Consider the following 115,343-nt stretch of genomic DNA (forward strand, 5'->3'; position numbering starts at 1 on the left):
CTGAGTAGAAGGCACCTTCAACTCGGCGATTTTATTCAAAATAAACGACTGGACCATCGTCCCCAGCTTGTCCTCATCCAGATAACCAATGAAGGCATTCACAGCAAACTGCATCAATCCGCCCAAATTCAAGCTCTTCACCAGCTGCATCGCGGATGCACCCAATTCGCGCCGCAGCGCTTCCGAGCTAGCCCAGGTCTCCGCACGTTCCAGCAGCAGATCAAAGACCCGCTCATCCGTCCCATCCTCAATCGCCTTATCTACCAAACGATGCAGAACAGCATGCAGGTCAATTCGCTCTATGGCACCGCGAATTTCACTAGAAACGAACGGCACCAGCTTATCCGTATCTACTCCGCGAATGGCCTGCTCCAGAAAATAAGGCAAACGATCACTATACACCGCTGACTTCAGCGCATTGCGAACAGCAGGCAGCAGCTGCGCTGCGAGCTGTACCTGTGCGAGCTTCTCTATCATGCTTTCTTTAGCGAGCAGCCGATCCTGAACGACACGAACAATTCCCTCCGACATTTTCTTACGATTCTTCGGGAGTAATGCCGTATGCGGAATTGGAATACCTAGCGGATGACGGAATAAGGCGGTTACTGCAAACCAGTCTGCCAGCCCACCGATTACCCCAGCTTCGAATCCGGCGTGAAGCAGCCCCGAAACCCCATTCGGGAAAGGCAGCGTAGCTGCGAATCCCGCTGCCATAACCGCTAGCGAACCGCTTGCTAAACGTCTATTTTTTTTTGCTGTAGTTGTATGTTCCATTTTTGGTATCCCTCCGTTATCACTCCTTACACAATAACACTTCATAGCAATCTTATGCAAAAATGAACACCCTAACATCAACCCAGTTTCTAAATCAATATTATGTAAGATTACCTGGCATATAGCGTTTTCATTTTTCAAAAATTTGCTTGCACATTTACAAATCTTGCTCTATGATAATGACAAAAGCTCCTCAAAAGTTAAAGCGTTTTAACTTTATGTGGTTAATCATTTTTCTTTCAGCATGGGATATTTGATATTCTAGCATTGAGCTAGTCCCTTTTTTTATCACTGAAAGTTTAAACGCTTTAACTTTCGCATCAGTCTAGAGAGGAAGTGATTGCTTGTTTCGTCGTGAGAACCGGAGACAAACGGTATTGATGTATCTGTTTTTATCCCCTTGGTTGATTGGCTTTCTTATATTCGCTCTTTACCCCATCTTAGCTTCCCTTTATTACAGCTTTACAGACTATGACATTATTCATACTCCCGAATTCGTAGGCCTAGCCAATTACAAAGAAATGTTCAGCAATGAGTTGTTCTGGAAATCCGTTACAGTGACGCTCAGATACACATTCATAAGCGTACCGCTGCAGCTGCTGCTCGCACTCGGATTCGCGATGCTCCTTCATCAGGCCATACCACTTCGCGGTTTCTTCCGCACAGCGATGTATTTTCCAAGCATGGTGTCAGGCGTGGCGATGTCCTTGCTCTGGTACTGGATCTTCAACCCGCAGATTGGATTATTCAATTACATGCTGTCCTGGTTCGGTATTCATGGACCCTCTTGGTTAATGAGTCCAGATTCTGCCTTGTATGCCCTTATGATTATGACTTTATGGACAGCTGGCTCCGGCATGATTCTCTTCCTGGCTGGACTACAAGGCGTCCCCGCTAGTCTAGTTGAAGCAGCCCGACTTGATGGCGCTGGGCGAAATCGTATTTTCTTTCATGTGACACTGCCTATGATCTCCCCCGTTCTGCTGTTCCAATTCATTATTGGCATCATCGACTCTTTCCAAGTATTCACGCAAGCGTTCGTCATGACGCAGGGCGGACCTAACTATTCCACCTGGTTCTACGTTTACAACCTATACACGAGTGCATTCAAAGAATATCGAGCCGGCTATTCCTCCGCTCTCGCTTGGGTACTGCTCATTGTTGTTATGCTCTTTACTGCTTTAGTTATGAAACTCTCCAATCGTTATGTGCATTACGAAGGAGGGCAGAATCGATGAACCGTACAACAAATGAAGCTAAGTACCAGCAGCCGCCTGCCCGAGATAGTCATGTTACTCGTCGTCATCTCAAGTTCGATCCGCTGCGCATCATTAGCTTCCTCATCCTGCTTGCAGCAACAACGCTCATGCTGCTGCCGCTGTTGTTCATGGTATCGACATCCCTCAAATCCAAGAGGGAATTGCTGAAATTCCCGCCGACCTTCCTTCCAGAAACGTGGCAGTGGAGTAACTACAAGGATATTTTTGATACGCTCGATTTTGGCACACTCTACGGCAATAGCTTATTTGTCGGCATTGTCACTGTTATCGGCACTGTCGCCTCATCCGCACTCGCCGCTTATGGCTTCGCACGGTTTAGAGGACGCGGTCGCAACATGTGGTTCCTGCTGCTGCTTAGTACGATGATGCTTCCATACCCAGCTATCATGATTCCACAGTTCGTGCTCTTCTCCAAGATGGGATGGATCGACACGTTTCTGCCGCTTATCGTGCCCGCGTTTCTTGGATCGGCGTACAATATCTTTTTGCTGCGCCAATTCTTCGCTACCCTGCCAGAGGAGCTGTTCGATGCTGGTCGGATTGACGGCTGCGGCGAGCTTCGGATGTGGAGCTCTATTGCACTTCCTCTGTCCGGACCAGCTCTTGCTACCGTTGCGATCTTCTCCTTTATCTACAGCTGGAATGATCTGCTCACACCTGTACTTTACTTGAGCTCATCGGACAAATTCACTTTGCCAATCGGGATGTCATCGCTTACCTCATCACGATTCCGAATTCCGCCGTGGCATCTGCTTATGGTCGCATCCGTTCTAGCCGTACTTCCTGTTGTTGCGCTATTTGCCATTGCTCAGCGGCGATTCGTTGAAGGTATCGTCTTGACGGGCATCAAATAATCGCTGCCTTACAGTGACAAAAATTCATGAAAATTTGGGGGATCAGCTCATGAAGAAGAGGATCACATGGAAAAAGGGAACGAATCTGCTGCTCACAGTCCTGCTCGTCGCACTTGTCATTTCTGGCTGCAGCAAATCGAATACGGACAAGAAAGATGGAGAATCCTCCAAGAAGCCAGTCACAATTACCTATTATACGATTGACTCTCCGGATCGTACATTTGTTGAGAAGCTCATCCCAGACTTCCAGAAGAGAAATCCAGGCATTAAAGTAAAGGTGGAAAAAGCACCTTATGAGCAGTTCGACAGCAAGCTGCAGACGCTCATTGCTGGTGGTAACGCACCCGATGTGACTAGTCACTACGGCTATGGCGGCTTCGCCGAATATTATAACAAAGGCATGCTGCTTGATATGACCGATCTTATTAAGGAAGACGGGTTTGATCCCTCCAGTTCCGATTACAACATTCCCGCTGATATTATGAAGATCTATACCATTAACAATCATACCTACGGCATACCCATTAACATGTACGTCACGCTCATGCTGTATAACAAAGATATGTTCGATGAGGCAAAGGTAGCTTACCCTCCTTCCGACTATGAGGATAAGAGCTGGACTTTTGACAAAATGGTCGAAGCGGCTAAGAAGATGACAGTTGTATCTGATGATATCTCCAAAACACATTACGGCGTCGACTTTACTTGGGCTGAGCGAGACAATCGCCCGCTCTACTTCGGGGCTGAGCCTTATTCCGCAGATACTTGGACCAATGGCGGTGTACCATCCTCCACTCATTTTGATTCGCCAGAGGTCATGGCCGCTTACAACAAGCTGTTCGGTCTTATTTTCAAAGACAAAGTATCCCCAAATACCGCTTGGAGCAAGAGCGTAGCCGGACAGAACGGCGATCCTTTCGTTTCTGGTAAAATCGCAATGTCCATTGGCGGCTCATGGAACCTTGCAGGCGCGAATGACTTCCCATTCAAGGTCGGTGTAGCAGCTGTACCTGTTGGCGGCAATGATAAAGTCCGCAGCACCCTGTATGTTGACCCGCTGTTCATTCTGAAGGATTCCAAACATCCGAAAGAAGCCCTTCAATGGATCAAATATTTGGTCACAACAGATATCCAGAAGCAGTCCATTGAGCTTAGCGGCGGCAACCCGCCGGTTAACTCCGAAGCGGCAGCAGACTACTACAGCCATTTTGACGGAATTGATTCTGCTGTTATCCAACAAGTCTATGAAGGTGCCATCAAGTATGGCTTCGAATCCTATAACCATCTAGTGGCGAATTACTCACAGATTAACGATATGTTCATTAATGAAATGCAGCCAATCGAGACCGGACATAAGACAGTTGAGGAAGTGATGCCTACGATTCAAAAGAAAATGACGGAACTGCTCGCACGAAATAAAAAGTAAGGCTTAGCGGCTTTGTTTCCGTCCATGTATACTACTATTAATGAGTTTCGTGTTCGGAATACTACGCCACTAGGGGAAATGACAATGAAAGTTAGTATATTCGATGTTGCAAAGAAAGCGGGACTGTCCGTTGTGACAGTCTCCCGCGTCTTAAACGGGGCGGAGTCGGTACGCGAGAAGAACCGACAAAAAGTACTTGATGTCATTAAAGAGCTTCATTATCGGCCTAATGCTGCAGCTCAAAGTCTCGCTAGCGGTAAGACCGGCATCATCGGATTAATTATGACGACACTGCAGGATTCGTTTTTTGATGCGGTTGTTAAGGAAGTTAATGATATTTTGGAGCAGCACGGTTATTTCCTCGCTGTCTCGGTGTCACAGGGCATTCAATCGGAAGAAAGTCATTATTTGATTCAAGAAGATCGTGTGGATGGGCTCATCCTGCTCTCCCCTATAGAAGAAGATAATTATATTGTTGAAATGAAGCGACGTAAAATCCCTTATGTTCTCATTGATAATCAGAAGTCTGACAATGACACCTACTCAATTACAATTGATAATTACCAAGGCGGTTATACGGCTGCTCGCCACCTCCTTGATCTGGGCCACACCTCGATTGCTCATTTAAGTGGAAATGAGATGTTCCGTGCAACGAGTGATCGAAGAAATGGTTTCCTGCAAGCATTACAAGAAGTGAAGCTTGAACCTTTCGAAATATTGCTCGGTGATTATGATATCGAGTTCGGTTACCAATCGGCCAAAAGATGGGTGAGTGAAGGCACCCTGCCTTCCGCTGTATTCGCTGGCGATGACTTTATCGCGATTGGCGTCATTAATGCCTTGATGGAGGCCGGCATCCGGGTTCCGGAGCAGGTATCGGTGATTGGCTACGATGATCAGGATATCGCTTCGAAGCTGCGTCCCTATTTGACAACCATTCGTCAGCCTGGGGATCGGATCGGAGTGGCCGCTACTGATATGCTGCTGAAGCGTATTGCCGGCACGATGAAGCGCAGCTCCAACCTCCAGCTAGCGCCTGAGCTTATTGTTCGAGATTCAACCGCTAGGAAGCTGTAAAAGGAATAGCAATCACAGAAAACTTAAGCTTATGCTTCCGATGCGAGTTTTCTGTTCGCAGGATGTCTTCGGGTATGTATCACAGAAAACTTAAGCTTATGCTTCCGATGCGAGTTTTCTGTTCGCAGGATGTCTTCGGGTAAGTATCACAGAAAACTTTTAGGAGTGACCAATTTGACCTACTACTTAGGGATTGACGGAGGCGGGAGTAAGACGCATGCGTTGGTGACAGATGAACACGGGAATGTGCTCGGCAAGGGAAAGAGCGGTAATGGGAACCACCAGATCGATGCTGCTCTGGCAGCAAGTAATCTGACAGCCGCCGCTTTGGAAGCACTGACTCAAGCAAATCTACACCAAGGAGATATCTCCCATGCCTACTTTGGCTTGGCTGGCGCGGATCGCGAGGTTGATTATCGCATCCTGCACCCCATCATCCAGGCGATGGGCTTCGAGCAATATACGATAAATTGCGATACCATGATTGGTCTTCGCGCAGGAACTACCCTCCCTTACGGCATTGCCGTTATATGCGGTACCGGTACGAACTGTACCGGCAGGAATCCGAGCGGTGAATACTATCAATGCGGCGGATTTAGCTATATGTACGGTGATTTCGGTGGCGGCGGCGCACTCAACATTGAAGTATTCCGCTCCGTTATTCGCGCTTGGGATGGGCGGGAGGAACCAACCCTCCTGACCCCATTGCTGCTTCGTCTACTCGGCTATTCGACTGTCGAGCTCATGTACAACGATTATCTCGACCATGAGCGACAGGTTCCACTCGAAGTGGTCAAGCTGCTCTTCGAAGCCGCAGAGGCAGGCGACCGCGTTGCACTGGATATTTTGCATAAGCAGGGCGTTGAACTTAGCAAGTCAGTTGTAGCAGTAACTCGCAAACTGGGGCTTGGGGACACCGAATTTGATGTCGTCCTTGCGGGCAGCTTGTTAACCAAAGGCGATAAAGGCTGGATTCGCAGTCCCATTGAAGAAGCTCTTCGCCAGGCTGCACCACTCGCTTCTCTAGTTACTTTAAAGAATGATCCCGTTATTGGTGCCGTCTGGTCCGCCATGGAGGCCGATGGCCTTACTGTATCCACAGCTGTCTCAGATAGGATGCAGGCTTTGGAAGCATTCGATCATATTCTCATTTAATCTATTGTCTAATCTAACGTTAGGAAGTGACAAATCGTGCCAAACAATAAAGGACTTAAAATTGTCGTTATCGGGGGCGGGTCTTCGTATACCCCAGAGCTAGTCGAAGGTTTCATTCGATTTCACGCGGAGCTGCCGATTCGGGAGCTGTGGTTAGTCGATATTGAAGCAGGTCTGCACAAATTGAATACGGTTGGTAATCTGGCAAAAAGAATGGTGGAGCGCTCCGGTCTTTCCATCGATGTATACCTCACGACTGATCGCCGAAAAGCAATCGAAGGTGCTGATTTCATCAGTACACAAATGCGTGTAGGCATGCTTGAAGCACGCGGCCGTGACGAAACCATCCCGCTCAAGTACGGCGTGATCGGCCAAGAAACAACAGGTCCTGGCGGCATGATGAAGGCCCTGCGGACAATTCCCGTTCTGCTCGACATCTGCCGTGATATTGAAGAGCTTGCTCCTGAGGCATGGCTGCTTAACTTCACCAACCCAGCTGGTATGGTGACGGAAGCTATTTTGAAATACACCAATGTCCGGAGTATTGGTCTTTGCAATGCTCCGATCGGATTTATCAAACAAATCAGCAAGCAATATGAGGTGGAGCCTGACCGTATTTATGCTGAATTCGTCGGACTTAATCATCTGCACTGGATTACGAGAGTCGATGTGAATGGTGAGGATAAACTACCCGAGCAGCTTAGCGATAAGGATGGCTTCACCGCATCCAACGTACCTCAGCAGGCATGGGACCCTCGCTTTCTCCGTTCGCTTGGCGGCGTACCTTCCTACTACCTGAAGTACTTCTACATGACCGATGCTATGCTCGCGGATCAGCAGCAATCCCTGCTTCGTGATGGCAATCGTGCCGTAGTCGTTAAGCAAGTCGAGGATGAGCTATTCAAGCTCTATGAAGATCCTGACCTTAACGAGAAGCCCAAGCAGCTGGAGAAACGCGGCGGCGCCTTCTACTCCGAGGCAGCGGTCAATCTCATGAAGTCGCTCTATAACGGAACGAATGACATTCAAACCCTTAATGTAGCTAATCGAGGTATTATCGATTTTCTGCCGGACAATGCCTGTATCGAAGTGAACTGCGTAGTCACTAAGAACGGCCCGCTCCCGCTCCCGTTAACTAAGGTCCCTACCCAAGTAAAGGGTCTCATTCATGCTGTTAAAACCTATGAACAATTAGCGATAGAAGCAGCAGTAACCGGTAATCGCGACCTTGCGCTCCAAGCCATGACACACCATCCACTAGTACCTTCGGTCCACGTAGCCTCACAGCTGCTCGACGAAATGCTTGAAGCCAACCGCGCTTATCTACCGCTTTTCTTTCAAGACTAAAGAAGAAACGGTTAACGCAGTAGCTAGCTGAAACAAGTTTCTTCCCTCTGAAATATAAGCAAAGGTTGGAGAAGATTTATACTTTCATAAATTAAATAAAAGCTTGGTTCCCGTTCAATGAACGTGGGAACCAAGCTTTTTTCTTTTATTCATAAGAAGATAGCTGACTCATGTTGATAGCCGTTACTTGATCATCTTTTATAACAAACTCAAGCACCCATTTATTCTTCTTATCGATATAGCCACGGAACGAGGAACGGTCTTGCTCTCGCGTATAATAGGCATCTCCATATTTAGTGGTGACATCCGCTAAGGAATCGCCAACCTTCACCTCTTTGGCCGTTCTAACTTTCGGGCTTAAGGAATAGCCAATGATCGTATTATCCCTTGATGTGTATTGATAATCATCATACATAATAAGAAAATCCATGTTGCCCTCATTCAGCGTTCGCTGAGGCTTCCCAAGCTGTTCTACCAGACTCTTCTCAGTAATGCCTAGAGAAACAGCCCCACCCTTTTCCTGACTCAAATCCGTACTAGCAACTGTATCCACGAACGAAAGCGGTGTCTGCGATTTGGAACCACATGCCACAAGCAATAGAAAAGTTAGCCCTATAAGTGCAATTGAACCTATTCTCACGCTGGTACTCCCTCTACTCTACATCATATTATCACTCTTCTAACAATAACATGACGTCACCTACCAGAACAAATCTTCCCGCATAAAAAAGCAGTATGACTAACCTACTGGTCAGCCATACTGCTTCCTAATTAAGCTGTTCACTTGTAATCGATCCATTAAAACGAAACATTGGTTTGTTGCTTTTGCGTCCCATCCGGTTCATATTCATAGGCAATAATGACGATTTTATCCGACGTTTGCTGCTGCAATTGATGCTCAAAGTGTTGTAATTGTGTTAATAATTCCCGGTCAAGCTCTGCTGGCTTATAATTCATGGGTGACACCGTCCTTTAGATCCATTACTCATAGTGTGTACACTTCGAGTATGATCTATACCATCCGACTGGTCCTATCTATCTACGATTCAAGGTGCTTCATACGGATTACCATCTCTTGCTGCTATCTGTATCACGTCGATCTGTTCCGCCGCTGAGTGCACGAATTCGTTCACAAGTTTCTTTATACGTACGGACCAGCTCCTGGACGTTCTTAAAATCGGTGTCCCCAGGACCGTATCCATCCATAAACATCCGATGAAGAATGTCTTGGAAGAAATCAATTCGCTGCTGTAACTGATCAATCTCCAAGTTCAAAATATCCTCGAAGCTATGGCTTTCAACGAAATCCGTGATTTCATCCGAAGGCTGATGATCGGAAACCTTTCTAGTCCCAATATCCTGTGCAGGCTGCAAATCAATGGAAGTCCGTAAGGAGGAAAAAAGAATATTTTCTCTGGCGAGCATAACCTGATAATCTTTATTCTTGAACAATTCTGCAACAACGAGACTGCACATCTCTTTATTTTGAAGGAGGATTCCATCGAAAGGATGAAGGGTCCAAACCCCTTGGCTTAAGAACAAATTGAATGCAAACATGGCACTTCCATACTTGTATTGAATATTAATTTTGGAATCATCCACGATTTCAAATGAAAACTCCAACATGCGTATTGGGCCCCTTTTCCATAATCTCCTTCTTATTCTACCAAATCGAGAATGACAAGAATAGATTTTTTTCAACAAAAAAACCCCGGAAATCGGGGTTTAGTGTTTGTACATCCAATCACCATCAATCATTTAGTTCTGCGATTGATTCCGCTCTTTCACTACTGGCTACCACCGTCAGCACAATAATAAGACATCCCATAATCACAGGAAGAATCATTGGCTACCCTCTCTTTGGTGATGAATACTTTACTACACTTTATGTGAGAGGGCGGGCAGATATGAGTAACTGAGCTGACTGATTATTTTAAAATATCGCTCATTTCGCTCGCTATCGACGCTTCTTTAATGGCCGGTGTCGCTTTAGCGCCTTCGTTCAGTCCAAGACGATTGCTCATTTGAGTATTAATTGCTGTCATTTTCGTCGTGTAATCCGAACAACTCTCAATGATTTTACGGTTCGATTGCTCAGAAGAATCAATCGCTGCCATCAAATCAGCAATCGCGGTGTTAACGGATTCCAGCGACATCGCAGGCTTGGACAGTAATTCATTCGTTTTCTCCGTTGTCGTCCGCAGCAAACGAGCATTTTCCTTGAATTGATTTTCAATCGTTTGGTTCGTTGCATCGACCGCAGAGATGACCTTTTCCTGATCATTCAATGCCAAGGCAATCATCGCAGAAACTGTAATAAGATTGGCAGTTTTGTCGACAGCATTGTTAACGGAGTCAATTAATTTATCATTATTGTCATTAATGATGTCTGTTGCAGCAATCGCTTGGTTATACAGCATGATCATTTCCGTCATCGATTGGATTCGGGTAACGACCTTTCTCAACCCACGCTCCAGATAAGCTTTGCGTGTTTCATTCTCAGGCTTGGCAATCTCCACCTCAAAGAGCTCCTTGAGCTTGTCACCCAGTGCGATCTTCGTTTGCAGCGTGTAGATTTCTTCCACTGAGGAGCGCTTCAGCTGCCTCATATTAACGATATTCTCTTCCAATGCATCTTTCCCGTCCCTTAAGCCAGTGATGATGGAATCAACGTTCGTACGGACGGATTGATACTTGTACACATAATTTTTGAGTGGACTTTTACGCAGCATCTTGCCCAAGAAACCGACGTTCTTGCTCTGCTGGAGACTCTCGCACTCATCTCGAAGCTTCAGAATCATGTTGGAGACCTCAGCGCGATTCCCTGTCATCAGATCATTGACGGGACGATCGAGCATCTTAAGCGTCTGCCCGGCTTTCTCCTGCGTCTTCATGCCAAGCTTGCCAATCTCATCCATCAGCGGATCCAGCGTCATTGTATCGGTTTGAGCTACCTTCTGAATGAGTTGAGAAGCTTCCTCGACGACCTTCTGTTCATCTTCTTTCTTCAATTGCACCAATTGAACCGCCATATCGATTCCTCCTAAAGTTTCTAATATTCGGAACTGCTATATCGCTGATGGATAAGTTCAGCCTTAGTTTGAAGCTCGAGCAAATCCTTATGTTCAATTGTGGATACTATATCTGAAATCTTACCGTCAACTTCCTTCAGACCGTTCAACAACGTTCTTCGGTTCTTGGTCTTCGCCTCACCACTTAGCCGCAGAAAGGGATTAATAAATCCATTCAAATCCTTCAAAATCAATCTTCGGACCGTATGGTTCACATCGCCATTATTTAGTTCCTGAAGCGGCGGGATTACACGCTGCAGACGAGAGAAAAGCGCTAAGGATTTCTCAACAATTTCATTATCTAACGTATTCTGCTGCCCTTCAGAAATCATCATATCCTCGAGGACATTCAAATACTCAACAACCGGCGCAAATTCTGCATTAATCACAGATGGACGGCTAGAAGCTTGACTAGCTGCACCTGCGTGCTCACCTTTCTCGGAAAGCGCAGATGCGCTAACAGAGTCTTGGTCAACAGGAGGTCGGAATTCCTTTGCTGGTATGGGAGTCGTGTCCATTGGAGGATTGGAGGTTGCTGAATGCTCGTCCAATTCGGCTTTCTTCTTCGCTGGAAGAAAGCTTCCAATGGCCGCACCAACGACAGGTATGACTAACGAGACAAGCTCAGGCACCAACGGACTGGTTATGACTGCAATTAAGTAACCGATAGAAGCAGCTACAATCATCTTCGTTCGAAAAATCACTATTGCACCTCCTACAAGTTTTTGCGCGGTTCTACCCGAAGGTAACGGAATTCGTTACCTTCAAGCAAAAACTACTTCGAAAGCATATGCTAAGTTTTTGCGCGGTTCTACCCGAAGGTAACGGAATTCGTTACCGTGACAAATCCCTTATGCTTCAGCATTTTTATAAGGACTTACTAGTATTGTAGAAATTCAAACGCACCATGTCAAACCCCTACAGCTAGGAGAAAAAGAGGGTCACAATGAATGGAGCGATACATGTTTGGAGACATCGCATATTCAGGAATGTGGGATATGCCGCCCTGCCCTTCCCTTACAGTACATTAGACATTTCATTACCATCATACCATAAGCCGCAATAACAAATTCAAAGCCAGATAGAGGCTCAACACCAAAACTAGTGGCTGACGACGAAGGTAATCAGATGCTGAGCGGACAGGAGAGCTCTTATTTCAGTCCAATCGCTGCATGTAGGGGGATTAAAGGACAGAGAAGACGCTATTCTCCAGCAAATCATCTGAAATCAACTGCATTTTAGTTGATAGCGGATCCTGTGTCCGCTGAACTTGTTTGGAGTCGTGTTCGATCTGAATAGCGGTTCTATAGTCCGCTCAGCCCAAAATCGAGAGAATGAAATGGAGGTCTTCCAGTTATTTCTTATTGAACGCCTGAATTGCTGTGTAGAATCACCTATCGGCGAATAAAGAGCGGCTTAGGCTCGAAACGGGTCCGTTACACAATAGTCAACCACCGATTATGAGATTGAGTCAGATAAGAACTGAAGAGTAATTATTAAAGTCATGACAAAAGCATTAGAATGATCTACCGTCCAAATGCGTATCGTCCAAATGCGCGCGGGGGCTTGTTACAACCATTTACATATAGAGGAAGTTAAATTAGTATTCCTTATATAGCTTGTTTTGTATGGCGAGGAGGTTACAAGGTGCATACCGAATTTCAAATTCGAAGCTTCATAGGAAGCTGGGATAGCGATTGGCAGGACCCTGGCTTCCATAGTCAACAAACGTTGGAGATCAGTATCTTATTGGAAGGTCGCGGCCTATTCGAATGGAACGATGGGAAACATATGTTGGAAGCTGGCCATATCGTGATCGTTCCTGATTCTATCTCACATCGATTCGAAGGATTTGGCAAAAGCAGGTATGCCCTCCTGCATCTTGCGGGAATTCCTCCTCGAATAGCAGAGCTGCTGCAAAAGCTTGTAAGCAAGGATAAACCCGTTGTTTTCTCGTTATCCCGTCTTGATAAAGATCGCTTTGAGCGACTATTCCGCGAGTGGCTAAGAATTCATTCCTCCCATTTAAAAGAGAAGCTGCTCAGTGATATCGCTTGGACAGAAGTGATCCTTCTGTTCCTTTTGGAACATTCACGGAAAGACCAACGAGCGCTTACCATAACGAACGCTGCGGATTATATTCGCGAGAATTTACAGCATGGCGTGCAAATTTCGGAGATGGCAGCATTAGCTGGCTTGTCGGAAGCTGGATTTCGCCGGTTGTTCGAACAAATCTATCATATGAGCCCCAAGCACTACCAACAGCAATGTCGCATGACCGAGGCCAAATGGTTGCTTAGCTCTGAAGACAAAGACATCAAAGAAATCGCCAGTCAAATCGGATTTATCAGGCTGCACTCTTTTTCCCAATGGTTTAAACAGATCGAAGGTATCTCACCCTCCGAGTGGCGAAAAAGGCAACAGCACGGTTGATTTCCCATTCCAATGGTTCTGTAGCGTTTCGCGTAAATTATGATCTGATTTCAATAACTACAATCTCTTCCGAATGTATTATTCTTCTATTGTAGTTGGAATGGATAATAATTTGTTTCGCAATTCGAGAGAGGAGTTTGACAATGGCAGTTAGAATTGGATTTATTGGCGTGGGTGGCATGGCAGAGCATCATATCCAAACGTTACAAAGAATAGAGCACGCTGAAATCACCGCAGTATTCGATCTTAATCAAACCAGATCCAAAGAAATCGCGGAGACCTATGGTGCCAAGTCCTATGAAAGCAGTGATCAACTGATCGCCTCTGGTGAGATAGATGCCTTGTTTATCTGTACACCCCCTTTTGCCCGATCGGGGATCGAAGAAGCTGCGGCGCATCACGGGATTCATCTATTGGCGGAGAAGCCGGTTGGTTTACATATCGACGAGGTTCGGCGTAAGGAGCGTATTATTCTCGAATCGGGCATTATTCACTCCTCTGGCTACTGTTTGCGTTACTTGGATATCGTTGCTAAGGCGAAAGCCTATCTGGCCGATAAACAAATAGATCTGGTCCTCGCTTATCGTTTAGGAGATATGCCTGGCATGAGATGGTGGACGATCATGGAACAATCAGGTGGTCAATTGGTTGAACAGTCTACACATCAGCTTGATTTGATCCGCTATATTGCAGGAGAATTCAAGGAAGTTAGCGCCATCCATGAACAAAGATATATCCATAACATCGATCCCAATGCGACAGCTTATGATGTTGGAACGGTTTCTTTCGTTCTGGAGTCGGGAGCTATCGGCAATATTACGAGCAGTTGTCTGGCGAAATATGTGGGTCGCAGCGGGGTCGAGTTTTATGGACATGACTTCTATCTCTCAATCGACGGCGCGGTACTACGCATCAAGGATGATCATCAAGATGTGACCGAAACCTCGGAAGTTGATTTTTATTATGAGCAAAATAAGGCGTTTGTCGAAGCTATCCGAACCAACCAACCTAACCTTGTTCTATGCGACTACTCCGATGCCGCTGACACCTTGGCTGTCACCTTGGCAGCTAACGATTCTGCTGCGTCTGGAAAGCCGATTGTACCAGGAAGGGGAATTCCGTTTGTTAAAAGCAATTAATCAGTGGTGTTTCACGGCGGATACACCGCTGGAGCAAGTAATGGCCATAAGCAGCGAAGCTGGTTATGATGCTGTAGAGCTTAATTTGTATGCATCCGGGGGCATTGGTCTAACGATGGATACAACAGCGGCTGAGGCTGAGAAAATTGGTAATCTTGCACGCAGCTGCGGACTTCAGCTGCGCAGTCTATCAACTGGCTTGCTCTGGCAGCATTCTCTGTCCTCAGCGGACGCCTCAGTCCGCGCAGAAGGCCGTCGCGTTGTTACCAAGCAGTTGGAGTTAGCCGAGCTTCTTGGCATTGATACCGTATTGGTCGTACCGGGGTCAGTGAATCCGGAAACTTCGTATGATCAGTGCTATGAGCGCAGTCAACAAGAACTGAAGCAGTTGTCGGCAGAAGCTGAGAAACGGCAAACGCGTATCGGTGTTGAGAACGTATGGAACAAGTTCCTTCTGTCCCCTTTGGAAATGGCTAGATATGTGGATGAAATCGACTCCCCTTTTGTTGGGGTCTACTTTGATGTGGGTAACATCTTGCTGTATGGATATCCCGAGCAATGGATTCGAATATTGGGTTCGCGAATTTTCAAAATCCATGTTAAAGACTTCCTAACCGGTGTCGGCAATGGCAATGGATTCGTCTCTTTGCTTGCCGGAGACGTCAACTGGAAAGCTGTCCGTCAGGCCTTACAGGATATTAACTATACGGATACACTTACCGCCGAGTTAGGCATTTATGCGACTGATCCACACCAATTGGTCTATGACACATCCCGCCATCTTGATATTATTCTAGGTGGCAAAGCACAATAGTTTCGACCTTACTTATAAAGCGCAAAGACCCTTATCCATAAGAGACCACTGAAAAACTTTCGTTCTTTCGTGGCCTAATTAGGATTAGGGTCTTTGTTTTCATTTCTCGTGCAATCTTACACCGGACTGACGGTTTCAGCTGTTTTCATTCGCATAGGCTGCTCGATGTGGCTTGCCAATATCCCATATTCGGGAGTCTGCGGATCCACCTTGCCACCCAGCGCGAGCTTAACGGCCAGATAAGGGAAGTTCACACCAGACAGACACGAGACATGCAGGCCTCCAGACATCCGCGGATTAATTTCGAGAAGCTTCGGTGTATCCCCGTTATACTTCACCTGAACATTGAAGTTATAAGGGATTTTGTAAGTCTGCGCGACTCGCTTAGCGATCTCCAGGAGCTCTGGCTTGTCATCGAGCAGACGAAGACGTCCCCCCGCTTTCCTCCTTGGTACCGCAGCGAGCAAATGACCCTCCGAGTCGGACAAACAGTCAATGCTGTACTCAAAGCCTTCAAGCAGCTCCATAACCATCAAATCCGGGAAACTCTCTTTACTAGAAAGCACCTGGTACGCTTCGTCAAAGGAAATCCATTTGGTTACATGACCAAATAGCTCTTCAAGCGGATCACGATCATTATCAATGATTCGGAAGCCAAGGCCCCCCTCCGAATTAGTCGGCTTGAAGCAGACGCGAAGTCCTTGAGCCGCCAAATCCTCATAAGCCTTCTTAAAGTCCACGGCATTGTTCACGACCTGATAGGCCGGTATCGTCATAATACCCGTCTCTGCAACCGACTCATAGAATTTATCTTTCTGCATCAGCTTCTCTAGCAGCTCGGTATCCCGGCAAACAATAACCTTCGTCCCGATTTCATCGAATAAATGAACATGCTTCGAGATATGAAGCATACGAAGGCGTGGAATAAAGACATCAATCTGATGACGACGGCAGAAATCCACGCAGAACTTCACGTACTCAAGTCCTTGAAGCGCCGGCTCAACTTCGGCATGGTCACAGCCTTGCAGAGACATATGACGTGGATCCGGATGTGTAGCATAAATCTCAAATTCGATCCCATCTTCATTATTACGGATCGCATTCATATAATGATAGGCAACTGAGAACCAGCGATTAAAGTAAATCTTCATCTTCTTCATGTGGATACTTCCTCCATCGCTCTATTCTCTCTATATACCGCATGCACATAATTCAAAATCTCATCTGCCGCAAACACACCGGAATGCTTCGTAAACCGGTAATTCATGCTCGCTGGATTACGCTGCTGCTCGTTATACAGCTCCCCGTGGCGAGGAGCTATCGCATAATCCGCACAGTCAAGCAGACATTTATCCAGAATTGAATCCCCGGAAGCAATCAACGGCTCCCCCACATGCATCTGACGAATATGCTGGATTGCATCCCTCTTATTTACAACAGACGGCACCAAGTATATTTTCCTGCCCTGTATGGATACTTCCCAGCCTAATGCTCTAACTTGCTCCGCCTTCTCCATAACCGCCTCAAGCGGCATCCGATCACGCTGAATGACAAAGGCGTAAAACAGCTCATCACAGAACCGCTCACCAACCACCCATTCCTCATTCATGATTGGCTCAAAATATTGTCTTGCTTCCTCCGCAGATACCGCGCTTTGCTGTACCTTCTTCCGGATACTTCGATTCCATACTTCATCGACATTCCCATGGACTAGAATGTTACCGCCATTGCTCGTTATCGCATAAGCGGGATGCAGCGCACCCTGGAATAAGTGAATTCGCATGTATTGCTTGATGGTTCTTGTCGTAACAGGTACGAATATCATATCATTTGAGAGCGTTCTAAGCAGCGTCAGGGCTTCATTAGAGATATAGGACAACACTTTACCCTCGGCCTGCTCAGCTATAACAAGACCTGTTGATTCTGCCGGAACGCCCATAGAGCGTATGGAGTAGATTAAGGTCTGGTCCAAATCACTAGCATAAATCATTCCGTTTCCCCCTTCAGCGGCTTAATGATCCCACAGCAGGAGTATGTCAGGCCTGGAAATACCTCAACAGGAACATCACGATCCTTGGCCAGCAGCAAAATATGCGTTAGATTCGGATTATCTAGACGATCAACGAGTATTTTCCAAGGCACTCTTCGCAGCAGCACCCTTGTAGTTTCACCTACACCCGGCTTCACCAAATTCACATCTGTGATACCAAAGAAGCTCTGGATGGCTTTAATATCCTGCATACCCTTCCAAGTTGCTGGCAGAGGCTGCTGCAGCATGTTATCCGCAATTTGACGCGCCTCTTCTGTAACTGCGAAGTAGCAGGAGGCAATCTGATTGACGAAGAGATTCGATACATCCAGCGGAAGCCATTCCCGGTAGAACTTAGCACCGTGAAAGTCACCCGGGCCAATCAAGTCGTCCCGCAGTACCGTTCTGCTCATCAGGCCCGATACGGTTGAGTTCAGACATGCGCTTGGAATTAAGAAATCCTCGCGGGTTCCATAGGTCTCGCAGCAATAGCCCGGATCAGCCAGTACAGCTAGATCATCATTCAGCCGAATGCCGTATTTAGCTTCAAATTCCTCACAGGCCTCATTAAGAACACCACGGATTGCACCTTTGCCGGTCCAACCGTCCACGAATTGCAGCGGTGCATCGGCTCCATGCTGCTGAAGCATATAGAGAATGGCATTCTCGTCAATGCCTTTCCCACGAATGATCGAGATGCTATAATGCGGCACAGACACCTTATAGGTCAGCTCAATATATCGTTTGATTAAGATTCCGATAGGTGTGCCTGCCCGGGCCAAGGAGACCAACACTACATTAAGGCCTCTTTTACGAACAATCAGCTCTGCTACTACTGCTGCCGCAAGAGCAACTTTACTAGCCGAATATACGAGTGTGTCATGAAATAAGCGAATATAATCGTCGGTCGGCTGATATTCTACGGGGAGCATCTCCGAGTAGTGTATGCCTGACTGAATGGCTTCTTCTCTGTCCTCCGTTGGTCTCTCTAGGGTCACCCCGCTCAGATCCTTCAGCAGGAATTTGACATCTGTCGGTGAATAGCTGCCCATAGGCTCAGGTGGTGCGATCACTTTTCTGCGGATCCGTTCCAGGACGGCATCATTCATACGTTCTGCACCTTCCAATCATGTAGCTTAGCGGTAAAAAAGATCAAATAAACTTGACGAGCGGCCAGCTTCTTGGCAATATGAATCATCGATTCTACACGGCCCGGCGGAACATCCCTCTCGAATAAAATAAAGATATCCTCATACTGATCAGGCTCGACATTATATATAAAATTCCGCGTTCCCGGATCATCGGGAGAGGGATAAGAATAACCCGAATTTATGCCATAATCAGGCTTTTGACTTGGATGGATCGGACTTCTTGTCGTCGATTGATAATAAACACCAACATCCATTTCCGCCGCTATCCGCATCGGAACATACATGAATTCTCCGGTCCCCATAACAAGGGATCTTGAGTTGCTGCTGGAGCGAAGAGATTGCAGCTTCTGCGCAGCCTTTGACACCCCAGCACCAATAGCCTCATTATCTTCTGAGACAATGCCGAACCTGGCCGTAGCCATTAGATACGGGGACGTATTGATTTGACCATTAGAATCTACGGAGCTTACCTTGATGGACGGGAATAGATCATCGTAATGCTGCACCTTCACGGCCGCATCCTCTCGTCCTTCTGGCAGGCTTGTATCTGCTGGTTCCAAATCAGCGGCCCCTTCCACCCTCATGCTGCCCTTTAGTAAACAGAGTGGTTTGATTGTTACACCAAGCTCCGCTTCTAATTCGGCATAGGCTTCCTCGTCCTGCTTCGTGCGCCAGTCTAGTAAAGAAGCCACAACATACAGCTTGCGCGGAAACTTAGCCTGCATATCGCGAATAATGTTAAGCGCGGTCTTGCCCGTCGTCATTTCATCATCGACCAGCACGACCGTCTCTGAGCCTGTGAGTACTTCTGGCTTAGAAGCGTAGCAGCGATGAGAGACTGCGTGGGAATGCTCCTCGTCGAAGTTTATCAACGATTGTAAGTCTGGAATATCTTCTCTTGTCGTATGAATGTAGGACGACTTATCGGCGAATAATTGATACATGCTATGTCCAAGTGCAGTAGCCGTCTCGGCAAAGCCGATAAATTGAAGTGAGTATGGCAGAGACAACTGAGCGTTCAAGATCTGCTTATACGCTTCCTCCGCTAGGTCAGGATTACGCAAGCCTTGAATCGTTTGCTGCAGAAGCTCTTCAATTCTTTCCTGCTCTTCATGTTCCACCATCTCGCGGTAAAGTAAAAGCGCCAGTGAGGCTCCACTTAGTAATGAGGTATACGGATGAACAGGAATATGCTTCCCGAGTACTTTACTTACGAAGAGAAACGATCGTTTCTTATTAATCCGCGCAGCCATTGAGAATAGCGTATCGAGGGGCAAATCAAAAGGATTGTAGGTTGTCGTAACCGTAACTTGAAGACTATCCAGAATAGGATACGTATGTGTGCGCGTGCTCGGGTAACAATCCGATAAAGTGCTGATGTTCATGTAACACCCCATAAATTTTCGATCTAAAAAGGATCCGATTGGCCCAATTCAAATGCGGTTTTATTTCATTCATTTTGTTTGCATACTCACTCTTCATCACACCACGAAAGCCGTCATTGTTGACGATAATGCTCATGGCATCGACATATTCCTCATGCGTTACGGCATATAAAGCCTGAACAGGCTTAATATGAGTTGGATGAATAATCGTTTTCCCAATAATTCCGTTCTCCTTATCTAGGATCACTTCTCTTATTAACCCATCCAACGTATTCGTTATATACTTCGTTCTTAGATCACGCCCAGTCTTCCCCAGCGCCTCCTCAAACGGTGTTAATCGTAGTTGTGGTTTAAGCACTCTCTCCCGGTTGGAGAAATATTCCCATACAGGTCCAGAAATCACATACCCGGAATCGAAGCGCCCAAATATATTAATGATATCTGCCAAACAGTCGCGGATCGGTGCAATATCATAGATCGTGCTGTCTGGGCTGCGGCGCAATCCAAACAAGCTGGAGAAATCTGTTGCCCCGATTCTAACATTCAAAACGTACTCGCGATACGTTTCTAATATTTTCTTAATACTCATGAGTGACTGTACACGGCTTTCTCGATAAATAACAGAAGCACTCTCTAGAATGGGAAGTCCGTACAAAACGGAAGCAGAAGCTGCTTTATGTTTGTTATACAAGGCTATTTCGTGAAAATAAGCCCAACCGTTCTCCTCTGTAAATTTGGGGAGCACGAATCCAGTAACGAAGGATCTTGTTTCTTCCATTTGCGAGATCATCCGCTTAAGCTGCTCCACGGAGCGCACACGAATAAAGAGCAGTGGGATATGATCAAGGGCAAGTTCCCCTGTATGGACAAAATATTCAATCCGATCCAGCTGCTGGATCAGCGTTTCTTCTGCCAGTTCGATCTGAAGATCGCCAACCGCGTCTTCCAAATCAATAACAATGGAGACTAAGCCTTCATGCTTGCGCGTTCGAATATCTTCAGCAATCGTCTCTCTGGTAGCAGGCATGTATAAAGCCGCTCCGATTGCATGTGCAAGCATATCTTTCTCAGTGTGGTTGTCAAAATCGATAGGAGGAGAAAAAAATAATTGTTCTTTTTCTTCATGGGTTAAATAATTAAATTGCTTCAAAACTTTCTCCTCCTTATTCCCCTATACATCTCTCTATTTCTATTTACATCTTATTAATAAACACTTTGAGAGAGAAGAAATCCCTCCTCGGCAAACTTTCGAAAAAAAGAACTTATTCGAAGGTTCTGCTCTAAAATGGAGGGATTTCTCTTTGTCTTACCCTGATAGTCTAAGCCTCTTTGTTCGCTCGGTTCTTCTTGCGAATGGAACTGAGTACAATCGTTCCGACAAAGACGACAATCAAGATGATGAAGAAAATAATATTCGATAAATGGTAGCCGAATGCTCCTGCGAGCATTTTTCCGGCGATAAGAGCAATGAGCAGGAAAGCTGTTTTTTCAAGCTCTGGTACCTTCTCAATCAGCTTGAGGAAGACCTGTGCCACACCACGCATCATTAGAACGCCGAGTATACCGCCTAAGAACAGTACCCATACTTCGTTGCTCAAACCAAAAGCAGCAACAACACTATCAATACTGAAGGCAATATCCATCAATTCCACCATAAGAACCGTTTTCCAGAAGGAAGCGCCCTTGTTCTTTACCTCATCCTCTTCGCCGCCCTTGAACAGCCCACCGTAAGCAATATAGAACAAGTAAAGGGCACCAAGAACCTTAACTAACGTAAACCCAACGAGGAAGGTTCCGAGGCCAATGGCGATGAAGCGGAAGACATACGCACCTAAGAGACCATAAAACAATGCTTTTTTCTGCTGTTCCTTCGGTAAATGTCTAACCATGACTGCAAGAACAAGTGCATTATCCGCGGATAAAAGACCTTCAAGTAGAACCAAGCTACCAATAATACCCCAGCTTACAGGGTCCTGCAGCGTGGCCACGATCTCACTCCATGAGAAGAAGTGACCGTAGTTCTCCACGATGCTTGAAAAAAAATCGCTAAACCAACCCATTGAACAATGCCTCCACGACTACGTCTATTTACTTCCAGCTACCCAGCGCATACCAAAACCGTAAGCTTGATCGATTTCTTTATGTCCGCTGTAGAACTGCACAAGTCTTTCTACACTGAACGTTTCATTGTTTACGTTACGAATCATCGCAATCGCACACATCCGTTTACGATTGTCATGTTCATTCATATCTACGACAATATCCGGTCCACCAGCTTGCTTGAGGGTAACAATACCATCTGCCTCTGCCCAGTTTGTAACCCCTTCATAGATAAACGTAAACACCAGAATACGTTCGATCTCCGCCACTTTACTGCCGTTAATGCGAAGATTCTCTCCACTCTTGACGGAACCCGTGCGATCATCGCCATCCAATGAAATGTAAGGAGCACGCGTCAATGAACCGAATGATTCACCAAGCGCTTGTATAACACCCTTTTGTCCATCCTTAAGCTCGTACAAACAGGCAAGATCTAAGTCAACTGTCTTCGAGCCACGACTAAAGAATCCGCCTGGCTTGGACTGCTTCTGATTCCAATTCAGGTTAATGAGAATCTCACCGAGCCCACCGGCTGATTTCTTCAGATTAATGCTGTCACCCTTTTTCTTAAGCTCAATCTTGGTTAGATTCAGATTAATCGGAGCAGCAGCAGGAGCTGGTGGAGGGGTAGGCGCAGGTATAGGAGTAGGCTGCGGCCTTGGTGGTGCTTCTGTCGTCGCCGCTACCTCGGATTGAACAGGCTCATTACTCACTTCTATGCCAAAATTACCGCACAGCGCTTGAAGACCGCCTGCAAACCCCGCTCCAACGGCGTTGAACTTCCATTCGCCATTGTATTTATATAACTCTCCTACAACGATTGCCGTTTCCACGGAGAAGCTGTTTCCAAGATCATACCGGAGTATTTCCTGGCCGGTCGCATCATTTATGAAGCGGATGAAAGCATTCTGGACTTGTCCAAAGCTTTGCTTGCGTGTCTCGCTGTCATAGATCGTTAACGAAAACGCGATTTTCTCGATATGATTAGGGATTCTCGGTAAGGATAGCTTAAATTGCTTCTTATCCGTTCCTGTTTCGATGCCTTTGTATTCGATAAAAGGGGTTAAGGGATTGTTATAAAAAATGAGGTCTTCGTCTTTTGCTACTTTTCCATTAGTACCCAAAAGAAAAGCGGATGTATCTACTTCAACAGCTGCAGGAGATTCCCAGCCGATTCCGACTGTGAGCCCCATGATTCCCGGATTAACTTTCGTCAAATCCGCCTTTTGTCCTTTAATAACCACATTGCCCATTATTATGTGTCACCCTTTACGCTCCATATTTTTGTAACGCACGTCTTGATTCAGCGCGCGCTACAAATGGGAAGAAGCATTATTGTGCATCAAGGCCATAGTTTTTGCAGAGTGCGCCAAGTCCGCCAGCGAAACCACTGCCGATCGCTTGGAACTTCCAATCTGCGCCATTACGGTAAAATTCACAGAAAACAACTGCTGTTTCAGTGGAGAATTCTTCACCTAGATCGAAGCGCAGTACTTCACGATCAGTCGCACTATCGACTACACGTACAAAAGCGTTGGATACTTGTCCAAAGTTCTGACCGCGAGCTTCGTAATCATAGATCGTAACTGTGATCCCAATACGGTGAATATTAGCAGGGATTTTGCTGAAATCTACGATGATTTGCTCATCATCGCCGTCGCCTTCGCCTGTACGATTATCTCCCGTATGAACGACAGAGCCAGCTCCACCATTTTGATTATTATAAAAAACAAAGTCGTCCGCACTTTTAGCTTTGCCGTCTTCACTAAGAAGAAATGCAGAAGCATCCAAGTCGAAATCACTGCCGCCATTATATTTATTCGTATCCCAGCCAAGACCGACTGTTACTTTTGTTAAACCTGGGTTTGTTTTCGTTAGATCGATCCGTTGTCCCTTAGACAAGCTAATAGTCATAAGAATACCTTCTCTCTAATGAATTTTATAGGAAGTATGGAGTAAGGATAAGGCCACCATGAATGGCGGCCTTATTCTATAATAATCGACTGTTAATTAACGCCGTAATCGCGGCACAATCCAGCAAGACCGTCTTTATAGCCGCTTCCGATGGCATTGAACTTCCATTCTCCGGCATTGCGATACAGTTCACCAACGACAACGCCTGTTTCTACGGAGAAATCTTCACCAAGATCGAAACGAATGATTTCTTCGTTGTTAACGTCGTTCACGATACGTGCATAAGCACGGGAAACTTGTCCGAAGTTTTGGCTGCGCTCTGTTGCTTCATAGATCGTAATCGTGAATGCGATTTTCTCAATGTTAGCAGGTACGGCAGACAGTTCGATTTTAACTTGCTCATCGTCTCCATCGCCTTCGCCTGTACGGTTATCGCCTGTATGAACAACGGAACCATTCTCGTTCTGAGGATTGTTGAAGAATACGAAGTTTTTCTCGCCTTCTACTTTACCTTCTGCATTGGTTAAGAACAGAGACACGTCAAGGTCAAAGTCTTTACCGCCATCGTATTTATTCGTATCCCAGCCCAAACCGACCGTGATTTTGGACAAGCCTGGATTTGTTTTTGTTAAGTCAACCTTTTGACCTTTAGATAAATTAATAGCCATTATAGAAATCCTCCGTTTCATAATTAAAAGTTGAAAAAGTTGACTTACTTATACTGTTCAGCTAATTGGTTAATATGCGCGGCTTGCGTACCCTCACCAATTGCAGCAAATTTCCATTCTCCGCCATGACGATATAGTTCACCGCAGATTAATGCTGTTTTGCCAGCATAATTATCTGACAAATTGAATTTAATCAATTCATTACTGTTCGATCCATTTAGAACGCGAATGTATGCAGATTGAATCATCCCAAAATCTTGCTTACGGTTGATACAGTCATAAATATTCACAACTACGAGGATTTTGCTGACATCCTGAGGAACTTTGACCAAATCGATCTCGATTTGCTCGTCGTCACCTTCGCCTTCACCCGTAACGTTATCTCCAGAATGAACGACCGCATTGTAAAGGCTTGTCTTATTGTGGAAGCAAACGAGATTCTTAACATCCGTCAATTTACCGTTCTCATTAAGTAAAAGCGCAGAAGCATCACAGTCGATATTCGCCTGTTTCTTGCCTCCGAAGAACCCGCGAGATTGCTTAACCGGATCCCATCCTAAACCTACAATAACTTTCGTAAGCCCTGCATTGCCTTTGGTTAAGTCGATTTTTTGACCCTTAACCAGATTTATTGTGGACATTGCTTCGTCACCTCCTCTCAAGCTACAAGCTTTTACAAAATATACGGGATGGGATTCAAAATGTTTCAAAATATTTTTTAAACGTTGTTAGCCCATTCTGTAGGGGGATTACAGACTGAATTCACTCGGATTCAGATTAAGCGCGCTGCAAATATTACGAACGACTGCTTTCTCTTGATCGTCGAAATCTCCGTCAGCTGCGCCGATTGCGCTGCACACGCCTACGATTAAACGGCCGACTTCCGGCTTTTTGCTGAATTTGGAGATGGATTTAAGCGCTTCTTGTTTACCGATTTCTGGAGAGAAGTCGAAATTTGCCACATAGTGGTTGAATTGGGAAATGACCTGAGTCATATCAAATACTTTAAGCTCTTCACTCAGGTTCATATAGCCAGCCATTTTATTCTTCTCGGTATCATCAACTTTACCGTCGGCATAAGCAACAAGCGCACAGCCTGCAACGATAGCATCCATGAAATCCTTGTTTTTGAATTTTTTCACTTGATCTGTAAGCCCTTTTTTCGTGTTGTTTAGCCAGTTCGTGAAGTTACTCATTGTTATTGCCTCCTGTGGGTTGGTTTCTTGCATGCTTGGATTACAATAATTTTACTATACTCCAATAAATATCAAGATTCTACAAATGACGCGAAAGTTTAAGATTATTTAAAATAAACGCGCTCTGTTACAATAGAATAAATGCTGGGAAAAGGAGAATCAAATTTATGGCACAGAACATCCGTCTTATCACTGATCAGGATTTTCACGATGCGTTAGAGCGCCAATCTATTCTGCGGGTGTTCAAGGACGACCATATTGTCGATTCAGGCGGCGTCCTTGTTCGATTCGACGATAATCTAGTCGTCACACAGACTAGTGTGAGCGAAGTTTCTTATCATTCACGAAACGAATGTGAATTTTTTGCAACTCGAAAAAGGTAGACTCTATATGTTTAACCACAAAAACGAAAAAAGACACCTATGCGGTGTCTTCATTTTATCCCACTAGGGCATCTATTTCACTTTTGAGCAACAAATATCTATGAACGCTTCTCATAATGGGCACCTTGGTGAGGCCATTCTTATCGACATAAACTTTCATTTGGTCCTTGGAGAGCCCTAACAAGCTGCCCGCTTCAGTTAACGTCAATACAACCTCATTGCTTGTTGCATTAAACGTTTTTTTGGCTTTCTGATTCCAATCTTCAAATGTTTGCATTCATTTTGCAACCTTTCTTGTTCTAAGACGTGTTCTCTTATTATAACATGGACGAGGGGTTCGTATAAGCCAAATCTACTATTTTCCATAAAAAAAAGCACTGACCCTGTTTGGTCAGCACCTTTATGAGTCGTTACTTATGGCAAATCAATCAACATGAAGGTCGAACCTTCGCTCGATTGGATCTCCAGCTTGGTCACATCCGTGATTCTTGCCGTATCGCGTTTATTAAGCTCGGACTCTTTGTTCAGAGTGACGCTGCCTTCAATGACGAACAAGTAAATTCTACGTCCTGATTCTTGGTTAAATACGAGGCTATTCCCCGCTTCCAGCTCGGATAGATACAGCGTAAGATCCTGATGAATGAAGGTTACGTTATCTGCTTGCATTCGGCTTGAAATAACAGGAAGCAGTTGGTTCTTCATGGCGTTCTGATCATAGGCCTTCTGTTCATAAGACGGCGTTAGCCCCTTCTCGCTCGGTAGGAACCAAAGCTGCAGAGTATTCGCGACCTCATCTGGCGAGCTGTTGATTTCGGAGTGGAGTATTCCCGTTCCGGCAGTCATTCGCTGCACTTCACCCGGTCTTAGAATCTCTTTGCCCCCTGTATTGTCCTCATGCTGCAGCTGACCTTTCAAAGCGACTGTTACGATCTCCATATCACGGTGCGGATGGGTTCCGAAGCCCTCCTGCGGCTGGATAAAATCATCGTTGAATACCCGTAATGGGCCAAAGTTCATATTAGACGGATCGTTATAGCCCCCAAAAGAGAAGCTAAAATTAGCTTGCAGCCAGCCATGGTCGGCTGAATATCTAGAATCTGCTGGGTAAAGCTTGATCATGATTATCCCTCCGCTCACATTTTTGTCATTACTAACTTTATGTAAGTATCATAGTGTGATATATTTACGGTGTCAAGTCATTCAAATAACCAAGAAACCTTGCAGGAGGGATACCATGGACCATATGTATATCCGACATTCAGTCGGCAGTACGCTTTTCTTCGATTCTAAGAAGCATGCTGGCACATACGCCCTAGAAGAAATAAACGATACCAGTCATATATTCACGATTCATGAAGCGGATGAGGCTTTGGCTAAGCTGCTCATAGAGAATCGCGAGGAACTCAATTTGTTCGTGGTACCGAACGGCAATCCTCATAAGAAAACCTGGTATTACTCGACAGATGGGTTAATTGAATATGATAAAGCCGCGCAGCAGTTCATCATTCGCACGGATCGCAAATTAGGTTATGACGTTTAGTAAGCATCAGCGCTGCAGGAGGAGGGGATTCTTGCCTACTCCTTCTATTTCTACTGCCAGCCCCAGAAAAATCCATCTCGTTCCCACGCAGCTCTCCCGCCATGCAGCTTCTTGAAAAGCTTCTTCACTTCTTTATCAATCGCCTTATTGCCGTTCTCATTCACATAGATAAATGCTTCTCCGAAGTGATTGATGATATGCGTTACCGCTTGATTCTGATGTAGCACCCCTGCATTTTGAACCTCATTATACATCCATTCTGCCACGTCATTTGCTGTGTACGCCATACAACGTCCTCCCCAATCTTTAACAAATATTAATGATCTGACCCATTTCTTACCCGTATTAATCCCTATAGAAGCATAACTTAAACTATGGAGGGGATTCAATGGATACTGAAGCTAATTTTAAAGGAAAGAAAGCGAACATGCGAACACCAATTACGATAGCCGACAACATCATCCGCTACCGCGACTTCCCCCTAAATAAATAAGAGGGTGTCCCCGCAGGTCTCGTTAGACCTTAAGGACGCCCTCTTTTGTATCACTAATAAAAATAATAGTTTATTATTATTGCATGACTCTTCATAATCCGTAAGATAGCCAATTTAGCTAGCCTATTCAGCTGACTCCTCTGATTCCGCTTCCTCGGATTCCTCCGATTCTGCGGCTGCAGCTGACTCTTCTTCGGATTCTTCCAATTCAACCGCTGCGGCTGATTCTTCTTCGGATTCTTCTACTTCTACTTCTTCAGCAGCTGATTCTTCTACTGCTTCTTCAGTAGACTCATCAGAAACTTCTTCTGCTTGTTCCAGAACAACTTCCTCCTCTTGGCTCATATTTCTCACCTCCTAGCTTACGACTACTATAATTGTAACGCTTTCATAAAAGTTAACAAGAGTGTAAAATGTCGGAAATTGAGGATTAGGAAAATATATTTTTCATTTTTCTATGCGATAATGTAATCTATAGGAACGCCTATTCTATAAGGGACAAATAGAAGGTAATCTGCTAATCAAACGCAATGAAGGTGATGAATCTGAACGCAGACAAATGGTTTCGCACCCCTATGGGTGTAACCGATAAAGATATTCCGAAGGCTGATCTAGCCTCCACCACAACGAGCAAACAGCTCGTAGCTCCGAGTGAACAGGATGCCCCGTATTTTCGCCAATTAGAGGAGCAGAGCATTCTCTTAAATGAATCGCAAATCAAGGCGGTCCGACATCATAACGGGCCTCTACTTACACTAGCAGGCGCGGGATCAGGTAAAACCTCGGTATTGATATGCCGGACGGGTTACTTAATCTCGGTTAGGCATATCAGTCCAGGCAGCATTCTGCTGCTGACATTCTCTAGTAAAGCTGCAGCTGAGATGAGAGAGCGAATCGTTCGATTGCCAGGCATAAGTGAGCAGATTGCTTCCTCCATACAAGCTCGCACATTTCATTCATTCTTTCTCTATATGCTGCGCAGACAGGGGATCTCACAGGAGATTTTCAGCGAAACGGGCAGACAGCATATTTTGCTCAAACGGATACTGCGAGAGTTGAATATCCGCAACGATTACCAGCCGGAGACCCTGCTCTCCTTGCTATCCTCCTATAAAATGAATCTGGTGGCGATTGAGGACCTGCCCGAATCTACGGATGAGGAGAGGGAAATCAAAGCGATCTTCATTAGCTATGAGCAGTGGAAGGCAGAGAATAACAAGATTGATTTTGACGATGTATTGGTTGTCGCCTACAAGCTGCTTAAGGAGAATGCCAACCTGCTCAAGTCGCTTCAGAATCGTTTCCGCTACATGATGGTGGATGAATTCCAGGATACCAATTACCTCCAGTACGAGCTGGTCAAAATGATTGCTCAGCCGCATCAGAATTTGATGGTAGTTGGCGATGATGATCAGACGATCTACTCGTTCAATGGCGCAAGAAGCGACTTCATTCTGAACTTCGAGAAGACTTATCCGCTAGCTGCCGTCATCACACTCGACATTAACTACCGCTCTACGACAAGCATTGTCGGGCTTGGGAATGAAGTCATCCGCCACAATACCCAGCGGCGGAGCAAAACCTTGCAGGTGACGAAACAGAGTCCTACCGTTCCAAGATATATGCGCCCTTCCCATGTCGATGATGAAGCAGATAAAATCCTGAAGGTTATTCGGCAGGAAATTGAGGAAGGCAAAAGGCAATATGGCGATTACGCAGTGCTCTACCGATCTGCGAGCAATAACCGGGCTATTCTCGAGCAGCTTGTTATTCACGACATGCCGCATATCGATTATGGGGATGGTCAATTATTGTACGAGCATTGGCTCATTAAACCGATTATTGATCATCTTCGCTTATCGCTAAATCGACGGAATTTTGAAGCTATAGAAGGCATCTTGCCATCACTCTATATTAACCGAGATAAAGGGATTGCTCATATCCGAATGCAGGATGCGCTGCGTCCTAAGAAGGGACCCCTTGTCCACCTGCATACTTATGCGGAGGTTAAGGATTTTCAGAAGGAGAAGATTAAGGAGCGCCTTGCCTTTATTCGGGAATGCAAAGCGATGACGCCAACAGAGGCTATTGAGCAAATGCGCAAGCAGTTCTATGATAATTACGTAGAAACCAGTGCGAAGCAGCCGTTAACGCAGCATAAGGAAGTGTTGAAGGAAACGCTTGATGAGCTGATTACCTCAGCAGAGCGCTTCAAGACGGTCGAGGCCTTCCTCCTTTTCATTGAGGAGCTAATTCTTAAGCATAAGCAAGGCAGCGGGCACAAGTCGCAAGAGCAAGGAAACCGGATCGCACTGATGACTATTCACAGGTCCAAGGGACTGGAATTTCCCGTCGTCTTTCTCATTGGCGCTTCGGAAGGCAGCCTGCCGCATAGTTCCGCGCTTGACGCTGGACGCATGAAGGATATTTATGCGAAAGTAACTGCCGATCAGAAAAGTATCGCGGCACTTGAAGAGGAACGCAGGCTTGCATACGTCGCAATAACTAGAGCACGGGAGGAATTGATCATCAGCTCCCCTTCTCGATTCCGTGGGAAGCAAGCGGATATCTCGCGATTCATTATGCATGCTTTCGGAGAAGAAACGGTTGAGAGGAAGGTCCGATCGTCTGCTTCTAGCAGCAGTTCCCGGGGCTTATCGAGCTTATCCTCAACGTCCAAATCGATCACTTCTGGGCGGACAGAGACCGTGCCAGCGTGGCTATGTACGGGGCCGCGATGTAACGCTTGGTCAAGAATTATGTCCGCAGCCGAGAAGAAGCTGGCTTCTAAGAAATGTCCGCTTTGCCAGCTGCAGATGGAGCAAGGCACTAGAATTGTGCCTTGCTAACAGCTTGACACCCTCTAGGCCGATAGGATATATTTGACAAAAATAAATAGGTTTCGGTTCACTTACGATGGAAGCACCCGTAAGAACAGGCGTATTCGCGCCTTTCTTGCTGGTGCTTTTTTTGCATTTACTGACACCTATATGACCAGGAGGCTCATTGATTATGGCAAGGTTAACCTTTAACTTTAGCTTTAAACCAATCATTACCGTTATGCTGGCGCTTGTGATAGCCATCGCTGCTCCAACTGCCCTATCTGCCGCTTCGATGGAAATATCAGCTTCGCTTAAGACCGCTTGGGACAAAATGATTGAGAAGGCCGACAGCACGACGAAAGTGAAATTAAATGTGCTGTACAATGATTTTACAACCTTACAGCAGCAGGAGCAGTCGATCGATGAACAAATTAAGACGAATCATTACGCCAATGAACAGGCAGAGCTCGCATTGCGCAAACAGATCAAGTTGATTGATGCCGCTAAGATTCAACAGCTGGAGAAGGATGTAACCGCCATCCGCGAACGCTACAAGCCGCTGTTCGCTTCGTATGCCGCACTGAATCAGCAGATTACGGCCGCTAGGCTGCTAAAGGACAAAGATCTTAACGCCCTTCTTCGCTCACAGGCTGATCTTATGAAGATAGCTGTGCAGCTGGCCAGACAGGAGATTAAGACCAAAGAGGCCGCATTAAAGGCAGCTAAGGCACAAGTCGCCCAAAAGACGAAAGTCATTCGTGCTGCGCTAGCAGAAGCAGATCCTCTCCAAATCGAGATCCGCGCGCAGAAAAGCGCGATAAGTGCTACGAAGAAGCGTGCCTCTGCCTCTTGGACAAGCTTTACCCAAGCCGTGAGAAAAGCGGAAGCCTCCACCACTCTCGGTTCATTCTCCTCGGTAGTTTCCGACTATCGTATGATCAACACACAGAAGCAGAATGTATTAACTTTGGAGAAGCGAGTAAATGATAAAATAGTAAAAGCGAAGAAACTGCTTTAGTCATACATGTTTGGGATTTACACATCAAGGGAAAATTAAAGGCAGACTATGATCTTTATAAACAACCACTTTTTGTGTAACGAAGGAGATAAGAAATGGCAGATAAATCCACTGCGATCCGTTTGTTCGTCGCCGTCCCTCTACCGGAGAAGTGGAAATTAATTCTCGCCGCTTGGTGTGATGAATTAAAGCAGCAGCTCCCATCCTTTCGCAAATGGACCTCTCCAGAGGATTATCATCTTACCCTGCAGTTTCTTGGAGATGTGCCCGCGATTCATGTTCAAGATATATCGCAGGCACTTCAGGAAGCGATGGCTGCTGGCATTCCTCCCTTTGAGCTTGCCATTGAGAATCTAGGGCTATTCGGGCGGCCTGAAAATCCACGCGTGTTATGGGCAGGCATTGGCGGCGATTCGGAGCATTTACATCAGCTGCATACAGCTGTTGCTGCCGCCCTCACGCCACTTGGATATCCAGCAGAGGAAAGAGCCTATCATCCACATCTTACACTCGCTCGCCAATACAATGGAAACCTTCCATTTGAACCGGAGACATGGAGCGGCCGACCCTTGCCTACTGACTCCTTTGGGGAGATTCTTCGCTGGCAAGTAGATGAAATCGTCCTATATACGAGCCATCTAGGCAGTCTTCCGATGTATGAAGCGGTTGAACGTTTCTCGTTGTGATGCTAGTCGGGAGCTCCGGGAGCTCTTGCAAGGGGATAGGCGAATTTTATACTTTCTGATATTTTGAAAAGAGGCTTCTCCTTCGTTTAACCATCGCTAAAAGAGGAAAAGCCCTTTCTTATATTACTTAGCTTAAGCTTCGTTAAACAGCCTATTAATTTGGGCCCTAAACCATAATCAGTGCTTGGCATCACGAAACAAAAGCGAAGCGGACGGAATCGTTCTGAAGAAGCGATAGCGTTCGCCTTTGTCTCCCGATTTCTACCCCTAAGGGATAGAATCAAAGAAATAGGGAGACAACAGCGATCGTAAGAATGATCCGTCAGCATAGCGGACTTTTACGTACAAGGCTTCGAATTTATCAAGCACTTATTTTAGCGTTGAGCCATAAGATTAGTAACTTTTAACTGAAAGCTGATCCAGACGCTTAAATGTGAAGCCTTGGCTGTGTGCAGCATCAATGATTTGGCCTAGCGCTTCAGCATTGTCCTTCGAGACCGTGTGAAGCAAGATAACGGCGCCAGGATGAAGCTGCTTCATCACACTATCATAAGCATATCGCGCTCCTCGTTGCGCTTTTGTATCCCAATCCTTATAGGCTACGGACCAGAATACACTTATATACCCCTGCTCCTTACTAACAGCAAGCACACGATCACTGAATATGCCCCTTGGCGGGCGAAGATACTCCATTTGCGACTGGCCTGTCAACTGAGTCGCCCCGCTCTTGACTTTAGTCAGCTCGCTTGCAATTTGGACACTGGAGATTCCGCTCATATCCGGATGACTCCAAGAGTGATTGCCAACCAAATGCCCCTCTGCTGCCATCCGCTTGACCAGCTCGGGCTGATCTTTGATATAGTGGCCTGTCACGAAGAAAATGGCCGGTACCTGCTTCTCCTTCAATACATCGAGCACCTTCGGCGTAAAGCCGTTCTCGTAGCCGTTATCAAAGGTGAGATAAAGTTCTTTCTTAGTCGTATCTCCAAGGAAGATGGCATTATGCTTCTCCAGAATCCCCTTGAATCCTTCTTCATTAATCGAGGGACGCGACCCGCCAACGCTCTTCTTGAAGCCAAAATGATACACGCCACCTGGAGAAGCCGAAGCTGGGCTCACACTTATAGCTAGCAGCACAAGCACACTGAGGAATACTACTAGACCGTATCGTTTGTTCAACATTTCTCATCCCCTGCTTTAACAGCCTTATCAATAAGCTGCTGATCTTTCTTATACAGGGGTATTATGTCACTCCAACCAAAAAGTATGCCCATGTGTATCGATCATAGAAATTCCCATTAGGATCGGCCAAGGCTCCATCAATCTTTGCTGGTCGTTTCGATCTCTCCATTTTCTTGGGCACGCTCTCCAATGGCGGATGCATATGGCTGCCAGGCAGCAAATTGCTCCGATTGTCCATCACGAATACGGATACAGCCTGCATCGAAGGATGGAATCTGCAGCACAGGTCATCATTTATATTTCATCCCTTGCTTCCGCCACCAAAAAGACAGATGGAGTTATACGGGAAGATTGAAGCTGCTGAACCGTAAAAAAGAAAGACCTACCCAAAATATCGTTATTCCGTCCGAGCTCGTCATTCGAAGCAGCTGTGGGTCGACAAAGTCTAACGCCAGACCTTAGCAATCGCGTAACCAGTTTTCTACCTTCCTGACAAAGACACCCGACGGGTGTCTTTATTTGTTGAGACGATCTAAAAAACGCAGCATTTTCCCGCATAAACACTTTGTTTAGCGAATCAACACTTCCTTTGTCAGCCATGCAGGGAGTGAGTCTTGAATAGCGAATATCCATACCAGCACAACCGAAGCGGAGGGATTGAAATGAGTATTTTGAAAACGAAGGATGCTGCAGATTTACTAGCCGTTAGCCAAACGACGATCAAACGTTGGGCTTCCACATTCCCTGATTGCTTTCCAAAAGACCGAGCCGGTCACTATATATTCTCGGAGCAGGAGATTGGCCTGCTCATTCATATTAAAGACCGCATCGATCACGGCGAAACATTGGACCATATCGCCATAATAACCAACATTCAAGTGCCGGAGTCTCCCCCTGGTAAACCCGAAGCAGCTGTCTCTGATGTACCAATGGAAGATATGCTATCTCGTATCGAGCTGGTCGAACGAACGCTTGATCATAAAGCGGACGAAGTTGTCTCCATGCAGCTGCTCCAGCACCGCGAGGAGCTAGAGGAACTCCGCCAAATGATTGAGCAGTTGGCCGCTTCCATGGAAACAATGCAGACACCGGTCGCCCGCTCCTTCTCGGGGCAGGACGAAATACATCCCGTTGCTGCTGCCAAGCTGCAAGCACCGCCTAAGAAACGCGGTCTTTTGCGCACTTTGTTCTCGCTGCTGTAAGGCACTTCGTTTCCGCTTCCCACCACAACGAAAAAGAACGAGACCCCGGAGGAATCTCGTTCTTTTTCATAGATGCTGCCTTCATTGCTCAGTGCTGGTTGAGCTGCTTTAAAGCTCCGACAGTAACAGACACATCCAGTTGGGTAGCATTCTCTCCTAATGTAAAGCTGCTATCCACCTCGAAGCTTGCAGTACCATCGTTATACTCAACGATTCGATATTCCCCAGCTGGCAGATACGTTTGGAATTTCTTATTCGATACTTGGATCGTCCCATAGTAGTATTTGCCCGTTGAATCATAAATAAATAAGGAGCCGTTATCCTTAAAGTCTGGAGAACTGAAGGAAACCGTACCTAACACATTAGGTGCAGGCAGTTTCAATTCAGGCGACTCAACCTGCCCATCCTTGATCACGAGAGTTATACCCTTGGGCATCAAAGTTGTCGTGCTGTAGGTAGATACGTTAAGCAGGGTATAACTCCCATCAGGAAGATCCAGATAAGCCGTCCCTACTGACCAATTAAACATTTGCGTTCTATTTGTAGAATCGTTAGAACGCAGTGCCAAAGTACCATCAAAGAGCGGTTTCCCTTTATCGTCAACTAGATGAAGAACAGGTATAACAGGCTGCTTGTCCTGAATTTTCATCCATTTGCTAATGCCCCGACTTGTGCTTCTTTGATACGGCGTGGACTGATTTGAATCCAGTTTGTAGGGATCTGCACCCGCTTGTAACAACGCTTGAATAATCGGATAACTCTCAGCTTGAACAGCTTGCGTCAAGGAATCATCAATACCAGGATCGGCCCCGTGACTCAATAGAACCTGTACGACCGCGACATTTGGAAGCTGATTCGTGAATTCACCTGATTCATTTCCAATGCCGATAATCCCGCTTGCAGTCTGCAATAATGTTCCTGTGTTCCCCGAGCTATTCGGATTGAGCCCCGCTGTTAGCAGCATATCCAGCAGCTCGCTATTCTGATGCAAGATCGTCGTGAATCCCAGATCTTGCCCCGTGTGCTCCACCCTTGCTCCATACTTCAATAACACGCGAACAACATCAGTTGCACTTTTTAAGACCGCATAGTCAAGCGGTGTATTCTGACCATACATTTTGATAAGCATTCCGTTCGGGTCTGCACCCTTCTTCAGCATAGCCTCTGCTGATGCTGCATCCCCATGCATAGCCGCTTCAAATAGATTCCTTTGGAAAGCATCTGTTTGTTCTTGTGTAAAGCCGATAGTGACTTGTTTCTTTGCCGCGTCATAGGTTACATCTTGATTAAGAATAAGTGCAACAAGTCGAACCGGAATATAAATTCGCCCATTCTGAGCTGTAGGAGGCTGCGTTAACTGTACCACTCTATCGCCGATCGTCACTTTTGTCTGATTAAGAGAAGCAGTTATTCTTATCCCATCTCTTATAACAAGGATAGTACCCTTCTCATAGCTAGCATTTATCTGGATTTTATCAAACAATGACTTCATCGGCAGCATAACATTCCCCTTCAGAATGATCGGTTTAACAACCAAATCCAGAGGTTTTCCATTCGCGATGACTTGAATAGCTGAGTCGGCAGAAGCTGCAGTTTCCTTCGCTGCAGCTGCCAAGTATGGACTTGAAAATAGTAATAAAGCTAATATAAAACAAAAAATACGAGATTGTTGTCCAACATATTTCATCTAATTACTCCCCCACTACTGAATCTATCACTTCATCTATCGACTGCTGCCTGCATCCTTGCGTGCTTTCAAATTTTTATCCGGCGCTTGGTCCGTTAGCTGCTTAAGCAGTGATTCGCCTTCGATATCAATGTTTGGCATTATACGGTCCAGCCACTTCGGAAGATACCAAGCCGCACGGCCTAGCAAGACCATAACCGCAGGAACAAGGGTCATACGCACAACGAAGGCATCAACCAACACCCCAAAGGTAAGCGCAACGCCCATTGCTTTGGTTATCGGGTCTTCCGTGAAGATGAAGCTGGCGAATACAGCAGCCATAATGAGACCCGCCGCCGTAACGACACGACCACTATGACCAACTCCCATTACCACCGATTCACGTGCCTTGCCTGTATGGATGTAATCCTCCCGCATTCGACTAACAAGGAATACCTCGTAATCCATCGCAAGGCCGAATAATACACCCGTTACCAGCACGGGCAGGAAGCTTAGGATCGGCGCAGACTGCGATAATCCGAGCCAACTCAGGAAATGACCATCTTGGAAAATAAAAACTACCACACCAAGCGATGACGTTAAGCTCAGTAAGAATCCTATAACGGATTTAAGCGGCACAAGTAAGGAACGGAAAACTAATGCAAGCAGCACAATCGCCAAACCAACAACTACCAGTGCAAATACAGGCAGCGCTGAATTAAGTTTGTCTGATACATCGATATTAACAGCAGTAACTCCCGTGACGAGAAGCTTAACCTCCTCCTGCTTTTGCAGCGCATCCGTTCCATTCCGAATGGAATTGACTAAATCTTTGGTTTCAGTCGTGTTGGGACCTGTTGTTGGGACAACACTGACCAGAGCAATTTTTTGAGTCTGATTCCAATTGGGTGGAGATACATAGGCAACGTTAGGTAAAGCTGTTAATTCTTTGGTTACCTTTTGTGCCGTTTCTTTAGAATCTTTCTTGCCAATCACATCTATAACGACGAGTAATGGACCATTAAATCCTGAACCAAAGCCTTTGGAAAGCAGCTCGTAGCCCTTATGCTCGGTCGTTTCTTTCGCCTTGGCTCCGTTATCCGGAAGTCCCAGCCTCATATGAAGAGCCGGCAGGCTAATAACGGTAAGGCTCACAATACCAATCAAGAGGATAATGACTGGAAAACGCGTAACGAAACGTCCCCATCGCAGTGAAACGGTCTTTTGATTAGCAGTAGGTGGTGTGCGGAACATGCGCGTCTTCCGCGCAGGACTGAGACGATGCCCCGCCATGCCGATAAAGGCTGGAATTAAGTTAATCGCAATAAAAACGGCTATCAGCACCGTGAAGGAAGCAGCAAGCCCCATAATGGAGAGGAAGGGAATACCAGTTACAGACAATCCTGCAAGCGCGATAATGACCGTAAGTCCCGCGAAGACAACCGCACTGCCCGCGGTAGCAACCGAACGTCCAATTGACTCTTCGATCTCCAAGCCCTCAGCAAGCTGCTGACGATGTCTCGATACGATGAACAATGCGTAGTCGATTCCGACAGCCAGACCCAGCATGATAGCAAGTATAGTAGCTGTGGATGTCATAGTGACGAATCTGGAGACGAACATGACACCCATAATTCCAATCCCAACCCCTATTACCGCTGTAATAATCGGCAATCCAGCCGCAAGCAAGGAAGCGAAGGTAAAAGCAAGAATCGCATAGGCCACGAATACGCCTATCACCTCAGGGACGGGACTGGTTTCAAAATCCGTGAGCTGGACAGACCCGCCAAACTCTGTCTGAACACCCGCATTGCGAGCTGCATCGGCACTTTGAACAATCTGAGCCTTGGATTCTTTGGTAACCTTCTGCGCATTAACATTATAGATGACATCTGCGTAGCCGATCTGGTTATCCTTGCTGACCGTTTTTAACGTGAAGGGATCTAGAATAGCAACAACATTTTTGTCCTTACGTGCTTGCTCGAATGTAGCCATAATCGCTTTTTTGACATCTGGGGAATCCAAGGTTTTACCATCTGGAGCTGCGAAAATTAATCGCACCGTTCCGCCATTAGCGCCCGGGAACTCTTTGCCTAGCAGATCAATCGCCTCTTGTGCTTTGGTTCCAGGAATAGAGAATTCACTGCTGGTAGCCCCTTTGAAGCTCAAGCCGATAACTAAGGCTGCTATTAGAACAACAACCCAACCCGTAACTACTAATCGGCGCTTGCGGTAAGACCATTTACCAAAATGATACAGATATTGTGCCATGAGATGCTCCTTTTCGTTTTCAAGACGGATGATTCAGCTACTTTCTAATTGAGGCGAACTAAGAATAGCACTTTATTCCTATTATTATAGCTTTATTTCCAATATTTTAAAAATGAAAGACCAGAAAATAGAAATGCATCCTCAAGACGTCGGTTCGTTCTCTCGCAAAATGACAATCTGCAGGTTTACACGTATATAAATCTACTTGCGCGAATACATTCAGGGCGGACTGTTGTCAGAGGGAATGGTGTGTGGTAAGATCGTACATTGCCCTCTCCATGACTGGAGAATCGACCTGTATAGCGGCCTTGTGAATGAGCCGGACGATGGCTGCGTAACGACATTCAGGGCCGAAGTAGATCACGAGAGCGGCTCCATATATGTAACAATCTGAGGGGGACTTGGACATGGATTATGTAAAACCTGCGGAAATATTAGATACGATGATCGAGAGTGGAACATCGAAGGCGAATCTGAGTGTTCTCCAAATGATCATTCGCGGTATTCTTGGCGGAGCTATTCTCGCTTTCGCCACCACATTGGCTTATACAGCCGTTACGCAGACTTCGATCGGCCTAGCGGGTGCGATTATTTTCCCAGTTGGCTTTGTTATGATTGTATTACTCGGGCTGGAGCTTGTAACCGGCACCTTTGCACTCATCCCGCTAGCTGTTTTGGAGCGCCAAACAACGATGTCTCGTATGCTGGCTAATTATGGTTGGGTGATCCTGGGGCATCTGATCGGTTGCGCGATATACGCTGTCTTCTATGACTTGACCGTGACCAAGATGGGGACGGATATGGAGAATCCGCTGGCTAAGATGCTCATTCAAGTGAGTGAAGCCAAGACGCTCGGCTATCAGAAAATGGGCTTAAGCGGCATGATCCTTGTTTTTATAAAAGCGATCCTTTGCAACTGGATGGTTACGCTCGGCGTGGTAATGGCTATGACTTCGAAATCAACAGCGGGCAAAATTATCGCAATGTGGCTGCCTATTCTCACCTTCTTCGCACAAGGCTTCGAGCATGCGGTCGTCAACATGTTCGTCATTCCCGCAGGCATGATGCTCGGCGCTAAAGTAAGCATGGCTGACTGGTGGCTTTGGAACCAAATTCCCGTATTGCTAGGCAATTTTGTTGGCGGCGCCCTGTTCACAGGCATTTTGTTCTACCTTGGGCAAAAGCCATTCAGACGTTCCGCCTCAAGCACAATTGCCGTAAAGCAGGGACAACAGAAGACTTAACTGCCGCTTCTGCTGAGAGAATCAATCTATAATATGGCAGAGGCGAATGCTCGTCGCTATCGTTAATCATCAACAAATAAAGTCCGGAAATACCGTTCTCTATTATTCAGAAAATCCCGAGTCAGATTATAATGGTCAGTAGCTTCATACTCGATCTCGCTAATATTTCGTTCGGAGAAATGCAACAGCTTCGCACCGGGATATGCCAGCAGTATAGGCGAATGAGTGGCAATAATGAACTGAGCCTGGCCTTCCTGCTCCAGCTCCCAAATGATCCTTAAGAAGGCTAGTTGGTTCTGTGGAGATAGCGCTGACTCAGGCTCATCCAAGATATAAATCCCCTTACTGGCAAACCGATTCGTGAAAAAGGTCAAAAATCCCTGTCCATGTGAAACTTCGTTTAGCGATTTGCCTCCGTAAGGTCTGTAAGCCGAAGACCCGACGTCTCTAGCCAGCTCATCGATATAATTTGCAAAGGTATCAAAGGTTTCCGCACGGAAATAGAAGCCATTCGTTACCTTCGGAAGCCAGGACAACCTCATGATCGACGACAAAGAGTCATCATCCTTCTCCTTACGAATAACTAAATCCCTGCCGCCCACAATACTAAAGCCGCATGACGCTCCAATCGCCTCAAGAAGTGTTGATTTACCCGAACCATTATCTCCCATGAAGAAGGTTACATTCGAAGTGAAGGTATACTCATTCAGCTTCTGCAGAGGCTCGATATTGAAAGGGAATTCACTGCGATCCTCCTCCGTTACGTTCGACCAATCCAGAGAGAACTTTTTTAAGAAAGGCATACTTACCTCCTGCTCGGACTAATCACAGCCGTACAAGCACTCTTCCACGTGACTGTCCTGATAAAATGATCGGCACATAATCCTTCACCTGCTCTAATGTGATCTCCTCATACAAACTCTCTTCGAGTGAAGGTTTGAATGAATCTGCCATGCGCTGCCATACATTTTCCCGTCTAGCCATTGGGATCATGACTGAGTCAATACCAATAAGCCTCACTCCCCGCAGGATGAAAGGAAATACCGAGGTATCCAGCTCAATACCACCTGTTAGACCACTTGCCGCCACGACTCCACCATATTGCAAAGCTGGCAAGAGGGAAGCTAAGGTTGCCCCTCCGACACAGTCTATCGCACCAGCCCAGCGCTGCTTATCCAAGGCGCGTGTACGCTCCGAATGAAGCTCACCTCGCGCAATCACCCGTGCCGCACCCAATCGGAGCAGCTCCTCCGTCATGTCCGCTTTTCCCGTACTGGCAACAACCTCATAGCCCAGCTTAGCCAGCATAGACACCGCCATGCTTCCTACTCCACCAGTGGCTCCCGTAACCAGAATCGGTCCATCCTCGGGCTTCACACCATTCTCCTGAATTTCCAATGTCGATAATGCCGCGGTGAAGCCTGCCGTACCCACAAGCATGGCTTCCTTCTGGGACAAATGATTAGGCAGCTTCAATGCCCACTCCGATGGAACACAAGCATACTCACTAAATCCGCCATAATGACTTACGCCAAGGCCATAGCCGGTTACAATGACCTCATCCCCGGCTTGAAACCGCTCAGTCCCACTAGTTACTACCGTACCTGCCAAGTCAATTCCAGGAATGAACGGGTAGCTTTTGACAATATTCCCGTCCGACTTACATGCTAAGGCATCTTTATAGTTTACGCTCGAATAATTCACTTTAATAAGTAAATCGCCATCTGGAAGGTCATGCAAACCAATTGCACGGGTGCTGATAACAGCTTCCTTATCTATCTTATCTACGAACAGTGCTTTAAAAGCATCCATTGTAGCACCCCCTTGATCGTTAACTGCACTTCTCTGCAGCAGCTCCCTTATGAATACGCCAGCATCGGAGTACAAATGATTACGAATAAAATTCGTCCTATTCATGTTTATTCCTTCTTGATTTACTTATTTTACATCAGATTAAGGAAGCATCTGTATGATTGGATGGCAAATGGCTGAGACACAGTATTCGGAAGATTATCGCGTGGCAAAATGATTATTCCACGGCTTAAAGCGGACTATGGATCTGGCTCCTCTGCTGCCAAAGATGAAAGGGTAGCTTATCATGATTCGCCAAGTAATAAGGTTAATGAAACTAAAGGGCGGTTGTAAACGTAGTAAGTAATAGCTGCGCGAGATCGTCCTTCTGCTCGTTCTTTATAGCTTCAGTAAAAGAACAAGCTAAGCTGGGACGAGTCATTATCCACCCGCGAGTTCAGTAAACGTTCAACTCTATTTCATATCGTTTTAAGGTAGAACCTGTACAATAAAGATATTCACCAAGTGAAGCTTGGATGGAAATGAGGGATTCGAATGAATGCAAAACGAATGTTATTGATCGGTACTATGGCTGCTGCTCTATCCTTTAGCAGTGGAATTGGTGCCACCAAGACAAGCGCAGATCCTCTGGATAAATCTAATGTTACCTATATAGCACAACCGGAGGAAAAGGAAGCACCCAATGATGATTTGCAGCAGCTGCTTGGCGTTTCGTCTGATCAAGAGATCTATGATGCCTTATATGCAGGCCAATCATTAGCCGACATAGCTAACGCTAACCATACCCATGTTCAGCATGTCATCAATCTGCAGGTTGCCGAATTAACGGCGCAGCTTGATGCTCGCCTTGCAAGCGGGAGCCTCTCTGTAGCTACTTATCATCTGCAGAAAGCTGAGCTTGAGGAAATGGTAACAACCAGTACTTACGCCAGTCACCCTTTTTCTTGAACGTACGGGTAAGAACAATTGCCTCCAATCACGTGTTTGATAACACATGATTGGAGGTTTTTGGCTTATTGCCAGCCGTTTCCGAGTTAGAATGGTCCGATTCCGAGATTCTATCCCTACTAGTTGGCGCATTTTCTTACATTCCCCATACATTGCAGAAATCTATTGTTAACATTCTCCTGTTATAGTAATCACAAACGTAAAGGAGTGGATACCTTGCCGAGCCTTGTAATGGAGTATACCGACCGAATTAGCGATAGTGAAACGATGACAAACAAACTCATTTATCAAATTCGTAAGGATCAACTAAACTCAATTGAATTGCAAAAGCTGCAAAATCGCTGCAACAATGAACTGCACACGCTCCGCCAAGAGCTGGATGATTTGCTTCAGGAGCTTCGCGTCATTGCTGAGAATGGCCGCGCTCCACTTCGTAATCCTCGCATTGCCGCTTAACAAGCTATTCCTCTTACCTATTCTCCTTCACCTTCATCAAGAAGCTAACAGGCTATACGTATCAAACCATGCAAAGCAAACGACCTCCTCCCCGTTTACTCACACCAGGAAGAGGTCGTTTCTTGTCTACTGTCTCTGACTACACTTAATAATCTCCGTTGAGATCGATCTCGTCTCTGTAGGTCCACCGATTGCCGTCTATGAGATCCATACTTATTAAGAGTTCATACTCGTACGGTCCTTCAATATCATCGCTACCATTAAGCTGCTCACTAAACATGATGTGAGCATGCACAACTGCATGTTTATCATCCGCATATAGAACCCGGGCATCGAGAAGCTCATCTTTCCTTGCTGCGTTATCGAAGCCGCTTCTCAATACCGATTTATAGTCCCCTTGTGTAACACGATTCCATTCTTCGAAGAAATGCGGCGAGATGAACTGCACAGCCAGTTCTATATTCTCATCATTCATAGCCTTATAATAGGTTTTCACATCCTGCAGCACATGCTCAACCTTGTCTGGGTCATTCTTCCGTAGCTCTTTCACAGATTGATCGGCATCGCTTGGCAAATCCATCTTATAATGCACTGGATTCTGATTGGCTATCCTCCAGTCCTGATTTACTTTCCGCAAGGAAAACTTAATTTCCGCAGATGTATTCAAAGATTGGGTCTTCGCATTATAGCCTGCAGTCACAACGGCTTCCGTATCTGATGTGTACGTTATCTGGCCAATCCATCCCTCATAGCTCCGATAAGGCCCGTAATTCTCATGATGCGGAACCTGATTATAAATCAAATATGGATTATCGGGTGTCATCAGATTCGCAAGCGGCTGTTCATGATCTGGCTGAAGGTATGTTTCCAATAATGTCTTAATAGCTGCATCCTGTCCGAATCCGAGCTTCGTAAGCGTGACCTTTTTACCTGAATGATCATAACCCACTACGTAACCAAAGGCTTCTCCAAGCACTCGCAGCGGCAAGTAAATATGATCATGGATGACCGTAATCTCAATTGCTGGCGGGAATAGATACAGGGAATCCTTATATTGCAAGACATCATCTCCTACAAAAAGAGTAATCGTCTCGTCGCCTACTGTGGCTGTAATTTCACCTGTCTTCGCTTCATAGCGGACCTTTGAGCCAACCGACTCGAGGAAGCTGCGGAATGGGACCATCGTTACACCATTCCTGATCCATGCCTCGGCCTGGACCAATTTCTTCCCATTAACGATAACTGGAATAGGTTCTGATTGTGCAGCTGCTGCTGTATACCCCGGAATATTCGCGGCCCCAGAAGTTAGGATGAGGGTGATTATTAACAATCTGACTATCTTAGTTAGCTTCATTTTATTCATGCATTGCTCTCCTCATCGTTTCGTAATAGGGGCAGACTGTCACCCACCTATACTACAAGGGCTGGTAAACTTTTACTAGAGGAAAAGCATCAAAATGAAGAAGTACCGGCAAAAACAAGCTAAGCATGATGAAAAACAGTTGACATCATCTAACTAAATATGATATTTATTTATTAGTCAATAAATAAACACTAAGGAGATGCTTTCGCAATAATGTCACCTAAAGACGATGCTTCCCTATCCCGCAAAGAACAAATACTCGATGCCGCTGCTTCTCTATTCGCAGAAAGTGGCTACTATAAAACTACAACTGCCGAAGTAGCACGTATTGTAGGTGTAACTCAACCTTATGTTTTTCACTTTTTTAAATCCAAGGAATCGTTGTATCTGTCCGTATTGGAGAGAGCCTCCAATCGCATTCATAACGCCTTTGGCACCGTGCAAGCACCCCCTGAACAGCTCATGGAAACCATTGGTCGGGCATTCGCAGAATTACTCATTGAGCACCGTAATGAAATGCTGCTCGTTATGATGGCTTATGCGACGCCTGAGCCAGCCGTTCGAGAATATACGCGCAATGAGTTCGACAAGGTCTATGAGCGGGTGAAAAGCCGTTTCGAGCAGGCGGGTCTTCCTAATGCCGGTGATTTGGCCAGCACCTTTATCGGGCATGGACTAGCGATCGCAATGTCCGAAGTCTTGAGCCTTCCGAAGTTATGCCCCTGGAGGGACAATCACGACCACGTCCTTTAGCAGCATGGTTTCATGATTGAGATAGTGATAGTAAGGCAAAGATCTCTAACCTGCTTTGCCTTTTTATTTGGATTTACATTTATTTATCAATAAATAATAAATCAAAGGAGTTGTTCCCCGATGTTTACCGCCTCACGTGTCAAACTGCTCGTTGTTACCTGTGTTACTTTATTTATGGCTATGCTTGATAATCTCGTAATAGGTGTCGCTTTGCCTTCCATCCAACAATCGTTTCATGCTAGTATATCCGACATGGAATGGTTCATGAATGCTTATACGTTAGCCTTCGCGGTTCTGCTTATTCCCTTCAGCGTATTAGGTGAGCGTTTCGGCCGCAAACGAATGTTCCTTACTGGGATCGTGCTGTTCACGCTTGGTTCGGCTCTATCCGGTCTTAGCGATAGCTCAATCGCGCTGATTCTGTCCCGTGCGCTTCAAGGCATCGGTGGTGCAGCTATTGTTCCGATCAGCTTGACGCTCGTCAATTCAGCTTTTCCCGCGGATAAGCGGGCTGCCGCACTTGGCATTTGGTCTGGAATCTCTGGGCTTGGCCTGTCTGTTGGCCCCCTTGTCGGCGGACTTATCATCAATGGCGCGCCTTGGCAGCTGATCTTCTGGGTTAACGTTCCTATCGGTATCTTGGCTTTTCTGCTGGGGATGAAATGGCTGCCAGAGGCACGCGGTGTGAAGAAACCGATTCATCCTCTCGGTATTCTACTGCTTGGAAGCGGATTGTTCGGAATTGTCTTCGGACTTGAGCGAGGTAATACAGATGGCTGGGGCTCCGCCCTTGTTCTCTCTCTGCTAGCTGGTGGATTACTCTTACTCTTGTTCTTTTATCTATGGGAGCGCAGTCGGCAGCATCCTTTTATTCGCTTCGACTTGTTCCGCAGCGGCCAATATTCAACGTTTGTCTTTACGGGCTTCTGGATGAATGCTGGTATATTCAGTGCAATCTTCCTGCTGACCTTGTTTCTTCAGCAGGCACAAGGCTATACGGCACTTGAAGCGGGAGTTCGTGAGATGGCTTGGACCGGCTGCACCATGATAGCCGCTCCTCTAGCAGGACTTGCGGTTGGAAAATTCGGCACTCGTGCTGTTCTCATGACAGGGCTCGCCCTCCAAAGTATCGCGCTTGTTGGCTTCGGCGTTCTTATTCTTCACTTCGGCGTTGATTTCCCATTCGGATACATGGCGCCCTTCATGATGCTCGCTGGCACAGGTATGGGGCTAAGCTTCACGCCGCTATCCCATGGCATTCTCTCCTCCGTTCCTGAGTCAGCATCAGCTGAGGCTAGCGGAATTAGCAATGCAACCCGTGAACTTGGAGGGGTGTTCGGCATTGCCATTGGCGGCCTTATCTTCCAGTCTGGTTCTGCTATTCAATCGAAGGCGGACTTTGGAACCCATGTCATACCAGCCTTGTTTACCAGCGCAGTCATGATTGCACTTGGCTTGATCAGTATTCTTACCGTCAGCATTTGGGTTTCCTCTCGCCAAGCCAAGGCAGCGCCAGAAGTCGCTTAGCCTATCCTTCAACGATAAAGAGCGGGGTCATCATCATAGATGGCCCCGCTATCATCTTAGATGACCCGGCTCTTCTTCACTTGTTGCCTATTATGTCCAATCGTCAGTCTGGTCTTCTCATTCTCTCGGTTGAAAGCTGCATTGTTATAGCGCTCTGAGAGCCAGAGCCAGAGAGCCACTTAGACCTGCATTGTCTCCAAGTCCAGGCGGGACGATGTAATCGTCCATACCTTCGAGCAGGGCTTGCGCACTAATATAGCCATTGAGGTTCTTCTTCACTTCTTCCCTAATCATCGGGAATAGGTGCATCTGATGCATCACACCACCGCCAAGAATGACTTTCTTCGGCGACATCAACAATACAGCTGAAGTAATGGCCTGTCCGATATAGAAGGCTTCCATCGCCCAAGCGGGATGATCCGGCTGAAGCTCGCTGCCCTTCACCTTCCATCTACCCTCCAATGCTGGACCAGCCGCCATTCCTTCTAGACAATCTCCATGATAGGGGCAGAATCCTTCATATGTATCATCCGGATGTCTCCTTGTTAATACATGCCCTCCTTCTGGGTGAACAAGACCATGAACAAGCTTCCCTTCGGCATATACACCAACGCCAACTCCTGTTCCAATTGTATAGTAGAGGCAGCTGTCCAATCCCTTAGCCGCACCCCAAGTCGCTTCTCCAAGTGCAGCCGCATTCACATCCGTATCCCAGCCAAAAGGAATATCGAATACTTTCTTCAGCTCCGGAAGGAAGGGATAGTTGCCCCAACCCGGCTTCGGGGTCGTAGTCACATAACCGTAAAGTGGACTTAAAGGATCAATATTAATGGGACCAAATGTACCCACGCCAATAGATTCTACCTGCTTGTCCCGGAAGTAATCGATAACCTGAGCCAATGTCTCCTCAGGGCGCTCTGTCGGGAAGCTAACCCGCTCCTGTATGACCCCTTCCTCATTGCCAATCCCGCATACAAACTTCGTTCCCCCAGCTTCAACCGCTCCAATGATCATCTTTATTTCTTCCTCCTAAAATGTTTATACAGGACTTTGCCTGAAAGAATTGAATTCTGTTAACGCCCTGCATCCTTTAACTACAGTGGCTAGCGGTTGGCCGCACATTGCGATTGCCAAGCTCAAATCCGCTCCTCGAGCCATGACCACACCGCGTGAAGAGTAAGCCACCCATTGGATAATCCATGCGAATTGATATAGGGAGGCTGCTCGCGAAAATAATCCGGGTGGCCGCCGATAATCGGCACCCCACAAGTGGCCTCAGGTGCATAGTGATTCATCCGCCATGCCGGAAGCATCCTCCCGTCTCGCGCCCAACCGCCGAAACTCCCAAGCCGGCAAATGGCATCTGCCAGCTTGGCCGGACCTTGCTTCCCTGCCGGTAATCGATCGCCCACAGCATACAAGTAAAGAACCGAATTCCGAAGCTCTAGCGGTATCCGAAATTTGGGTACTCCGATCAGGATAACGAGGCATGGCTCTCCCCCATCCCGCTCTAGGAGCAACCTCGCAGCATGAACAGCTGCGACACCGCCTCCGCTATGGCCAACTAGAATGGTTCTCCCTGTGCTGCCATCCTTGAACGACCTTGCGTCTATCGCTTCCAATGCCCGCTTTCCTCCAATGGATCGCGTATAACGGGAGACACCGAGCCGCATGTCTAGACCAATCTCCCGCAGCTGTGGGAGGACCCTTCGACTCCAGTCGCCGTAAGGAAATAACAGTTCGGAATGAACATGATGTCCTCTCTTCTCCAGCATACCTTGTAAGGCACTCCGAAATCCATCCAAAAAATGAGGAGCCGTAGCCAATCCACTCATCAAATACAGCGAAATGTGATCACTTTCCATCAGGCTTCGCCTTTTCCTGCTTATGCTCTTTCTCAAACTTAAGCGCCGTCAAGATCCTCTCCAGATCACTAGGATGATCACCTTGGAACCAGCGCACAAGCAGCGGCGGATTCACATCATCTAGCGAAGCTACGGCCAGCTTCTGATGCATAGAGATCGCCCCTTCCGCGCTTCCGATCAGCTTCATCCCATAGGCATCAGCTGCCGATTCGGCTTGGCTTGCTACTTGGTTCGATATGGGCAAGCTAACAAAGGAAAGCACAGCTATAAGAAGCAGCAATAGCGGCAGTGCCGTCATATCCGATAGGCTGCGAATCCCCCAGCCTGCTCCCCATCGCCTCACCAGCCACCTATACAGAAAACCGCCAACTGTAAGCATCACAAGCGAGGATCCTACTGCGCCAAGCGCACTCCACTCCAGATGATGCATCTCATAATGTCCCATCTCATGCGCCATAATGAGCAGGATCTCCTGCTCATTCAACTGCTTAAGCGTCGTATCCCACAGCACGATACGCAGAGAAGAACCGATTCCGTTCACATAAGCATTCATCGCGTTGGTCTTCTTCGACATATCCACTTCATATACGCGATCCGCCGAGATGCCCGCTTTTGCTGCGAGATTCAGAATACGCTGCTCCAGCACAGGATCAGACAAACGGGAATAATGATTGTACAAAGGGTCGATGACCACGGGTTGAATATACATCATAAACACAATGAAGGGGATAGAAATAACCCAAAGCTTAAACCACCAACGACCCCCTCGGGAAATTACCCAGAAGGCCACTGCCGATACAGCAAGCACTGTGATATAGCCGACTCCGAAATCAACTAGCTTATCTCTTATCCAGCTGAGCACCGGCTGTGTCGATATCCCGTAGGTCTTGGATATACTGTAGCCTGTAATGCGCAAAGGCAGATACAGTAGGAACGATGCAGCCTGCACCAACAGCACGAAGATCGGGAATCTAATCGTGATCGGAAGCTTCGTCCGCTTCAGAGAATCCCTCCAATACCGCGCCAATCCTCCTGACAAGAGAAGCACGTAAATCAACCATTCCCAAGGCCCGCTCATGAAGAAAATCCAGTTTCTAAGACCGCCTAGTGTTTCACTATCCTTCAGCTGAGCTGGCGTGAAGAATGTAGCCGGATCTGCCGCTGTACCTGAATAAACAGCGGGAACTTGATTCGGTGATGTATACCAACTGTAGGCCGCCATAACCAAGGCATAACCTATAAACAGAAGAAAGTATTTCAGCAAATGGGATCGCTTGTATTCGGGCATGGCATCGTCTCCTAATCGTCTACTCATGGAATTATTTAATCATAACATTATTCCTTCGCAGGTGAAATTTGAAGAACATCTCCCCCTAGAATGAGGAATAACCCGATCATATAAAAAATGAAATAAACCCACCTGCAGTTTCTGCTTGGTGGGTTCATTGTATACGATGCACTTCATATCGGAGAACAGCTCGTTCCGTTCTCACATCAGCTGATTAGGCAGCAGAGGTAGGCAATGAAGCTCTAGGAATTCTCTTTTTACTTCTGCGCTTCGCCCTTGCTTTGAGCTGCCAGATCGTCACTCCCGTGATCATGAAGAACAGCGGAGCTACTCCTATGATCACGTACAAAATCTTCGAGAACTCGCCGCCCCATGTGCCGAAGTGTAAGCCGTACTTCAAGTTCTGATAGATGGATAACTTAGAGGAAGGATCGGATTTCCACAATATATCGCCCGTATATTGGTTTATGTATGTGGTCACGTTGCCATATTGGGAGGGATTGTAGCCCACATTCATGATGACGGCGCTGGCTTGGGTCGGATCGACCGAATTCGTCGCATAGACGGGATCGCCATTAGGTACGACTTGCTGCACTTTGGCGATAAGCTGATCGAGTGGTAGCGGTTCTCCTCCAGGTTTGATCGTCTTGCGTTCAGCCGGAGCGTCGACATAGGTCTGGAATCCTCCAAAGAGGTTCAGAGCCGCATCAGAAGTGAACAATATGCCTGTCAGCGCAAATACGATAAGGATCGGCGAAGTGACGATGCCAATCGACCTATGAAGGTCGCGCTGGAAAACGAGCTTACCCTTATGCCGTACGATACGAAAGCCTGACGCGAACTTACGGATACCAGGCCACCAGACGAACACGCCAGTGACGAGTACGATTAGGAAAACCAAACCGACGATAGCTTCGACTAATTGCGCGCCATTATTCCCTATTACCCCTTCCAACAGAAGATAATAGTGAAGATTACCCATAAATTTCATGAAGACGGACTGCTCTCCATCGTTCTGACCCAGCACTTTGCCTGAGCCGGGATCGATGAACACTTGTTGTTCGGGGCCTTTACCATCAGGTGTAGTGAGCCATACATGGAAGAGACCGTCTTCCTTGCGCGGATATTCAAAATAATCGATAACTTTGCCGGCGTTAGCCTCCGTCGCATTAGTCAAAATCGTCTGGAGCGTGGCATGCCCTGGAGTTGCCTTGTACAAATCCGGATGCTGCCACCTGTCGATATCGGTGCGCAGGACCAGAAAACTGCCGCTCAAGCATATCGCAACAAAGAATAGACCGAGGAAAAGACTAAGGACGAGATGGGTTCGAAGCATCCACTTTCTCAACGTGCTCCTCCGATCTGCAGCACTTGCTCCGCGAAGGCCATACCGAATTGCTTGCATTCTTCAAGCTCTCTTTTGTCCGCGACACGGTCGATCTTGATCGTTCGCTCCCACACCACGGCTCCCCGCTCAGCCAACCGTTCATGGAGAATGTCACCCGCCACCGCAAAATGCTCATAAGACGTATCTCCGCATCCAAACACAGCCGCATGCTTGCCGGTCAGATCGATTGTGCCCATATCATCGAAGAAATCTAGAAACTCATCAGGCAAATCCCCTTCCCCCCAGGTGTAGGTACCCAAGATAATATTGTCATACGCCAGCAGCTCCGCCGGTGAAGCATCGTAAACTTCCTTCATCTCGACTTTGAGATCGGCCGCTTGGAGCCCCTTCGCAACGCTTTCGGCCAACTCACGAGTGTTGCCGGTCATACTGGCATAAATGAGAAGAACATCCCCAGCCATTATTTCATTCCTCTTTTCTTTTGTAGTAATGAACCAGACCTCTTCACGCTGTGCGTGCAGGCAATTTCTTCATCACTTTAATGATTATGATTATCATTATCATTAAAGTGAGAACTATTGTCAATAGAACTAATTAGAATCGTTCATCGCTCATCAATCATCTACTGTCATGACACCCCTCAAACAGCTATTTAATTTTTTCCACAAAAAAGAATCGCCTCAAGAGACGATTCTACGATTCTCACACACGATAAATGATGACCGACGCACTAAAGATTACGCAATGTTATCGCCTTAACGCCATTAGATAACTTCCCGCTCATCATTTCCAGGAATCACTGGGAATGCGGCATGCGGTTCAGTCTGAGCAGATAAAGATAAATTATCACAGGCGCTGCTGAACGTTGTGTCGAATGCGACCCGGTATGCAACTAGTGAAATTCTCATTGAGGTTCATGTCGTTAATAACCGGATGAATATTGCCGTTGCGGATGACGGTGCAGGAATCCCGCGAGAGCTTATTCCCTATCTGTTCCATCGTTTCGTGAAAGGAAAAGACGGCGAAACGGGATTGGGCCTTGCGATCTCCCGTGCTATCGTGGAGCGCTGCAAATGACAAATAACAGCCGGCAACCAAGAAGCTGGCGGCGCCGTGATCTCGATGGGTTTTCCCCTCTCGCGGAAGCTGGCCCTTCTGTAACCATAGAGGCTATAGCATCTTTTCTTTTAGAGGAAAAGTTCTATAGCCTTTATTTGTCTTACGATATTTCCCGTGCTGCGCTTCGCGTAATTTAACTTCGCTTAGTTCCATTCAAACCCAATATTTGGTTTAATACGACCCTGCGGAGTTAGATTGACATTGTTAAAGCATGTAAATTACTTTAATATCAGCATTAAGGTTAACGTTGCTTACAGCTTCGACCAACAAAAATCAGAGGTGTCCAATGACTTCCCAATTTTATACTAATCTGTACGAAATCATTACCATATTAAATATCCCCCTCGCTATTGCGGTCATCTTCATGGAACGACGCAATGTCGGGGTAACCTGGGCATGGCTCATGGTGCTGCTCTTTCTACCCGTCGTCGGCTTCGGCTTCTACTTAATCTTCGGGCAAAATATGAGTAAGAAGAAATTGTACAAGATCAGCAAGCGTACTCTCTCGACTATGAATGACTTAATTGAGACGCAGCGCAAAGAATTCAGGGAGCATCAGATTGTCTATCATGACCCTGCGATGGAGAATTATCAGGATCTGATCTATATGAACCTGACGAGCGGATTTGCGCTATATTCTCAGAATAATGCGATTGATATCTTCACGAACGGGAACGACAAATTCGATGCACTCATCCGCGACATCGAAGCTGCAACGCATCACATTCATCTCATGTACTATATCGTTCAGCCTGACGGACTCGGCAATCGATTGGTCGATCTTCTTACTAAAAAAGCAAGTGAAGGCGTTAAGGTTCGTTTTCTGTATGACGATATTGGCAGTTCCCATCTTCCGCGTCATTTCTTTGACCGTTTGAGGAATGCTGGCGGCGAGGTAGCTGCTTTCTTCCCCTCCAAAATCCCTTATTTGAATATCCGAGTTAATTATCGGAACCACCGGAAGCTTGCTATTATGGATGGTACGATCGGCTATATTGGCGGCATTAATATCGGGGACGAATACTTAGGACTTAATAAGAGGTTCGGTTATTGGCGCGATTCGCATTTACGTATTCAAGGCTATGCGGTCCAGCAGATGCAGGCACATTTTATGATGGATTGGAACTTGGCCTCCTCAGCTGCGATTGACCGGAATATGGAGGAGTTGTTCCCCGAGAGCGTGGATTGCGGCTTAGCAGGCATACAAATCGTTTCGAGCGGGCCTGATCGCGCGATGGAACAAATTAAAAATGCCTATATCAAAATGATTAATGCAGCCAAAGAGAGCATTTATATTCAAACCCCGTATTTTATACCGGATGAGAGTATGTTGAATGCCTTGAAAATGGCTGCTCTCTCTGGTGTAGATGTGCGGATCATGCTTCCGAGCAGGCCCGATCACCAAATGGTGTTCTGGGCATCGCATTCTTATCTGGGCGAATTGCTCGCAGAGGGAATCAGATGCTATCAATATGATAAAGGCTTCCTGCATGCAAAAATGATTGTTGTTGATGGCAAAGTTGCCTCCATTGGCACAGCCAACTTTGATATCCGCAGCTTTAAGCTGAACTTCGAGATCAATGCGATGATTTTCGACTCTGGAACGGCCCAGACATTGAAGCGAGTTTTTGAAGACGATATCGAGGATAGCTTCGAGCTCACTTATGACGCCTATATGAGCAGGCCGCTGCTCCAGCGGTTTAAAGAATCCTGCACAAGACTGCTATCCCCTATCCTTTAAAAGCAATCTTAAAAGGCTGTATGTGAGGACCTAATCCTCACACCATACCGGATATTGATTTAAATACCCCTTAAATTCATGCTTTATTCGATCATATTTAATCAATTGTTCTCCTGAAAGAGCTTCTGAAAAATCATATGACTTATAATAGGCGGCCAATTCTTCCCGACAATTAGCACAAATCTGAGGATATTGGTCTGCAATATTATGAAGTTCATTTGGATCTGCCTTTAAATCATATAGATTTTCCAATCCGCCATTGGCATGGTAGATATACTTATAGTTTTCCCATCTTATCATCATCTTTAAGGTATGCCTTCGTCCGAACTCTGCAATTACTTTATTCCGGAAAGGCATCTCAGGATGAATTCCGGCTTGTATCAGATTCTTTCCTGAAGAAGCTGCAGGTACTGTGCCGCCTGATACAGTAATAAACGTAGAATAAATATCCTGCAGCATAGTAAATTGAGCTCTTCGCTCATCCAATGGCAGGACAGACGGCCAACTTACAATCATGGGCACTCTAGTCGAAGCTTCATAATATGATCTTTTGCCGAATGCATAATGATCCCCTAATAATTCTCCATGATCAGATGTAAAAATAATTAGCGTATTATCAGTCAACCCTAAATTGTCGAGCGTATCCAATATTTTGCCAACCTGTTTATCAACAAAGGAGACACATCCATAGTAATGGGCGCGAAGCTTCATTATCTCCTCATGATTCACATTTTCGATACCATTAACCTTATAATCATTTTGAATATCCGTGGTGAGATCATCTGGAACACGCTCTTCCTCTGTATGTATCGGTGCGGGTATGTCTTCTATGTCGTACATTGTATTATAAGGCGAACAAGGATCAAACGGCGGGTGTGGCTTAATAAAAGAAGTATAGATAAAGAAGGGTCTATTCTTGTTCCCCCGAATAACTTCACAAGTTTTATTCCCTACCCATGCCGTGGAGTGCATTTCTTCCAGCAAGTCGGATACCTGTGGTACGTAATAATTCTCACTTCGTTTTCCATGGGGTTCAATAATATGACTATAGCCCTGTTCTTGTAAAAAAAGTAAATAGTCGTCATCCTGAATATGAGTGGGGATTTCTTCGGAAAGATACATACGATCAAATCCATGATGTTCTCTGACTGGAACGAAATGCATTTTACCCACGGCGCAGGTGAAATAAGCTTGCTCGCGCACAAGTTTAGGAAGAGGATCAGAAATCTCCTCAATATTCTCTGTATTATCCGTTAATCCGAGTTCAAACGGATGCAGTCCTGAGATCAGGCCGTGTCTTGCTGGCATACAAACGGGAGTTTGGCTATAGGCATTATCAAAGCAAATCCCCCGTTTAGCCAACCTGTCGATGTTCGGAGTCTTCACCAAGTTGTTGCCATAGCACCCTAGTACATCAAATCGTAATTGATCACACATGATTAGAAGTAAATTAGGTTTGTTGCTCATCTATTTCCACGCTCCCATTTAACGAATCGTACACGGAAGATAGATATCCACTGTCGTTCCTTCGTTCCTTTTACTCGCAATCTTCATTCGGCCTTGATGTGTCGCGATAATCTTCTGGACAATCATCATGCCGAGGCCATTCCCTTCGGGCTTGGTAGTATGGAAGGGCTCCCCGATCTTACTCATTACCTCCTCTGTCATACCCTCACCGTTATCCGTAATTCGAATGCGTTGGTCGGCATCCACTGCATCCAGATGAACGTGGATCATCCCTCCATAAGGCAAGGCCTCCATCGCATTTTTCAAGATATTCAGGAACATTTGCTTCATTTGATTCCGGTCGCATCTAATTTCAAGACTCTGAGTAAACTCACACTCCAACGTAATCCCATTCATCGTCGCCTGAAATTCAAAAATAGTCAGTACTTCTTGCAAAATGGCCAGGCATTGCTCTTCTTTGAAAATGATATTTTGCGGTTTACCCAAAATCATAAATTCGCTCACGATCAAATTCATACGGTCCAGCTCTGACATCATCGTTGTATAGAAATGCGGCTTGAGCTGTTTACCCGACAACTGGAGCATCCCCTTTACTGTCGTAAGGGGGTTGCGGACCTCATGGGCAATGCTAACCGCAAGCTGACCGGCAAAAATCAGTTTCTCTGTATTGCGGAGCATCTCTTCGGTTGTTTTCATATCCGTAATATCACGCAAGTTGCCTACTACACGATTGATGGCTTTGCTGCTATCGTAGATGGGAACCACGTCTAATATGTAATACCGCGGAAGCCCATTGACCTGAAGACACAGCTCCATACCAATGCACACCTCTCGCTTATCAATAACACGCTCAAAATAAGCTCCAATCGTGCCCAGTTGATAGACGGAGCTATACATGTAGTTTTCTTTATTCCAATTCTCCCCTTGCAGAATAGCCAAGCTGTTCTCATTAATCTCAACAATTTGACCATATGCATCCGTTATGATCACACCATAATAATTCGTTTCGAGCAGCACTTGATTCAGGATTTGAAGCTGCATATTCTGCCTGCGAAGGACCAGCTCACGTTCGGCTGAATCGGCTATCGTACATAAGAGAGCAAGCAAATGGGGATGCGCGAACTCAATATCCGTCATAAACGAAATGGTTCCTTCGATTCGTCTATGACCCTCGTTATAGAAAGGAGCCGAACAGCAGGAGAGATTATGATGTATCCTATAGTAATGATCCTCACCGGTAAGCTGAACAGGCTGCTTGAAACGCAGACACATCATAATGGAATTACTATCGTTCTCTTCTAACATTCGCGCGCCTACTACAATACCCAGCTTATTAACCGTGGCTATAATAGTCGGATCGCCCTTAAATGCAAGAACATGTCCCTTATCATCCGTTATGGCAATAAGAAAGGGATCCCCGGTCACAGAGGAAAGAAACTTATCGACAAAAAAATGTAGGATTTCTATGAATTCCTTATAATTATGAAGCTTAACGGTCAATTCTCCAGCAGTTAAATGATCCTCTAGTATGATCGGGTTATTAGGATCTAAGCCGCGCTGCTGAAGTCGTTGTTTCTCATCAAAAATGATCTTTTTATCCATTGGTTTTACCTTTTAGTCCTTCTTGTTTTCTTGTATAGGATTAGCCCATGGGCCAATTTGTTATTTCCAATAATATCATGGATAGTCTCTATTTTACATGCAGAACTTACTAAAAAAAGCACCCTACTCGAATAGGATGCTTCACGATTTATCTATCCCGCTTACTTCAGCTTATTGATCTCAAACAGCCTTGCCGTCTTCACAGATCCAGCAGGCTTACCTCCAGCACACCAAAAAACTTTGGATGGGGATATCATATATTTTGTGAGCAAGTAAAAAGAGCTACTGCAGCAGCTCCTTTGTTTTTTCGAAATTAGGCGAGAATAGAGCGTACATTAGTGATCACAAGCTGGTAGAAATACGATGTCGGGTCCACTTTACCAATTACCACAGCATCTCTCGCGGCCAGGTCGAGCGACTTGGCTTGATCAGTGAGCACGACGCCGCTCAGCTCTGTGAATTGAACTCTTGGATGGGGCGTGTTGATTCCACTGGGAACTGTGACCTCAAAAGGATACTCCTTTTTATGAGTTGTGATCGGAACAATCATGGCGAATTCTGAATTTTCTGGATCAATAAGTCCATCTGATAGTACGATTGCGGAGCGCCAGCCGTGTTGTTCGTGCCCCTTCGTCGGGTGCATGTTCAACCATACAACGCTCCCGCGTTCCACATGTCCTGTAATCGGCATTAAATAATCTCATCCCCCATAGGATCGGCAAACATCTCTTCGTGAGCAACCATATCCGGTTTGCATTTCGCGCGGAGCGACAGAAAATGTTTCCGCAGAGATTCTTGATCGTCGGCGGTCGGAACCGCTGTACGCAGAAGAACTTCTTTGTTCTCCGTGACGTACATTTCGATCTCAACTCCATCGGTGAATTTTACTAGCTCAGAAACTTCTTGAGGAATACGGACGGCTAAACTATTGCCCCACTTGCGTACGGTTGCAGTTGTCATATAGACCAGTCCTTTCTTCTGTTCATGATTCAAGAGTACCACAACCTTTCACACCTGTATACACTAAGTATATACAGGAATCGGAAATTGGATACGCCAAATTAATATTCAGTAACCGAAGCCAAGGAACCATAATAATGCTTTCTCTTCGCGGTACCAGCAGGTGGTCAGAATGGAGAGATGTGATTTGGAACAGGGGAATGTACGAAGATCAATAATTTTTATTACCACCACCCCATGGGGCGGTTTTTGTTTGATCGATAAGCAAAATTAAGATCTACTAATAATATGCCTATCCTGATCTTTAGCGCATCGATGGCTGCCGGATACATATAGCCGGCAGCGAAATCCGGAGACAAAGGCGAACGCTATCGCTTCTTCAGAACGATTCCGTCCGCTTCGCTATGTACTTCGTGATGGCACATTGATTATGGTTTAGAACCTTAATGATTCATTACTTTCTTCCGTAATCCGCTTTAATTTCTCCCCACTGCTTCGTTTGCCATTTTACGACTTTAGTATCGTACGTATTCGTATGCAGCCATCTGACGGCGCGATCTACGAGCTCCCAGATCTCAGCTGTGGAATCATCCTTTACTAAAGTGGAGGATACAGCCTTCTGCTTCACCCATTTCAGTGCGTTTACCGAGTCACTATAGAGAGTCTTGTTACTTCCCTGCTTCTTCAAATAGGCTAAGCCATGTACGATGGCTAGAAATTCACCAAGGTTATTCGTTCCCTTTCGAATAGGACCAACAGAAAAGAGAATTTCTCCCGACTGTGTATCTACGCCCTTGTATTCCACAGGCCCTGGATTACCGCTCGTTCCTACGTCAACGGAGATACTGTTGTAGTCAATCTCCTCATCGGTTGCTGCACTTGAAGACCGTTTCGAGCTACTTTTCTGTGGTTGGCTGCTGCTTGGCCCTTTGCTGCCTTGGCCCCAATGCTTCTTCCAGCCTGCTTTATACGCTTCCTCCGCCGCTGCTTTGGTTTCAAAAGATTTGAACTTCGCATCATCAAACTTATTAATTTGCTCCTGGCAGTCCGACCAGCTTACGTAGACACCCGGCTTTCTTCCGACCCATACCACGTAAAATTTTTGCTTTGCCATCTATATATCCGTCCCGTCTTAGTAAGAATACTTGCCGCTCAGTTCAATCACTTGCCTGCATATAACTATACCAAAAAAAGATGCCCTTGCGGCATCTCATTATGCTTATGGGACGATCAGCTGACACCTCTCTTTGGGGAGCAGTTCGCTTCTTCCGACAAAAATATCCCGACCTCGTATGGTCGGGATCAACTCTCTTACTGCTTCATCTAGAGAAACTGCCTGTCCGTATTAGCCCTTCTTCGAACTTGATTTCTTCTTAGGCACCTTCTCCGGCATCGCACTGACCCACTTCAAGGACTGATCGATCCACGCTGTAATTTTATCCGGTTCTTCCCACCACTGCTCCGGAATGGTTACATATTCCTTCATAGGTTTGCCCGGCATAGGAGAAAATAGCGTTGCTCCTTCTTTCTCAATTAAACGAGAACGCTCCTCCTCCGGAAGGCGAATAAAGATTTGCTGTCCATAGAGTCCTGTGAACATGTTGCCGTTAATAAACCCGGCGAGATTTCCGAACATAGGACGAATATGAATATGAGGATCACCCGGCATAACAGCAGCGAACAATTGTTTCATCTCCTCATTCGTACGAGGTATGGACATAGGTGACGCTCCCTTCGATTTCTTATCATTTCACTGATGTTCTTAAGCCGTTTCAGGCTTCAGGTCATCTATAATCTCCCTGATCCATAATAATTATTTATTATCACTTGTATTTTAGCAACGACTTACGTAAGTGTCAACTTAAATAGATTTATTACTTAAGTTGACACTTAATTAAGTATGTGCTAAATTAATGCCATGATAGAAAAAGTGATCCACGCTATAGCAGAACCTAGACGCAGAGATATTTTATATCTCGTTGGGAATGAAGAGCTCACATCGAGCTCCATCGCGTCTCATTTTGACATTTCGGCGCCGGCAGTATCTCAGCATCTCAAGGTTCTCGAGGAATCTGGACTTCTTGTCGTCAGGAGAGAGGGAACCAAACGGTATTATCGTATGAGGAGGGAAGGTTTTGCCGATCTGAAAGAGTACATTGATCGTTTCTGGGACAACAGCCTGCTGCTATTGAAGGAAGCCGCGGAAGAAGAAGAAAGGAGACAGCGTAACCATGAATCAAACGAATGACACGATAACTAAGGAAATGTTCATCGATTGCCGTCCGGAGATCTTATTCTCCTTCTTTACCGACCCCGAGAAGATGGTTCGCTGGATGGGCAGACATATTCTGCTGGAGCCAAAAATCGGCGGGAAATATCGGATAGATGTTAATGGATCGGATATTGCGATGGGGGAATATAAAGAAATTATTCCAAATGAGAAAATCGTCATGACGTGGGGCTGGGAGAAGTCCAAAGTAGTTCCTCCTGGTACGAGTACGCTTGAATTTCGCCTCACACCCAAGGACAAAGGTACTGTTCTGCTATTAACTCACTATGATTTGCCGGTCGAAGAAATTGCCTCCCATACACAGGGCTGGATGCACTACACAGCTAGACTCCAAACCTTGGCTGAGGGCGGCGATCCAGGCGTAGATCCGTGGTCAGTTACGGCCATGCATTAACTTACAAATAAACGATTAAATTAGGGAGATGGAAGTCAATGACTACATTAACTTGCGATTGTGGATTCTCAGTCGAAGAGGAAAACCGTTATGAAGTGGAAGCGAAGATGTGGCATCATGCGATTCACGATCATGCCGATATGTTGAAAAGCATGTCCGTGGAGCAGCTTACACAATGGCTGGCGGCAAAGGACAAGCAATTAGGTGATTCTTCTGCTATTCACCAGGAGGTTATGTTCGCAGCAAGCCCGAACCGCATCTATGAAGCGTTGACCGATGCTGCACAGTTTAGCAAGGTCGCGGGAGGCGCTCCTACAGAAATAACTCCTGAAGCCGGCGGCTCGTTCTCCTGCTTCGGAGGGATGATCGCAGGAAAAAATATTGAACTAGTGCCTAACAAACGAATCGTTCAAGCTTGGCGTGTCGCAAATTGGGACGAGGGTGTTTATTCACTGGTCAAGATCGAACTGGAGGGACAAGGCTCAGAAACCCGCCTAACCCTTAGTCATACAGGCTTTCCTGGGGGTCAAGAAGCACACCTGGCTCCGGGCTGGCATACAAACTACTGGGAACCGCTCAAGCAATATCTGGCCTAATACTATAAAAACGGTATCCGTTCTATTGAAACGGATACCGTTTTTTATATCTCCTTTATATCTCCTTTATATCTCCTTATCACTTCCAAAGGGCATGGAGTGCCCCCAATATTAGGAATGCAATGCAATGCCATGGTCGCCGATCGCGATTGCATATTCTTTTCTCGACATCAATCCAAAAGCTGCATTTTTCAAATAGGCTACCGCCAGAAGGAGACCGACTATCAGCCCCAATAAAATACCCGACCCTATGTCATCTACACTGGCAGCCTGTACGATCACAGCCATCAGAAACGAGCTAAGAAAAGCAACGATCGGCGAAGCGACGTACATCGGCAACTTACTCTTCCGCTTATCAAGATTGGCTTTATTTAATTGCATCCACGTTCTTCCAAATAACACGGGAGAGTAGTACGCTGCACCGAAGGCCATATATACCAGCCCTCCAACCAGAACGGCAAAATAATTTAACTCCGTGATATTTATCTCCATAACCATGAATCTCCCCCACATACTTATTTCCATCATTTTGGTTCGATGGCAAGTGCTATCGCCGTGATGCGACAATCCAGATCAAGCGTCCCTGGCTTGCTTGCAATACTTATAAGCTCAACTGGGTTCCCTAAATAACGATACCCGCTTCGAGGCAGCCAGAAGCTGTAAAGCTCCGAATAGCATTCAATCAGCAAATCCCTTCTATTGTATTCGATCGCTTCCTCAAACGGATATAGGACATGTTTGCCCCCTTTAAATGATGCCGTATCCATTTCATGACCGATATCTATATCTCCAGTGACAGCGATACAGCAATCATATCGGCACTTATCTACCGGTGTAATATACGGATTATTACACGGCACCCCCAGCATCATCGTATCCTTACTGATCAGATCTCTAGCCTTAGCATAACGGAACACATTCTCCCAGGTATCGGTGATGCCCTGTGTATATGGACCAAGATGCCGCGCGAACATCACGGTTTGCTCCTCCAGCACCACGGTCTGTACCTTCGTGAGATCAAGCCACTGAAATCCAGTATAGTCGCTTTCCTGTTCACTTTCTTTCTGTTTTCTGCTCTGTTGTTTAGATTTCTTGCTATGGAGATATTCTCTAGGGAACCTTTTCAGGTAAGCCCCTTTTGGACTATGCTTGAAATATTCTGTAAAAGAGTAAGTAAAATAGGATAACGAGCTAAATCCGCAATACATTGCAATCTCCGTTACAGGCATATGAGGTTCATAAATCAAGAAGTGTGCAGCCCGTTCCAGTCGAAGCCGCTTCACATAATCGGCAGGTGTCTCCCCGACGATCTCTGCAAATACTCTGTGAAAATGAGAAGGAGAGTACGCCGACAATTTAGCGAGCTGCTCCAGAGGCAGCTTCTCTTCCAGATGGCGTCAATGTATTCCAGAGCTTTGTTAATCCTCTTTCTCTGTTCTTGATCTATATCCGTCATTACGTCAAACGCCTACCTTCCTTCTTGGCTTTGTTGTATATCCCTTTCATTTTATCAAGTGCTGGATGTTATATACCATGCTCACCATCCTGTTATGAACATTCTCTTTATTACAACGGTAATTCGCATTTGTTTTGTGAATGAGTGAGTGAGTGGTTTAACTAGGGTCCTTCCCGCTCCTAATGAAAAAGCCATCCCACAGATCTTTCACCTGTTGAGATGGCCTTTTCAGTATGAAGATGGCATGGAGTTCTCAAGACGAATAGTAATCTCTACGTTGTCTGATGACGGATCCGCATCCGTACGAATGAAGTTCCAATACAGCGGTACCATTCCTCTAAGACGTTCATATTCGGGAGTATTTAACTGAAGACCTTCTACTCGATGCCCTGTAAAGCGATAATCTCTCTCCTCGAGCTTGAGGAATTTAATCGCTAATAAACTCTTAATGCCACCAATTGTAATGAACGGGAAACTATAGCCATGAAGCACCGCGTACTCAATCGTTTGCCAGTTCTCCTTGGCATATGTCAGCAGGCGCTCCCAGTTCACCTCGGAAGTAACGCACTCTGCAAGCTCGGCCTCGCTGCCCGACTGAAGCAGCCCCAAGATCTCTGAGGGTGCAAGGCCATGAGCAAGCAGCCTTTCAAGCTGAAGTGCGTAACGCTGAGGCAGCTTCACTTCGCTTCTATTCTCTTCTTCTATACGGTTGTTCATGGTTTTCCCCTCCATGACCATGTTTTACTTGTACCCGCATCATACGAGATGGCAGGCGACGCTATGATCGCTTCCCACTTTTCCGGATAGATGATGCATAGCCTGCCCTCCCTCCACAAAGAATAACGTATGGCTGATCAAGAAGGAGGGACCTGAAATTGGCTAAACAACAAGGGCATGGCGCTCAGAATACAACGACTCGTACCTCGGACAAGAAAGGTAAGAAATCCGGCAACAAGTAACAGCTGATGACTATAAGCAAGTAATACAAGCAAGTAATACAAGCAAGTAATACAAGCAAGTAATACAAGCAAGTAATATCTGCAAGAAAGCTCATGAATTTAAGTAAGCTAATGACTTAGACCGTGAAGCAATCTGCTTCGCGGTCTTTTTGAATGGTCTTTTTGATGCTTATTTATGGGTTCGAATAATCTCTTGTGTCTTAAAGTTGATAAGCTCAGATACTGTAACGATCTGGAAGCCTCTTCTTTCAAGCTCCGGTAAAATAATCTTAAGCGCTCGAACCGTCTGTGTAGAGCCGGGCGTATAATCATGAAGCAGCACAATATCCCCGTTACGGGCATTGTTCAGGACTTTCTTCACGATCCTGTTAACGCCAGGGCTTCTCCAGTCGTTCGTATCTTGATGCCAGGACCACAATACGGTTGTATAGCCCATCTTTTTTGCGATTTGAAGTAATTGCTCGCTATAGAATCCACCCGGTGGACGGAATAGCGCCGGTTTTTTGCCTGTAAGCTGTACAATGGATTGTTCGGTTTTGAGGATTTCATTCTGAATCGTTAGTGGATCCATTTTTGCCTTGAAGTAAACATGATTGAACGTATGATTGGCTAATTCATGTCCTTCCTCAACCTCCCTTTTAATGGTCTCTGGGAAACGATTTACACGATTTCCGATGACGAAGAAGGTCGCTTTGGCATGGTATTGTTTCAGAAGATCCAGAATTTGATTCGTTGTTTCTGGATAAGGCCCATCATCAAAGGTTAAAGCAATCTTCTTCTCCTCCAGCGGTACCTCCCAAACAATCTCTCCCCTCTTCTCGTAGAAATATCTATCTTTCTTAGGATGCTCAAATCCGCAGAAGACGAAGAAACACAACGTAACGAACAAACAACGCTTCATAGCGACCACTTCGTACCTCCTATTCACTTGCTTTTATATGTTAACCAATGGTTGTTCAGATATCGATATGTAAGAAAAGGACCAACAGTCCAAACCGGAACTGTCGGTCCGTACGGATAAGATTAACGGAAAGGCTTCGTTACCGCATGTCCAATATCCTCAATGATGAGGGTGACTTCATTTGCAAACTTCTTAACCGGATGTTTACTTATCATATCTGCATGAGCTTTTATTATCTTTTGGTGTATAGCCTTGTTTGTTGTTACATAAATCTTGTAAGTCGGATATTCCCGGTGAAGCGTGTTATAGACATGCTTTTCAATTTTCTTCCCTTGCTGCGTATGAATCACATCAAGTCCGACAACAGCTTGCTTATTGTTCACAACTACAGTCGCTTTTTTAACTCCGCTGACCTTTTGCGTGCTCATTACCATTTGTTTGGCTGTTCGTAAATTGTTCTTGTTTAATGTCCCGGCTGTACCATCCACTGCGTTCATTGGATGTACGGTGTTCATTGGATGTACGGTGTTCATTGGGTGAACGGTGTTCATTGGGTGAACGGTGTTCAATGGGCGCATCGGATTGGCCGGAGTCGGATACGTCGGATACGTCGTATTCGTCGGATTCGTCGTATTGTACAAGTTGGTATTTCTCATTGTCCCGTCAGGCAGCAGGGTTGACCCCGTGTAAGGTGCCACATTTGTTCCGATCTTTCTAACAGCATTGTTCGTTTTTACTTCCATCTTTTTGACAGGATGTTGTGCGCATGCAGTAAGAGATGAACCCACTGCACATACCATTAACAGCGATAAGACAGATTTCCATGGTTTATTCATTTTTTAGCCTCCTTTTTCTTTCTGGTTATTAGCATGAGCAAAATGCCGTTTTTAATGAATGGTAAATAGCTGAATAGCTGCCTACAGGAAACGAGCTCAATTCAAATGGTTTATCATTTGATACAGCCTTTTTGCGGAAATACTGGCACTTCCAGCGTTAATACGCGGTATTTCCAGATGATCTACCCCACGCGAGGCCAGGCCAGGATGAATCGTAAATGCGTATCTAATGCCGGATTCGAGTAATAAGACACTAAGCTGGGAGTTGTAAATGCCATAGGGGTAGCTAAAGGAATTCAATTCTGACATCCCCACCTTATTTAATAACTGAAGACAGGTTGACGTATCCTGCAACACCCGATTTTCATACATCTGCTGACTTTCTTTGCCGGTGGCGGTTACCAAATGAGCAGTTAAGTAGCTTTTTCTACCAGCCTTCTTATGCATATCATGGGTATGACATTGAAAATCAATGTTGGGCGGTTCCGTGCGCATCGCATGTATTTGGTCTACAGAAAGATGCGGCAGATAGGGACTTACTTCAAGCAAATAATTCGTCACTACAAAATTAACTGCAGGAACGGAAAGCTCCTTTAAGATCGGGTATGCTTGCGTATAAAAGCTTTCATAACCATCATCGAATGTGATCAGGACAGCATTACTTGGAACGGGCCCACCCTGCATAAAAAGACGAAAATCATGAAGTGAAATGAAATGGTATCCCTTGCTCTTTAGAAAGGTTAATTGCTGTCTAAACAGAGCAGGAGTTATCGTCAATGAATTCGTATTGCTATTGTCCAGATGATGATACATAAGAACAGCAACTTTATCTGTATGGCCGTTGGTTGCTACAGCAGTATGAGCAGGTGATTGAGCAATTAGAATGAAAAGCAGGAAGCTGCCTAATGTTAGGCGGTATACCCTGTGCTTCATTTAACCGTACTCCTCCTTTATAAAATCGCAATAATCCTTAATATTTGTCATATTGTTGCAATTTATCCCTAATTGTAAGAGCCTTCGGTCTCGGTACGAACAGGAGCGAGCAAATTCCCCCACGAAAAAACAGGCTCACGTCTACGCGTGCGAGCCTGTTTCTGAGATAATCTTCCTATTGGCAAAACCATTAATAACACCGTTACTTGTACCTATCCAACTGATAGGTGAAGCATACAATATCAAAAAAAGTAATTTAGGAGATACTACTTTGACCAAATATCTCATCATCAATGCTGATGATTTTGGATTATCTGACCGTGTAAACCAAGGTATACTGAAAGCCCATAAGTTCGGAACGGTATCCAGCACCTCCCTAATGGTCAATATGCCCGGATACGAGCATGCGATTCTCGCAGCCAAACAAACACCATCCTTGGGTGTAGGCTTACATTTTAACCTAACATCTGGGAAACCCCTCTCCCCCGCAGCAGCCATTCCTTCCCTCCTACGTAAGGATGGCTGCTTCTCTGGAGAAAGGCATAGCTGGAAGGAAGAAGAGGTTGAGATTGAGCTAAACCATCAATATAACAAAATCGTCTCCACCAAGGTCATTCCTACTCACTTGGACTCCCATCATCATATTCATATCGAAGTCCCCTCCGTTTACAACGTCATGAAGAAGTTCGCAATTCTCCATGCGCTGCCTCTAAGATTGAATCCTTTTGCCTCTGATCCAATTGACCATGCCCTACGTACTGACTACCTCATCATGGATACGTATGATACCGAAGACGGCATAGTACGCCTTCTTACGCATATTCAAACTTTACAAGAAGGAACAACCGAGATCATGTGCCACCCACAGGATTCCGAAAATGAGACTAAAGGTGCGGAGCTGCTAGCCCTGACGAATCCGTTGATTAAAGAGGCTATTCAAATGCACGCAATCCAGCTCATTCATTTCAGACAGCTCATTCATTTCGGACAGCTTCCTAAAATTGAGCCTTTGCTTGAGTTTGAGCCTTTGCTTGAGCCTTTGCTTGAGCTTGAACCACCTCAGCCCAGCTCTCCCATACCTAGCCACTCGAAACGTCGTATACCAAGCAGGAAGAGAAGAATATTAAAAACCAGAAAGAAAATAGTGACCCTTAAAAAAACGCGAATCCGCAAGAAGAAGCATCTCTCCCCTTTGTCCAAAACCAAGAAAAGGAAGCCAAGGGGCTATTAGTTCTCTAATAGTCCATTCACCAAGCTCCCAAATTCGGACATGATCAAGCAAATCATCACTTATACCCAAGCTTACGGCCGAAGGTATGATTTGAACTGCCCCAAAGCTAAGAAAGCGCCTAGATCCGTGAGAACTGATATAATAGAATAAATAATCACTACCCATAAACCTTAATTCGCGGGAGACATTCCATAATGAAACCTACCTATAGCATGGATGACACACAGTGGGATAAGCTCATTGATCATGTGTCCAAGTATTTCGATGATCTTACGATTAAGCGCGGATTCCAATATTTCAAGCAAGAGCGTGTCCAGCAGTTCACGATGCCAGAGCCTGAGCATCTTGAAGCCGTTGTTGAAGGAAATGAACCCTATCGCGTCGATATCCGATTAAATACCTTCTTGTCCAGCCATTGTACTTGTCCGGTTCAGGGCAACTGCAAGCACATGATTGCCGTCTTACTTCATTACGCCAGCTTGCTCGAGCGCCCGATTCACGCAATCGTGAATGCCAAATCCAATGTAGTCTCGAAGCAAGCCAAACATGCACATGCTGCTCCATTGGCTGCTTCTACCTTAACCAAACTAAAGGAGCAAGCCAGTAAAATACCCACAATGTCCATTGCTCAGTGGCATGAGCTCTTTGAGCTTTGCTGCGCTCCGCTGTCCGATAGCACCCCAAATGCGCAATATGTGAAGGATACAGCAGCCGTTATTAATAAAATAAAGCCTCCGCTATCACCAATCAAGGAGCAGTTATTCGGCTTACATCTCTACCTGTTCATACTGGAGAAGCTGGTCAAGCAATCTCAGCACCAGCCGCAGAATCAATGGCGTACTTCTGGCTATTATATGGGTTTCCATACCCATGTTGCGGCGGATGATGTGAGAGAAACGATAGATAAGATTTTCGCAAATGAGCTTGCAATCTCTTCTGAACCGGAGCATTGGTCCAGCGTGATCGAGACGCTAGCTTATCTTCGCAGACGGATGTTAACGGAGTCGCAGTCCCTCACTTATTTCTCCGATCTCTATTCTCAGCTGTGGATCAAGTGGATTCATCCTGCTCTCCAAGGTACGTCTGTATACATGGAGGAATTGGCGCATTTATTAGCTGCCAAAGAAGAACTAGGGTCGGCTCTCTCCAAGCTTCCTTGGCTGGCAGCTCAGATTCGGATGCACTTCTATCTCTCTCAGGATCAAGAGGCTTGGTCGCTGTTACAGACTGCTGGGAGCAGCTCGGTCATCCGTTCCGAGGATCTGTACTCCTTCTTACATGAACTATCTGACGCCAAGGCATGGCCACGTTTAGTCAATTGGTTAGTGGAGGCTGGACCCTTGCTGAGCAGCTATCGAAAAGGCAGTATGCAGCCTTATTCGGTTTATTGGGAAAGAGCTGTTCAAGCGCTTCCCGAAGCCGAGCCGCAAATGTGGAAAAGCCTTGTACTCATGCTTCCTTATTCCAGAGATATCTATGAGGAAACGTTGATTACACATGGCCGATGGCTGCAATGGATGGATTATCATTTGAGTACCGGCAGCATGCCCCATGACTTTCGTGTCAGCGATTTGCAGCCGATTGAGAAGCAAGCGCCTGAGCTTCTGCTGCCCTTCTATCATCAGGCTGTAGAAAGATTCATCCTGGAAAAGAATAGACATAGCTACAAAGCAGCGGTAAAGCTGCTTAAGCGGTTGTTCAAGCTGTATAAGAAAATGAAACAGGAGGATCGCTGGGAGCTGTTCTTCACCGCATTCTCCGATCGACATAGCCGTCTTCGCGCACTGCAGGAGGAGCTTCGGAAAGGAAAACTCTTAACATGAACACTTATACAGATACCCTTACAGTCCATGCAAGCTTAAGTGCATATGGAGATGCACTTATTTTTGGATCAACAAGTTCAGACAACTACGTGCCTGGCCTATTCTTGAAGCAGCGTCTATTCGCTTGGCATGAAGCTTCGTTCTATGGCACGGAGCTTGCGATTCAACAGGTGCAGGAGGTCGAGCTTGTGCTGCTTCCCTCCGAGCAGGTAATTCCTTTCTTCGCAGAACGGAATATTCTGGAGCATATCCAATGGGAGTGGGCCGAGGAGGCTGAGCCCTTGGTACAGCTTGCTCCTATGCTGGCTGCATGCATAGAGGAGAAGAGATTCATCCCCAGCTTATCAGCGTTTCAGGCAGGCAAGCTGCAGTGGACTTGGGATGAGGCGGCGCTTGGCGTGGAAGAACAAGCTCTGCTGGGTAAAGCAAGCCTTGAGGATCACTTCAAGGATGGATTAAGTGCGGCATTCTCTGCCGCTGTATTTCATCGTTATTATGGAACAGAAGTGAGTGCAGCTGATCTTCGGAGAGAGTACCCCCTGCTCTTCACCAAGGATCGAGCTGCCGCTGCTGGCATAGATGAACAAGCTTGGCTGATTGCGATTGGCTGGAAAGCCGATACCGCACCTTTCCGTCCACTCTTGCAGCTGCTGGAGCCTGATGACAATGAAATTTCATGGCGTCTTAAGCTGGTTCTGCAGGACAAGCAGGATCCTGCTGTACTTGTTCCCGTAAGACTCGCCCATGACGGTGACGTATTCGGATCATGGCCGGGCGCATGGTCGGCCTATATACACGAGCGCTCAATAGGCTGGCTGGACCGCTTGCGTGCAAGTCTGCCTGCAGAACAAACAGCTGGCAGCCGTGAGGATGTGCTGAGCAGCCCGCTTACCGATGAAGCGGCTTGGCAATTCTTGACGATAGACAGCCAGCGTTTACTCGAAGCTGGCTGGCAAGTGCTGCTCCCGGCATGGTGGGAAGCAGCAAGCCGGAAGAAACCCCGGCTTCGCGCCAAGGTTCGCTCCGGTGTAGGCGGATCAGGAAGCTCTGGAGGCTCGCTGCTCGGGCTGGACTCGCTGATCGATTTTGATTGGCGGATCGCTATTGGAGATACAGATCTCACCGAGGCTGAATTTGCCGACCTTGTTGCCCGTAACGAGCGTTTAGTCCGCTTCCGCGGACAATGGGTCCCGCTTGATCCCGCCCTTCTCGCGCAAATTCGCAAGGCCATGTCCGGCGTAGACAGCATGCAGGGGTTATCCTTTCAAGATGTATTACAGCTGCATCTGCTTGGAGAAGGCGATGGGTCGGAGAATGGCGAACAAGAACAATCGCTTGAGAGTTCAGCGCGCATCCAGCTTGAGGTTGAGCTGAACAAGCATTTGATTACACTCATCAGCCAGCTAGGACAGCAGGCAGAATGGCCGAAACTTGATGAACCAGTTGGACTGCAGGCGGAGCTGCGGGCTTATCAACGTGATGGATACAGCTGGCTCGCTTTTCTAAGACGCTTCGGACTTGGTGCTTGTCTTGCGGATGATATGGGACTTGGTAAAACGGTGCAGTTTATCGCTTATCTGCTGCAGCTTAAAGAAACGACTCCAAACACGGACCGCTTCCCTTCTCTCCTTATTTGCCCAACCTCGGTACTGGGCAACTGGCAGAAGGAGCTAACCCGGTTTGCTCCGTCCTTGCGGGTCATGCTCCACTATGGAGGCAAACGTCTTGGTCATGAGGACTTTCAAGCCGAAGCTGGTGAAGCGGATATCATTCTCACATCTTATGCGACCGCTGCGCTGGATCAGGAGCTGCTTAAAGCCTTCACTTGGACAACTCTTTGCCTAGATGAAGCGCAAAATATTAAGAATGCACAAACCAAGCAATCTTCCGCCGTTCGCAGCTTCCCGGCCAGACATCGCATTGCGCTCACGGGAACGCCTATCGAGAATCGACTGTCAGAGCTCTGGTCCATCTATGATTTTATCAATCCGGGATATCTGGGTACCTCCCGCGCCTTTAATGAACGATTCAGCAACGCAATCGAGAAAGAGCGTAACGAACAGCGTACAGCTGACCTGCAAAAGCTGGTCAAGCCGTTCATGCTGCGGCGTAAGAAGAAGGATCCGGCCATACAGCTCGACTTGCCAGATAAGAACGAGATGAAGACCTATATCCATCTCACAGCTGAGCAGGGTGCGCTGTATGATCAATCCGTCAATACGCTTATGGAACGTATGCAGAAGCTGGAGGGTATTGAGCGCAAAGGGGCTATTCTTGCTGCACTCACACAGTTCAAGCAGCTCTGTGATCATCCAATGCTCTTGACGAAGGAGCCCCTTCCGGAAACGGATAAAACGAAGGATGGTTACGTGGATACGGAAACGTTAATCAGTCGTTCAGCCAAGCTGGAGCGTCTGCTCGCCATGGTGAAGGAGCTGCGGGAAGAGGGCGAGCGCTGCCTAATCTTTACGCAGTACATTGGCATGGGCCAGCTGCTGCAGCTGGTGCTTCGGCAAGAGCTGCAAGAGCCCGTACTCTACTTAAATGGAAGCACCTCCAAATCGGCGCGCGATAAGATGATTGATCAATTCCAATCCCAGTCGCTGCCTGCTGCGGAACAGCCAAGCGTGTTTATCCTCTCCATTAAGGCTGGAGGCGTAGGTCTTAATCTTACGGCAGCCAATCATGTCTTTCACTTCGACCGCTGGTGGAATCCGGCAGTTGAGAACCAAGCGACCGACCGTGCCTACCGCATGGGACAGACCCGTGATGTGCAGGTACACAAGTTCATTTCGCTGGGGACGCTGGAAGAACGTATTGATGAAATGCTGGAGAATAAGCAGCAGCTTAGCGATAATGTTATCGCGAGCTCTGAAGGCTGGATCACCGAGCTATCAACGGAAGCGCTGAAGGATCTCTTTACACTGCGGCGTGATTGGATGGGCGGATAAAGAATACCTCTAGCAGGATGCGTTTTTTGCAGCTTGCTAGAGGTTTTTTTATGAAATTTAAATGAGATCATGTATCCGCGGTTCGAATTCGCGGATTGAATTCATGGTTGACAAAAATTCTTATTACGAATACAATGATCCCATGAGGAAACAGTGTTACCAAAAATTCCTTTCAACCATATTTAAAATTTCTTTACGTATTATTTTTATCCGAATATTGCTTATGCTGAAGTTCTTATAACAAATGACTTCAGTTAATTATTGATTTTTAGGTAACAATGTTACTGAAATAAAATAACGTTACTATGGAGGTTGATTATTATGTTCAATTACTCAAACAAAACAGCTCTTATCACAGGTGCATCATCCGGTATTGGTGAAGCTTTTGCCAATTCGCTAGCAGCTAAGAAATGCAATCTCATTCTGGTCGCACGCAATGAAGCGAAGCTTACGACGTTGGCTGCAGAGCTTTCAGCTGCATACAAGGTTAAAGCAACGGTAATCGCACTTGATCTTTCCGCACCAGGTGCGTCACAAGCTTTATTCCAAGTGGTTCAAAACCATCATTTAAAGGTTGATCTCTTAATTAACAATGCGGGTTTTGCCACCTATGGGTACTTTGAGCAAGTTTCAGGAGCACGGCAGCATGAGGAAGTCATGCTTAATGTCGCTGCTTTAGTGGATATCACACATGCATTCATGCCTGATTTATTACGTAATCAAGATGGCGGGTTAATCAATGTTTCTTCTACTGCTGCCTTTCAACCCGATCCTTACATGGCGGTTTATGGAGCAACCAAAGCGTTCGTACTCTCCTTTAGTGAGGCACTTTGGGCCGAAAACCGTAAACGTGGGCTTAAGGTTCTTGCACTCTGCCCAGGTGCAACAGAAACTGCCTTTTTTAATGTTGTTGGCTCGAGTGAAGCATCCGTTGGCTCTAGGCAAACACCAAATACCGTTGTAACGAACGCTTTAAAGGCATTCGAGAAAGGCAAAAGTCATCTTATCTCCGGTCGTCAAAATTATTTGGTCTCCCAGGTTTCAAGATTTTTCTCTCGTCAATTTACATTAGGCATCGTTGAACGCACTCTCCGACCACGTAAGTAAATCACCCATTGGTTTGGTGCGCTAAGATGTTCAACCCGCGATTAATAAACACAGCAAAGAGGCTCGTCCATGAATTAACATCATTGGATGAGCCTCTTCGCTATGTTCGAGCAAGAACTTTCATGCCCCCATTACCCACTCTGGCTATTCTTTAGTCAAGGGAAAGCAGCGGCAAGTTACAACCGCGGAAGTGTTACGGTGATGGTCGTCCCGGAGCCATACTGGCTTTGCAGCTGAATGTTCCCTTGATGAAGCGTAACCACTTGCTGAACGATGGACAGCCCCAGGCCACTTCCTGTTGAGGATCGCTGCCTGATTTTATCTACTTTGTGAAACCGCTCAAAGAGAAAAGGAATGTCTTCTTCTGGAACGCCTATGCCCGTATCGCCGATCTCCACCTCTATCGTTTCTTCATCCGAGCTCGTAATACGGATACTGATCGTATCACCAGACTCACAGAATTTGATGCTGTTAGAAATCAGATTGAGCCACACCTCATAGAGCAGCTGAGCGTCAGCGACGATCATAACCTCTGGAAGGTCGAGGTCCAGCTGCAACGATTTCTCCGACCACTGCCATTCGAGCATGATGATGATCTGTCGGATCTGCTCATCTAAGCGAAATTCGCTTTTTTGCAAACCCTTATCTTCCTTATCCAGCGCAGCTAGCGTAAGAAGCTGCTTGCTCAAGGAGGACAAGCGCCTGCTCTCCTCTTCAATAATGGTCAGGTATCTCTCCGATTCCTCCGGCGTAGTCTCCTTATCCAGCACTGCCCTAACGAAGCCTTGAATCGAGGTTAATGGGGTTTGAAACTCATGCGAGACATTCGCAACGAATTCCTGCCTCATCTGATCCAGCTGTTGGATCGACCTTGTCATATGAGAGAAATGGTTAGCCAGATCACCAATTTCATCTTTGCGTGAGACCTCGAGTCCAACATTGAAGTTTCCTTTGACGATTCGCTGCGTGGCCTTGGTTAGCTCCTTGATTGGTCTTACAATAAAACGAGAAAAAACAATAATCAGCAGCAGACTAATGAGGAAGGTACTTCCAAGAAGAACGGCAACGATGATTCGAACTTCACCGATCTGCTTCTGAAGATCCGGCCTAATGAATAAGGCTACCTTCCCATCAGGGGAATCAATAGGAATCCCCACCGTATTGCGGATGCTATTTTCGAAGAAAGCGATGATCTGTATACGATGATTTTCTACACTCATACCATGGTAAACGCCACCATCTAGCACGGATTGCAGCTCTGCGTCTGATAATTGGCCATGCTTGAATGCAGAACCATAGACCTTGCCCTGCAAATTCCCATGAACCGCATAAATTTGAAACCCTAAAGCTGCAATATGAGTCAGATACGTATCCAAATCCACCTTCATGTTCGGCTCGTATAAGGAACGGATATTCTCACCAATCGTCATGATTTTTTGCTCGTTATCTGATTTCAATCGAAGCTCATAATACAAGCTGGTCATGAGTAAGCCGAAGATGCTGCTAACCAGAGCGATCATCACGAACGTTAGCACGATGCGTATATATAAGGATTTCATCCTTCACCAACCTCCAGCTTATACCCGAGTCCACGAATCGTCGTGATGGTGAAATCTGCTTGCCGGTCTGCGAACCGCTCGCGCAAGCGCTTGATGTGAACATCGACTGTTCTGCTGTCACCTAAGAAGTCTGCTCCCCAGATCAATTGGATTAATTGCTCACGCGTATAGATCCGTCCCGGTTGGCTGGCTAATTGAGCGAGCAGCTCAAATTCCCGCAGCGGCAAGGGAATCGTTAGCTCTCCAATCTTCACTTCATATCCCCTTCGATCGATATGCACCTGACCGAGCTTGATGAATTCGGATGAAACTAATTTGTATCTGCGTAACAAGGCTTGAATGCGGAACAGCAGCTCTTTGGGCTCGAAGGGCTTGACCAAATAATCATCGGTTCCCGAACCAAACCCTTGCTCCTTATCCTCGATCTCTCCTTTTGCAGTAAGCATGATAACAGGAATGTCATAATGCTCCCTAATCTCCCTGCACAGCTCAAGACCGTTCATCACGGGCATCATTATATCAACAATTGCCAAATGCACCTGCTCATTTTCAAGGATCGTAGAGGCAACTTCCCCATTCTCCGCTTCCAGCACCATGTAGCCTTCTTTACTCAATACAAACCGCAGGAGCTCTCTAATATAGGGATCATCATCCGCGACAATAATATGTATTCTCATCTCTTATCTCCTAACTCTACATTGAACTGGCTCATATCGTTGCTATGTCTTTATGATGACCGAAACGCAGCAAAAAAGCTATCCTTCTGGCATTGAAGCCTTAAGGATAGCCCTTCATCAGATATGAAATTTGTTGGCAAGCTGCTTCATATTATCCGACATCCGGCTTAAGTTCTGTGCCGAAGCAGCGATCTGCTCCATCGATGCCAACTGCTCCTCATTGACAGATGAGATGGCTCCTGCCGTGCCTGCTGAATTCGCAGATACACTCTCCATTTGCTGAAGAGCTGCCGAGATTTCCTGCGCACTTGCGGACATCTGCTGTGCAGCCGCCGAGGCTTCTTCTGCCTGATCGACAACACTGCGGGTCGCTTGAAGAATCCGGACAAAAGCCTCACCCGTTTTGTGAATGGAGAGGGTACCCGACATGACCTCATTCTCGCCTTTGAGCATAGATTCACCGGCATGATGAATATCCCCGACAATTGTGCTGATTAGATCCGTAACCTTGGCGGCAGAATCACTGGAACGCTCTGCTAGCTTCCGAATTTCACCGGCTACGACAGCGAAGCCCTTGCCATGCTCTCCCGCCCGAGCTGCTTCTATGGACGCGTTCAGAGCTAACAAATTCGTCTGCTGCGAAATGCCTTGAATCGCCTCGGCAATTTCACCAATTTCCTTTGTACGCGCGCCAAGCTGCTTAACAACTGCGCTTAAATCGCCAACCGTCTCACTGATGAAAGTCATCTGCTCCGAAGATTGAATAATCAGCTGATTGCCTTCTTCTGCTTCCTGCAGAGTAGCAGCGGACGCTTCGAATGTAGTCGTAGCCGTAGTTGCAATGCGTCCAATCCCACTTGCCATCTCTTCCATCGCATTGGAAGTCTCTTCAATACTGCCTGCTTGCGTTGCATTATTAGCGGCCAGTTCAGATAGAGAATCAGATGTAACATGAGCGGCTTGAACCGTTTCCCCAATTACACTAGACAACTGATTGGAAGAAGCAGCTAGTGAGTTCGCACTAAGCAGCTGGTTACCGGCAAGCTCTCTTAGATTGCTCGACAAGCGATTAAAGGAAGCCGCAAGCTGTCCAATCTCATCCTTGTTGGAGACAATGATCTCGCTTCCAGTCAAATCACCTTCTGCCATACGCTCCGCTTGATTCGAAATGCGGATGACCGGTCTTGAGATATGCAGAGCGAATGGGGTCAGAATGGCTAAACCTGCAGCTATACAAATACCGAGCGTGATTAGCATTGTAATCAGAATGTCATGCTGCCCGCTATTATAGTCCTGCATGTATGAACCCGCTGCAATAATCCAACCCCATGATGCGAAATTCTCGGCATAGGCAACCTTGAGTGCTTCTTTCGTTGAATCAGGAAGCGGCCAATTATAATAAGTAAACCCGCCGCCGTTCTTCGCGGCCTTCACCATATCTTGTATGTAATAAGTGCCATCGGACGTTTTCTTGTCCCAAATACTCTGCCCCTCAAGCTTCGGATGGGCTAACAAGTTCCCCTTATCATCGAGAACGAAGAAGTAGCCATTCTTGCCTAGATCGATTTTCGCGTTGATGGGTCTCGTATTGTCAGCCTGCTTCTCCCCTAGTAGGAGGATACGCAAGTTTTCTTTGGCCTCATCAAGCGTTATGGAACCGCTGCGCACTTCGGTATCCAAGGCAATCAGCATTTGCCCAGCCATCTCTACGTTATTCTTTAACCCATTCTCAATCAGGGAGGTTGTCTCTCTGCCCGTTACCTGATAGGTTACTACCCCGAAAGCTAGAATAGGAACGATTAACAAAAAGGAAGATACAATCAAAAGCTTCCTTTGAATGGTGAGTCTAAACATGCCTCTCGCTTTATTCGACATTATTCATCAGCCCCTTTAACTCTAGTTGGTTCTTTCTTCCTATTAGGATAAGCTTTTTTTAGAAAATAGCAAATTTTGTGTATACAATTTTATTTTTTTTAGCTAATTTTAGGAAATTGTGTGAATGAATTATGAAAAAATAGTAAATGGTTGAGGATCAATCATTTAGATAGCATTCAAAATACCTATCAACCTCCATATCAAAATAGGGTGTTGCTACAAGGTTGACAGGGGGTGGAGTTGGTTGGATCGAGCTGTGAATTTCAATTCCGTATTATCACTATTTTTAGCAATTCTGTGGATGAATCGCTCAAATTTCGCCTAGGCATGTGTCACTCTGCCCGTTTGTGAATAGGCTATAGCATCAGTCTGTTTTTGGAGGGGTACTCAATGACAAGAAACTTCTACAACTATGGTCCATATCCTCAGCCGATTTATGACTATCGCTATGTGAATCCATACAGCTATTCTTATTTCGATCCGCGACAATATCAGCAGGCTTATCCTTATGGCGGGGTATATTATAGCGGTGTATATCCTTATGGCGGTGGCTATTATGGCGTACAGCGTCCTAGAGAGGAATATGTTCACGCTCAGCCGGTTCAGCCCGATAATCAAGGGTTAGGCCTTCATGCTCAAGCTCAGCTTGGTGGAAAATATGGTGTCGGCATGCATGCGAATGGAAAGTTTGGCGGGGATCATCTTGCAGCTATGAATGCTCATGGTCATCTCGGTGGGGACTATGGAGCTAACCTCAATGCCCATGGTCATCTGGGCGGAGGCCAAGGACTAGGTGTTCATGCTGGCGGTCAAGTGGGAGGAACTCACGGCCTTGGTGCTCATGGAAGTGCCAATATTGGCGGCGGTCAGGTCCTTGGTTTCAACACGGGAAGTCATTTTGGAGGACACTATGGCGCTAACGTAAATGCCCACGGTCATCTGGGCGGCGGACAAGGGCTAGGTGTTCATGCTGGCGGTCAAGTCGGAGGTATGCATGGGCTTGGCATGCATGCCGGTGCTGATGTTGGCGCTGGTCATGGTGTTTCTTTAGAAGCTGCCGGCCATTTGGGAGGAAATAAAGGCGTTGGCATGAATGCCCATGGTCATCTTGGTGGCGGGCACGGCGTTGGTTTCGATGTCGGTGGTCATTGGGGCAGCCATGATGGTCATGTGGGCCTCTACGTTGGCGGCGGCAAAAAAGATCCTACTGAGGATAACGGTTAGCAAAGATATTCTTATAGCAAGAAGCCTAAGGGAGAATCCTCTCCCTTTTTTACATATCAGTTACGTCACAGAGAGTGTAGTTCACACCTGTAAGGACAACCAGCAGCAAGCTCAGACTCAATTAATTACCATTCAGGATGTTGAAGTAGGCATTAATAATCAGGTTATCGAAATTTTAGAAGACATGCAATTTCATGCCGAGCAGCTTAGCACAATTAATGATAGAATGAAAAAACACTGACCGCGGTCAGTGTTTTTTCATTCTATCAGGCTGTCGAGAAACCCCCTGTTTTTTGCAGGGGGTTAAAAATAGCCATTCGGGTCAACAAAACTGGGGTCTCAGATCGTTTTAAATCGATTTTCGTTTTAAAACTTGAGTCTCCCCCAATAAAAAATAAAGTGTCGGAAAGTCCGTTTGACTTTCTCGACACTCTGGATAGAATGAAAAAACACTGACCGCGGTCAGTGTTTTTTCATTCTATTATAGGCTATCGATTAACTCCGCTGCTTTTGCATTTGCCACAACCTGCTCCGGATCTTTACATCCCGGAATTACAGCGGTTACCGCTGGATGCTTCAAGCACCATGCCAATGCCCAGCTAGCCATATCTACGCCCGCTGGTACCTCATTCTGCTTGATGCGCTCCACTTCCTGCAGCTTAAGCTCTGTGCTCTTCAGATCATGCCGATGCCGGACATCCGTTTCACTGAAAGTGGCTCCAGGCTTATATTTGCCGCTAAGATAACCACTGGCAAGCGGTACGCGTGCCAGTACACCCAAATCCTGCCGTTCACAAGACGGGAACACCCTCTCCTCTGGAATGCGGTCCAACCGGTTATATACAACTTGAATCACACTAGCGTTCACTTGCGTTGAAGCATCCGTCTGATGAAGATTGTCATTGCTGCCGATGGATATGCCAAGATGGCGGATTTTCCCCGCTTGTACCTGTTTGTCGAGCGTAGTCCACAGAGCATCATTATCGAATGCCTGATCCGGTCCTGAATGGAACTGATACAGATCAACGTAGTCGGTATGTAGTGCTTTTAATGAAGCATCCAGCTGTTTGATCACATCCTGCGGCTCGAATACGTCCGTACGCGTAAACCGCTCATGGAAATGATGGCCGAACTTCGTAGCGATAATCCAATCTTCACGATTACGTCTTGCAATATAGTTACCGATGAACGACTCTGACAAATGATCACCGTAGCACTCCGCCGTATCGATGAGATTAATACCTTGTTCCTTACCTTTGTCGAGTATGGCATCAACTTCTGGTTGCGTATATGCCCTTCCCCATTCTCCTCCGAATTGCCAGGTTCCAAGCCCAATGACCGAAACATCTAATTCCGTCTTGCCTAATCTCCGATATTTCACTACAACCACTCCTCATCTCAGGCTGTCTCTATTTTATCATGATATCGTACAAATAATTAACTGAACGCATGGCATACTCAAACCGAATCGGTTCACCATTCTGGAGCAGCACCAGACAAGGAATACTAGAGATCTTCCAAGCCTCACGAAGCTTAGGCGCATAGTTAATGTTGATCTTATACATCGTTATAGGAACATTAGAAGCTTCTACAACCTCGAGCATTCGTTCTGCCACTTTGCAGGTCCCACAGAATGGACTAGAGAAGAGGATGGCATCCTTACCATTACCAATCCGAACCATATTTAGCCACTCGTCTTCGCTTATTTCTTGAATTGCCATGGTCCCTTATCCATCCTTCGTTCCTTTGACGTTGTTATATTGTGCTTTAACCAGATAGTTTTCACTTCGGCAAAATAGCGTATTATCCTTGCGAGAGGTCAAAAACGGTATATTTGAGGTCAATGGCCAGATCAGCCTGCTGCTGAATGCCACGTCTAAACAACCCACCAAGCAAGATCTTTAGCTGCCGGAGAACCCAGTTTATCTCATAGACTCCTTAATAATGGACGGTGAGATTCTATGGGGTAACTTACACGATAGCGGACTCAACAAAGAATGGTTATTTGACGAGCTTGCAGCTCAAGGATATCAAAACATCACAGTGGAATAATGCCGTCTTTTACAGCTTGAGAACAGGAATTTATTGATTTTCTAAGAAAGGTACTAAAACTATCCCAAACTAAAACTGGAGGTCCATCGCCCTCTACATACTGGTAAACTGGAGGGTCATTTCCCTCTGTTATTACAAAGAAGTTGAATTCATATCCTTGGTGCATTGAAAATACAAACGCACCGGTAGGTAAATTAAATGATTCTTGGTTTTCATCCATTAAGTTTTCAGCTTCTTTTCTTAGCTCCAATAGGTTTTCTGCATTTCGAAATAAAATATCTGTCCCTTGAAAGAGCATCCCTGCATTCTGACCAATTGACAAGAGAAACTCTCTATATTGATAAGGAAATGGAGAACCTATGATCTTTTCACAATGTTCCACCTCAATCTCGGTAAAACCTTGAATCTCATTAACATTAGCTATTTTGAACCCCAGAAGTGAACTTACTATTGCAAATTTATCTATTAATAACACCTTCTTTTACTTGTTGCATGACTTATAATAACCTCCACATTGGGAAACCTTTTCTTTAACTGTTGTATCACTTCAGCAAGATTCTAATTCAAGTAATCAACAATTTCATTGCATTTTTCACATGGTTCGGCAACGCCATCTACCACTTTCTTTAGTCCTTTCTTTCCGGTATCGTTACCTCCCCATTTGATTTCATCATTGATAAAATACTCATAGTCCCACATATCGCCAAACTTAAACTGAATTTTTATTTTGCTATTTTGATTACAACTACAACAATTGCGCTTTCACTTCTGTGCACCATTCTACAATAAGAGAGCTTATATTCATATGTAAATAGTAGGGCTGGAAGACTTCCATGTGAACGGCAAATAACCACAACCTAATCAGTTGTGGATTTTCCTTGGTGTGGGCTATGAAATGACCCTATCAGCTCAGCTTCATAATGGCGTTATTATCGATGAACGTTGTCGTATTGAACAGAAACAGCACCTTTGTAATGCCATTCTCCAACATATATTTACTTATGCTGCCGTTATAGTAACGAATGTCGATGACATCAATTTCCGGTACGTGAAGCGTGAGGAACGGAATGAAGCTGTGGGCATAAGAATCCTTGATGACGAGCAGCTTCTCTTGCTTAACCGTCTGCGGATCGAGCTTGCTTGTAATCTTCATTAACGCATGAACCCCGCCTAGGAAATACGAATATTTATCCTTCTTCGCGAGAAAGCTGAAGTCGTACAGGCTGGCGAACGTCTGATTCGTATCCGCAATATATAGGCTTGTATCAACAGGATTCTTGGGTATATAAGCTTGGATGGAATCAGGCTTCAGGCCGGCAAATTGACTCTTAGTATGATAGCTTCCGAGAAACGAGTCCGTAACCGTTGTAATCGTAAAGTCGGATTCGGCCAGCGGCTTCCAGCCCATCTTCCGCGCGTAGGCTGCATAGGCTAAGTACGCACCATGCGTCGTCCAATGATGGTCGGTCCGGTAATAGAGCTGCTCTGCAACATGCGAACTTAGGGTATCAAATCCATTCATGAACGATAAGCTGCCTTTCAGCTGCTCCGCAATAAATGCATTTACCTTCGCTTGCGAGTAGATTGGAGCGAGCCATGGCATTTTCTCCGGGTACATACCTGAGGAAGTAGGTGCAAGCAGGAAGGTCATATCCACCTCCGGATGTGCCTGCGCGAACTGCTTCACAGCCTCCGTATATTGCTGTACCTGCTTATAACTCGGCTCCGCAAACTTTTCGAATAGGTAGCCGTCTTTGCCTTTGTAGACTCCATTATTCTCCTGCTGCAGCCGCAGCTGCTCCATCACCGACTTCGCCCAAACCCACTCCGTTCGCAGCGGAAAATGATCCGTTATGAAATTTTCGGTCTCCTCCGAGAATGTCTTCGACCATATATTCGCCCAGGAAAGCTGAGGAATATGCTGCAGAGGACGATTCTCAACTTCGGAGAAGCTGCGATATGGCAGAATGACGAATAACAGGGACATGCTGAAGAGAACCGCCACGAACCCACCTATAAGTATTCGATCTGCCCGTGATTTCATATCATGGATTCTCCTTTGCTAGAAACGGAAATATAAGAAAGGGTTGAAGGTGGCATCTACCAAATAGGCGACAGACAAGAAGAATAGAACCGTATACCAGCCTAGCTGAAGTGTCTGGTTATAATCTCGGCGTAATTTATCGGTCGGCAAGGAAGCGACGGCTAGTACCAGCAGCAGAATCGCATTCGTATACGTCATATACAAGGTGTCTGTATTCCACAGAGGTTGGCCGTTCAAGCCGACCATCGCCCGCAGATAATGAAGCATTGCAGGAAACTGATCGAAGGCGAACAGTACCCATCCAATCAGAATGAGAATCAGTGCATAGACATGACGCACCCACCTTGGAAGTCGCTGCAGAATAGCAAGCATACGCCATTTCTCAATAATAAGAATAACGCCGAAGTACAGCCCCCATAGCAGGAAATTCCAGCTTGCGCCATGCCAAATCCCTGTCAGCAGCCATACAATCAGAATGTTGCGGAGCTGAATGAGCCCGCCTCTTCGGTTGCCACCAAGCGGGATATAGACATAATCACGAAACCACGTACTTAGCGAAATATGCCAGCGGCGCCAAAAGTCCGTAATACTCTGAGACGTGTACGGTTTGTTGAAATTCTCATTGAATCGGAAGCCGAACATGAGACCAAGTCCGATAGCCATATCCGAATAACCGCTGAAATCAAAGTAAATTTGGAAGGCAAAAGCAATAATGCCCAGCCATGCGGTTAAAATCGGCATCGTATCCATATTGGAATTGGAGATTGTATGCCACAACAATCCAATATTGTTGGCTAGCAGTACTTTTTTCGCGAGTCCCATAATGAACCGCCGGATCCCCTCTGCAAACAGCTCCACAGATACCTTACGGCTGCGTAATTGCTCAGCAAGTGTGGAATATTGCACGATAGGACCTGCTACCAGCTGTGGAAATAACGCGACGAACGTTCCGAAATCAATCCAATTGCGCTGCGCCTTCGCCTTTCCTTTGTACACATCAATAATGTAGGACATCGATTGGAAGGTGTAAAAGGAAATACCGATTGGCAGCGGAAGGTCGGTAAGCGGAATATGCGTACCTAACAATGCATTCACATTATGAATGAGGAAGTCTGCATATTTGAAATAAGATAAGAGGCTCAAATTAACAATCACCGAAGCGATAACAATCCATTTGCGCTGAATAGGACGGAGCTTCGGTCTGCTAAGAAGCAGGCCAAAGCTATAATCCGTCACCGTGGAGAGAAGCATAATGACAATGTAGACCGGCTCGCCCCAGGCATAGAAGAGTAGACTAAATACGAATAAGATTAGATTCTTCATCCGCCATGGGGAGCAGAAATAGACAAGCAATACAGCAGGCAAGAATAGAAAAAGGAAGAGCAGGCTGCTGAATACCATAGGCTTTACGCTTTATCGAAGAAGCTGTTGAAGATATTCTCGAGGTCAGCGGCTTTATCCGAAATGATGAAGAGAACATAATTGCCCTTGGTCACAAGCTTATAATTTTTCGCATTCTCGTATTGATCAGGCAGGTAGGTTTCGAATGACTTCTGTACATCGGTGGCACGTTTTTTAACTGCTGTTTCCACTGCGGCAATATCTTTGGCATCCTTCACTTTAAAGATGGCGATTTCGTTGGTTTTCACATTCATTAATGGCGTCATAATTGTATATTGTTCAACCACTGCTGGATCCAGATGGTAGAGGTTTTTTACCATGTCGGCTGTAAGCTCCATTAGCATAGGTTGTTCGACTTGCTTAAGCATCTCATCTACCATTTCCTTGGTTGTAAGCTTCGATTGGACGGGTTTCTCTTGGCTCGCGGTATTTCCGGGCTTATTGGTGCTCGCGTTATTGCCGTTATTACTGGAGCAAGCTGAAAGCATAATTCCCATTACGATTGTCATGATGATTAACACAGTACGTTTTTTCATGTTTGTATCTCCTTGGTGTTGTTTTTTGTTGTGTTCAATATGTCTAGAGACGGCGCTAGTTCTCATAAGGTTGCAATAAACCTCGGACTGGTAAAAGTTTGCAGTCGTTAGGATGTTGTCCAAAGATAATCCTATCGCAACATAATTGTGTCGCGGACTGGAAATTTATAGCGCATTGTGATATTGTATTTTTGTAATTAAAATTACAAAAATCGCATAAGGAATCCAACATGCCACCTAAAAAACAAAGTGTCGTCATTTCCATCCGTCTTGATGATCTATCGCTGAAAGCCGTCGATTTGCTGGTCGAATCCGGATTGGAGACAAACCGGTCCAGAGCGGTGTCTCATTTCATTAACGTTGGCATTCAATCCTCGGAAGAGCTTCTGAAGAAAGCCCAACTGCTGGCAGATCGCGTTCACCAGCTTCGCAATGAAATGATCGATGCAGTCAAAATCAACAACCTAGAACGGGTTACGGAGCTGCTCGGCCAGGATGCAACGCTGGTGAATGCTAGCAATAGCAAGGGAGAGACTGCTGTTCTTATGGCTGCTTACTACAGAGCCAATGAAGTGCGGGAACTGCTTGTCGGCAAAGGGGCGGAGCTTACGATCTTTGAAGCCTGCGCGGTTGGTCACACGGGGCGCGTCAAAGAATTACTCAGCCAGTCGCCCGATCTCATTCACAGCTGCAGCACAGATGGGTATACACTGCTTGGTCTTGCTGCTCATTTCGGCAACGAAGAGACGGTCAAGCTGCTGCTCGAGCACGGCGCTGATATTAATGCTCAAAGCAGCGATGGCAACCTGAACAACATGGCCATTCATGCCGCAATTGCCGGTAATTATGAGCATGTCGTAGAGATCCTTATCAACTACGGGGCGGATGTAAATGCGAAATGCGAAGGCAAATGGCGGCCAGGCTTTAGTCCTCTTCATGTTGCGGCCTATTTTGGAAGAGAGTCGATAGCGAAGCTGCTGCTCCATCATCATGCGGACAAATCTGCTCTGACAGATACCGGGGATACGGCATCCCTGTTAGCCCAGATCAAAGGCCATCAAGAACTAGCGCTGCTCTTACACTAACAAACCCTAAAGGAGAACTGTCCAGTGGAAAACAAAACAGCCATAAATCCAGAATTGGTGCAACAATTTGTAGGTAATGCTCATGGTGATTTGGATCGAGTTCGAGAGCTTCTTGAGGCGGAGCCTGGTCTGCTTCATGCCGCTTGGGATTGGGGTGGCGGCGACTGGGAGACTGCACTGGGAGCGGCCGCTCACATGGGGAGGAAGGATATTGCCCTTTATCTACTTGAGAAAGGGGCGCGGATTGATCTATTCGCAGCAGCCATGCTGGGTAAGCTGGATCTAGTTCGAGCGATTCTGAATGAGAATCCAGCGCTCAAGCAAGCGCGAGGACCTCATGGAATTCCACTCCTTAACCATGCAGAGGCCGGCGGTGCTGAAGCCGCTGAGGTACTTGCTTTCCTTCGAGAATAGCGGAACCTGAAGAGGTCACGCAGTGTAAAAAGCCGATCCCCCAAGCTTACTCCTAGTGGATCGGCTATCCTTACCACAGATTTCGTCAGCCGTGGGTGCTTATTCATACTCTTCAGGCATTTATCATTTTGAAATAACGATAGATTTTATTTAATTTCTCCGCATGTTTCCCTTTTGGACTTTCCATATTCCCAAATTCAAAAAACTTCACTTTTTTTATACCCACATAATTAAACAAGGCCTTCCTCATTAATACCTTGTGCGCATTATACAACCAGTATAAAAGATAAAAAGTAGGTCCCTTCATCGTTGAAATACAAACCACTGACTTCCCCTTCAAGAGTCCTTCTGGCAGAAGTCCGCCCTTATCTTTATAGGCAAAGTTTGAAGAAAACATTTGGTCGATATAACCCATGAGCATAGCGGGAGGCCGTCCCCACCATATCGGATATACGAAAACGATTGTATCCGCCCACATAATTTGTTCGCGGTACTTGGCAAGCTCCGGATCGGTATGCATATCCCTTCTGCGTTTTGTTTTATTGAAAACCAGAATCGGATTAAACCCCTCCTCGTACAAATCCAGCACCTTTACCTCTTCAATAAGGGGATTCTCACTGCTTCCTTCGATGACTTTTTGCATAAATGCATAACTTAGACTCTGATGATTGGGATGCGTATAAATAACCAGCGTTTTCATCGTGCCACCTCTTTACTTATCATCTGATAACAAAATGGTAACACATCTCGTTTTTAGTTGTCAAATGATAATTGTTTTATGATAATTATATTGTTATTGTTAGGAAGAGGTGATCCCTTTGGACAAAAATGCTTTGTTTCATAAGTTTGTGGCCTTTACCAATACTGTTCATGAAGTAACACATGAAATGACAAAAGATATTAAATCCGCTGCCATTACCCCTGTTCAATATAGTATTCTTGAATATCTCGCGGTTAGTCAGCCCGTTACCCTCAGTCAGATAAGCGATTGTCTGCATATGTCCATGCCGAATACGAGTCGAGAGCTGAAGAAACTTAGTGAAAAAAATCTATGCGAAAAATTTGCCGATGCCAGCGATCGACGCAAGCAATATATCCGTCTTTCTATGGAAGGGCAAGCTATGATGAATGAAGCCTTTAAACGCATAGAAACCCGTTTCCTGCAGCGGATACAGAAGACTTCCGAAGAAGAACTGGGTGAAATCGAACGCGCTTTGGATGTGCTTCAATCCAAAGTGTTTTATACAGATAAGTCTTATTAATTGGATTAAATCGCAAGCTATAAATAAATGAGCACTGTCAGATACGAAGACCGCCACGATGCCGTGGCGGTCTGATTGTCAATCTTCTTAGTTTATGAATTTCAATTCTTGCAGCATTCTCTTCAGCATCGTGGCGCTTTACGCACGTGTTGCGTTCTCTTTGGGAGCGAAAGTGTTGTCTCTCAATGGTCCTACAGCAGGAGATGTTCTGCACGAATACAAGATTATATTGTTGGAAAGCATATTGACTTATGATGATTCCTCAGTTTCTTTCAAAATTCTTATTTACCAAGCTTATTGTTTCTTGCGAGGTTGTTGTGTCGATAAACTTAACTAAGAGAGAGATTCTGTTTTGCGGATTTAGAATATTCCAGTAGTAATTCTTCACTTCTTCTATATCCTCTACTAGAGGGACTTCGAAAGGTTCACCGTTATAAGAGAATAGGGTACCATCGACCTCTTTACTATACGTATGAATGCAATGTCCTTCGCCGGGTACAAATTTATCGTAATTATAGAAGTTTCTTACACAGATTTCAGGACGATTGCGAGAACTTTTGAGAATCGATAGTTTATAATTTTTATTAGATATATCAATAATACCCGAAATTCTAGGCGTAAAATGGGGAGCATCCGGCTCATATTCCCGTGTACATAAGGAGCTTTCGAATGTTTCAGCACTCTTTAACCCATCCACTATCGTTTCGGTTTGATCTCCGTTCGAAATAATATGGATATCATTTATTTTCTTGAGCGGATAATAAATAATCAATGAAGGATCAATCATCTTGGACTCATCAAATGCCTTGTTCTTTACAAAATCCCCTTCGATTTCAAAAATACGATTTCGGCTATTTTCGCTTCTCCCCATAATCCAGTACACCTGAACATAATGAGCCCGAGAAGGAGTCATACCTATGATGATTCCCCTCCCAGGGTAAGCATTTTCTTGTAATAGAGTGATGTTATCTCTCAAAAGCTGATGAATAGACATGTTCCCTCTCCTTTTAGCTTATTAATAGATTGCTTTCCTCTACCATCATTTTGCATACTGCAAAATCGCTATCGCAGCCCGTTCCCGCCGATCCACGTCTTCGCTTCTCATAGCTTTTCTTAAAATGTCCAACGCTTCCTCAATGGTCTGCGCATCTACACACATCGGGCTGCCCGCTTCTTGCTTACTCTCATTAGATTTGGACATCCAGCGCTCCAATTGCTCCTGAGAAATGGACCGTTCGAACTTCGCAACCGCTACCGGATGAATGAGAAATTGCTGCAGCTCCGCATGTAATTCTTCCCTTAAAAGGCTCTTTATCCAGGTTACGCCACGTCGATGACAAAGATTAGCCGCCGCCGCCTCTTCATCCTCTTCCGTGTTAAACCTATCAAGATAGTAATAGTCGCCAAGATCACCCAGATGGACAGCATCTTTATCCGTAACAAGGAGGTAGTCTCCGTCCTGCATGACATGTACGAAGGTACTCACCTCCTCCAATTGATCGAGCAGTTCCTGTCCCTCAACGTAATTAATGTAAGCTAGTCTCTTCTTCAATTCATCCTTGCTCACATTCTCCAAATCGCCAATACCAGGCCAATCCATTCCAACAAAATTATTCTTCAAGAACTCCGCCATCCGTTTTACCCCATGAGAGTCTAGTCGCATTTGAAATAAATTCATTCCACATTCCTCCTCCGATAATCCAGCCTCGTAAATTCGTTTTTAAGCTGCCTTTTATTACTTACCACCGAATTTGTTTGATAAGCTCAATCATCCTATTTCGATTACTTGAACTTGTTGGCCATTGTTGGATTTCATTGATGATGTGCGCCAAATTGGTATATCCTTTTGCCAAACCATTCAAGCGAGCCGCCAAAGTAGCAAGTATCCGTTCATCTTGAGAAGCATACAGGGTGCTAAACCTTTCCATCGCATGCGGATACCTCTTCAGATAATATTTTTGATGCCGATCTTCGGCAAGGTAAAATCCGGTGTATGGAGCAATCTCAGTTTCAGGCTCCCCCTTACCTAGCTCCTTCCTTTTCCCTAGAACCTGCTGGATCACTTCCTGCTGATTGCCATCACAATAAAGCAACAGAGACCTATACTGCCGTCCTTTATAATCATTGATATTCATGGGATTGTGGTTATTCCAGAACATATCCAGGATGGTTTCAAACGTAATGATCTCAGGATCAAAATCAATTTGGACCGTCTCCGTATGATCCCCCATTTCACGATATGTAGGCGCAATAGAACTGCCCCCAGCGTATCCCACACTCGTTCTGATGACACCCGGTAAATGACCAAACAAGGCTTCAGGACTCCAAAAACAACCCATGCCAAGCGTCACGGTCTGAACATTACTTGTCGAAAAAGAAGGCTCAATCCCGTTATCATGTATGTCCCGATTGTTCATCTAGTTCACCCCATTTACGAAACCGTCTCACATATTCTACGCTTATTTTAACCTAAACGAAGAACTATAGTAGTGTCCTCTCAACTCCTTCCGAAACTGCTCCTTTCATCTAGGTGAAGAGATTTCCGCTACAGCAAAAAACCCACAACCTCTTACGATTGTGGGTTTGTATGGTTGATGCGAACCGTGGAGAGGCAAATCCACCATTGACCGCCGCGTGTTGACATAGTCGTATGGCGAGTTGGCTTGGCGGCGGCTTAATCAGCTCATTGCTGTTTCTACATTCACACTTGTTTAAATTCGATCCAGTCGATCTGCAAGCCTGGTTTGACGAAATCCAATTTCAATTCATAAAGGCCTGCTTCCAGTTCGATTTTCACAAGTTTCTGTCTGATCCATTTGCCTTCCGTCCCATTCGTTTGAATGGTCGTCATCAATTGATCGTTCAGGGTCACATTACAAGCGCTTTGAGCCAGCTCAGGTTCCGGAGACATGATGTTGACAATGATCCGGTATTGGCCGGCCTGATCCACTTTCACATAGGTCGACCCAGCTGCGGCAGGTTTAACCTGTGCATTTTGGGATAGTGCTTGTGCTTGCTCCGGCGAAAGAGATGGATTCGCCTTGAATGTATCGACCGTTTCTACAATCTCCTGTTTTCTTGAGAACACCGGTGCATGCATGATGAACTCGCAAATGTTAATGGCAGAGCGCTGAAGTTCCCCACGGGTTAAGGTGCCATTTTCCAAGGAATCGAGAGTATTGTCATCCCAGCCATTGATTTCCGCCCCATAGTTAGGAACAACCATATACAGGTCGTTTTGTGCGCGGACCATCCAATTCGTATATTTTCGATCCGCAGGTCCTCCATCGACGACATCGTTCATGATAGCCCACCAATCCGTCATCACGATGCCTTTAAAGCCCCATTCCCCGCGAAGAATCGTGGTATTCATATCATAATTAGAAGCCGCCCAATGCCCGTTGATGGGATTATAGGAGGTCATAATCGAATTCGCGCCGCCCTGCTTCACCGCGATTTCAAAGCCTTTCAGATAAATCTCCCGAAGGGCGCGTTCGGAAACGACGGCATCTACCTTACTGCGATGCTTTTCCTGGTTGTTGCAGGCGAAATGCTTCAGCGTGGCGTTAGAGCCGCCCTTCATAATGCCTCGCGTGCATGCTGCGGCAAATACCCCGGAAATCAGCGGATCTTCCGAAAAATACTCAAAGTTACGTCCATTGAGCGGACTGCGCCGGATATTCAAGCCGGGTCCTAGCAAGGTATCCACGTTGTTGCTTAATAATTCCTGGCCTTCCATGACATAAAGTTCTTCGATCAGTTCCGCATTCCAGGTTGCCGCAAGCAAGGTTCCAATTGCAACCTGGGTCGCCTTCTGCCCGCTATCCATACGAATCCCGGACGGTCCGTCTGCCGTACAAGCAACCGGGATTCCGTAATTGAATAAGCTATCGCTTACCCCCCCGAAAGCCGAAGCCGTACCCGGTGTAACCAACGGACTGCTCATGCCTTCTCCTCTGACTATCGCAGCCAGATCCTGATCGCTGAGCTGGGCGATAAAGGCTTCCATGTCGACTTTCCGGTCATAAACATCTCTTAATTTATGTCCTTGATTACCGGTTTGCTCTAAAGTTTCGGGAAGATTTTTCTCGATCCGTTCCGCTAAAGAAACCTTTCGCTTCGGTACTTCTACAGAGATGAGTTCATACGAACCGTCTTCCTTCCGAGCGCCCGGCTTCATTCTCGTAAAGCTTTCCGTCGGTGCCAGCGCCTCCTGCAGCTGCTCCACGACTTGAAGAGCTTCCACGACGTAACCGTTTTGTCCTTGGGCGCCTATTTCCGTCAGATTTTTGACACTGGTTCCCACATAAATGCGGTATGTCCCGGATTCTAGTACATAAGCGGAAGGATGCCCCGTCACACCGGCGTCATCATAGGAGGCCATAGAATGAACAGGGAAGCTCACGGTAAGACGCTGCGATTCACCCGCCTGAAGGACTTTTGTCTTCCCGAATGCCGCCAGAGCTTTAGCCGGCTGCCCCAGCTTTCCTTGCGGTGCTTCGTAATAGACCTGCACGACCTCTTTTCCCGCAAAGGTGGTTCCCGTATTTGTTACAGTTACGTCGATTTCAACGTATTTTTCTCCTTCTTTGGTGGTCAGTTTGGCTTCCTCAGGCTCGATTTTAAATGAGGTGTAAGATAAACCGAAACCAAATTCAAATTGAACCTTATCCGGGCAAAACGTCTCGAAATAACGATATCCCACGTAGATATCTTCCTGATAAACGTTTTTAAATTCATTGCCGTAATTGCGGGTCGATGGATAATCCTCGATGGAATAAGCGATCGTATCGGTTAATTTACCGCTCGGTGTCACCTCTCCGGCCAGCACGTCGGCAATCGCATTGCCCCCTTCCATGCCGCCCTGCCAAGAGTAGATGGCGCACGAAATCGGGTGCACATAGCTTTCATCGTTCATCCAGCTCATATCAATAATATTCGATACATTCAGCACAACGACAGTTTGTTCAAAATAGGCAGTCACCTGCTTCAGCATCGCTTTTTCTTCCGCCGTTAATTGGTAGCTTCCCGGCTCGTCGGCATTATCCTGGTCTTCTCCCGCTGTACGTCCGATCACAATGATCGCCTTGTTCGATTTGCTTCTTGCCTCCGACACCAGTTCATCGGTTAAAGGCATTTCCTTCTGGTGCCACGGCTCTGCAGCCCAGCCGCCTCCGCCATTATCAAATGGATTTTGCTCAATCCACTTTTCATAGACAGCCGCCAGTTCTTCGTTAACTGTAAGGTTCTTTTTACTGCGAAGACCATCCAACAAATTGGTCGTATAAGAAACATGGACACTCCCACCCGAACCTGTACCGCTGCGATAGTAATTAACTTGGGTTCTGCCGAAAATTGAAACATTCTCGCCGTTTCGAAGCGGAAGCACCTGTCTTTCATTCTTTAACAGCACCGCGCCTTCTGCGGCTACCGTTCGGCTAAATTCAGCAAAACCTTCTAATGGAACTCCCAGACTCTGTGTACTCATTTTGTTTCCTCCTGATTGTCATTTCCATACATATTGATTGCTGGTTCTATAGAAAGGTATCTCGTCTCTCTCGAAACTTCTAGTTTCTCGCGAACCCATGCATGTTCCCTATTAAGTCCTTTAAAGAATAAAAGCTATAATATTAATATACAAGCACTGCTTCTAAAAAAGCAAAATTCAAAACGCTTACAACTGTAGATTTTTCTAGCTTGTTGAGAAACCCGGTGCATTTTAATCCCCCGAGTTTCCCTTTTTGATTGGCAATCACTGCAAAAATCTTTCGGCTTTACACGGGGGCTGAAATGCTCGCTGAATGGGAATGTATTTATCACTCTTTTTTTATCCATTATTATTATTGTAATTAACCGTTTATTGTAAAAAGTTCCCTTGTATGTCCAGCTTTCTACATTTACAATTAAAGAGCAGCAGTAGAAATACGCTTTTTGAGGGATATGACCACGATGAAGCCAAGTATCAGTGAATTAAGGGGTTATTTAGATTCATTATCCTTCTTTTCGAACTTACCCTATGAAGAAGTCAACTTTGTGCACTCTGCAATGGAATTTGTTGTTCACGAACAACAAGATTTTATAATCCAAAAAGGGGAACAGGGTGATGCCTGTTATTTTATTTACGATGGTCATGTAGAGATCGTCAGTCAAGATTTAATTGGTTTAGAAACTGTACTCGCTCAGCTTGGTGTAGGTAGGATTTTTGGAGAAGTCACACTACATCGTGATACTATTCGAAAGACGTCTGTTCGTGCCAAATCTAAAGTCCAATTATTAAAAATAAATCATATCTCTTTTGATAAAATGAGTACAATTTCCCCCCATTTCTTCAACCAACTTGTTGATTTTTCCTTAAATCGTCAAAAAACTACCTTCATTCGTTTGGCTTCCATATTTGCCAGACTACCGGAAGACATTATTGAATCCCTTGCGCAGCAATCCTCTTATCAGCAGCTTCCTGAGAATAAGACGATTATTAAAGAAGGCGACTATGGCCACAATTTCTATATGGTAATTTCAGGAAACCTACAAGTATCACGAAATGATATTGTTGTAGAGTCTTTACAAAAAGGTGACTTTTTTGGTGAATATGGCTTATTGAGAAGTCAACAAGAACCTCTAACCATTCGTAACTTGGGACGATGTGAACTTCTAGTTCTGCCTAGAGAAAGTTTCCATAAGGTTCTCGAGAACCAAACTATGCTGCGTACGCAGTTCGAAGAAATCATTAAAATACGTAATAATGAAACATACCATAACGATAAAAATAATATTATCCCTCATTCAGAGATGCCTCTAATTGAAGGAGGGAAGAAAAGAAAACACTGGATCATTACAATAGCAGGTACGATCTTTTATTCCATATTAGCTTATGCTTGCATCAAGTTCGAAAACGATATTTTACTAGTGTTAGCTATTATTATTGGTAGTTTTGTTGGTCCAATCGCATTCGTCAACTACGTGCATGTCAAAAATATTTTAGGCAATCAGCCCTATATAATCATGCTTTTGTTTTCTTTGACCGCATTAGTGGGAATTCCTTTGGCTTACCAACTGGAAGGTTTGGATTATCTTACTAGTAATAATACATATGCTTCAAGCCTGATAACTGCTTTGATAGAAGAGCCATCTAAGCTTTTATTAGTTATATGGCTAATCAAACGTAAACGCACTCGTTTTTTAATGGATAGTGTCGTATACGGAGCAGCTGCGGGTATGGGGTTTGCTGCTTTTGAATGCATTATCTACGGACTTAATAATATGCATGATCCTGGACAAGCTCTTAGTGTTATTCTATTCCGCGCTTTGTTAACTCCCTTTGGGCACGGTACTTGGACCGCCATCGCAACAGCGGGTATCTGGCAGCTTTATTTAAACAAACGTTTCCTCCTGTGTTCCGTACTAATAATTATAGCTATTGAGCTGCATATGGTATGGAATTTACAGCTAATATCCAGCAAATTTCATATCCTTCAAATGCTCGCAGTTGGAGTTATAAGCCTCTTTTTACTAAGGACAATCATTCGCAAAGGTATTTCCGATGAGCGAAAATCAATCGTTTTCTTGAATCCTGAGCTCTTAAAGGTACAAGGAAGTTTTACTTATATGAAGTGCAATAATTGTTTAAGTGAACTTCCTTTTGGCTCTCATTATTGCCCTCGTTGTGCTCAAGCTATGCGTGTCAAAGAATAATATAAAAGAGCCTAAACCTATGGTCTAAGCTCTTTTATATAGCAATTAGAAGGACTTTTTACGTCTTCTCGAATCATTATTAGAACTAGTAAAAGCAGGAAATAATGCCACTACAAGTCCGACGAGCAAGCCAACCAATCCTGCTGCTGCAAGATAAAGTTTTTGGAATGAAGTAGCCTTTGTTGGCGGAGTAGCCGCTTTAATATCAATTACACTGTCATCAACGGTAATTTTCTTGGAAAACTCCTTAAACACAGCAATAATTTGATTTGCTATAATTGCGGCTTTTTGAGGATCCTGATCCTTAACGCTCACCGTCACAATATGGCTGTCATTTTTGTTTGTAATCTCTACCTTCTTGGCAATATCTTGAGGTGTCAGTGTCTGTGCCCATTTATACTGCGCTGCCAACTGCTCTTGCACGGGATAAGTCACTGCATCAGATGGAAGGAGTACTTTATAGTCTTTAATTAAGCTGATAGCAGCTAGCAGTTCCTGATATAAGTTGGTGGAGGTACTCGTCGTTTGTCTCAGGATATATACAGAGGCATCCGCAGTATATTCTGCAGGCTTACTAGAACTATAGTAGAGGATAGGCCCTACAAAAACAGCAAGCGATATAATAACGATCCAAAACCTCTTTAATAACAATCCAAGTAAAGCACTCATTTTCAATTATTCCCCATCCTTTGTGTAATGGAGTCCTTAGACACCAACACCAAAATAGTTAAAGCCAAGCTGATTCATCCGTTGTTTGTCGTAAATATTTCTTAAATCAAAGAAAAATGGCGACTTCATGCTGCTTTTCAATCGTTCCAAGTCTAAGTTCCGGAATTGATGCCATTCCGTTACAATAATGATGCCGTCACAATCTTGAATAGCTTCATATTCATCCATACAATAGTTGATAGATTCCACATTAGCAAGCGATGTTTTCGCCTCATGCATCCCAATTGGATCATACACGTTTAAGGTAACACCTTTCTTGGCAAGTTCCTTAATAATCGTTAGAGACGGAGCATCTCGCATGTCATCAGTCTTAGGTTTGAAGGTTAGTCCGAGAACCGCTAATTTTTTGCCTTGAAGTTCAACCATAGCTTCTTCTATTTTCTGAACCATTTTAATCTTTTGATTATCATTTACTCTAATAGTCGCTTCAACTAATTGCATAGGCGAGCCATTCTCCCTGCCGATATGAGCCAGAGCCTGGGTGTCTTTTGGGAAACAACTGCCTCCATAACCAGGGCCAGGATGAAGGAACTTCGAGCCAATACGGCCATCTTTACCAATTGCATTGGCTACCTGCTGTACACTCGCGCCTACTTTTTCACATAAATTAGCTACTTCATTGATAAAGGATATCTTTAACGCTAAGAATGCATTATTGGCATATTTTATCATTTCCGCGCTCTCAATATTTGTATAGATAAAAGGGGTCTCATTAAGGTAGAGGACACGATACACGTCCTTCATAATCTCTTTTGCTTTTTCCGTTTCAGCGCCAATAACAACCTTATCTGGATGTGTAAAGTCATAAATTGCAGTACCTTCACGGAGAAATTCGGGATTCGATACCACATCGAACTCCATGTCTTTCCCTAATTCTTTTAGCTTCTGAGCAATCACGTTTTTCACTTTCTGACCCGTGCCCACTGGAACCGTGCTTTTGTTGATCACTAATTTGTATCCATTCATATACGTGGCTATTTGCTCAGCAACCGCCATTACATATCTCATATCGGCGCTTCCATCTTCTTGTGGAGGTGTGCCTACCGCAATAAAGATAACGTCCGCGTTATTAACAGCCTCTGCCATGTCCGTTGTGAATTGTAGACGTCTATACTGTACGTTGCGAATAACCATTTCTGTTAATCCCGGTTCGTAGATCGGTACTTGGCCTTTTTTGAGGTTATTAATTTTTTCTTCGTTTATATCCACACACACCGTGTCCATTCCAAAATCAGCTAAGCAAGTTCCTGTGACTAAGCCGACATAACCTGTACCTACAACTGCTATTTTATGCATCACAACACCTCAAATTTTTCTTGTTATTCTATCTGTTTGGCAAGAGCGTCAATTAACCCAATGATCTTTTCATTACCGCTAACGAATTTTTTCGTATGAAAAGATTCAATCTCATGAATTGCCGTTTCGAGCTCCTCAACTTCATCCAGGCCAATAATCAGTTTATTCTCCGAAAAGTATCCAATAATTTCCAACTGATGATCGTCCACATGTTCGTTATATTTCTTTAGTCGCGGTACAGCGATGATCTTTTTGCCTTTTTTTAAACCTCCGACTATTGTACCTGTGCCCCCGTGAGTAATTAGGAAACTGCATTCCTGCAAGAGTGCATCAAACTCTTGAAAATCTGTAAATGGCCTGTATGCATAATGCCTAGGTTTATAATCGTTATAACCGATCTGAGCGAACACTTCTTCCTTTATAACGCCCGTTTCTATTAACCGATCAATCTCCCTAAGCAAGCGCTCAAATTGAAAATCTTGCGTTCCAAGAGATAGAAGAATCAATATATGCTCCCCCCATAAACAGCCTTCGGATAGAAACGAAGCATAGATTCCCATTGTACAATGAACAAGTCAGCAAATTTATATACAAGCTTTCCTGTTAAGGTTGGTGAATTCATTTTGGCGAAACTTTCGATATATACAACTTTTTTCCTCATGAGCTTGCCTATTATACAAGAAGGAATGGAACTCAGCGCCCCGGTACAGATGATAAGATCAGGCTTTTCTTTTATTAAACAAAACAGGGTTTTAAAGAAAATAACGAGCATTAAAAATGGAAAGTTCCATTTTTTACGATTAATTAGCTCTAATAAATATACATTTTCTTTCTTTGCCAGCTCTCTAGTCATCAAGGTATCTTCCGTAATAAAAAAATAGTTATGCTGCTTATATAGCTTTTCCAGCTGTCTCATTTGCGTGAGATGTCCTCCAACAGAGCATGCCAATGCTACCTTCATGTCTATTACCTCCTGTCTACTGAAGAACGAAACCAAATTTCGAGATTTAATAACATCCAGATTTCCTTCTCATGATTGGTGACGCCATTAATATGCGCTTTTACCATTTCTTCGACTTTTTTCTTATTGAAAATTCCTCGATTAAAGAAAGTTGAGGATAAGAGATGGTCTGTCACAAAGTCTTTCATTTCATTCCTAAACCAGTCTGCAATCGGCATATAAAACCCGATTTTTTTACGATTAATAATATGGTTTGGCAAATATTTCTCTGCAACCTTCTTTACGATATATTTCCGGTTGAAGCCATTAATTTTATAAGACTCTTTGATACGGAAAGCAAATTCAGCTAAACGATAGTCCAGGAACGGAAGCCGACCTTCAATGGATGCTGCCATCATCGTACGATCACCACGCTCAAGAAGATTATCGGTTAGCCAAAACTTCATGTCGTAATACTGCATCTTGTCCAGATTCGTAACCCCATTAATCACAGGAAACCGAGCACTAGCGTCAGAAAGATATTGATTTTTGAATTCATCTGAGAGCAGACTATCTGCCTGGGACTCCGAAAAAGAAGCGAACCAATTTCTATATCGTTTAACATCATCTTGAATACTCAAACTGTTGTAAGCCAATTTCGCTTTACGGAAGGAGTAAGGCAAGGAATTAACCATTTTGGAGATTAAACGATTGTTAAAAACAATTTTCCCCCATGCCGTATCAGTGAGCTGATCGTAAGCATATTTAGGATATCCGCCAAACAGCTCATCGCATCCTTCTCCAGTCAACACGACACTGACTTCTTTTTTCGCCTGACGTGACATCAGGAGCATCGGTATATCTGCCGTTTCAGACGAGGGCGCATCACGAAAATGAACGACCTGATAGAGGCTGTCCCGAAAATCCTTTGGACTAATTACAAATTCATGATGATCTGTTTTGAACATGTCTGCTACACTTTTAGCATAACCGAGCTCATTGTATTGGGAATTCTCTAAGCCTACCGAAAAAGTCTTAATAGGCTTACTGCTATTTTGTGCCATCATGGCAACAATCAGGCTTGAATCCAGCCCACCGCTCAGATAAGCGCCTACAGGCACATCACTAATCATTCTTAAGCGAATGGAGTCTTGCATTAATTGATCTAGTTCCATTTGCGCATCCGAAAAGGAAAGATTCCTCTTCTCGAAGTTAGTAATATCCCAATATTTCTTCTTCGTTAGCTGACCTTGTTTATACAACAAGAAGCTGCCTGGCTCCAGCTTCATCATACCTTTATAGATGGTTTCTGGATTACTAACGTAGCGATTTCTTGTATAGTCTATTAATGCGGAGTTATTCACGGACTTATGTATGCCGGGAAATTGGAAAATGGATTTGATTTCTGAAGCAAAAACAAAAGTTGAGCCTGGCTCATACATGTAAAACAAAGGACGAATTCCCAAACGATCTCTGGCAATAAATAATTGTTCCTTCTCTCGATCGTAGATAGCGAATGCAAACATTCCATTGAGATATTGCAGACAATCCTCGCCGTATTTCTCGTATAGGTTTAAGATAACCTCTGTATCTGTATTTGTTCGAAACTGCCAGCCTTCACTTTCTAATTCGACCCTTAAAGGTTGATAGTTATATATCTCACCATTAAAAACAATGGTTGTTTTCCCACTTACGGAAGTCATTGGCTGTTTACCTTTGACCGATAGATCAATAATACTGAGCCGTTTATGTCCTAGGCCTACAATCCCATTATTACTGTTAGAGAATACATGGATATCTTCACTATCCGGCCCGCGATGGTGGATTGCATCGATCATGGACTTAAGTATATTGGTATAGTTACTATTGGCTATATTTGTATAAAAACCGGCTAATCCACACATTTTGATGCCCCTTTCTATATCCGATCACACTGTAATGACGCATTTTGGTTTATACGTCCCTATATATGTCAACCAACTGATCAAGAACTACATTCAAATCATGTGGCTGAACAATCGTTTTGCTTTTTTGACCATAACGCAATCTAAGGTGAAAGTCATTGACAAGCATTTCTACAGCTTCTGCTAGAGAACGAGTATCGCCTGGCTCAATAAGAAATCCATTCTCATCCTTGCGGACAATTTCTGGTATTCCTCCTACATTAGTACTAATCACTGGTAGTCCATAGGCCATGGCCTCTAAGATGGAGATCGGTAAGCCTTCTGCATACGAGGGCAAAATATATACATCCGCATTGGAGAGAAACTTTTTTTTCTGTTCTCCATCAATCCAGCCATGCACGATGCAATTTCCAGTTAGCTGCTTTGATGCTATATACTCTTTTAATTTATCAATCTCATTATTGCCGCAAACATGCAGGGTTACCTTGTTTCTTGATGACTCGGGTAGCAGCTCAATAGCATCTACCAAGTCATATATACCTTTGCGTGGACCAATCTCCCCTAAAAACAGTAATTGAACTTTATCATGCGCTTCTTTATAAGCATCAATTTGAGCTTGCTCTGGGATAACAATGGGATTCGGCAGCACGCTCACTCGATCATTATCACAAGATGTTTCTACTAGCCTCTTCATTTGATCGGAAAGTACGATAATATAATCTGCACGATTAAGCGTTTTTCTCACTAACCACGAATTAAAGCGATTACTCTGCTTAAAATCTTCAAACCCTGAAGCGTGTATATGAAAAACAAGTTTCTTATTCAATATTTTTGAGAGATAGGTGTATATCGATTTTCGGTAGAAACTGCCTTTTGCAGCAGAATGCAAGTGAACGATATTATAGGATATGGATGAGAATGGGAACCTCAGAATTGCTAGTATAGAATAAATAATACGCAGGAATGGACTGACGCTATCTATATAGGATGAAAAACGATTAATTGTTACATCCGTATTCCTTTGTTTCAAGCCTTCCATTAGAGAAATGATAACCGAATTAATGCCACCCTTTACTTTCCTGGAATTGGCTGCGATAATCACTTTCATTTTGCCACCTCTTTGCTGCTAGCTTTGCTTATTAAACGACGATATAGGCCTAAGTACTCTATACACATTGTCAATATGTCGAATTTCTGTAAATATTGTTTCTTTTTGCTGTTTTTGATTATACCATATTTGCTATTAGATGCTTGCATAAGTTTTTCACATAAATCTCTTTCATTTCCAACTTCAAACAGCAGGCCTAGAGAACCATCTTGCAGAAGTTCAGCAGGGCCCTCAATATTACTGGATATTACATCCAGTCCAGATGCAAGTGCTTCAAGCAGGACTAATCCAAATCCTTCTGTTCGTGATGGCATAACAAATAGATCATATTGAGGCAGCAATTTCGGCACATCGTTTCGATTACCCAGAAATTTCACTTTATCCACGAGTCCATACTGCTCCACTAAACTATTTAGGTAAGGCAGCGAATTTTTATCGTAATCGTATTGCCCTCCAATAAAATGGCATTCAAACGAGCAGAAACCCTGCTGCTTAAGCAAGTGGAGAGCCCGTATGAGAATGTCCTGTCCCTTAATGCGGTGGGTAATACGCCCAACATTCACAATTCGGAGAATGCCGTCTCCCATAAACTCACGGTTGCCTCCCTTGAATCGAGAAAATCGAATACCGTTATAAATCAACGAGGCTTTGTTAATCCCATTCTCATAGCAGTACTGCAGCACAGAATTGGAGATGGCAATATTATGGTTTACTACTCGTTTATGCAAACCCATTTTCAACCTGGACAGGGAATCGAACAGAAATTTATCATGAACGGAGAAGATTAATTTAAGACTTGGCTTTCTTAGCTTGCAAAGCATAGAGAAATGCTTACTTCCATGATCATGTGTATGAATAACACCAATACGGTGCTTGTTGACAATTCCGAATAACCTCAGCAGATGCTTAGGATTTCGATCCCCTTCACCACGTTCCAAAAAATAAACCTCTTTGCAGAGGCTTTCCAATTGCTTTCGCAGATAGGGATCATACTTATTGTTCATAACCACGACAACTAATTCGAATTCACTGTCTATTTCAGAAAATGTTTCCGCAAAATCGAGCAACAGTGTCTCAATGCCCCCCATTTCGAGGGAAGAAATAAGATGGAGTATCCCCGTTTTATGACTCTTGGTTTGCAACTATACTCCCTCCTCCCTATACACTCTCAACTACTTCGCCGTCAAACTTTGGTACAAATCTCTATAGTTCGCCAGCATGACAGCCATATCGAATTCCTTTACTCCTCGCGAAGCCTCGGCAACCATGTTCATCCGCTTACTAGAATTAATACTCATTGCTAGAATCTGATTAGCCAAATCTACATCATTTTCGCTTTCAAATAGGTATCCATTTAGACCATGCTTGATTAACTCTGAAGGCCCATCGATATTTGCAGCTATAACCGGCAAACCCGCTGCCATTGCCTCTAATATAACCAATCCCAATCCTTCATATCTGGATGGAAGCACGAATACATCATATTGGGCTAAATGCGAAGGAACATCGTTGATATTCCCAAGAAAATGAATTTTATCAGTGATTTGAAGCTCCGCTGCAAGGGCCTTCAACTGAATCATAGAATCCTTATCATATTCATAAACACCACCTATGAAGGAGCAAGAAACATCCAGCCCTTTATGAAGACATTCATGAACAGCACGAATCAATACATCCTGTCCTTTTTTTCGATGCGTAATCCGGGCCACATTTACAAGTTTAATTTCTCCGTTAATCGCATTATTGTTTTTCCTAAAGGCATAAAACTTCTCCAAACGAATGCCATTATATATTCTTGTCGTATTATTTATATGGCGCTCGGTACATTCGTCCAAAACAGCATTGGAAATCGCAATATTACGATTAATGATTTTTTTGTGAAGGAAGATATGAAAACCACTAAGTTTCTTAACAATATGGGTGTCATGAATCGTAAAGACTAAGCGAAGCTTGGGGAATAACATTTTACATAGAATGGCCCACATTTTACTTCCAAAATTATGAGAATGAATAATTTGAATTCGATTCTTCCGAATAATCCCCATCAGCTTCAACAAGTATTTGGGATGACGATGCTTTGGCGGCCTCTGCAGAAGATGTACCTCACAGCCAGTAGCCAAGAGCTCGTCCTTCAATTCCTCACTGATAAGATCATTCATAATGACAACAGTAAAGGCTACTTTGGGTTGTGCTGCGTTTTCTGCGATCAAATCAAGCAGCAGCTTCTCCGCGCCTCCCATTTGAAAAGCCGATATTAAATGCAGTACTCGAACAGTTGATTCGGTTTTCATTTTGTTCTCCTTTATCCAAAACGTTTAGCCTGCTTCTGATAATTTCTTGGTATAGCTAGAATAGAGCCTAAACAATATTATGCCGTATAGCAACCTGGCAATTGCAACTGAAATAGCCGCCCAGATTAAGCCCCAATAAGGCACGGTAACCGTAATAAGCAGAACAATCAATACAATCTGTACACATTTGCCTATCGTAATAAATTTAGGTTTACCTAATGAATAAATGGCTTGTTCAATAGGTATTAATGCAAACGCAATTATAGCGGACAGCAGCATGAACTGTAGAATAGAAACGGATGGAAGATATTTGGACCCCAGAATAAGTGAAATAACAGGCCTTGCTAGCGGAATTAATACCAGCATCCCAAGGGAAATGTAAAGGGTTGGTTTCAGTATCTTTTTCGTAAACGCCACGACCTTCTCAGGACTAAGCTCGGATAGGGTCGGCAGCATAACTTTACTCAACACAAAGGGAAGAAATGCCACAATCGCAGATAATTGAAAGGCAACGTTATAAATTCCGAGTTGATCATAAGCTACCCAAATAGCGATCATCAAAAAGTCGATTCGGCCTAAGGTATTATTGGGTATTGATACCATTAGCATCCACTTCTCATAGTGAACAATGTCCAACAACATGACACGAACGATTCGCTTAGAAAAATAACTCTTAAGAAAATAAATGTATTTAGAAAGAAAGAAGACCGAAATGAGAAGGGGGAGTAGGTATAAGAAGATGACATATTTAAGCAAAATAGCATGATTCAGATACAACAGAAGAATGAACAGGAGGGAAAAAATATACCTAAAGATATTGATCATTGCGCGCAGCTTGAACTTTTGAACAGCCTGCAAATAGGTATCATTGACAAAAAGCAAGGACTCCCCCAGAAAACCGATTATAAAATAAGGGATATATTGAATGATATCCTCACGCCCAAGCAGCGTGAATATAAAGCTCCCAAAGAAAAAAACAACACCGATCACAATGAATATAATAGAGAGTTTCGTAAACAAATACAGGCCGAAGATAACATTGGTGTTCTCCTTATCTTTAGCTGAGAAACGGACGGCTGTATTCTCCATCCCAAAGTCGAATAAAGCACTGCAAAATGCGATGTTAACGAAAAGGTATGAGTATTTACCATAATCCTCTGGTCCCAAATTAACAGATAGCAGCAAAATGATAATGAAGCTTAATGCTTTCGTCACGATGTTCTCAGAGAATACAATGCTTAAATTCCTAAAGAGGCGATTTTGCAAAAAACTGTTTTTTTTCGAATGTTCCATATTACAGTTACCTTCTATTCTTGTTAAAATAATGTTTTATCTTTAGTTTTAGAAGCCGGAATCTTAATTGTTGCACGCCAATATTCTCAACGATCACACGGTCGAGCTCCCATAGATCATGACCAGAATAATTAATTCCATTTATGGCTGTAACAGCTGTCGAATATATTTTGGAAACTTCCTTTTTAACGGCATCATTATAATCGACGCTTCTTCCATAAGGGTAAGCAAAATGCCGAACTTCTTGTCCAATTCTTTGATCAATTAATGATTTCGATTGCTTCAACTCTCCAATTGCTTCTTGCAAATCTATTGCACTTAATGTCGGGTGATGCATAGTATGGCTACCCATTTGAACGTTAACTTCCATAAGCTGCTTAACTTCATGCCAATTAATCATTAACGCATCGCTCGTCATTATTCCCACTTCTAAACGATATCCCAGTTCCTTAATCATTTGCTGCTTAATCTGTTCATTATGTTGCTTAATCTCATTCTTAACCAGTTCTGATAACTGAACACGATCGTGTTGGGTAGTAAGACTAAACTCCCCTTTAAGGTTCTGAAGCTTCAATAGGACAGAGTCCAGCTTGCTGGAAAATACCATATGGTCAATGCTATCAGTCCATAAAGGCATCCTCTCTTCAATAGGTGATGCGGTTAAAAATATGGTCGCAGGAATCTCAAACTTTTTGAATAGAGCCTGTCCGAGTGTGAAATTATCACGATAACCATCATCAAAAGTGACCACCATGTAGTTTTTCTTCAGCTTCGCTTGCTTTAGCAAGGGTTCTACTTGATCCAACGTGATGATTTCGAATTGCTTATTATAGTATTGGAAATGATCGGCAAGGTTTTTTTGAGTGATAGCCAGAACATGAACATCTTTTGCGGGGAGATTCTCCGATATTCGATGATAACCTACAATATATAATCCTTTTGTAAAAAAAAGCTTGTCCAGTATAAAATATATCCCTGAGAAGTAAATCACAGAAAAAATAAATGACTTTGCAAATTGTAACATTTTACCCATAAAACACTCCAACCTTTTGAGTTCTGAAATTTTCTGACATTTTATTCGTTCATACATGGTCATATTTTATATGCTTCTATAATAAAGAGCAATATGATATTATAATTCGACAAATATCTAGAAAGTTGATTGCAAATCACTTCTCATTTGCAAAAAGTGTGATACAATTAGCATGTATTATCTGTAAATCTCTATTTATTTTGTAAATTTCATTAATTCCAAAGACCTAGTTCACCTCTCATAAATGTGTTTAAAGGATGAAGCAAATGCATAAGTTCAATAACAATTCTTTTTTTCATTTTTCCATGCTTTTCTGTGATGTAGCTGCAGTTATTATTTCTTTCTGTTTATCCTATCAAATCGTAGGGAATATTATTGAGCTCCATGAATTCAAAAGCTTCTTCTGGATGTTTCTTATATTCATTGCTTTGTATACTTCAACTATGAATCTGTATAACATGTATAATAAGCTCACATTTACATATTACGATCGGATTATTAGAAATGTTTTTAACTCCGTACTTATCGCTACTCTATCGATCTTGCTTATGATCTATTTTCAAAGCGGTCTTAGCTACAGCCGACACTTTTTTTTCACCTTTATTGGCATCTCATTCTTACTAGTTATTTCCTTTCGAACCTACTTTACATATTCCAAAAAACGAACGATTGGATTGCGTAAAAGAGTTCTTGTCGTTGGTGTCCAAAACGTTATAGAAAAATTCGAATACTATGTAAATAAAACCAATGTAAATATCGATATAATAGGATATGTGGAGTTAAATTCGGAAAGTCCTCTGACAAACTCACCGCTTCTTGGCAAAATCACAGATCTGGAACAAATACTAAGACAGCATGTAGTGGATGAAGTCTTTTTTGCAATAGGAGACAAGCAAGTTACTAGTATAGAGAATCATGTCGCTTTATGTGAGAATATGGGGGTTACATCCCGTCTCATTCTGGACTTGTATAGCTTGAGTGTTTCTAAATCTCACTTTACTGGTATTGGAACTTTACCTATGCTTACCTTGCACACGGTGAGTTTAAATGATTTCCAATTGTACTTCAAAAGAATTCTAGATTTAATAGGTTCAATCGTAGGGATTCTTATCACTGCTTTCCTATTTATCTTTCTTTACCCCTTGATAAAACTAGATTCCAAGGGACCTGCCTTATTCGCTCAAAAACGTGTAGGAATTAATGGACGAGTCTTTAACATTTATAAATTTCGGACCATGCAGATTGATGCCGAACAACAAAAGCAGAAATTAATGAATGAAAATAAGGTGGACGGTGGGTTTATGTTCAAAATGAACAATGACCCTAGAGTCACCCGAGTTGGTCAATTTCTGAGAAGAACTAGCCTAGATGAACTCCCCCAGTTCTTTAATATTTTCTTAGGTCATATGAGTCTGGTAGGAACTCGTCCGCCAACTCTTGATGAGGTAAAGCGCTATGAAACACATCACTATCGTAGAATTAGTATCAAACCAGGCTTGACGGGGATGTGGCAAATTACCGGCCGAAGTGAAATAACTAACTTTGACCAAGTCGTAAAATTAGATACCGAATATATAGATCAATGGTCAATATGGCTCGATGTTAAAATTATTATTAAAACGATTATGGTTGTGTTCAATCGAAAAGGTGCTTATTGAATCTAATTAAAGAAAAATAGAACAGGAGGGAATCCTTTTATGAAAGTAAAAAAAGCAATTATTCCAGCTGCTGGGTTAGGTACTCGTTTTCTGCCAGCAACTAAAGCGATGCCTAAAGAAATGCTGCCTATTGTAGATAAACCTACCATCCAGTACATCGTTGAAGAAGCTGTTGCTTCAGGAATCGAAGATATTATCATTGTCACAGGTAAAGGAAAAAGAGCGATTGAAGATCATTTTGATAACTCCGTTGAATTAGAGAAGATATTGTTCGATCAAGGGAAATTCGACTTACTTGAACAGGTGCAGCATCCTACTTCTCTAGCTAATATTCATTATATTAGACAAAAAGAGCCTAGAGGTTTAGGTCATGCCATCTGGTGTGCACGTAAATTCATTGGAAATGAGCCCTTTGCAGTTCTACTTGGCGATGATATCGTAGTATCTGAAAAGCCATGTCTAGAGCAATTAATTGAGGTTTATGATAAATATCGCGTTTCCGTCTTAGGTGTTCAATCTGTTCCAGATTCAGCAGTTTCACGATATGGAATTGTAGATGGATTATCTTTAGAAGAACATATTACGAGGGTAACACGTCTGGTAGAAAAGCCAAAGCTGGAAGAAGCACCCTCTAACTTAGCGATCATGGGTCGATATATTCTCACTCCACGAATCTTTGAAATTCTTGACTCCCAGAAGCCAGGAGCTGGTGGCGAGATCCAATTGACGGATGCAATTGCTACTTTAAATCTAGTAGAAGCCGTATATGCTTACGACTTTGAAGGCACCCGTTATGATGTGGGTGAGAAATTAGGATTTATTCAAACCATGTTGGAGTTTGCGCTCAATCGATCCGATTTAAGAAATGATCTACTTTTACAAATGCAGGTTTTATTAGATAAGTATAGTCTTACCTCATCCAAATAAAATTCCACTCTAACATTAGTACCTCTACTTCTATAAACAAATATCGTATAAAGGCAAACCTAGTGAAAACTAGCGACGCAAAGCTATAGGGGCTACGGTAATCTACCATGCCAGCCAGCTTCCGGTACATATTCCTTTTACTTAAGAAGTAAAAGACTTATCCGGATTATTGGATAAGTCTTTTTTTATAAAAACTATCAAAAGGGATAAGGTGATCGCAAATGAAGATTATCATTCGCAAACATTTTTGGAAAGCTACAATCTTGTCTCTTTTAGCATTAAATCTTTTCTTCAAAACCTCCTTCTTGGATATTGTGTCGGACTTCGCAGATGATTTGAGCAACAGAGTACATAACATGTCAACATCTGGATTAAGAGATGCGGCTGCAGCTAAAGGTAAGCATATTGGGGTTGCCACTCAATCTTGGTATTTAACCGACTCCAAGTACTCCTCCTTGCTATCCAATGAATTCGATATCATTACGCCTGAATATCAAATGAAAATGAGTGAGATTCAAGATCAACGAGGTGTATTCGACTTTACGGAGGCCGATAAAATTGTTGATTTTGCCAAACGGAAAAACATACTAGTTAGAGGACATGCCCTAATCTGGCATGACGCCCTACCATCATGGGTAGTTAATGGCAACTTCTCAAAAACCGAATGGATTCAGATCCTCAAGGATCATATCACAACGACTGTAAGCCATTTCAAGGGAAAAATATACGCCTGGGATGTTGTCAATGAAGCGTTCTGGACAAACGGGGATTATCGTCCATCCATTTGGTACACAAATATAGGACCACAATATATTGAAATGGCCTTCAAATTTGCCCATGACGCAGATCCATCAGCCAAATTATTCTACAATGATTTCGATACGGAAGTTACAAACGCTAAATCAAATGCCATGTATCAAATGATTAAATCACTTAAGTCTAAAGGCATTCCCATTGATGGGGTTGGCTTTCAGACGCACTTAACGACTGACGGTGTGAATTATAATGATATGACAAATAACTTTCAACGTTTTGCTAAATTAGGATTAGATACGGATATAACTGAAATGGACGTCATTAGTCACGTTTTTAAAGGCTCTTTTGAAGCAAAAATGAAAGCTACGGCCGATGTGTATTCAAACGTTTATAAAATTGCCCTTAGCCTTCCAAGTTGTAAGGTGTTCATGACATGGGGATTGAAGGATGATCACAGCTGGTTAAACGAGGATACCGGATTCCAAGAGTACCCTCTACTTTTTGATAATTCTTATAACAAAAAGCCAGCTTACACCGCCATGGAGAGTTTATTGAAAAAATAGTCAAATATGAGAATAGAGGTGAAAACATTTGAAGATACTAGGAACCCGAACATTCTGGGAAAAGAATGTTTGGAAAGTTGGAGTAACCACATTGTTAATTGTGAATCTATTTTTAAACACTTCATTAATTGACATAGCTTCCAAATTGTCTAATCAGCTAACAAACCAAGTGAATACGCAAGCAGACTCATCCTTAAAGTCATTTGCCCAACTAAAAAATAAGCATATTGGGATCGCCACTCAATCCTATTATGTAAATGATTCTCAGTATGCATCTGTTCTCAATCATGAATTTGACATTATTACCCCAGAGTATCAAATGAAAATGGGTCAAGTTCAACCTCAAAAGGGAGTATTTAATTTTGATGAGGCTGATAAACTGGTTTCCTTTGCTACAAAGAACAATTTACTTATTCGTGGTCACGCTCTTATTTGGCATCAATCACTCCCCGATTGGGTAGTCAATGGAACCTTTACCAAGGAGCAATGGATCAATATTATGAAAGATCATATTACCCAAACCGTTTCCCACTTCAAAGGAAAAATATACGCTTGGGATGTTGTCAATGAAGCTTTCTGGCAAAATGGGGCCTATCGTCCTACTGTCTGGTATGACAACATAGGACCTGAATATATCGAACTGGCGTTCAAATTTGCCCATGATGCTGATCCTAATGCAAAACTTTTCTATAATGATTTTGATACCGAAGTAACAAATGATCGATCGAATGCTATCTATAAAATGGTCACAGCCTTAAAAGCCAAAGGTGTTCCTATTGATGGCATTGGCTTTCAAACTCACTTAACGATAAATGGTGTAAACTACGCTGAAATGAAGAAGAACTTTCAACGCTTTGCTGATCTTGGATTAGACACGGACATCACCGAGCTAGATATTGTTACACATACCTTTAGCGGGACTCAGGAAGAAAAGCTACAAGCACAGGCTGAGGTTTACAGTAATATATTTGATATAGCTTTGAACTTACCAAGTGTAAAATCCATTGTGTTCTGGGGTATGAAGGATGGTCAGAGCTGGTTAAACAAATATACTGGGTTTGCCGAATATCCTTTGCTATTCGACAATTCTTATGACAAGAAGCCCGCGTACAAAGCTATACTACAAAAATTAAACACCTAATCTCCCATTACTCTTATTTACCCCTTATAAAGATATCAGAATCGGATTTAGTATTTCTGATATTACTTTATAAGGGGTCTTTCTTTGTGTTTTATGGTATTATTGAACTAGAGAAAAAAGGCTGGATAGCAGTTTATTGACATTAACCGCTAAGCAACGACATTTTGTTCTCACTCTTAGTAAAACACAAAGGAAGATAGCATTGAAAAATAAAAATCTATTAAATACTTTTGCCAAAAATAGTTTGATTATCCTTTGGTGCATCATTATTTGCACCAGTTTCTCTTGGTATTTCACTTACCATGTGGCTAAAACAAATTATGAAGCAATATCTGAAATTATGGTGCTCAATAAACCTGCAGACTCCGCACTAAAAGATGATCAGCCCCAAGAAACAGAATTGATCCTAGAATTACTAGCCAGTTTAGCAATTGTTAATGATTTTCAAACGATTATTTTATCTGATGTCATCTTAGACAAAGTAAAAGAACAGCTAGTCTCTAAGTATTCCTGGGCAAGTAAAATCTCTCTTGCAGATCTTCGCAAGAACATAGACGTTAATATTAAAAATGACACCCGTATTCTCAAAATAAGCGCGTTTGATACCAATCCACAACATGCTGCCATCATGTCTAATACTGTGAAAGCAATATTCACTACGTTCGCTCAAAAATTGACACTTCAGAAATTAATCATTCCTATTAAAAATGCTGAAATTCCGAACACTCCTTCGTTTCCTTATCCAAAAAGATTTATAAGTTTATCCATTATTATAGGCTTCCTTACTGGGCTTATCCTAACCATGTATATTTCAAGAAGACCAACGTAATCAAATAAAAATTCATTCGTAACGAGGTATGGCATGCCATTAAATAAAAAAACCGGGGTTTTGATATTCTTAACTCCATTATTGATCGGCTTTCTTTTTGCATTTCTTCTCAAAACCCACTTTTACGTGTATATTGTCTATATTTTATTAGGTATCGTCTATTATCTATTAGTAAAACGATTTGGAAAAGAAATCTCATTTGTGTTCTTGATACCTACCGTTACTATTGCTTTAGTGCTTGTAGGGCAAATTTTTCTGCTTGATTTCTATGACCATAATGGTTTAAATCCAATAAAAATTCACCCTTTGGTCTTTTCACTGCTGATTATGATTTATTTAACGTTTATTGAAGATCTTATAAAGAAAAGACTTGTCTGGGATAAAGTCACAATTGTAACACTGATTATTCTAGGGTTGTTTTTTTCTATTACTTTTCTACACCGTGGTCTTAGCGGTATTAGTAATTTCAATCACAATTACCTTGCTCCAATGTCATTTTTTTATTTTATTTACACCCAAAAAAGTTATAACAGAAAAAAGCTAAACTTGTATACTAATGTCATTCTGATTGTGTTAGTTATTATTGGTGTTTCAGGGTTAATTGAATACATTTATCAAACGAATCCGCTGCAGTCTATTTATGATAACGAAACTCCAACTTGGATTGAAGGAACCTACCATGAAGGTTATCGGATAAAAACGATTATCGGACATCCATTGGATAATGCTTTAGTATTTTTGTTTAGTATGATAATGGTTCAAGTGAATGTTAAAAACCTCTACCTAAAGTATCCGCTGCTTATTTTATTTATGCTGGATATTCTCGTATCTGGTTCAAGAAGTATATTTGTACTCTCCTTTCTTGTGCTCATTTATAATGATTCAATCAAAGAGAATGGTTGGGGATTCATTAAAAAATATTTATTGTTTCTAACGCCCGTTATCCTATTAATTGTCGGACTGATATTCTCACCGCTTGGCCAAACCTTTTTAAATCGAGTAAATGGTGCTGACTCTTCAACAGAGGCTAGATATATGATATTGAACTACTTTTTTCACCATTTATTTTCCTTTCAGTTTTTGGGATTAGGAGGTGCAACCGAAGAAATTGTACTTTATAATTCCAGCCATGAAAGTGTTTATTTAGAGAATCCTTGGATAATTTTATTCTTTGAAGTGGGGTATTTTGTTTTCCTCTTTATTTATTATTTATATCTTGTAATTAAGAAGATTGAGTACAAGTATTTTGTAATTGTACTTCTAATTGCTCTTTCTGCTATGAATTCATTTGGAGTTAAGACTATTGATATTTACTCGTTGTTTTACCTATTAGCTTATTTCTATGCACTCAAAGTTTCCAAGAATCCAATGCCCTCCATAAAGTCTGAAGTCCAGCAGGATTCACCTAATTCTTAAGCATCTCTACTTTATCTCATACTGACTCAAGACCCTTTTAATCAAAATCATCTTGAGTCATCCTTTTTAATTGCATGAGAAAGAAGGGCTCCACTATGTTTAATTCACTTGATAATTCTTTTATCGAATGGTTAAATCATCATTCATTTATGTCGCCATTTATTAATAAAATAATTCATGTCATTGCAGATCGTGATGAGTTTAAAGGGCTCATTTTTATGCTTTTCTTTTGGTCACTTTGGTTCTATTCATCAAAAAATAAAACAAATCAAAAAATTCTGTTAGGAACCTTGCTGGCATGCTTCGTTAGCCTACTAATCTCTAGATCTATTACTGAATTAATAGAAAATCGCCCCCGGCCCATGATAAATCCTGTCCTTGGATTTCAAACTCCTATAGGACTAACTAGTGAAATACTTCCCAAAATGAGTTCTTTTCCTAGTGATCATGCAGCCTTGTACTTTGGATTGTCGATTGGTTTTGCTTTGATTTCCAAACGCATCGGCGGACTATTATTTGCATATACCTCTTTATTTATTGTACTTCCAAGATTTTATCTGGGTTATCATTACCCTTCGGACATAATAACTGGTCTGTTGATTGGTTTTATTTGCATCTATGCAATAATAAAAAATAAGTACTTACAACCTACGCTTGATAGAATTGTACAGTGGGAAACGATAAAACCAGCTATATTTTATCCTTGTCTTTTTTTAACGACCTATGAATTTTCCACGATGTTTGATAACATACGACATTTTGCCTCCCTTCTATTACATCATGGTTTCTAAAACGCATTCCCCCTGTTTGTAAAAGCAAATGAATACGCATGATTTATCTCCGTATTAAGAACTAGTTTCATTTGAAATACATTCATATTAACATTCCTCCGGTAAACCAGCCTCTTAGGTTACTTGTTCAAGAAAAATCAAATTCACTTTACTCAAAACAAATGCAACATTCATTAATCCTTTAATGTAGATAGATGAAACCCGTTTAAAATCCTTTCCACAAATGGACAAGAGGCTAGCCCTTTCGGGCTGGCTACTTGTGTATGGAACAGGGAAGCTAGCGGATGCACTTCAGGTTTTATTTAAATAGCAAAAGGGGTCTTGGGATAGACAAAGGATCGAATTTCTAATCTGCAGATAACGGTTTTTATGAAAAAGAGGCTGTGCAGGGAATTAATCCTACACAGCCTCTTTTCGTTTTCGCTCTACTGCTGCTTTCTTCAGCAGATTATGGGCAAGGGAAAGCCATCCGACCTCCAGGCTCACTTTGGGCAAGCCACGAAGCAGAAAACGGCGAAATCCTCGATTGTTTTTATCTGTCCAATCCACTCTCCGTTGTTTCTTTGCTTTCGTACCGGAAGGCTAGTTTTTCTCCAGCTGGCCAGGTCCATGTGTCTCCGTTTTCATCATAATGCCAGTTGTCGATCTTACTGATGTCGGCTTGCCATGCCTTGGACTTTTCACGATGATAGGTGCTGTATTTGACGAGTGCTTCCAGGTTTTCTTCTTGGAGATCTATTGGCAAGCTAAGTTGATCCATGGTATATTCGATGTACAAAGAAATCTCTCCTTTGGAATGGT

At 44.5% G+C, this 115,343-nt stretch carries 110 protein-coding genes, 4 pseudogenes and 1 riboswitch (1 of these 115 only partly in view); of the genes and pseudogenes, 43 read left to right on the forward strand and 71 right to left on the reverse strand.

Going from position 1 to position 115,343, the window contains the following annotated elements:
• Positions 1-774 carry the 5' portion of a DUF445 domain-containing protein gene (locus tag EKN16_RS20880; protein ID WP_164522913.1) on the reverse strand. It extends 492 nt beyond the left edge of the window, so the window shows 774 of its 1,266 coding nt (coding positions 1-774); its start codon is at positions 772-774; its stop codon lies beyond the left edge, outside the window.
• Between the two features lie 380 nt (positions 775-1,154).
• On the opposite strand from EKN16_RS20880, the gene EKN16_RS20885 reads away from it, so the two are divergent.
• The 6 genes from EKN16_RS20885 to EKN16_RS20910 all read left to right on the forward strand — a co-directional run bounded on the left by EKN16_RS20885 (position 1,155) and on the right by EKN16_RS20910 (position 7,913).
• On the forward strand, positions 1,155-2,012 hold the full coding sequence (locus EKN16_RS20885; RefSeq protein WP_125666488.1) for a carbohydrate ABC transporter permease: 858 nt from the start codon (positions 1,155-1,157) through the stop codon (positions 2,010-2,012).
• Complete coding sequence (locus EKN16_RS20890) at positions 2,009-2,908, forward strand: carbohydrate ABC transporter permease (RefSeq protein ID WP_125661684.1); 900 nt, start codon at positions 2,009-2,011, stop codon at positions 2,906-2,908. The genes EKN16_RS20885 and EKN16_RS20890 overlap by 4 nt, the downstream gene beginning before the upstream one ends.
• A gap of 49 nt (positions 2,909-2,957) precedes the next feature.
• A complete protein-coding gene (locus tag EKN16_RS20895) occupies positions 2,958-4,334 on the forward strand; it encodes an ABC transporter substrate-binding protein (RefSeq protein ID WP_125661687.1) in 1,377 nt (458 codons plus the stop codon).
• Between the two features lie 84 nt (positions 4,335-4,418).
• Positions 4,419-5,411 (forward strand): LacI family DNA-binding transcriptional regulator, encoded by a 993-nt coding sequence (locus EKN16_RS20900; RefSeq protein ID WP_125661690.1) that lies wholly within the window; start codon positions 4,419-4,421, stop codon positions 5,409-5,411.
• A gap of 165 nt (positions 5,412-5,576) precedes the next feature.
• Complete coding sequence (locus EKN16_RS20905) at positions 5,577-6,566, forward strand: N-acetylglucosamine kinase (RefSeq protein WP_311545979.1); 990 nt, start codon at positions 5,577-5,579, stop codon at positions 6,564-6,566.
• Between the two features lie 36 nt (positions 6,567-6,602).
• On the forward strand, positions 6,603-7,913 hold the full coding sequence (locus EKN16_RS20910) for a 6-phospho-beta-glucosidase (RefSeq protein WP_125661696.1): 1,311 nt from the start codon (positions 6,603-6,605) through the stop codon (positions 7,911-7,913).
• 145 nt (positions 7,914-8,058) lie between these two features.
• On the opposite strand, the gene EKN16_RS20915 is transcribed toward EKN16_RS20910, so the two are convergent.
• The 5 genes from EKN16_RS20915 to EKN16_RS20930 form a co-directional block, all read right to left on the reverse strand.
• On the reverse strand, positions 8,059-8,553 hold the full coding sequence (locus tag EKN16_RS20915; RefSeq protein WP_125661699.1) for a hypothetical protein: 495 nt from the start codon (positions 8,551-8,553) through the stop codon (positions 8,059-8,061).
• Positions 8,554-8,711: 158 nt separating this feature from the next.
• Positions 8,712-8,870, reverse strand: a complete 159-nt coding sequence (locus EKN16_RS32380) for a hypothetical protein (protein ID WP_164522914.1) — start codon at positions 8,868-8,870, stop codon at positions 8,712-8,714.
• A 108-nt stretch (positions 8,871-8,978) separates the two neighbouring features.
• Positions 8,979-9,539: a hypothetical protein gene (locus tag EKN16_RS20920; RefSeq protein WP_125661702.1), complete on the reverse strand. Its 561-nt coding sequence runs from the start codon at positions 9,537-9,539 to the stop codon at positions 8,979-8,981.
• 302 nt (positions 9,540-9,841) lie between these two features.
• Positions 9,842-10,945 (reverse strand): toxic anion resistance protein, encoded by a 1,104-nt coding sequence (locus EKN16_RS20925; RefSeq protein ID WP_125661705.1) that lies wholly within the window; start codon positions 10,943-10,945, stop codon positions 9,842-9,844.
• A 20-nt stretch (positions 10,946-10,965) separates the two neighbouring features.
• Positions 10,966-11,688 carry a hypothetical protein gene (locus tag EKN16_RS20930; protein WP_408636304.1) on the reverse strand — a complete coding sequence of 241 codons (723 nt, stop codon included), beginning with the start codon at positions 11,686-11,688 and terminating at the stop codon, positions 10,966-10,968.
• 943 nt (positions 11,689-12,631) lie between these two features.
• Between EKN16_RS20930 and EKN16_RS20935 the strand changes: the two genes are divergently transcribed.
• The 3 genes from EKN16_RS20935 to EKN16_RS20945 all read left to right on the forward strand — a co-directional run bounded on the left by EKN16_RS20935 (position 12,632) and on the right by EKN16_RS20945 (position 15,370).
• The gene (locus EKN16_RS20935; RefSeq protein ID WP_125661708.1) at positions 12,632-13,417 is read left to right on the forward strand and encodes a helix-turn-helix domain-containing protein; all 786 of its coding nucleotides are present in this window, start codon (positions 12,632-12,634) and stop codon (positions 13,415-13,417) included.
• 143 nt (positions 13,418-13,560) lie between these two features.
• Positions 13,561-14,556, forward strand: a complete 996-nt coding sequence (locus EKN16_RS20940) for a Gfo/Idh/MocA family protein (protein ID WP_125661711.1) — start codon at positions 13,561-13,563, stop codon at positions 14,554-14,556.
• Positions 14,540-15,370, forward strand: coding sequence for a sugar phosphate isomerase/epimerase family protein (locus EKN16_RS20945; RefSeq protein ID WP_125661714.1), 831 nt, complete (start codon positions 14,540-14,542; stop codon positions 15,368-15,370). The genes EKN16_RS20940 and EKN16_RS20945 overlap by 17 nt, the downstream gene beginning before the upstream one ends.
• Before the next feature lie 116 nt (positions 15,371-15,486).
• On the opposite strand, the gene EKN16_RS20950 is transcribed toward EKN16_RS20945, so the two are convergent.
• The 11 genes from EKN16_RS20950 to EKN16_RS21000 form a co-directional block, all read right to left on the reverse strand.
• Positions 15,487-16,530 (reverse strand): ATP-grasp domain-containing protein, encoded by a 1,044-nt coding sequence (locus EKN16_RS20950; RefSeq protein ID WP_125661717.1) that lies wholly within the window; start codon positions 16,528-16,530, stop codon positions 15,487-15,489.
• Entirely contained in the window at positions 16,527-17,360 is an 834-nt protein-coding gene (locus EKN16_RS20955; RefSeq protein WP_125661720.1) for an HAD family hydrolase, read from the reverse strand. Before EKN16_RS20955 ends, EKN16_RS20950 begins: the two co-directional genes overlap by 4 nt.
• Positions 17,357-18,508: a cysteine protease StiP family protein gene (locus tag EKN16_RS20960; protein ID WP_125661723.1), complete on the reverse strand. Its 1,152-nt coding sequence runs from the start codon at positions 18,506-18,508 to the stop codon at positions 17,357-17,359. Before EKN16_RS20960 ends, EKN16_RS20955 begins: the two co-directional genes overlap by 4 nt.
• Positions 18,505-19,935: a phosphoribosyltransferase family protein gene (locus EKN16_RS20965; protein ID WP_164522915.1), complete on the reverse strand. Its 1,431-nt coding sequence runs from the start codon at positions 19,933-19,935 to the stop codon at positions 18,505-18,507. Before EKN16_RS20965 ends, EKN16_RS20960 begins: the two co-directional genes overlap by 4 nt.
• Positions 19,868-21,085, reverse strand: a complete 1,218-nt coding sequence (locus tag EKN16_RS20970) for an HpcH/HpaI aldolase/citrate lyase family protein (protein WP_232015897.1) — start codon at positions 21,083-21,085, stop codon at positions 19,868-19,870. Before EKN16_RS20970 ends, EKN16_RS20965 begins: the two co-directional genes overlap by 68 nt.
• A gap of 169 nt (positions 21,086-21,254) precedes the next feature.
• A complete protein-coding gene (locus EKN16_RS20975; RefSeq protein ID WP_125661726.1) occupies positions 21,255-21,995 on the reverse strand; it encodes a TerC family protein in 741 nt (246 codons plus the stop codon).
• Between the two features lie 24 nt (positions 21,996-22,019).
• Positions 22,020-23,288 (reverse strand): TerD family protein, encoded by a 1,269-nt coding sequence (locus tag EKN16_RS20980; protein ID WP_125661729.1) that lies wholly within the window; start codon positions 23,286-23,288, stop codon positions 22,020-22,022.
• A 79-nt stretch (positions 23,289-23,367) separates the two neighbouring features.
• Entirely contained in the window at positions 23,368-23,949 is a 582-nt protein-coding gene (locus EKN16_RS20985) for a TerD family protein (RefSeq protein ID WP_125661731.1), read from the reverse strand.
• 92 nt (positions 23,950-24,041) lie between these two features.
• On the reverse strand, positions 24,042-24,617 hold the full coding sequence (locus EKN16_RS20990; RefSeq protein WP_125661734.1) for a TerD family protein: 576 nt from the start codon (positions 24,615-24,617) through the stop codon (positions 24,042-24,044).
• 44 nt (positions 24,618-24,661) lie between these two features.
• Complete coding sequence (locus tag EKN16_RS20995; RefSeq protein WP_125661737.1) at positions 24,662-25,258, reverse strand: TerD family protein; 597 nt, start codon at positions 25,256-25,258, stop codon at positions 24,662-24,664.
• Between the two features lie 108 nt (positions 25,259-25,366).
• Complete coding sequence (locus EKN16_RS21000; protein WP_125661739.1) at positions 25,367-25,813, reverse strand: tellurite resistance TerB family protein; 447 nt, start codon at positions 25,811-25,813, stop codon at positions 25,367-25,369.
• Between the two features lie 167 nt (positions 25,814-25,980).
• Between EKN16_RS21000 and EKN16_RS21005 the strand changes: the two genes are divergently transcribed.
• Entirely contained in the window at positions 25,981-26,196 is a 216-nt protein-coding gene (locus EKN16_RS21005) for a hypothetical protein (RefSeq protein ID WP_125661742.1), read from the forward strand.
• Between the two features lie 55 nt (positions 26,197-26,251).
• Here EKN16_RS21005 and EKN16_RS21010 read toward each other — a convergent pair whose 3' ends face one another.
• Complete coding sequence (locus EKN16_RS21010; RefSeq protein WP_125661745.1) at positions 26,252-26,473, reverse strand: DNA-binding protein; 222 nt, start codon at positions 26,471-26,473, stop codon at positions 26,252-26,254.
• 137 nt (positions 26,474-26,610) lie between these two features.
• Positions 26,611-27,315, reverse strand: a complete 705-nt coding sequence (locus EKN16_RS21015) for a pirin family protein (RefSeq protein ID WP_125661748.1) — start codon at positions 27,313-27,315, stop codon at positions 26,611-26,613.
• Between the two features lie 115 nt (positions 27,316-27,430).
• On the opposite strand from EKN16_RS21015, the gene EKN16_RS21020 reads away from it, so the two are divergent.
• Positions 27,431-27,736: a hypothetical protein gene (locus EKN16_RS21020; RefSeq protein WP_125661751.1), complete on the forward strand. Its 306-nt coding sequence runs from the start codon at positions 27,431-27,433 to the stop codon at positions 27,734-27,736.
• A 50-nt stretch (positions 27,737-27,786) separates the two neighbouring features.
• On the opposite strand, the gene EKN16_RS21025 is transcribed toward EKN16_RS21020, so the two are convergent.
• Together EKN16_RS21025 and EKN16_RS21030 are read right to left on the reverse strand one after the other, a co-directional pair.
• On the reverse strand, positions 27,787-28,023 hold the full coding sequence (locus EKN16_RS21025) for a DUF6953 family protein (protein WP_125661753.1): 237 nt from the start codon (positions 28,021-28,023) through the stop codon (positions 27,787-27,789).
• A gap of 329 nt (positions 28,024-28,352) precedes the next feature.
• Positions 28,353-28,574 carry a hypothetical protein gene (locus tag EKN16_RS21030; RefSeq protein WP_125661756.1) on the reverse strand — a complete coding sequence of 74 codons (222 nt, stop codon included), beginning with the start codon at positions 28,572-28,574 and terminating at the stop codon, positions 28,353-28,355.
• A 194-nt stretch (positions 28,575-28,768) separates the two neighbouring features.
• On the opposite strand from EKN16_RS21030, the gene EKN16_RS21035 reads away from it, so the two are divergent.
• From EKN16_RS21035 to thpR, 3 genes are all read left to right on the forward strand, one after another.
• Positions 28,769-31,078, forward strand: a complete 2,310-nt coding sequence (locus tag EKN16_RS21035; RefSeq protein ID WP_164523108.1) for a UvrD-helicase domain-containing protein — start codon at positions 28,769-28,771, stop codon at positions 31,076-31,078.
• Between the two features lie 163 nt (positions 31,079-31,241).
• On the forward strand, positions 31,242-32,069 hold the full coding sequence (locus tag EKN16_RS21040; protein WP_125661759.1) for a hypothetical protein: 828 nt from the start codon (positions 31,242-31,244) through the stop codon (positions 32,067-32,069).
• A gap of 95 nt (positions 32,070-32,164) precedes the next feature.
• Complete coding sequence (thpR, locus tag EKN16_RS21045; protein WP_125661762.1) at positions 32,165-32,755, forward strand: RNA 2',3'-cyclic phosphodiesterase; 591 nt, start codon at positions 32,165-32,167, stop codon at positions 32,753-32,755.
• Between the two features lie 393 nt (positions 32,756-33,148).
• On the opposite strand, the gene pdaA is transcribed toward thpR, so the two are convergent.
• The gene (pdaA, locus tag EKN16_RS21050; protein WP_125666498.1) at positions 33,149-33,934 is read right to left on the reverse strand and encodes a delta-lactam-biosynthetic de-N-acetylase; all 786 of its coding nucleotides are present in this window, start codon (positions 33,932-33,934) and stop codon (positions 33,149-33,151) included.
• 140 nt (positions 33,935-34,074) lie between these two features.
• Positions 34,075-34,221: a hypothetical protein gene (locus EKN16_RS32385; RefSeq protein ID WP_164522916.1), complete on the reverse strand. Its 147-nt coding sequence runs from the start codon at positions 34,219-34,221 to the stop codon at positions 34,075-34,077.
• Positions 34,222-34,599: 378 nt separating this feature from the next.
• Here EKN16_RS32385 and EKN16_RS21055 point away from each other — a divergent pair, with 378 nt between their 5' ends.
• The gene (locus EKN16_RS21055) at positions 34,600-35,139 is read left to right on the forward strand and encodes a MerR family transcriptional regulator (RefSeq protein ID WP_125661764.1); all 540 of its coding nucleotides are present in this window, start codon (positions 34,600-34,602) and stop codon (positions 35,137-35,139) included.
• Between the two features lie 88 nt (positions 35,140-35,227).
• Here EKN16_RS21055 and EKN16_RS21060 read toward each other — a convergent pair whose 3' ends face one another.
• Both EKN16_RS21060 and EKN16_RS21065 read right to left on the reverse strand, forming a co-directional pair.
• A complete protein-coding gene (locus tag EKN16_RS21060) occupies positions 35,228-36,826 on the reverse strand; it encodes a stalk domain-containing protein (protein ID WP_125661767.1) in 1,599 nt (532 codons plus the stop codon).
• A 36-nt stretch (positions 36,827-36,862) separates the two neighbouring features.
• A complete protein-coding gene (locus EKN16_RS21065; RefSeq protein ID WP_125661770.1) occupies positions 36,863-39,076 on the reverse strand; it encodes an MMPL family transporter in 2,214 nt (737 codons plus the stop codon).
• Between the two features lie 220 nt (positions 39,077-39,296).
• On the opposite strand from EKN16_RS21065, the pseudogene EKN16_RS21070 reads away from it, so the two are divergent.
• Together EKN16_RS21070 and EKN16_RS21075 are read left to right on the forward strand one after the other, a co-directional pair.
• A pseudogene (locus EKN16_RS21070) lies at positions 39,297-39,470 on the forward strand (Rieske 2Fe-2S domain-containing protein); the annotation flags it as partial.
• Between the two features lie 13 nt (positions 39,471-39,483).
• Positions 39,484-40,320 carry a formate/nitrite transporter family protein gene (locus EKN16_RS21075; protein WP_125661773.1) on the forward strand — a complete coding sequence of 279 codons (837 nt, stop codon included), beginning with the start codon at positions 39,484-39,486 and terminating at the stop codon, positions 40,318-40,320.
• Positions 40,321-40,382: 62 nt separating this feature from the next.
• Here the strand turns inward: EKN16_RS21075 and EKN16_RS21080 are convergent, their stop codons facing one another.
• Both EKN16_RS21080 and EKN16_RS21085 read right to left on the reverse strand, forming a co-directional pair.
• Positions 40,383-41,123, reverse strand: coding sequence for an AAA family ATPase (locus tag EKN16_RS21080; RefSeq protein WP_125661776.1), 741 nt, complete (start codon positions 41,121-41,123; stop codon positions 40,383-40,385).
• Positions 41,124-41,145: 22 nt separating this feature from the next.
• Complete coding sequence (locus EKN16_RS21085) at positions 41,146-42,132, reverse strand: oxidoreductase (RefSeq protein WP_125666500.1); 987 nt, start codon at positions 42,130-42,132, stop codon at positions 41,146-41,148.
• Positions 42,133-42,666: 534 nt separating this feature from the next.
• Here EKN16_RS21085 and EKN16_RS21090 point away from each other — a divergent pair.
• Positions 42,667-43,080: a hypothetical protein gene (locus EKN16_RS21090; protein ID WP_125661779.1), complete on the forward strand. Its 414-nt coding sequence runs from the start codon at positions 42,667-42,669 to the stop codon at positions 43,078-43,080.
• A 216-nt stretch (positions 43,081-43,296) separates the two neighbouring features.
• Positions 43,297-43,536: a hypothetical protein gene (locus EKN16_RS21095; RefSeq protein ID WP_125661782.1), complete on the forward strand. Its 240-nt coding sequence runs from the start codon at positions 43,297-43,299 to the stop codon at positions 43,534-43,536.
• Positions 43,537-43,681: 145 nt separating this feature from the next.
• On the opposite strand, the gene EKN16_RS21100 is transcribed toward EKN16_RS21095, so the two are convergent.
• Entirely contained in the window at positions 43,682-44,899 is a 1,218-nt protein-coding gene (locus EKN16_RS21100; protein ID WP_125661785.1) for a copper amine oxidase N-terminal domain-containing protein, read from the reverse strand.
• A 213-nt stretch (positions 44,900-45,112) separates the two neighbouring features.
• Here EKN16_RS21100 and EKN16_RS21105 point away from each other — a divergent pair, with 213 nt between their 5' ends.
• Both EKN16_RS21105 and EKN16_RS21110 read left to right on the forward strand, forming a co-directional pair.
• Positions 45,113-45,652, forward strand: a complete 540-nt coding sequence (locus EKN16_RS21105) for a TetR/AcrR family transcriptional regulator (RefSeq protein ID WP_125661788.1) — start codon at positions 45,113-45,115, stop codon at positions 45,650-45,652.
• A 120-nt stretch (positions 45,653-45,772) separates the two neighbouring features.
• Complete coding sequence (locus tag EKN16_RS21110; RefSeq protein WP_125661791.1) at positions 45,773-47,179, forward strand: MFS transporter; 1,407 nt, start codon at positions 45,773-45,775, stop codon at positions 47,177-47,179.
• Positions 47,180-47,323: 144 nt separating this feature from the next.
• On the opposite strand, the gene EKN16_RS21115 is transcribed toward EKN16_RS21110, so the two are convergent.
• The 5 genes from EKN16_RS21115 to EKN16_RS21135 form a co-directional block, all read right to left on the reverse strand.
• Positions 47,324-48,193: an ROK family protein gene (locus EKN16_RS21115; RefSeq protein WP_125661794.1), complete on the reverse strand. Its 870-nt coding sequence runs from the start codon at positions 48,191-48,193 to the stop codon at positions 47,324-47,326.
• 122 nt (positions 48,194-48,315) lie between these two features.
• Complete coding sequence (locus EKN16_RS21120; protein ID WP_125661797.1) at positions 48,316-49,044, reverse strand: hypothetical protein; 729 nt, start codon at positions 49,042-49,044, stop codon at positions 48,316-48,318.
• Entirely contained in the window at positions 49,034-50,359 is a 1,326-nt protein-coding gene (locus EKN16_RS21125) for a M48 family metallopeptidase (protein ID WP_232015899.1), read from the reverse strand. The genes EKN16_RS21120 and EKN16_RS21125 overlap by 11 nt, the downstream gene beginning before the upstream one ends.
• A 187-nt stretch (positions 50,360-50,546) precedes the next feature.
• Positions 50,547-51,680 carry a PepSY-associated TM helix domain-containing protein gene (locus tag EKN16_RS21130; RefSeq protein WP_164522917.1) on the reverse strand — a complete coding sequence of 378 codons (1,134 nt, stop codon included), beginning with the start codon at positions 51,678-51,680 and terminating at the stop codon, positions 50,547-50,549.
• On the reverse strand, positions 51,677-52,141 hold the full coding sequence (locus EKN16_RS21135; protein ID WP_125661803.1) for a flavodoxin: 465 nt from the start codon (positions 52,139-52,141) through the stop codon (positions 51,677-51,679). Before EKN16_RS21135 ends, EKN16_RS21130 begins: the two co-directional genes overlap by 4 nt.
• Positions 52,142-52,523: 382 nt before the next feature.
• Here EKN16_RS21135 and EKN16_RS33145 point away from each other — a divergent pair.
• Together EKN16_RS33145 and cls are read left to right on the forward strand one after the other, a co-directional pair.
• Positions 52,524-52,757 (forward strand): annotated as a pseudogene (locus tag EKN16_RS33145) (sensor histidine kinase); the annotation flags it as partial.
• A 328-nt stretch (positions 52,758-53,085) separates the two neighbouring features.
• A complete protein-coding gene (gene cls / locus EKN16_RS21145; protein WP_125661806.1) occupies positions 53,086-54,540 on the forward strand; it encodes a cardiolipin synthase in 1,455 nt (484 codons plus the stop codon).
• Between the two features lie 30 nt (positions 54,541-54,570).
• Here the strand turns inward: cls and EKN16_RS21150 are convergent, their stop codons facing one another.
• The 6 genes from EKN16_RS21150 to EKN16_RS21175 form a co-directional block, all read right to left on the reverse strand.
• Complete coding sequence (locus tag EKN16_RS21150; RefSeq protein WP_125661808.1) at positions 54,571-56,007, reverse strand: sulfatase family protein; 1,437 nt, start codon at positions 56,005-56,007, stop codon at positions 54,571-54,573.
• An 18-nt stretch (positions 56,008-56,025) separates the two neighbouring features.
• Positions 56,026-57,609 (reverse strand): ATP-binding protein, encoded by a 1,584-nt coding sequence (locus EKN16_RS21155; protein WP_125661811.1) that lies wholly within the window; start codon positions 57,607-57,609, stop codon positions 56,026-56,028.
• A 313-nt stretch (positions 57,610-57,922) separates the two neighbouring features.
• Positions 57,923-58,300, reverse strand: coding sequence for a type II toxin-antitoxin system PemK/MazF family toxin (locus tag EKN16_RS21160; protein ID WP_125661814.1), 378 nt, complete (start codon positions 58,298-58,300; stop codon positions 57,923-57,925).
• On the reverse strand, positions 58,300-58,602 hold the full coding sequence (locus tag EKN16_RS21165; RefSeq protein ID WP_125661817.1) for an AbrB/MazE/SpoVT family DNA-binding domain-containing protein: 303 nt from the start codon (positions 58,600-58,602) through the stop codon (positions 58,300-58,302). The genes EKN16_RS21160 and EKN16_RS21165 overlap by 1 nt, the downstream gene beginning before the upstream one ends.
• 421 nt (positions 58,603-59,023) lie before the next feature.
• Positions 59,024-59,683: a ribonuclease H gene (gene rnhA / locus EKN16_RS21170; RefSeq protein ID WP_125661820.1), complete on the reverse strand. Its 660-nt coding sequence runs from the start codon at positions 59,681-59,683 to the stop codon at positions 59,024-59,026.
• A 231-nt stretch (positions 59,684-59,914) separates the two neighbouring features.
• Positions 59,915-60,289 carry a TfoX/Sxy family protein gene (locus EKN16_RS21175; protein WP_125661822.1) on the reverse strand — a complete coding sequence of 125 codons (375 nt, stop codon included), beginning with the start codon at positions 60,287-60,289 and terminating at the stop codon, positions 59,915-59,917.
• 198 nt (positions 60,290-60,487) lie between these two features.
• On the opposite strand from EKN16_RS21175, the gene EKN16_RS21180 reads away from it, so the two are divergent.
• Genes EKN16_RS21180 through EKN16_RS21190 form a run of 3 tightly spaced genes read left to right on the forward strand, consistent with a single transcriptional unit; the run spans position 60,488 to position 61,849 of the window.
• On the forward strand, positions 60,488-60,817 hold the full coding sequence (locus EKN16_RS21180; protein WP_197719102.1) for an ArsR/SmtB family transcription factor: 330 nt from the start codon (positions 60,488-60,490) through the stop codon (positions 60,815-60,817).
• Positions 60,801-61,253 (forward strand): SRPBCC family protein, encoded by a 453-nt coding sequence (locus tag EKN16_RS21185; RefSeq protein ID WP_125661825.1) that lies wholly within the window; start codon positions 60,801-60,803, stop codon positions 61,251-61,253. The genes EKN16_RS21180 and EKN16_RS21185 overlap by 17 nt, the downstream gene beginning before the upstream one ends.
• Positions 61,254-61,291: 38 nt before the next feature.
• The gene (locus EKN16_RS21190) at positions 61,292-61,849 is read left to right on the forward strand and encodes an SRPBCC family protein (RefSeq protein ID WP_232015904.1); all 558 of its coding nucleotides are present in this window, start codon (positions 61,292-61,294) and stop codon (positions 61,847-61,849) included.
• Between the two features lie 111 nt (positions 61,850-61,960).
• Here the strand turns inward: EKN16_RS21190 and EKN16_RS21195 are convergent, their stop codons facing one another.
• The 6 genes from EKN16_RS21195 to EKN16_RS21220 form a co-directional block, all read right to left on the reverse strand.
• The gene (locus EKN16_RS21195) at positions 61,961-62,341 is read right to left on the reverse strand and encodes a DUF1761 domain-containing protein (RefSeq protein WP_164522918.1); all 381 of its coding nucleotides are present in this window, start codon (positions 62,339-62,341) and stop codon (positions 61,961-61,963) included.
• A 32-nt stretch (positions 62,342-62,373) separates the two neighbouring features.
• On the reverse strand, positions 62,374-63,204 hold the full coding sequence (locus EKN16_RS21200) for an AraC family transcriptional regulator (RefSeq protein WP_232015906.1): 831 nt from the start codon (positions 63,202-63,204) through the stop codon (positions 62,374-62,376).
• Positions 63,205-63,533: 329 nt separating this feature from the next.
• Positions 63,534-64,022: a hypothetical protein gene (locus EKN16_RS21205; protein WP_125661831.1), complete on the reverse strand. Its 489-nt coding sequence runs from the start codon at positions 64,020-64,022 to the stop codon at positions 63,534-63,536.
• 411 nt (positions 64,023-64,433) lie between these two features.
• Positions 64,434-65,165 (reverse strand): polysaccharide deacetylase family protein, encoded by a 732-nt coding sequence (locus EKN16_RS21210; RefSeq protein WP_125666508.1) that lies wholly within the window; start codon positions 65,163-65,165, stop codon positions 64,434-64,436.
• Between the two features lie 122 nt (positions 65,166-65,287).
• Complete coding sequence (locus EKN16_RS21215) at positions 65,288-66,001, reverse strand: YhcN/YlaJ family sporulation lipoprotein (protein ID WP_125661834.1); 714 nt, start codon at positions 65,999-66,001, stop codon at positions 65,288-65,290.
• Positions 66,002-66,097: 96 nt separating this feature from the next.
• A complete protein-coding gene (locus EKN16_RS21220) occupies positions 66,098-66,934 on the reverse strand; it encodes a polysaccharide deacetylase family protein (protein WP_125661837.1) in 837 nt (278 codons plus the stop codon).
• 271 nt (positions 66,935-67,205) lie between these two features.
• Here EKN16_RS21220 and EKN16_RS21225 point away from each other — a divergent pair, with 271 nt between their 5' ends.
• The 4 genes from EKN16_RS21225 (at position 67,206) to EKN16_RS21240 (ending at position 74,046) form a co-directional block, all read left to right on the forward strand.
• Positions 67,206-68,165, forward strand: a complete 960-nt coding sequence (locus EKN16_RS21225; protein ID WP_164522919.1) for a carbohydrate deacetylase — start codon at positions 67,206-67,208, stop codon at positions 68,163-68,165.
• A gap of 194 nt (positions 68,166-68,359) precedes the next feature.
• On the forward strand, positions 68,360-69,988 hold the full coding sequence (locus EKN16_RS21230; RefSeq protein ID WP_125661843.1) for an SWIM zinc finger family protein: 1,629 nt from the start codon (positions 68,360-68,362) through the stop codon (positions 69,986-69,988).
• Positions 69,985-72,939 (forward strand): DEAD/DEAH box helicase, encoded by a 2,955-nt coding sequence (locus EKN16_RS21235; protein WP_125661846.1) that lies wholly within the window; start codon positions 69,985-69,987, stop codon positions 72,937-72,939. The genes EKN16_RS21230 and EKN16_RS21235 overlap by 4 nt, the downstream gene beginning before the upstream one ends.
• Before the next feature lie 321 nt (positions 72,940-73,260).
• Positions 73,261-74,046 carry an SDR family NAD(P)-dependent oxidoreductase gene (locus EKN16_RS21240; protein WP_125661848.1) on the forward strand — a complete coding sequence of 262 codons (786 nt, stop codon included), beginning with the start codon at positions 73,261-73,263 and terminating at the stop codon, positions 74,044-74,046.
• Between the two features lie 176 nt (positions 74,047-74,222).
• Here the strand turns inward: EKN16_RS21240 and EKN16_RS21245 are convergent, their stop codons facing one another.
• The 3 genes from EKN16_RS21245 to EKN16_RS21255 form a co-directional block, all read right to left on the reverse strand.
• The gene (locus tag EKN16_RS21245; RefSeq protein ID WP_125661851.1) at positions 74,223-75,605 is read right to left on the reverse strand and encodes a sensor histidine kinase; all 1,383 of its coding nucleotides are present in this window, start codon (positions 75,603-75,605) and stop codon (positions 74,223-74,225) included.
• Entirely contained in the window at positions 75,602-76,282 is a 681-nt protein-coding gene (locus EKN16_RS21250; protein ID WP_125661854.1) for a response regulator transcription factor, read from the reverse strand. Before EKN16_RS21250 ends, EKN16_RS21245 begins: the two co-directional genes overlap by 4 nt.
• A gap of 117 nt (positions 76,283-76,399) precedes the next feature.
• The gene (locus EKN16_RS21255; protein WP_125661857.1) at positions 76,400-78,157 is read right to left on the reverse strand and encodes a methyl-accepting chemotaxis protein; all 1,758 of its coding nucleotides are present in this window, start codon (positions 78,155-78,157) and stop codon (positions 76,400-76,402) included.
• A gap of 390 nt (positions 78,158-78,547) precedes the next feature.
• Between EKN16_RS21255 and EKN16_RS21260 the strand changes: the two genes are divergently transcribed.
• Positions 78,548-79,381 (forward strand): hypothetical protein, encoded by an 834-nt coding sequence (locus EKN16_RS21260; RefSeq protein ID WP_125661860.1) that lies wholly within the window; start codon positions 78,548-78,550, stop codon positions 79,379-79,381.
• Positions 79,382-79,862: 481 nt separating this feature from the next.
• Here EKN16_RS21260 and EKN16_RS21265 read toward each other — a convergent pair whose 3' ends face one another.
• Together EKN16_RS21265 and EKN16_RS21270 are read right to left on the reverse strand one after the other, a co-directional pair.
• On the reverse strand, positions 79,863-80,762 hold the full coding sequence (locus EKN16_RS21265) for an aldo/keto reductase (protein WP_125661863.1): 900 nt from the start codon (positions 80,760-80,762) through the stop codon (positions 79,863-79,865).
• Positions 80,763-80,790: 28 nt separating this feature from the next.
• Entirely contained in the window at positions 80,791-81,102 is a 312-nt protein-coding gene (locus EKN16_RS21270) for a thioredoxin family protein (RefSeq protein ID WP_125661866.1), read from the reverse strand.
• 73 nt (positions 81,103-81,175) lie between these two features.
• Here EKN16_RS21270 and EKN16_RS33640 point away from each other — a divergent pair.
• Positions 81,176-81,433 (forward strand): annotated as a pseudogene (locus EKN16_RS33640) (YetF domain-containing protein); the annotation flags it as partial.
• On the opposite strand, the gene EKN16_RS21275 reads toward EKN16_RS33640, so the two are convergent.
• The 5 genes from EKN16_RS21275 to EKN16_RS21290 all read right to left on the reverse strand — a co-directional run bounded on the left by EKN16_RS21275 (position 81,420) and on the right by EKN16_RS21290 (position 85,414).
• A complete protein-coding gene (locus tag EKN16_RS21275) occupies positions 81,420-81,908 on the reverse strand; it encodes an SMI1/KNR4 family protein (protein WP_125661869.1) in 489 nt (162 codons plus the stop codon). The pseudogene EKN16_RS33640 and the gene EKN16_RS21275 sit on opposite strands and share 14 nt — an antisense overlap.
• 83 nt (positions 81,909-81,991) lie before the next feature.
• Positions 81,992-82,132, reverse strand: coding sequence for a hypothetical protein (locus EKN16_RS32395; protein ID WP_164522920.1), 141 nt, complete (start codon positions 82,130-82,132; stop codon positions 81,992-81,994).
• 205 nt (positions 82,133-82,337) lie between these two features.
• Complete coding sequence (locus EKN16_RS21280) at positions 82,338-83,477, reverse strand: DHHW family protein (RefSeq protein WP_125661872.1); 1,140 nt, start codon at positions 83,475-83,477, stop codon at positions 82,338-82,340.
• 18 nt (positions 83,478-83,495) lie between these two features.
• Positions 83,496-84,878, reverse strand: a complete 1,383-nt coding sequence (locus EKN16_RS21285) for an MBOAT family O-acyltransferase (RefSeq protein ID WP_125661874.1) — start codon at positions 84,876-84,878, stop codon at positions 83,496-83,498.
• 5 nt (positions 84,879-84,883) lie between these two features.
• Positions 84,884-85,414: a DUF4358 domain-containing protein gene (locus EKN16_RS21290; RefSeq protein WP_125661877.1), complete on the reverse strand. Its 531-nt coding sequence runs from the start codon at positions 85,412-85,414 to the stop codon at positions 84,884-84,886.
• A gap of 230 nt (positions 85,415-85,644) precedes the next feature.
• Here EKN16_RS21290 and EKN16_RS21295 point away from each other — a divergent pair, with 230 nt between their 5' ends.
• Positions 85,645-86,499 carry an ankyrin repeat domain-containing protein gene (locus EKN16_RS21295; RefSeq protein WP_125661880.1) on the forward strand — a complete coding sequence of 285 codons (855 nt, stop codon included), beginning with the start codon at positions 85,645-85,647 and terminating at the stop codon, positions 86,497-86,499.
• Between the two features lie 24 nt (positions 86,500-86,523).
• A complete protein-coding gene (locus EKN16_RS21300) occupies positions 86,524-86,913 on the forward strand; it encodes an ankyrin repeat domain-containing protein (protein WP_125661884.1) in 390 nt (129 codons plus the stop codon).
• 112 nt (positions 86,914-87,025) lie between these two features.
• On the opposite strand, the gene EKN16_RS21305 is transcribed toward EKN16_RS21300, so the two are convergent.
• Entirely contained in the window at positions 87,026-87,613 is a 588-nt protein-coding gene (locus tag EKN16_RS21305) for an NAD(P)H-dependent oxidoreductase (RefSeq protein WP_125661887.1), read from the reverse strand.
• Between the two features lie 118 nt (positions 87,614-87,731).
• Here EKN16_RS21305 and EKN16_RS21310 point away from each other — a divergent pair, with 118 nt between their 5' ends.
• The gene (locus EKN16_RS21310; RefSeq protein WP_125661890.1) at positions 87,732-88,175 is read left to right on the forward strand and encodes a MarR family winged helix-turn-helix transcriptional regulator; all 444 of its coding nucleotides are present in this window, start codon (positions 87,732-87,734) and stop codon (positions 88,173-88,175) included.
• 262 nt (positions 88,176-88,437) lie between these two features.
• On the opposite strand, the gene EKN16_RS21315 is transcribed toward EKN16_RS21310, so the two are convergent.
• The 4 genes from EKN16_RS21315 to EKN16_RS21330 all read right to left on the reverse strand — a co-directional run bounded on the left by EKN16_RS21315 (position 88,438) and on the right by EKN16_RS21330 (position 93,663).
• Positions 88,438-89,169, reverse strand: coding sequence for an IMP cyclohydrolase (locus tag EKN16_RS21315; protein WP_125661893.1), 732 nt, complete (start codon positions 89,167-89,169; stop codon positions 88,438-88,440).
• Between the two features lie 45 nt (positions 89,170-89,214).
• Complete coding sequence (locus tag EKN16_RS21320; RefSeq protein WP_125661896.1) at positions 89,215-89,853, reverse strand: hypothetical protein; 639 nt, start codon at positions 89,851-89,853, stop codon at positions 89,215-89,217.
• A 61-nt stretch (positions 89,854-89,914) separates the two neighbouring features.
• Positions 89,915-90,592: a peptide-methionine (S)-S-oxide reductase MsrA gene (msrA, locus tag EKN16_RS21325; protein ID WP_125661899.1), complete on the reverse strand. Its 678-nt coding sequence runs from the start codon at positions 90,590-90,592 to the stop codon at positions 89,915-89,917.
• A gap of 284 nt (positions 90,593-90,876) precedes the next feature.
• Positions 90,877-93,663: a glycoside hydrolase family 3 C-terminal domain-containing protein gene (locus EKN16_RS21330; RefSeq protein WP_125661902.1), complete on the reverse strand. Its 2,787-nt coding sequence runs from the start codon at positions 93,661-93,663 to the stop codon at positions 90,877-90,879.
• 461 nt (positions 93,664-94,124) lie between these two features.
• Between EKN16_RS21330 and EKN16_RS21335 the strand changes: the two genes are divergently transcribed.
• Positions 94,125-95,867 (forward strand): cyclic nucleotide-binding domain-containing protein, encoded by a 1,743-nt coding sequence (locus tag EKN16_RS21335; RefSeq protein WP_164522921.1) that lies wholly within the window; start codon positions 94,125-94,127, stop codon positions 95,865-95,867.
• Between the two features lie 45 nt (positions 95,868-95,912).
• On the opposite strand, the gene EKN16_RS21340 is transcribed toward EKN16_RS21335, so the two are convergent.
• The 10 genes from EKN16_RS21340 to EKN16_RS21385 are packed head-to-tail and all read right to left on the reverse strand — an operon-like array spanning position 95,913 to position 106,461.
• Entirely contained in the window at positions 95,913-96,536 is a 624-nt protein-coding gene (locus EKN16_RS21340) for a YveK family protein (RefSeq protein WP_232016575.1), read from the reverse strand.
• A gap of 36 nt (positions 96,537-96,572) precedes the next feature.
• Positions 96,573-97,892, reverse strand: coding sequence for a UDP-glucose dehydrogenase family protein (locus EKN16_RS21345; RefSeq protein WP_125661912.1), 1,320 nt, complete (start codon positions 97,890-97,892; stop codon positions 96,573-96,575).
• 23 nt (positions 97,893-97,915) lie between these two features.
• A complete protein-coding gene (gene pssE / locus EKN16_RS21350) occupies positions 97,916-98,398 on the reverse strand; it encodes a PssE/Cps14G family polysaccharide biosynthesis glycosyltransferase (protein ID WP_125661915.1) in 483 nt (160 codons plus the stop codon).
• Positions 98,395-98,853, reverse strand: a complete 459-nt coding sequence (pssD, locus tag EKN16_RS21355; protein WP_125661918.1) for a PssD/Cps14F family polysaccharide biosynthesis glycosyltransferase — start codon at positions 98,851-98,853, stop codon at positions 98,395-98,397. The genes pssE and pssD overlap by 4 nt, the downstream gene beginning before the upstream one ends.
• 5 nt (positions 98,854-98,858) lie before the next feature.
• Positions 98,859-100,736 carry an asparagine synthase (glutamine-hydrolyzing) gene (gene asnB, locus EKN16_RS21360; RefSeq protein WP_125661921.1) on the reverse strand — a complete coding sequence of 626 codons (1,878 nt, stop codon included), beginning with the start codon at positions 100,734-100,736 and terminating at the stop codon, positions 98,859-98,861.
• Between the two features lie 49 nt (positions 100,737-100,785).
• Complete coding sequence (locus EKN16_RS21365; protein ID WP_125661924.1) at positions 100,786-101,844, reverse strand: glycosyltransferase family 4 protein; 1,059 nt, start codon at positions 101,842-101,844, stop codon at positions 100,786-100,788.
• Positions 101,841-102,986 carry a glycosyltransferase gene (locus EKN16_RS21370; RefSeq protein ID WP_125661927.1) on the reverse strand — a complete coding sequence of 382 codons (1,146 nt, stop codon included), beginning with the start codon at positions 102,984-102,986 and terminating at the stop codon, positions 101,841-101,843. The genes EKN16_RS21365 and EKN16_RS21370 overlap by 4 nt, the downstream gene beginning before the upstream one ends.
• A gap of 30 nt (positions 102,987-103,016) precedes the next feature.
• The gene (locus tag EKN16_RS21375) at positions 103,017-104,135 is read right to left on the reverse strand and encodes a glycosyltransferase (RefSeq protein ID WP_125661930.1); all 1,119 of its coding nucleotides are present in this window, start codon (positions 104,133-104,135) and stop codon (positions 103,017-103,019) included.
• Positions 104,136-104,159: 24 nt separating this feature from the next.
• Positions 104,160-105,428 (reverse strand): lipopolysaccharide biosynthesis protein, encoded by a 1,269-nt coding sequence (locus EKN16_RS21380; RefSeq protein ID WP_125661933.1) that lies wholly within the window; start codon positions 105,426-105,428, stop codon positions 104,160-104,162.
• Positions 105,429-105,435: 7 nt separating this feature from the next.
• Positions 105,436-106,461: a polysaccharide deacetylase family protein gene (locus EKN16_RS21385; RefSeq protein WP_232015912.1), complete on the reverse strand. Its 1,026-nt coding sequence runs from the start codon at positions 106,459-106,461 to the stop codon at positions 105,436-105,438.
• A gap of 266 nt (positions 106,462-106,727) precedes the next feature.
• Here EKN16_RS21385 and EKN16_RS21390 point away from each other — a divergent pair, with 266 nt between their 5' ends.
• From EKN16_RS21390 to EKN16_RS21420, 7 genes are all read left to right on the forward strand, one after another.
• A complete protein-coding gene (locus tag EKN16_RS21390; RefSeq protein WP_125661936.1) occupies positions 106,728-108,119 on the forward strand; it encodes a sugar transferase in 1,392 nt (463 codons plus the stop codon).
• 39 nt (positions 108,120-108,158) lie between these two features.
• Positions 108,159-109,046, forward strand: coding sequence for a UTP--glucose-1-phosphate uridylyltransferase GalU (gene galU, locus EKN16_RS21395; RefSeq protein WP_125661939.1), 888 nt, complete (start codon positions 108,159-108,161; stop codon positions 109,044-109,046).
• Positions 109,047-109,088: 42 nt separating this feature from the next.
• A riboswitch (cyclic di-GMP riboswitch) is annotated at positions 109,089-109,172 on the forward strand.
• Positions 109,173-109,267: 95 nt separating this feature from the next.
• Positions 109,268-110,365: an endo-1,4-beta-xylanase gene (locus tag EKN16_RS21400; protein WP_125661942.1), complete on the forward strand. Its 1,098-nt coding sequence runs from the start codon at positions 109,268-109,270 to the stop codon at positions 110,363-110,365.
• 28 nt (positions 110,366-110,393) lie between these two features.
• Complete coding sequence (locus EKN16_RS21405) at positions 110,394-111,506, forward strand: endo-1,4-beta-xylanase (protein ID WP_125661945.1); 1,113 nt, start codon at positions 110,394-110,396, stop codon at positions 111,504-111,506.
• 136 nt (positions 111,507-111,642) lie between these two features.
• Complete coding sequence (locus tag EKN16_RS21410; protein ID WP_232015915.1) at positions 111,643-112,335, forward strand: YveK family protein; 693 nt, start codon at positions 111,643-111,645, stop codon at positions 112,333-112,335.
• 33 nt (positions 112,336-112,368) lie between these two features.
• Positions 112,369-113,751 (forward strand): M15 family metallopeptidase domain-containing protein, encoded by a 1,383-nt coding sequence (locus EKN16_RS21415; protein WP_179955555.1) that lies wholly within the window; start codon positions 112,369-112,371, stop codon positions 113,749-113,751.
• A 95-nt stretch (positions 113,752-113,846) separates the two neighbouring features.
• The gene (locus tag EKN16_RS21420; protein WP_164522923.1) at positions 113,847-114,542 is read left to right on the forward strand and encodes a phosphatase PAP2 family protein; all 696 of its coding nucleotides are present in this window, start codon (positions 113,847-113,849) and stop codon (positions 114,540-114,542) included.
• A gap of 399 nt (positions 114,543-114,941) precedes the next feature.
• On the opposite strand, the pseudogene EKN16_RS33885 reads toward EKN16_RS21420, so the two are convergent.
• A pseudogene (locus EKN16_RS33885) lies at positions 114,942-115,275 on the reverse strand (hypothetical protein); the annotation flags it as partial.
• Positions 115,276-115,343: the final 68 nt, after the last annotated feature.

The sequence above is a fragment of the Paenibacillus baekrokdamisoli genome, assembly GCF_003945345.1.
GTDB lineage: Bacteria > Bacillota > Bacilli > Paenibacillales > Paenibacillaceae > Paenibacillus_Z > Paenibacillus_Z baekrokdamisoli.

Excerpts from the sequence above, each read along its gene's own strand:
- EKN16_RS20885 (WP_125666488.1), top strand. The coding sequence starts at position 1,155 with ATGTATCTGTTTTTATCCCCTTGGTTGATTGGCTTTCTTATATTCGCT.
- EKN16_RS20890 (WP_125661684.1), top strand. The coding sequence starts at position 2,009 with ATGAACCGTACAACAAATGAAGCTAAGTACCAGCAGCCGCCTGCCCGA.
- EKN16_RS20895 (WP_125661687.1), top strand. The coding sequence starts at position 2,958 with ATGAAGAAGAGGATCACATGGAAAAAGGGAACGAATCTGCTGCTCACA.
- EKN16_RS20900 (WP_125661690.1), top strand. The coding sequence starts at position 4,419 with ATGAAAGTTAGTATATTCGATGTTGCAAAGAAAGCGGGACTGTCCGTT.
- EKN16_RS32380 (WP_164522914.1), bottom strand. The coding sequence starts at position 8,870 with ATGAATTATAAGCCAGCAGAGCTTGACCGGGAATTATTAACACAATTA.
- EKN16_RS20920 (WP_125661702.1), bottom strand. The coding sequence starts at position 9,539 with ATGTTGGAGTTTTCATTTGAAATCGTGGATGATTCCAAAATTAATATT.
- EKN16_RS20925 (WP_125661705.1), bottom strand. The coding sequence starts at position 10,945 with ATGGCGGTTCAATTGGTGCAATTGAAGAAAGAAGATGAACAGAAGGTC.
- EKN16_RS20940 (WP_125661711.1), top strand. The coding sequence starts at position 13,561 with ATGGCAGTTAGAATTGGATTTATTGGCGTGGGTGGCATGGCAGAGCAT.
- EKN16_RS20950 (WP_125661717.1), bottom strand. The coding sequence starts at position 16,530 with ATGAAGAAGATGAAGATTTACTTTAATCGCTGGTTCTCAGTTGCCTAT.
- EKN16_RS20955 (WP_125661720.1), bottom strand. The coding sequence starts at position 17,360 with ATGATTTATGCTAGTGATTTGGACCAGACCTTAATCTACTCCATACGC.
- EKN16_RS20960 (WP_125661723.1), bottom strand. The coding sequence starts at position 18,508 with ATGAATGATGCCGTCCTGGAACGGATCCGCAGAAAAGTGATCGCACCA.
- EKN16_RS20965 (WP_164522915.1), bottom strand. The coding sequence starts at position 19,935 with ATGAACATCAGCACTTTATCGGATTGTTACCCGAGCACGCGCACACAT.
- EKN16_RS20975 (WP_125661726.1), bottom strand. The coding sequence starts at position 21,995 with ATGGGTTGGTTTAGCGATTTTTTTTCAAGCATCGTGGAGAACTACGGT.
- EKN16_RS20980 (WP_125661729.1), bottom strand. The coding sequence starts at position 23,288 with ATGGGCAATGTGGTTATTAAAGGACAAAAGGCGGATTTGACGAAAGTT.
- EKN16_RS20985 (WP_125661731.1), bottom strand. The coding sequence starts at position 23,949 with ATGACTATTAGCTTGTCTAAGGGACAACGGATCGATCTAACGAAAACA.
- EKN16_RS20990 (WP_125661734.1), bottom strand. The coding sequence starts at position 24,617 with ATGGCTATTAATTTATCTAAAGGTCAAAAGGTTGACTTAACAAAAACA.
- EKN16_RS20995 (WP_125661737.1), bottom strand. The coding sequence starts at position 25,258 with ATGTCCACAATAAATCTGGTTAAGGGTCAAAAAATCGACTTAACCAAA.
- EKN16_RS21000 (WP_125661739.1), bottom strand. The coding sequence starts at position 25,813 with ATGAGTAACTTCACGAACTGGCTAAACAACACGAAAAAAGGGCTTACA.
- EKN16_RS21005 (WP_125661742.1), top strand. The coding sequence starts at position 25,981 with ATGGCACAGAACATCCGTCTTATCACTGATCAGGATTTTCACGATGCG.
- EKN16_RS21010 (WP_125661745.1), bottom strand. The coding sequence starts at position 26,473 with ATGCAAACATTTGAAGATTGGAATCAGAAAGCCAAAAAAACGTTTAAT.
- EKN16_RS21015 (WP_125661748.1), bottom strand. The coding sequence starts at position 27,315 with ATGATCAAGCTTTACCCAGCAGATTCTAGATATTCAGCCGACCATGGC.
- EKN16_RS21020 (WP_125661751.1), top strand. The coding sequence starts at position 27,431 with ATGGACCATATGTATATCCGACATTCAGTCGGCAGTACGCTTTTCTTC.
- EKN16_RS21025 (WP_125661753.1), bottom strand. The coding sequence starts at position 28,023 with ATGGCGTACACAGCAAATGACGTGGCAGAATGGATGTATAATGAGGTT.
- EKN16_RS21030 (WP_125661756.1), bottom strand. The coding sequence starts at position 28,574 with ATGAGCCAAGAGGAGGAAGTTGTTCTGGAACAAGCAGAAGAAGTTTCT.
- EKN16_RS21035 (WP_164523108.1), top strand. The coding sequence starts at position 28,769 with ATGAATCTGAACGCAGACAAATGGTTTCGCACCCCTATGGGTGTAACC.
- EKN16_RS21040 (WP_125661759.1), top strand. The coding sequence starts at position 31,242 with ATGGCAAGGTTAACCTTTAACTTTAGCTTTAAACCAATCATTACCGTT.
- thpR (WP_125661762.1), top strand. The coding sequence starts at position 32,165 with ATGGCAGATAAATCCACTGCGATCCGTTTGTTCGTCGCCGTCCCTCTA.
- EKN16_RS21055 (WP_125661764.1), top strand. The coding sequence starts at position 34,600 with ATGAGTATTTTGAAAACGAAGGATGCTGCAGATTTACTAGCCGTTAGC.
- EKN16_RS21060 (WP_125661767.1), bottom strand. The coding sequence starts at position 36,826 with ATGAAATATGTTGGACAACAATCTCGTATTTTTTGTTTTATATTAGCT.
- EKN16_RS21065 (WP_125661770.1), bottom strand. The coding sequence starts at position 39,076 with ATGGCACAATATCTGTATCATTTTGGTAAATGGTCTTACCGCAAGCGC.
- EKN16_RS21075 (WP_125661773.1), top strand. The coding sequence starts at position 39,484 with ATGGATTATGTAAAACCTGCGGAAATATTAGATACGATGATCGAGAGT.
- EKN16_RS21080 (WP_125661776.1), bottom strand. The coding sequence starts at position 41,123 with ATGCCTTTCTTAAAAAAGTTCTCTCTGGATTGGTCGAACGTAACGGAG.
- EKN16_RS21085 (WP_125666500.1), bottom strand. The coding sequence starts at position 42,132 with ATGGATGCTTTTAAAGCACTGTTCGTAGATAAGATAGATAAGGAAGCT.
- EKN16_RS21090 (WP_125661779.1), top strand. The coding sequence starts at position 42,667 with ATGAATGCAAAACGAATGTTATTGATCGGTACTATGGCTGCTGCTCTA.
- EKN16_RS21100 (WP_125661785.1), bottom strand. The coding sequence starts at position 44,899 with ATGAATAAAATGAAGCTAACTAAGATAGTCAGATTGTTAATAATCACC.
- EKN16_RS21105 (WP_125661788.1), top strand. The coding sequence starts at position 45,113 with ATGTCACCTAAAGACGATGCTTCCCTATCCCGCAAAGAACAAATACTC.
- EKN16_RS21110 (WP_125661791.1), top strand. The coding sequence starts at position 45,773 with ATGTTTACCGCCTCACGTGTCAAACTGCTCGTTGTTACCTGTGTTACT.
- EKN16_RS21115 (WP_125661794.1), bottom strand. The coding sequence starts at position 48,193 with ATGATCATTGGAGCGGTTGAAGCTGGGGGAACGAAGTTTGTATGCGGG.
- EKN16_RS21120 (WP_125661797.1), bottom strand. The coding sequence starts at position 49,044 with ATGGAAAGTGATCACATTTCGCTGTATTTGATGAGTGGATTGGCTACG.
- EKN16_RS21125 (WP_232015899.1), bottom strand. The coding sequence starts at position 50,359 with ATGAGTAGACGATTAGGAGACGATGCCATGCCCGAATACAAGCGATCC.
- EKN16_RS21135 (WP_125661803.1), bottom strand. The coding sequence starts at position 52,141 with ATGGCTGGGGATGTTCTTCTCATTTATGCCAGTATGACCGGCAACACT.
- cls (WP_125661806.1), top strand. The coding sequence starts at position 53,086 with ATGACTTCCCAATTTTATACTAATCTGTACGAAATCATTACCATATTA.
- EKN16_RS21150 (WP_125661808.1), bottom strand. The coding sequence starts at position 56,007 with ATGAGCAACAAACCTAATTTACTTCTAATCATGTGTGATCAATTACGA.
- EKN16_RS21155 (WP_125661811.1), bottom strand. The coding sequence starts at position 57,609 with ATGGATAAAAAGATCATTTTTGATGAGAAACAACGACTTCAGCAGCGC.
- EKN16_RS21160 (WP_125661814.1), bottom strand. The coding sequence starts at position 58,300 with ATGCCGATTACAGGACATGTGGAACGCGGGAGCGTTGTATGGTTGAAC.
- rnhA (WP_125661820.1), bottom strand. The coding sequence starts at position 59,683 with ATGGCAAAGCAAAAATTTTACGTGGTATGGGTCGGAAGAAAGCCGGGT.
- EKN16_RS21175 (WP_125661822.1), bottom strand. The coding sequence starts at position 60,289 with ATGTCCATACCTCGTACGAATGAGGAGATGAAACAATTGTTCGCTGCT.
- EKN16_RS21180 (WP_197719102.1), top strand. The coding sequence starts at position 60,488 with ATGATAGAAAAAGTGATCCACGCTATAGCAGAACCTAGACGCAGAGAT.
- EKN16_RS21185 (WP_125661825.1), top strand. The coding sequence starts at position 60,801 with ATGAATCAAACGAATGACACGATAACTAAGGAAATGTTCATCGATTGC.
- EKN16_RS21190 (WP_232015904.1), top strand. The coding sequence starts at position 61,292 with ATGACTACATTAACTTGCGATTGTGGATTCTCAGTCGAAGAGGAAAAC.
- EKN16_RS21195 (WP_164522918.1), bottom strand. The coding sequence starts at position 62,341 with ATGGAGATAAATATCACGGAGTTAAATTATTTTGCCGTTCTGGTTGGA.
- EKN16_RS21205 (WP_125661831.1), bottom strand. The coding sequence starts at position 64,022 with ATGAACAACCGTATAGAAGAAGAGAATAGAAGCGAAGTGAAGCTGCCT.
- EKN16_RS21210 (WP_125666508.1), bottom strand. The coding sequence starts at position 65,165 with ATGAAGCGTTGTTTGTTCGTTACGTTGTGTTTCTTCGTCTTCTGCGGA.
- EKN16_RS21215 (WP_125661834.1), bottom strand. The coding sequence starts at position 66,001 with ATGAATAAACCATGGAAATCTGTCTTATCGCTGTTAATGGTATGTGCA.
- EKN16_RS21220 (WP_125661837.1), bottom strand. The coding sequence starts at position 66,934 with ATGAAGCACAGGGTATACCGCCTAACATTAGGCAGCTTCCTGCTTTTC.
- EKN16_RS21230 (WP_125661843.1), top strand. The coding sequence starts at position 68,360 with ATGAAACCTACCTATAGCATGGATGACACACAGTGGGATAAGCTCATT.
- EKN16_RS21235 (WP_125661846.1), top strand. The coding sequence starts at position 69,985 with ATGAACACTTATACAGATACCCTTACAGTCCATGCAAGCTTAAGTGCA.
- EKN16_RS21240 (WP_125661848.1), top strand. The coding sequence starts at position 73,261 with ATGTTCAATTACTCAAACAAAACAGCTCTTATCACAGGTGCATCATCC.
- EKN16_RS21245 (WP_125661851.1), bottom strand. The coding sequence starts at position 75,605 with ATGAAATCCTTATATATACGCATCGTGCTAACGTTCGTGATGATCGCT.
- EKN16_RS21250 (WP_125661854.1), bottom strand. The coding sequence starts at position 76,282 with ATGAGAATACATATTATTGTCGCGGATGATGATCCCTATATTAGAGAG.
- EKN16_RS21255 (WP_125661857.1), bottom strand. The coding sequence starts at position 78,157 with ATGTCGAATAAAGCGAGAGGCATGTTTAGACTCACCATTCAAAGGAAG.
- EKN16_RS21260 (WP_125661860.1), top strand. The coding sequence starts at position 78,548 with ATGACAAGAAACTTCTACAACTATGGTCCATATCCTCAGCCGATTTAT.
- EKN16_RS21270 (WP_125661866.1), bottom strand. The coding sequence starts at position 81,102 with ATGGCAATTCAAGAAATAAGCGAAGACGAGTGGCTAAATATGGTTCGG.
- EKN16_RS32395 (WP_164522920.1), bottom strand. The coding sequence starts at position 82,132 with ATGTGGGACTATGAGTATTTTATCAATGATGAAATCAAATGGGGAGGT.
- EKN16_RS21280 (WP_125661872.1), bottom strand. The coding sequence starts at position 83,477 with ATGAAATCACGGGCAGATCGAATACTTATAGGTGGGTTCGTGGCGGTT.
- EKN16_RS21285 (WP_125661874.1), bottom strand. The coding sequence starts at position 84,878 with ATGGTATTCAGCAGCCTGCTCTTCCTTTTTCTATTCTTGCCTGCTGTA.
- EKN16_RS21290 (WP_125661877.1), bottom strand. The coding sequence starts at position 85,414 with ATGAAAAAACGTACTGTGTTAATCATCATGACAATCGTAATGGGAATT.
- EKN16_RS21295 (WP_125661880.1), top strand. The coding sequence starts at position 85,645 with ATGCCACCTAAAAAACAAAGTGTCGTCATTTCCATCCGTCTTGATGAT.
- EKN16_RS21305 (WP_125661887.1), bottom strand. The coding sequence starts at position 87,613 with ATGAAAACGCTGGTTATTTATACGCATCCCAATCATCAGAGTCTAAGT.
- EKN16_RS21315 (WP_125661893.1), bottom strand. The coding sequence starts at position 89,169 with ATGTCTATTCATCAGCTTTTGAGAGATAACATCACTCTATTACAAGAA.
- EKN16_RS21320 (WP_125661896.1), bottom strand. The coding sequence starts at position 89,853 with ATGAATTTATTTCAAATGCGACTAGACTCTCATGGGGTAAAACGGATG.
- msrA (WP_125661899.1), bottom strand. The coding sequence starts at position 90,592 with ATGAACAATCGGGACATACATGATAACGGGATTGAGCCTTCTTTTTCG.
- EKN16_RS21330 (WP_125661902.1), bottom strand. The coding sequence starts at position 93,663 with ATGAGTACACAGAGTCTGGGAGTTCCATTAGAAGGTTTTGCTGAATTT.
- EKN16_RS21335 (WP_164522921.1), top strand. The coding sequence starts at position 94,125 with ATGAAGCCAAGTATCAGTGAATTAAGGGGTTATTTAGATTCATTATCC.
- EKN16_RS21340 (WP_232016575.1), bottom strand. The coding sequence starts at position 96,536 with ATGAGTGCTTTACTTGGATTGTTATTAAAGAGGTTTTGGATCGTTATT.
- EKN16_RS21345 (WP_125661912.1), bottom strand. The coding sequence starts at position 97,892 with ATGCATAAAATAGCAGTTGTAGGTACAGGTTATGTCGGCTTAGTCACA.
- pssD (WP_125661918.1), bottom strand. The coding sequence starts at position 98,853 with ATGAAGGTAGCATTGGCATGCTCTGTTGGAGGACATCTCACGCAAATG.
- asnB (WP_125661921.1), bottom strand. The coding sequence starts at position 100,736 with ATGTGTGGATTAGCCGGTTTTTATACAAATATAGCCAATAGTAACTAT.
- EKN16_RS21365 (WP_125661924.1), bottom strand. The coding sequence starts at position 101,844 with ATGAAAGTGATTATCGCAGCCAATTCCAGGAAAGTAAAGGGTGGCATT.
- EKN16_RS21375 (WP_125661930.1), bottom strand. The coding sequence starts at position 104,135 with ATGAAAACCGAATCAACTGTTCGAGTACTGCATTTAATATCGGCTTTT.
- EKN16_RS21380 (WP_125661933.1), bottom strand. The coding sequence starts at position 105,428 with ATGGAACATTCGAAAAAAAACAGTTTTTTGCAAAATCGCCTCTTTAGG.
- EKN16_RS21385 (WP_232015912.1), bottom strand. The coding sequence starts at position 106,461 with ATGGGTAAAATGTTACAATTTGCAAAGTCATTTATTTTTTCTGTGATT.
- EKN16_RS21390 (WP_125661936.1), top strand. The coding sequence starts at position 106,728 with ATGCATAAGTTCAATAACAATTCTTTTTTTCATTTTTCCATGCTTTTC.
- galU (WP_125661939.1), top strand. The coding sequence starts at position 108,159 with ATGAAAGTAAAAAAAGCAATTATTCCAGCTGCTGGGTTAGGTACTCGT.
- EKN16_RS21400 (WP_125661942.1), top strand. The coding sequence starts at position 109,268 with ATGAAGATTATCATTCGCAAACATTTTTGGAAAGCTACAATCTTGTCT.
- EKN16_RS21415 (WP_179955555.1), top strand. The coding sequence starts at position 112,369 with ATGCCATTAAATAAAAAAACCGGGGTTTTGATATTCTTAACTCCATTA.
- EKN16_RS21420 (WP_164522923.1), top strand. The coding sequence starts at position 113,847 with ATGTTTAATTCACTTGATAATTCTTTTATCGAATGGTTAAATCATCAT.